This is a genomic window from Streptomyces sp. NPDC029526 (assembly GCF_040637405.1).
Lineage (GTDB): Bacteria > Actinomycetota > Actinomycetes > Streptomycetales > Streptomycetaceae > Streptomyces.
On sequence record NZ_JBEZWE010000008.1, the window covers coordinates 113972 to 227090 of the forward strand.

The following is a 113119-nucleotide window of genomic DNA, read 5'->3' on the forward strand; positions in this document are numbered from 1 at the left end:
CGTCGGCCGGCATCAGGAACACCACGCCGGCCCGCTCGAACACCTCGGCGGCGCCCTGCGCCACCTCCGCGCCCGCGTCCCGGAGGGGCTCGCACCGGGCGGCTGTGCGGTTCCAGACGACCAACGGGGTCCCCGCCCGCGCGAGTCGCAGCGCCATCGGCGCCCCCATGACCCCGAGTCCGAGAAATCCGACGTTCACGATGCACCACCGTCTCCGGCCGCGCGGGCCTGCCGCGGGTCTGCTGCTCGGGACCGGACTGCCTGCCGGCTGCCGTGCGGCCCGCACCGCCGTGTGCGGCGGGGTGCACGGCGTGGCGCGGCCCGGCGCACGCTTATGACAACGGTCATAGTAGTCGCTGCTATGACGAGCGTCATAGGGTGGAGGCGGAACAGGCCGGACGGCCCGCAGCCCGCAGCCCGGACAGGGAGCGGACCGGACTGTCCCGACGGGAACGGACCGGACTGCCGGGGCAGGAGCAGGCGGAACGGGGCGGCGCACGGTGTGGGAGGTCGAGTGACGGCGGAACGCGACCGGGGACCCCGTGCGCGGATGGTGTTCAGCGCGGCCCAGCTCATCCGGCGGGACGGCGTGGGTGCCACGGGGATGCGGGACGTGGCCGCACACGCGGGCGCGCCCCGCGGCTCACTCCAGCACTACTTCCCCGGCGGCAAGGAGCAGTTGGTCAACGAGGCGGTGGGCTGGGCGGGCGGATACGCCGCGGACCGGGTGGGCCGTTTCGTCGCCGCGCTGCCCGAGCCGACGCCGTCCCGGCTGTTCGCGGCGATGGTGCGGCAGTGGACCGACGAGTACGCGTCCGCGGGATTCGCCGGCGGCTGTCCGGTCGCCGCGGCGACCGTGGACCGCGCCGGGGCTGCCGAGCCGACCCGGCAGGCGGTGGCCGCCGCCTTCACCCGCTGGACCGAGGCAGTGGCCGCGGCGCTGGTGGGGATGGGGGTGCCGCGGGAGCGCGCCGCCTCGCTGTCCACCGTGATGATCAGCGCGCTGGAGGGGGCGATCCTGCTGGCCCGGGCCGAGCGGGACGTCCGGCCGCTGACCGCCGTCGCCCGCGAACTCGGCCCGCTGCTCGACGCGGCGGTCGGCCGACCGCGACCGGAGCAACCGGGACCGGAGCGACCGCCGGGTGACCGGGAACCGGGACGGGGGGACGAAGGACGGTCCCAGGAAGGGGGCGGGGGGCGCGGGACGCCCACCGCGGACTGAACGGACGGGAGCGGCACGGCGGACGCGCCGAGCCACGTTTCCACGGGACTTCGCGCCGAGCAGCGTCCCCACCGAGCTCCCGGGCCGGGACATGGCAGGCTCCGACGCTTCGGGTCCGACGGGCTCGGTCACCGGGTCCCAGGATTTCGGACGTCGACGTTGGAGGTCGGAAGTCGAAAGGTCGTCGCCGAGGTCTCACGGGCTCAGGTCACCGGGGTTCCACAGGCTTCACGCAGGGGCGCCACGGCCCCGCTCCTGCCCCCGGGCCCAATCCTGCCCTCGGACGCTCAGGACTCGTCGGGCGGGCCCGGACACCGGGGTCACGCGGTCTGTCTCCGGCCCCCGGACCCCCGGGCCCCGCGGGGCTTCCACGGGGTCCCGCGCGCTGTTGCGGGGCGGGGCGCGTCCGGTCCGCCGGCCGGGAGGCCCGGGACGGCGACCCAAGGTGACGGTGAAGTTGACTACAGTTACTGCGCCACGTTTTCCGGCCCGCACACGACGAGTGAGGTAACCCCGCACCATGCCGACCGAAACGTTTGAGTTCCAGGTAGAGGCCCGTCAGCTGCTCCAGCTGATGATCCACTCGGTCTACTCGAACAAGGACGTCTTCCTCCGGGAGCTCGTCTCCAACGCCTCCGACGCGCTCGACAAGCTGCGCCTGGCAGCCCTGCGGGACGAGGCGCCCGGCGCCGACGTCTCCGACCTGCACATCGAGCTGGAGATCGACCGCGACGCCCGCACCCTGACCGTGCGGGACAACGGCATCGGCATGTCCTACGACGAGGTCGGCCGGCTCATCGGCACGATCGCCAACTCCGGTACCGCCCAGTTCCTGCGCGAGCTGAAGGAGGCGCAGGACGGGGCCGGCGCGGAGGGGCTGATCGGCCAGTTCGGCGTCGGCTTCTACTCGGCGTTCATGGTGGCCGACGAGGTCACCCTGCTGACCCGGCGGGCGGGCGAGGAGAAGGGCACCCGCTGGTCGTCCCGGGGCGAGGGCACCTACACCCTGGAGGCGGTGGACGACGCCCCGCAGGGCACCTCGGTGGTGCTGCACCTCAAGCCCGCCGACCCCGAGAACCAGCTGCACGACTACACCTCGGTGTGGACGATCAAGGAGATCGTCAAGCGCTACTCGGACTTCATCACCTGGCCGGTGCGACTGGTCGGCGAGAAGGGCGAGGACGGCGCAGTCGCCGAGCCCGAGACGCTCAACTCCATGAAGGCGCTGTGGGCCCGCTCGCGCGACGAGGTCTCCGAGGACGAGTACCACGAGCTGTACAAGCACATCAGCCACGACTGGCGTGACCCGCTGGAGACCATCCAGCTCCAGGCCGAGGGCACCTTCGAGTACCAGGCCCTGCTGTTCGTCCCCGGACACGCCCCGCACGACCTGTTCACCCGCGACTACCGCCACGGGCTCCAGCTGTACGTCAAGCGCGTGTTCATCATGGACGACTGCGAGGCCCTGCTCCCGTCGTACCTGCGCTTCGTCAAGGGCGTGGTGGACGCGCAGGACCTCTCGCTCAACGTGTCCCGGGAGATCCTGCAGCAGGACCGGCACATCCGCATGATGCAGCGCCGTCTGACGAAGAAGGTGCTGTCGTCCGTCCGGTCGATGATGACCGACGACGCGGAGCGGTACGCCACGTTCTGGCGGGAGTTCGGCGCGGTGCTGAAGGAGGGCCTGGTCACCGACTCCGACAACCGCGACGCCATCCTCTCCGTGTGCTCGTTCGCCAGCACGCACCAGGGCGAGGACGGCGACGGCGACGGGCCGGTGTCGCTGCGCTCCTACGTCGAACGCATGCGGGACGGTCAGGACGCGATCTACTACATCACCGGCGAGTCCCGGCAGAGCATCGACAACTCGCCGCACATGGAGGCGTTCCGGGAGCGCGGCATCGAGGTGCTGCTGCTCACGGACCCCGTCGACGAGGTGTGGACCGACGCGGTCGGCGAGTTCGAGGGCAAGCCGCTGCGGTCGATCGCCAAGGGCGAGATCGACCTCGGCACGTCGGAGGAGGAGAAGAGCGAGGGAGAGCGCGAGAAGCAGGCCGAGGAGTACGCCGGTCTGCTCGACTGGATGCGTGAGCAGCTGGACGAGGACATCAAGGAGGTCCGCCTGTCCTCGCGGCTGACGGTGTCGCCCGCCTGTGTGGTGGCGGACGCGAACGACCTGACGCCGGCGCTGGAGAACATGTACCGGGCGATGGGCCAGGAAGTCCCGCGGAGCAAGCGGATCCTCGAACTCAACCCCGATCACGCCCTGGTGAAGGGGCTGAACGCGGCCCACCGGGAGCAGCAGGACCGGTCCGCCCTGGTCGACACTGCGGAGCTGCTGTACTCCCTGGCCGTGGTGGCGGAGGGCGGCCGGCCGAAGGACCCGGCCCGCTTCGTGCGGCTGGTGGCGGACCGGATGGAGCGCGGCCTGTAGCCCGACCGGTGGTTCCACCGGGCGACGGTTCGTCGGGCGGGGCTACGGGGGCGGCCGGTTCGCCCCCGTAGGGGCGGAGGGCTGGGGGCCGGGGTTCCGGGCTCCGGGGTTCCGGTGTGCCGTCGGACGGCCGGTCCCTTCGGTACGGGGCGCCGGGTCACCCTCCGGGGCCAGGGACCGGGGCCGGCGCCTCGCGGCCGGTCGCACTCGCTCAGTCCGACGGCCGGGCCGGGCCCGGCGGCTCCCGCGTCGTGCGCGTCTGTGGCGCGTGCCCGGCAGATCCCGCCAGAGGGGTCCACGGTGCGCGCCCCGCAGATCTCGCCGTAGGGGTCCACGGTGCGTGCCCGGCGGACCCACCGCACGGGTCCGTGGCGCGTGCCGTGCGGCGGTGGCGCGTTTCCGGCCGTGCGGTCGGGGCCGTCGCCGCGCCTGGGGCCGGGCCGCGGCGGCTCGCTCGCGGCGTCCGCTGCGGACGCGGGCCCCACGCCCCCCCGAAGCCCGGTGCTCGAGAACCGGGATCACAGTCATGCACCCTGAGCCCACAGCGGGACGGCCGGCCCGGACAGGACGTCACCCGCGTCGGCACGCCCTGCCGTCGGTCGCGTCGGCACGGCCCGCCGTCACCCCGCAGGGGCCGCCACGCCGTCCACGCCGGCCGCGAGGCGAAGGGGGTCGCCGCCGTGCCGGCCGGGGTCGGCCACCACAGTGGCGAGCCACCGGTGCCGCGGGCGGACCGGGCCGATGTGCGCCCCCGTCCTGTGCGGTGGAGTCTGGGTGCCATGCGGCGCACAGGAGGGCACGGCGGCGGGCCGGCGGACGTGGAGGAGATGCTGGACGAGCTCTACGCGCTGCCACCGTCCGCGTTCGTGCCCCGTCGCGAGGAGCTGGCCGCCGGCGCCAGGTCGGCCGGCCGGGCGGACGACGCCCGGCGGCTTCGCGCGGCACGCCGCCCGCCGCTCGCCGCGTGGGCCGCGAACCTGCTGCGGAGGTCGCGGCCGGAGGAGGCTGAGCGGTTCCTGGAGCTCGGCCGGGCGCTCCGCGAGGCGTACACGGGGCTGGACGCCGCGAGCATGAAGGAGCTGTCGGCGCAGCGGCGTCGGCTCGTCACGCAGCTGACCCGGCAGGCCGCCGGGCTGGCCCGGGACGCCGGGCACCCGCTGTCGGACGCGGTGCAGCGGGACGTGGAGACGACCCTGCACGCCGTGCTCGCCGACCCGGAGGCCGCGGACCGGTGGGCGACCGGCCGGCTGGAGAAGCCGCTGACGCCGCCGTCGGAGTTCCCCGCCGGCGCCGGGGGGACCGCCCCGCCGGCCCGGAAGGCACCTGGCGAGGCCGCACGGCCCGCCCGCCGGACACCGGAGCGTGCCTCCCGGAAGAAGGACGAGCTCGCGGAGCGGCGCCGGGAGCGGCAGCAGCGCCTGGAGCGGGCGCGGGCCGAGGCCGAGGCGGCCGGGGAACGGCTCGGTGGGCGCCGGACGGAGCGGGCGGAGGCGGAGGAGTCCCTGCGGGCGGCACGTGAGCGGGAGCGGGCCGCCGGGGAGGACGTGGCGCGGGCGGAGCAGGAGCTGGCGCGGGCCGAGGAACACGTCCGGTCGGCCCGCGAGGAGCGGGCGCGGGCGGAGGAGGTCCGCGAGGAGGCCGAGGGCCGGGACCGGTCGGCTTCGGACGCGCTGGAACAGGCCGAGCGGGTGGCGGCGGAGGCCGCGCGGGAGGTCCGGCGGCTCTCCCCCCGCGCACGCTGAGCCTCACGCGACGCCCGAGGCTCATCACGGGCCGAACCACGCACACCGAGACGCGCGCAGCCTGAGCCGCGTGCGCACCGAGCACGCGCAGCTTGAGCCACGCACACCGAGACCTCGCGCAGCTGGAGCCGTGGGCGCACCTAAGCTCCCGTTCCCGGCCTCACACACGCCGACACTCCCGCATCCCGCCGTCAGCGACCCCGACACTCAGCAACCCTGCCGCGTGCCCGCCGAGGCTCCCGCGAACCTGACGCGTGCTCACGGAAGCTCCCGCGCCCCGGCCGCGCGGCGCACCCGCGGGCTCCGCGCGGCGTCCCGTCCGGGGCGGTCCGCGAAAGGGACGTGAGCCGGTGCCGCAGGGCCCCGGCGCCACGGCCGCCACGGGCCGCCAGGGGCCATCGCGAGCCGCCACGGACCTCCGCGTGCCCGCCTGCCGCGGCCCACAGCACCACCGGGGCGCCCAGGTAGCGGCCCGCGCATCCGCTCCTGACTCGACGACAACACAACTACCCTCCCCCGGGATGAAGTTCGACCCGCACTTGGCATAGACCTGTCACGGCCGGATCGCTATGCTCGACTCCAACTCCCTGTGAGAGCGCTCTCAGACGGCGGTTGTTCCACCCCCACCTCTGCTGGAACGACGAAGGGCACTTCCCATGAGACGCACCGGACTCACGCATGTCGGCGTGGCCGCACTCCTCATGCTCGGCAGCTGGACCGCGGCCGGCACCCTGCCCGCCTCGGCGAGCGACACCGGTTCGGCCGTCCCGGCCGCCTCCTCCCCCACCGACTCCGAGCCCGCGTCGGCCGGCCTGCTCCAGGCGATGCAGCGCGACCTGGGGCTGACCCGCGCCGAGGCCGAGGCGCAGCTGTCCGCCGAGCGCCGGGCCACCGAGGTCGCCCCCGAGGCACGCGAGGCGGCCGGTTCCGCCTACGGCGGGGCGTGGTTCGACAGCGCCCACGGCACGCTGACCGTCGCCCTGACCGAGGGCACCGACGCCGCGACGGTGAAGGCGGTCCGCGCGACCGGCGCGGCCGTGCGCACCGTCGAGCACAGTGCCGCGACGCTCGACGCCGCCAAGGCCCGCATCGACCGGCTGGACGCCCCCGCGGGGGTCAGCAGTTGGTCGGTGGACCCGACCGCCAACACGGTGGTCGTGACCGTCGTGCGCGAGCAGAAGAGCGACAACGATGTCCGGCGGTTCGTGGCGAAGGCCCGGGAGGCCGGTCCGGTCACCGTGCGCACCGTCCGGGAGGCGGCGGAGACCTTCGCCGCGGGGACGGTCGGCGGCGACCCGTACTACACCGGCAACGTCCGCTGTTCCATCGGCTTCTCGGTGCACGGTGGCTTCGTCACCGCCGGGCACTGCGGGGGCGCGGGTGCGGCGGTGCGCGGCTGGGACGGCTCGCACATCGGCCACTTCCAGGGCTCCTCGTTCCCCGGCAACGACTACGCCTGGGTCAACGTGGGCAGCGGCTGGTGGACCGTCCCCGTCGTGCTCGGCTGGGGCACGGTCCCGGACCAGCTGGTGCGCGGCTCGACCGAGGCGCCGGTCGGCGCGTCCATCTGCCGGTCGGGCTCCACGACCCGCTGGCACTGCGGACGGGTGCTGGCCAAGAACGAGACCGTCAACTACAGCCAGGGCGCGGTGCACCAGATGACGAAGACCAGCGTCTGTGCCCAGCCCGGCGACTCCGGCGGCGCGTTCATCAGCGGTGACCAGGCCCAGGGCGTCACCTCGGGGGGCTGGGGCAACTGCTCCAGCGGCGGTGAGACCTGGTTCCAGCCGGTCAACGAGATCCTCGACCGCTACGGGCTGACGCTGCACACGGCCTGACCGGATCAGCACGACGAGCGGGCCCCGCCGGGCCGGACGACCGGCGGGGCCCGCTTTCGCACGTTCCGTGGTTACTCGGGAGTAAGTGTTATCGGGCCGTGACCCGTTGAGCTGTTACCGCCGGTAAGTAAGCGATGCTAGTTTCCGGTTCATCTTTCCGCAGCAGAGCGAGGAGTGAGCCGTGAGCCGTCTCAGCAGGGTGCTGACCACCGTCGTCGCGACGACCGCCTGCGTCTGTGTGGCCGCACCGCCCGCAGCCGCGAGCGAGCCGGTGGAGTCCCGAGGGGTGACGATCCCCGCCTTCTACACCCCTCCGGAGGAACTCCCCGCGGGGAACGGCGCGTTGGTCCGGCACGAGCCGCTCCGCCTCGGTCTGTCGCTGCCCGGACTGGACGGCCGTACGCTGCCCGGCACCGCCACCCGCCTGATGTACACCTCCACCGACTCGAACGGCCGGCGCGTCGCCGTGACGGGCGCGTACATCGAACCCTCGGCCCGCTGGAAGGGCGAGGGTCCGCGCCCGCTGGTGGTCGTGGGCTCCGGCACCATGGGCCAGGGCGACCAGTGCGCCCCGTCGCTGGCGCTGGAGCGGCCGCTGACGCTCACCGGGGAGACGGTGTCCGTCGGGTACGACAACCTCGCCGTCTACCGGCTGCTCGCCACCGGCGCCGCCGTCGTCGTGACGGACTACTCCGGGCTGGGGACGACCGACCGGCTGCACACCTACGTCAACCGCCTCGACCAGGGCCACGCCATGCTGGACGCGGCCCGCGCCGCGCGCTCCGTGCCCGGGGCGTCCGTCACCGCCGCCTCCCGGGTGGGCCTGTACGGCTACAGCCAGGGCGGCGGGGCCAGCGCGTCCGCGGCCGAGCTGCACGGCACCTACGCCCCCGAACTGCCCCTCGTCGGCACCTACAGCGGTGCCCCGCCCGCCGATCTGACGTCCGTCATGAAGGGCATCGACGGCAGCGCCCTGGCGGCCGCGCTGGGCTGGTCGATCAACGGCTTCGCGCAGGCGGAACCCGATCTGAAGCGGGTCGTCGACGAGCACATCAACAGCGCGGGGCGGGCCGCGCTCGACGACATCGCCACCACCTGCGTCGGGGACGCGATCCTGGGGCACGGCTTCACCAAGAGCACCAAGTGGACCCGCAGCGGCGCCTCGCTCGCCCAGGTCATCGCCGACGAGCCCCGCGCGCAGGCCGTCCTCGACAAGCAGCGCATCGGCACCCTGAAGCCGACCGGACCGGTCCGGGTGGTCACCGGGGTCCAGGACGACATCGTCCCGCACGCCCAGGCCCGCCAACTGGCCGCCGACTGGTGCCGCAAGGGCGGGGACGTGACCTACAAGGCGGTCGCGCTGCCCAACCTGGGGGACAAGCTGCTGACGAACCACCTGGCGCCACTGCTCACCGACCAGAGCGACGCGGTGTCCTGGCTGACCGACCGGCTCGAAGGACGCCCGGCGCAGTCGAACTGCTGGACCATGCCCTTCCAGCGCTAGCACCTCTCGTTCGGATCATGCCCGGGCTCGCGGGGTCCGGTTGATCCGGACGAAGAACCCCGTGAGTCCGGCTGGTCCGGACGAAGGACCCCATGAGCCCGGCCCGGTCCGGACGAACGACCCTGGAAGCCGTGCGACGCGAGGAGCCCCGCACCCTGGACCGGGTGCGGGGCTCCTCGTGCAGAGCGCTGGGCAGGCCTTGCACCTGCATCTCCCCGCAGGAAGCGGGGCGTCTTTCCTTGGACCACCAACGCACGTCATGGTTCCGGCTGTTCGGCCCCATGGCTTGCGTCGATCATAGCGGGCGGGACGCCCGCCGTCACATCCGAGCCCGACCGCCGGCCGATTCAGAAGCCCGGTCGCTCAATCCCATGGAAGGGATCGGTTGGACTTCCCGATCCGGCGAGGGCAGGGTTGACGGGGATCTCCACGATCCACCTGCCGGCCACCCGCGGACGACCGTCGCGCCACCCTGCGACGACCGCACCCCAGCCCCACCCGGAGAGCACCGATGAACCACGTCAGCAACCCCGAGCGCTACGACGGCACCATGCGCTACCGGCGCACCGGCCGCTCGGGGCTCGACCTCCCGCTGCTGTCCCTGGGCTACTGGCACAACTTCGGCGACGACCGGCCCTTCGAGACGCAGCGCGCGATCTCCCTGCGCGCCTTCGACCTCGGCATCACCCACCACGACCTGGCGAACAACTACGGCCCGCCCTACGGCGCCGCGGAGATCAACTTCGGGCGGCTGATGCGGCAGGACCTCGCCCCCTACCGGGACGAGCTGGTGATCTCCACCAAGGCGGGCTGGGACATGTGGCCCGGCCCCTACGGCCAGGGCGGCGGCTCCCGCAAGTACCTCCTGGCGTCCCTGGACCAGTCCCTGAAGCGGATGGGGCTGGAGTACGTGGACATCTTCTACTCGCACCGGCTGGACGCCACCACTCCCCTCGAGGAGACCATGGGCGCGCTCGACACCGCCGTGCGCCAGGGCAAGGCCCTCTACGTCGGCATCTCGTCCTACGACGCCGAGCGCAGCCGCCAGGCAGCGGCCATCCTGCGCGACCTGGGGACGCCGCTGCTGATCCACCAGCCGTCGTACAACATGCTCAACCGCTGGATCGAGACGGACGGCCTGCTGGACGTGGCCCAGGAGGAGGGCTTCGGCGTGATCGGCTTCACCGCGCTCGCCCAGGGCCTGCTGACCGGGCGCTACCTGGACGGCGTGCCGCAGGACTCGCGTGCGGCGGCGGGCACGTCGTTCGACGCCGGGTGGCTCACCGACGACATGCTGCGCCGGCTGCGCGCGCTCGACGACATCGCCGCGAAGCGGGGCCAGACGCTCGCTCAGATGGCCCTCGCCTGGGCCCTGCGCGACCCGCGGGTCACCTCGCTCGTCATCGGCGCCTCGCGCACCGAGCAGCTGGAGCAGAACGTCGCCGCGCTGGAGAATCCCGAATTCAGCGACGAGGAGCTGGCCGAGATCGACCGGTACGCCACCGAGGGCGGCGTCGACCTCTGGCGCGAGGCCCGGCTGGGCACCATGGGCTAGGCCACGGCGGGTCCCCGGCCGGGTGTGCCCGTCCGGGGACGGGGAACGCGGAGCGTGCGCCGGACATCCGCCGGCGCCACGCCCACTCCTTCGGACGGCGCCATGCAGACCTTCCTGCCCTACCCGGACTTCGACGCGACGGCGCTGGTGCTGGACCGGCGCCGGCTGGGCAAGCAGCGGGTCGAGGCGCTGCAGGTGCTGCGCGGTCTGACGGTGCCCGGCTACGGGTGGCGGCGTCACCCCGCGGTCCGCATGTGGACCGGGTACGAGGAGGCCCTGGTGCGCTACGGCCTGGAGATCTGCCGGGTGTGGCGGGACCGGGGGCACCAGGACAGCTGTGCCGCCAAGCTGGTGGCGGAGCTCGCCGCCGTCCGTCCGGGCGCACCGGTGCGCGAGCAGCGGGAGCTGGCCGACGCCGGGGAGCTGCCGCCCTGGCTGGGCGACCCGGGGCTGCACCGCAGCCACCGCTCGGCCCTTCTCCGCAAGGACCCCGAGGTCTACGGGGGCGTCTTCCCCGGGGAGCCGGACGACCTCCCGTACCTCTGGCCGGCGTCCGACCGCGACCCCGAAGCCGTCACCGGCTGACGGGCGCGACGGCACCGGGGCCGCCGGACGCCCCGGTTCAACGCCCCCTGGGTTCAACGCCCCCGGACCAGCGCCCTCGGTCCAGCGCCCCGGTCCAGCGCCCGGTTCAGCGCCCCCGCAGGGCGGCGAGGACGTCGTCCAGATCGGCGGGGCGCGGGCGGTTGTGGGGCAGCCGGGCCAGGAGGGCCGCCATGCCGCAGGTGTCGGTGAGCGCCGAGAGGACGAGGCCGGCGGCGATCCCGGCGGACAGCAGCCGGAAGGCGGGGTGCACCAGCAGGTCCAGGACGAGTCCGAGCAGGACCAGCGTGCCCGCGGCGAGCCGCACCTGGCGTTCCATGCTCCACGTGGCCCGGGTGGCGCAGGCGGCCGGCCGGTCCAGCTCGTACCCCCGTGCGGCCCAGGCGGTGGTGCCGCCGGTGAGGGTGACGGCGGCGACGCCGTGTCCGGCGAGCCGGCCGGCGGCCCGTGCGGAGCGGTTGCCGGAGGCGCAGACGACCAGGACGTCGCCGCGGCCGGCGGCGTCCCGCAGGGCGGGCAGGGCGCGCCCGAGGTGGTCCAGGGGGAGGTTCAGCGCGCCGGGCAGGTGGCCGGAGGCGTACTCGCCGGGGGTGCGCACGTCGATGACGGTGCAGCGGTGCAGCCGGGCGCGGGCCTCGTCGGGGCCGATGGCGGAGGGGGTCACGGGGGCGGTCATGGCGGGGTGGTCCTTTACTGGTCGACGCCGTCCCGAAACGGGACGTACCATACCCCGAGGGGTATGCAGGGAGGAGTGGTTGTGGAGCTGGAACTGGAGGGTGCGGATCTGAAGGCCGTGCTGAACCGGCTGCGCCGGGCCCAGGGGCAGATCTCCGGGGTGATCCGGATGATCGAGGAGGGCCGGGACTGCGAGGAGGTCGTCATGCAGCTGGCGGCCGCGTCCCGGGCGCTGGACCGGGCGGGCTTCGCGATCATCGCCACCGGGCTGCAGCAGTGCCTGGCCGATGTCGAGTCGGGCCGCCGCAACGGCGAGGACGCCGAGGAGATGCGGGCCCGGCTGGAGAAGCTGTTCCTGTCGCTGGCCTGACCGGTCCGTGTCCGTCGCCGCCCGGACCGGTGCGGGCGGCGGCCGGGCCGGCGGCGGGCGCGCGGGTGCCGGGTGCGTCACCACACCGCGTCGGCCAGCATCAGGGCAGCGACGGCCAGCAGCAGCGCCGCGAAGACCCGCCGCAACGCCGTCCCCGAGATCCTGGCCGCCAGCCGCTTGCCGTCCCAGGCGCCGAGGACGGCCGCGGCGGTGAAGGGGCCGACGACCGCCCAGTCGAGGGTGTCGATCGTGCCCGCCCGCTGGGTGAGCGCGGCGAGAGCGTTGACGGCCACGACGACCAGGCCCGTACCCACGGCGACGCGCAGGCGCAGGCCGAGCACGCCGGTCAGCGCCGGTACGGCGAGGAAGCCGCCGCCGACGCCGAGGGTGCCGGTGACCGCGCCGAGCCCGACGCCCGCCGCGGCGGCCCGGACCGGCCGCACGGGGACGCCGTCGGCGGCCGGGGCGGGCGGGCGCAGCATGCGGACCGCGGCGACCGCCGCCACCAGGGCGAACGCCCCGGTGAGCACGGCGCCCGGCAGGCGAGCGGCGAGCGCGCCCCCGAGCGCGGCGGGCACGACGCCCGCCGCGGCGAACAGCAGGCCGGTGCGCCACCGGACCAGGCCGTCGCGGGCGTGGGCGGACAGGGCCGCGGCGGAGGTGAGGACGACGATGACGAGGCCGGCGGTGGTGGCCGCGACCGGGGTGAAGCCCAGCGGGTAGATCAGCGCGGGGGCGGCCAGGACGCTGCCGCCGCCTCCGAGCGCACCCAGGGCGAGACCGACGAGGGCGCCCGCGGCCAGGGCGAGAAGGAGCGTGCTCACGTGACCGTGCCGCTCCCGCCGTGGCCGTCACCGTACCGCGCGGGGCGGCGTCCCGTACGGGGCGTGCCGTCCGGGGCGGGGGCGGTGCGAGGGCGCCCGCCGGCCCGCGGCGGCGCGGGGCGCGCGGACGCCGGGAGCGCGCCGGCCCGGCGGGGGGCGCGGGGCTCGGTCCGCCGCCCGGCCGGCAGGGGCCGTCCCGGGGCACTACGGAGGTGTGCGGTCCCGGGCGCCGCGCCCGTGGGCGGGCCGTCCGGGGGCGCGGGGAACCGGCGGAGGACGTTCATACCGGTCGGTGCTCTTTCGTCTCGGTGTGCTTGCGCCGTCAGGCAGAAGGGGTGGTTCGGTGTCCTTGCGCCGTCAGGCAGAAGTGGTGGTCCCGGTGTGCTTGCGCCGTCAGGCAGGGGTGGTGGTCGTGAGGCCGGCGCGTTCCGCACCGTCGAACGAGTCGTCGACCGCGACGACCTCGCGGCCGGCCGCGTCGAGCAGGGACGCCGCGATGGCGGCGCGCATGCCGCTCGCGCAGTGGACCCAGACCCGGCCGTCGGGGATCTCGCCGAGCCGTCCGCGCAGGCTGTGCAGAGGGATGTGGACCGAGCCCCGGACGTGTCCCTCGGCGCGCTCGGAGTCGCGGCGGACGTCGAGGACGACGGCCCGCTCGTCGGTGGGCCGGCCGGCGAGGTCGGCGAAGGTGGCGCGGGGGAAGGAGGCGGCGGCCTCACCGTCGCGCAGCCAGCTCGCCGGGTCCCCGGTGGCCGCCGCGGCGGGGCGGTCGATGCCGACCCGGGCCAGTTCCCGCTGGGCGGCGGCCAGCTGTGCCGCGGACTCGGCGAGCAGGGTGACCGGCTTGCCCCACGGGACCAGCCAGGCCAGGTAGGTGGCGAGTTTGCCGTCGGCCTCGAAGTTCAGGGAGCCGGACACATGGCCCTCGGCGAAGGCGACCCGGTGGCGCAGGTCGACCACCCACTCCCCCGCGGCGAGCCGCCGGGCGATCTCGTCGGCGTCCGCCGGGGCGGGCGGGGTCAGGTCGATCGGAGCGGGGCCGTCGGCGTTGACCGGCGCCATGTGGGCGTAGTAGGCGGGGGCGTCGTCCAGCCCGGCCAGCAGGTCCGCGACGAAGGCGTCGACGTCCCGGGTGAGCGCGTCGTTGGACGCGCGTTCCTTGCCGATGGTGGTGGAGTCGTCCGTGGCCCGGCCGGAGGAGGAGCAGAAGCTGCCGAACCCGTGGGTCGGCAGCACGGCTGTCGCGTCGGGCAGTTCGGCGGCCAGTCGTCGGACGGAGGCGTGCTGGGCCCGGGCGAGCGACTCGGTCAGGCGGGGTTCGACGAGGTCGGGGCGGCCGACGGCGCCGATGAGCAGGGAGCCTCCGGTGAACACGGCGACCTCGGCGCCGCGCTCGCGCAGGACGTAGGCGGTGTGGTGCGGGGTGTGACCGGGCGTCGCCATGGCCCGCAGGGTCAGGCCGGCGGCCTCGTCGACGGTCACCTCGTCGCCGTCGCGCACGGGCGTGCGGGCGAAGGAGACCCGGGCGTCGGCGGGCACCAGGTGGGCGGCGCCGGTGAGACGGGCGAGTTGCAGGCCGCCGCTGACGTAGTCGTTGTGGACATGGGTCTCGACGACATGGCCGATGCGCACGCCGCGCCGGGCCGCGGCGGCGACGACGCGGTCGATGTCCCGCGGCGGGTCCACCACTACGGCCGTGTGCTCGCCGCCGGCCAGATGGCCGCGGTTGCCGAGTCCTGGCACCTCGATCGTGTCGACGAAGAACACGTCCTGCTCCTTCCGGTGTGCATATTACCCCGGGGGGTATCCGTGACCTCGACGGTAGCACGTACCCCCGGGGGTATACCGCGCCCGGTGGCGGGGCCGGCGTCCGACCGCGCCGCCCGTGGGCCGGGTGCCCCCGCCGGGACGCGCGGATGCCCCGGCGGCTCCTCGGAAGAGGGCCGCCGGGGCATCCGGTGCCGCGGGGTCACGCGCGGTGCTCGCCGTGCGGGACGACGGGGCCGGGGGCGTTCCCCGGCCATCGCATCACTTCGAGCTCAGGTAGTCCTCCACGCCCGGGGCCGTGTGGGCGTCCTCGGCGTTGACGACCGCGCCGACGGCCTTCGCGTCCGGCTTGAGGACGTACGTCTCGACGCTCGCCGGGCGGTCGACGTCGGAGAAGTTCTGCGCGGTGCCGAGACCGGTGTCGGCGTTGGTCTGCGCGCGGTGCGCCTTGACGACGTCCTCACGGCTGAGGCCGCCCGCCTCGCAGGCCGCCTTCAGGTCGTTGCCCAGCAACTGGGCCGCGTTGTAGCCGGAGAGCACGCCGGAGTCCACCGGGGAGTCCGGGTACTTCTTCTGGTACGAGGCCACCATCTTCTGCACGCCGGGCAGGTCGCTGCTGACCGCGGGCGCCGCGCTCACGACGTGCAGCATGGCCGCGAGGGCGGGCGCGGCGGGGGTCTTCATCAGCTGCGGCGCGAAGCCGGGGGCGCTGCTGACCACCGGGACCTTCAGCCCGCGCGAGGCGGCCACACCGACGAGGGAGGCGGTCTGGGCGGGACCCGCGCTGATCAGGACCGCCTTCACGCCCTCCTTGCGCAGCGCCGACACCTGCGCCGACAGGTCGGTGTCGGTGGCCTGGATCTTCTGCCCGGCGATCTTCAGACCGGCCTTCTCGGCCGCCCAGGTGGACCCTTCCAGCGCGTTGGTGCCGTAGTCGCCCTCGAAGTAGACGTGGCCGATGGTGTCGCCCTTCTTCAGGCCCTTGGTGCGGGTGAGGAAGTCGACCGCGGCGATCATGTCGACGTCGTAGGTGGTGCCGAGCACCTGGATGGCGTCCTTGCCGAGCAGGGACGCGGCCCAGGCCTGCGGGAAGGTCAGCATCTTGTCGCGCTGGATGTCGTCGAGCAGGGCGGCGACCACCGGGGAGCCGATGACCTGCGGCAGGGCGACCACGTCGGGGGCGATGTCGGCGTAGGCGGTGACCGCCTTCTGCACGTCGTAGCCGTGGTCCTTGACGACGATCTCGATCTTGCGGTCGCAGATGCCGCCCTCGGCGTTGGTCTCCTCGGCCCACATCTGCTGGGCCTGCACGATGCTCTTGCCGAGGGTGGCGTACGGGCCGGTCAGGTCGGTGAGGGCGCCCAGTCTGATGGTGTCGGCGGTGACGCCGGGACCGGTGCGCACGCCGTCGGCCGCGTCGCCGTCCCCCTTGCCGCTGTCCGCCTTGGAACTGCACCCGGTGGCCGCGAGCAGCAGGGCGAGGGTGCCGGCGAGGACGGTACCGGTGGTGCGACGCCGGTTGCGGCGAGTGCGGTGGGTGGTGTTCACGGGGTGTGCTCCTTGGTTCGTGCGGCTGCGGGGGCTTGCGGGGGCGAAGGGACAGGGGTCTCGGCGGGCGGGCGGGCGCGGCGGCGCCGGATGCGTTCGCGGGTCCGGCGGGCCAGGCCGTGCAGGCCGTCGGGCGCGTACAGCAGGACGAGGACGATCGCGGCGCCGTAGAGGTAGCGGGCCGCCTCGGTGGGTCCGACGGCGCCCTCGGCCGAGCCGGGGGCGGCGACCAGGGGGAGCTGGTCGGCGTACCGGGTCATCAGCAGCGGCAGCGCGGTGACGAACACGGCGCCCGCGGTGGCTCCGGCGACGGAGCCGAGCCCGCCGATGACGATCATGGCGAGGTAGTCGACGGAGAGGATCAGGGAGAAGTAGTCCGGGACGACCCGGCGGAAGGCGAGCGCCAGGAGGACGCCCGCGAGTCCGGCGTACATGGACGACAGCACGAACGCCGCCGAACGGTGCCGGGCGACGTCGACGCCCATCACCGAGGCCGCGGTCTCGCTGTCGCGCAGCGCGGCGAGCGCCCGGCCGGGGCGCCCGCGCAGCAGGCCGCGGGCGGTGAACCAGGTCAGCGCGAACAGCGCCAGCCCGAGGAACCACAGTCGCTCCTCGGCGCCGAACGGCACGCCGAGCACGGTCAGTTCGGGGTCGGTCTCGGCGAAGGTGAACCCGCCGACGGAGAGCGGCGGCACGGAGCGTCCGTTGAAGCCGCCGGTGACGGAGTCGGCGGTGAGCAGGACGTGGTGGCCGAGGAAGACCAGGGCGAGCGTGGCGATGCCGAGGTAGATGCCCTTGACCCGGGCGGCGACGGGGCTGAACAGTCCGCCCGCCGCACCGGCGAGCAGCACCGCGAGGACGGCGGCGAGGACCGGCGGCAGGCCCGCCCCGGGGTCCCCGGCGAACCAGGCGTACCCGTACGCCCCGACGGCGAGGAAGAAGGCGTGTCCCAGGGAGAGCTGGCCGGCGGTGCCGGAGAGCAGCGCGAGGCCGATGGCGCCGATGGCGGCGGCCATGGAGAACAGGCCGATGCGCAGCCAGAAGGCGTCCAGGTAGAAGGGGGGCAGGCACAGCAGGACGGCGAGCACCAGGAGCGTGGCCCGGCGGCGGGTGAGGGCGGCGAGGAGGCGGTCAGACACGGGCCACCCCCTTGGCGCCGAACAGCCCGGTGGGCCGCACCAGGAGCACCAGCAGCATCACGGCGTACGGGGCGACGTCTCCGAAGCCGTCGCCGAGGAGGTGGAGTTCGGACTGGTAGCCGACCACCAGGGCCTCGGTGAGGCCGATGAGCAGGCTGCCCGCCAGCGCGCCGGCCGGGGAGGCGAGCCCGCCGAGGATCGCGGCCGGGAAGGCGTTGAGCGCGATCTGTCCGGTGGTGCGCTCCAGGCCGGGTGCCGGGAAGGCCGCGAGGAACACGGCCGCCAGGGCGGCCAGCGCGCCCGCCAGGCACCAGGCTCCCGCCCGTACCCGGCCGAGCCGGACGCCCATGAGGGCGGCGGCCTCCAGGTCCTCCGCCGCGGCCCGCAGCGACAGGCCCCAGGGGGTGAAGCGGAAGAGGGCGAAGACCGCGCCGATGACCACGGTCGACACCACGATGGCGGCGAGCCGGCTGTCGGCGACGGTCACCGGTCCGAGTTCGGTGACCGAGGAGCCCCACGGGTCGCCCAGCGACAGCAGGTCGCCGCCGATGCGGCGGGCCAGGTCGGTGAGCAGGACGATGTCGATGCCGATGGTGACGATGGTCTGCACGTGCGCGGCGTGGCCGTCCTGCCCGCCGCGTTGCAGCAGGAACCGGTCGACGACGCCCGCGAGGGCGGCGGTGGCGAGGACGGCCAGCGCCATGGCTCCCGCGAAGCCGAGGTCGTCGTGCAGGACGGCGATCAGGTAGCCGCCGAACAGCAGCATGGAGCCGTGGGCGAAGTTGAGGACGCCCGACGCCTTGAAGATGACGACGAAGCCGAGCGCGACGAGCGCGTACACCGCGCCGAGCGCCACGCCGCCGAGGACGTTGTCCAGGAACCCGGTCATGCCACCTCCTCCCCCGCGCTGCCGGCCTTCGAGCCCGGCGCCGTGTCCGGCGCCCCGCCCGGCTCCGCGCCCGCCGACGGATCGGCGGCCCCGTTCGCCCGCGGTGCGCCGGGCGTCGCCCCGGTGCCGAGGTAGGCGCGCAGCACCTCGGGGTCCCGGCGGACCTCGTCGGGGGTGCCGTGCGCGATGGCCCGCCCGAAGTCGAGCACGGTGACGTCGTCGGCGAGCCGCATCACCAGGCCCATGTCGTGCTCCACCAGCACGATGGAGAGCCCGAGTTCGGCCCGCAGTGCGGCAACGGCCTCGGCCGTGCGGGCGCGTTCGGTGGCGTTCATGCCGGCCACGGGTTCGTCGAGCAGCAGCACACGGGGCTCCAGACAGAGGGCGCGGGCGAGTTCCACCCGCTTGCGGTCGCCGTACGACAGCAGCGCGACCGGGCTGTCGAAGTGGGCGCCGAGACCGGTCAGTTCGGCGATCTCCCGGGCGCGGTCGAGGTGTTCGCGCTGTTCGCGCACCGCGCCCGGCAGGCGCAGGGCGGTGGCGGCGAAGCCGGCGCGGGAGAGGGCGTGGCGGCCGAGCATCAGGTTGTCGGCGACCGTGCCGTGGGTGGTGACGATGTTCTGGAAGGTACGGGCCACGCCGAGCGCGGCGATGCGGTGCGGGGCGAGCCGGGTCAGCTCGGTGTCGCCGAGCGTCACCGTGCCGGCGGCCGGGCGGCACAGGCCGGACAGCACGTTGAAGCAGGTCGACTTGCCGGCGCCGTTGGGTCCGATGAGCGCGTGCACCGAGCCGGGGGCGACGGTGAACGACACCTCGTCCAGGGCGGTGAGCCCGGCGAAGCGCACGGTCACCCCCCGGACGTCGAGCACGGGCGGCGCGGCGGAGGTGCGGTCCTTCACGCGGCCCCCCGGTCCTCGGCCGCCTCGCCCAGGTAGAGGCGGCGCACGGCGTCGGTGCGGGCGAGTTCGGCGGCGGGGCCGGACAGCCGGGTCTCCCCGACCTCCAGGACGTGCGCGTGGTCGGCGAGGGAGAGCGCCATGCCGGCGTTCTGTTCGACCAGCAGCACGGCGGTGCCCTGGGCGTTGATCTCCCGGATCACCTCGGCGATCCGGTCCACCATCTGCGGGGCGAGGCCGAGAGACGGCTCGTCGAGCAGGAGCAGCCGCGGCGCGGCCATCAGGGCCCGGCCGATCGCCAGCATCTGCTGCTCACCGCCGGACAGCAGTCCCGCGGCCTGCGCGGTGCGCTCGGCGAGCCGGGGGAACAGCGCGAACACGCGGTCCCGGGCCTCCTGCGTCCGGGACCGGTCGCGGCGGGTCAGTCCGAGCCCGCCGCTGCGCAGGTTCTCGTCCACCGAGAGACCGGCGAACACCCGCCGCCCCTCGGGGACCTGGACGACTCCGGCCCGCACCGCCGTGACGGGGTCCTTGCCGTCGAGCACCGTGTCGCCGTAGCGGATGCGACCGCCCGTGACGGCGCCGCGGTGCAGGCGCAGGGTGCCGGACACGGCGCGCAACAGGGTCGTCTTGCCCGCGCCGTTGGCGCCGAGCAGAGCCACGACGGCGCCGTGCGGCACGGTCAGGGACACGGAACGGAGGGCGGACAGGGCGCGCCCGTACGTCACGTCGACGCTCTCGACGTGCAGGGCGGGCCGGTCGTCCGGTGGTGCTTCGGGCATCACGGCTCCTCGGGGCCGTACCGCGGGACGGCGACGGCTTGGTGGGAAGGGGGGAGGCCACGACAGCACGGGCGCGGGCGGGCGGTACAGCGTTGAGCCGCCTCTCGCTGCGGGTTCCCAACCGGCCGGGGCGGGGGTTGTGCCGGTGCCCATGCCCTCCGGGCAGGTGGCGGGCGGTGGGGCGGCCGTCGGGGGCGGGTGCCGGGACGGCCCCGGGCGCCGGGGTCGCCGGCGGCGCGGACGGTGGGGCGGCCCGCCCGGGTGCCGGAACCGGCCGGGAGTCGCCGACGGCGCGATCCCGGGGCGCGGCCCGGCACCGCGCGACGGGACCGTCCTGGGTGCGGTCCACGGGTGCGGCGGCCGAGGCCCGCGGACGGGGGCCCGCGGACCGGGCTGCGCGCATTCGGGCGCACGGGGCGCGGGGCACGGCCGTCGGCTCCGTCCGTCCGGAACGGGCGCGGCGAGCGGTCCGGCCCCGCTGCGCTGCCCGCGCGCCGGCGTGGGCACGGCATCGCGCGGGGATGTCCCACCGGCCGGGCGGAGGGCCCGTCCCGGCCGCGCGGGAGGGGCGGGCCGGCGCGGCCGGTGGGGTGCCGGCCCGACCGGGTGCCTGAACCGGCCGGGAGCCTTAACCGGCCGGGAGCCGTCGGGCGGTGCCGTCCCGGGGCGCGGCCCGGCTCCGCGCGGCGAGACGGTCCGGGGTGCGGTCCACCGGTGGGGCGGGCCGGGCGCACGGACCGGTGGCCGCCCCACGCGAGGGGGCACGGGGGGACGGCTCGCGCCTCCGTCCGTCCGGAGCGGGCGCCGCCGGCGGCCCGGTCCCGCTGTGCCACCCGGGCAGCGGCAGGAGGCACGGCCGCCCGCACGGGGCCCCCACCGACGCCGCCCGGGGGACCGCACGGCCCGGCCGGGCGGACCGGCGCGGCTTCTGGGCGCCGGTGTCGGGCGGCCGGCGCCGCTGTCGGGCGCCGCTGTCGGGCGGGCCGGCCCGCGCGGCCGGGCCGCAGCGCCCGTACCCGCCCGGAGGGCGTCAGCGCGGCAGCAGGCGGTGGGCCGTCAGGGCGAGGGTGACCTCGACGAGGTCGGAGGGGCGGGACAGGGAGCGGCCCGTCAACTGCTCGTAGCGGCGCAGCCGGTTGAGGACCGTGTTGCGGTGGCAGTACAGGCGGCGACTCGCGCGCTGGGCCGAGCCGTCGCAGGCCAGCCAGGTGGCGAGGGTGTCCAGCAGGACGTCCGCGTCGGCCGGTTCCAGCCCGGCCAGCGGGCCCAGCAGCCGGTCGGTGAGCGCGGCGCCGAGTTCGGGCGACGACATCACCAGCGCGGCGGGCAGGTGGTCCGTCAGGCGGACCGTGCCGCCGGTCTCCGGGCAGAGGCCCAGCGCGGTGTCCGCGAGGGCACGGGCACCGCCGACGGCGGCCAGACCCTCGACGGCGCTGCTGACGCCGACGCGCAGTCCGGGCCGGGCGTCGGCCGTGACCGGTTCGGGGTCGTCGTCGGCGAGGACGATGCCGTAGTCGACGTCCGTCCCCGGGTGCCAGTGCACGCGCACAGTCGGGGGCAGCACCGCTTGTGCGCCCGGACAACCGGCCGGCCGGCCGCCGGCCACCGCGACGACCACGTACCGGCCCTGCTCGGGCAGGTCCAGGGCCTCGGCGGCATCGGGCAGGTCGGCGATGCGGCTGCTGCCGTCCAGCAGGGCCGCGGCCAGCAGGCGCACCCTGTTCTCCCTCCGCCAGGCGAGTTGCCGTTCGGTCTGCCGGTAGGCGTCGGCCACGAGGGTGCAGTGCTCGTCGACGAACTCCCACACGTCGGACGCGACGTGCACCAGCAGCCGGACGTCCTCCGGCGCCGTCCGGCAGGTCTCGTCGACCAGTGCCTGCCACACCAACGACCCGCCCAGCCGGAAGGCGTGCAGCAACGCGTCGAGCGGGAGCCCCTGTTCGGCACGGGCGGCGCCGATCCGCCAGGTGCAGCGGCGGGCCGCGTCACGGGCCCCGCGCGGGTCGAGCAGGGAGGCGACGCTGTGCCGCAGCGAGCGGTGCACCTCCTGCCAGGTGCCGGTGGCGTCGGCCTCCACGGCGGCCCGGTAGGCGGACTGCTGCTCCTGGAGCACGGCGACCAGCCGGTCGGTGAGGTGGGGCAGGTCGTCCAGCAGGACGCGGGCGCCCCGGTGCAGGACCCGGAGGGCGTCCGCGTCGATCAGCGGGCGCACGCGTGCGGGCCGTGGGCGCGGGGCGGGCACGGGCCCGGGGCGTGGCAGAGTACGTGGCCGTACGGCGTGGTGCATCGCGCATCTCCCCCAGGGTCGGCTTCCCGGCGGTGCCCGTGCGGCGGTCCCCGGACCGGCGCCCGGCCGGCCGTGGAGCCCATGGGGCGGCCGCCACCTGACTCGTCCTGCCCCGAAGGATGGCATACCGTCCGGTCGGTCCCTAGAGCTGTGCACCGGTCTTTTCCTCTTGTTCGACCAGCCGGACAAGTTCCACGCGGGAACGGACCCCGAGCGTGGCGAAGACGTTCCGCAGGTGGTAGTCGACGGTCCGGGTACTGACCGACAGGCTCAGCGCCACCTCCCGGTTGGTCGCGCCCTCCGCCACCCGGCGCGCGATCCGCAGTTGCTGCGGGGTCAGCCGGGACAGTCCCCCGCCCGTCCCGCCGACGCTCTCGCCCGCCCCGGTGCCGGGGGCCGCCCCGTTGGCCCGCAGCTCCGCGCCCGCCTGGCGGGCCCACACCTGCGCACCGCAGCGCTCGAACCCGAGCAGTGCCTCACCCAGCCGGGTGCGGGCCTCGCGCAGCCGGCGCCGGCGCCGCAGCCACATGCCGTGCAGCAGCTCGGTGCGGGCCCGCTCGAAGTCCCCCGCCCCGCTGGTCCGCTCATGGCTGTCCAGGGCGCGCAGGAACAGCTCGTCGGCGGCCGACGGCGGGGCCAGCAGCGCCCGGCAGCGCAGCAGCTGGGCGGGGGCCTGGGGATCCGCGCCGCACGCGGCCCACAGCGCGAAGTCCTCCACCACCGCGCGGGCGTGCTCCGGGTGCCCGGCGAGGACGGCGGCCTCCACGTAGCAGGGCACGGCGAGCATCCACACCGCGAAGTGGCCCCGGCGCGGGCCGGGACGCACCAGCGGGCCGAGCCGGTCCGCGGCCTCCCGGGGACGGCCCGCGCCCAGGTCCGCGCGGGCCGCGGCCCACTGGGCGAGGGTGGCGGCCTGGGCGAGCCCGTGCCGCCGGGCGGTGGTGAGGGCCGCCGTGACGTGCTCGGTGACCGGGTCGCCCTCGATGGAGGCGGCGAGGGCCAGCACCGCGTGGTGGTGGGCCGCCGTGTTGCGCTGGGCGGCCCGCCGGGCGGCCCGCAGGCCCTCCTCGGCGTGGGCGCGGGCCAGCTGGTGGCGGCCGGCCCGCAGGTCGGCGTAGGCGAGGTACTCCAGCGCCCTCGCCTCCAGGGCGGCGTACCCGGCGGTGCGGGCCGCGGCCAGGGCACGGGCGCCGGCCCGGCGGGCGGCGGTGACCTCGCCGAGCATCAGCGCCGCGGCGGCGGCGCGCATCAGCTCCTCGCAGTCGTCGGCGTCCTGCCCCCGGTCGACCACCCGGCGCAGGGGTCCGGCGGCGAGGTCGAAGCGGGCCAGGAGGACGGCCCTCATGCCGTCCCGGTGGTCATGGAGCAGGGTCGGCCGGGCGGCGGACGGCGCGGTGGCGTCGGCCGTGCCGCGGGCGCCGGGGCGGGGCGCTTCGCCGTGGCCGTGGGTGAGGGCCCGCAGGCAGGAGGCGGAGTCGCCGGCCGCCCAGGCGGCGTCCGCCGCGCCCAGCTCGGCCGCGACGGCCGGTTCGGGGTCCGGCGGGCCGCCGGGGCCGGCCGCGGATCGGGCCACGGCTCCGGCCAGGAGGCCCGCGGCGAGCAGGAAGGACTCGCGGGCGTCGTCCACCGGGCCGTCCGCGAGCAGCACCCGGCCGCGCAGCAGCTCCGTCCGGCCGCGCACGGCGGTGGGCACGGGGCGGCTCCGGGCGGCGTCGAGCAGCCGCAGGGCGCCGGGCGAGTCCCCGGCGAGCAGCGCCTGTTCGGCGGCCGCGGTGTACTGGCGGGCGCGTTCGGCGTCGTCCGCGCTCAGTTCGGCGGCCCGGGTGTGCGCCGTGCGCCGCACGGCGGGCGGCGGCGCGGTCGCCGGGTCGGCCGCGGCGGCCGACAGTGCGGACGCGAGGTGCGGCGCGGGCCCGGTGACGGTCCAGGAGCGGTGCAGCAGCGCGGGGAGCCCGGCGGGCAGCGCCCCGGCGAGCGCCCGGTGGGCGGCACGGCGCCGCTCGGGCGGGGCGGTGGCGTAGACGGCCCGGCCGAGCAGGGGGCTGCGGAACCGCAGCCTGCCGTCCGCCGCGACGAGGAACGGGGACGCCGTCGCGGGGCCGGTCGCCTCCGCGCGGTGGCCGGGGTGCGGGGCCGCCCGGTGGACGAGTGCGGCGTCGGCTCCGGGCGTGTCGCCCGCCCGCTCGGCCGCCGCCACCGTCAGCAGCAGCTCGGTGTGGTCCGCCGGCAGTCCGGCGAGGTGACCGCCGACGAGGGCGTCCAGGACCTCCCCGTCCGCGACCGGCACGGGCAGCTCCCGGTGACCGCGCAGCTGCGCCGGGGACAGGCGGTGGGCCAGGGCGAGCAGCAGCGCGGGACTGCCGTCCGCCTCCGACACCAACTGGGCCCGGACGGCCGGGTCGACGGTGTGGTCGGTGGCCTCGTCCAGCAGCTGCGCGGCGTCGTGCGGGGTGAGCGGGGCGAGCGGGAAGGCGGGGAGGCCGGCCAGCTCGGGGACGGTGGGACGGTGGCCGGGGACGGCGAGGAGGAGGCCCGCCCCGCCCGTGACGCGCACCCGTGCGGCGGCCTCCCCGAGGGCGGCGCGGGACGCCGGGTCCCACAGGTGCGCGTCGTCCACGCACAGCAGGTGGGGGGTGGGGCCGGCGGCCTCCCGGAGCGCGGCGAGCAGGGTGTCGCCCGCCGGGCCGGCGGGCGGCGGCCCGGGCCGGCCGAGAGCGCGCAGCAGGCCGTGCAGGCCGCTGCGGGGCCGCGCGGAGTCCGCCGGGTCGGCGCGCAGGTGCCACACCGGCCCGGCGCGGAAGGAGCGGGCGGCGTGCGCGAGGAAGGCGGAGCGTCCGCAGCCGGGTTCACCGGTCACCAGCCGCACACCGCCCTCGGTGCGCAGCCGGTCCATCAGGTCGGCGATCGCCCGCCGCTGCGTGTCCGCGCGGTAGCGGTGGGAAGCGGGTCCGGGGGTCGTCTGTCCGGTCATTCCCGGGACCTTACTCAGGCGTAAGTTCCACCGGAAGACGTGCGTCCGGGGCTTGTTGAAGACTCATCCGCCCCGTGGCCAGTGGCTTCGGCGCCGCCGGACGGGGAGCGGAGTGTGCGCCGGCCCAAGACGGGGCGGCCGTGGCGGTGCGCCCGCACAACGCCGGTGGCGGCCCGCGTCGTTCGCGGGCCGCCACCGGGTGGAGCGGGTGGGGCGAGGGGTCAGGAGGTGTGCGGGCAGTTGCCCCGGGACTCCTCGATGGTCAGGCTCGGCCGCGGCAGCGGGCACAGGAACTGCTCGTAGCGGGTGTCGTTGTCGATGAAGCGCTTCAGCCACGAGATGCTGTACTTCGCGATCGTGGTGTTCGAGGTGTTGGGCGTGAAGTGGCTGGCGTTGTTCAGCTCGATGTACGCGCGGTCCAGGGAGGACGGCAGCCCCTCGTACAGGGGTTCGGCGTGGGTGGAGACCGGGGCGATGGAGTCGCCGTCGGCACCGAAGATCAGGGTGGGCGTCCGCACCTCGGGCCAGGTCTTGTCGAGGTTCCAGGGGGTCAGCGGGATGGCGGCCTGGAGGGAGGGGCGGTCCTTGGCCGCTTCCAGGCTGCCGCCGCCGCCCATGGAGTGGCCCATGACGCCGAGCCGGCTGCTGTCGACGCGGCCACGCACCGAGCTGCGCTCCGTCAGGTAGTCCAGTGCCGCGAGCAGTTGGTCCCCGCGCGAGGCGGGCTGGTCGAGCGTGGTGTTGGTGTCGATGGTGAAGACGACGAAGCCCTGCGACGCCAGGCGCGGGCCCAGCCAGGCGATGGAGGACTCGTAGGCGGTGAAACCGGGCGAGATGGCGATCGCGCCGAAGGTTCCGTCGGAGGTGCTGGTCGGGTAGTAGATCGTGCCGCCGCCGAAGCCACGGGCGACGAGTGAGGAGACGGAGGTCTCCGACACCGAGTACGGGCCGCGCAGCGCCTCGATGCTCGACTCGGTCGGCGCGGGGCCGCGCTCGTAGGGGTTGTCCGCCGCGTGGGCGCCCGGCCCGGCGAAGGCGCCGAGGGCAGCCAGGGCGGCGACGCTCGCGGCCAGTCCGGCGAGCCTGCCGGTACGGCGGCGTCCCGCCCGGGACGGGGCCGGTGCGCTCATGCTGCTGTGAGGGTGCTGCTGCACGAGGGGGGTCCTCTCTGTCGCGGCGGTCCGCCCGGCCGGCCGGTGCACGGGGAAGGCGTGAGGTGCGGACGCGCACCGGCCGGGGCGCCGCCTGTGGGCTGGCGGTGCCACTGTCGGAGAGGAGGGGGGCGGAGCGGACCGGCAATATCACCGGTCTCGTGCGCGGGCGGGGGCGGACCGGGCGGACGCCGCGGGGTGAGAGGGACGGCTGTGACGGGAGCGGCGGCCGGGTCACGGTGGGTGCGGCCACGACGCGCGAGCGCCCGCGACAGCCGTGCGGGACGGCGCCGCGCACCACCCGGAGGCAACGGGCCAGGGCGGTGCCGGGACGGCGGGGCCATCACCCGGGAGTGCCGGCACAGGGGCCGCGCCGGGACGTCGCCGGGCACCACCCGGGAGGGCCGGCACAGGGCCGCGCCGGGGCGCCGCGGGGCGCCGCTGGGGGCGGTGGGGGAACGGCCGGGCGGGCGGCGAGAACCGGCCTGCATGCGGTGGGGAACCCGGGGTATACGCGCAGAACGCGGTCACCGTCGGAGTCGGCGCCGACGGTGGCCGCTTCTCGTCCGCGGCGGCCGGTTGACCCGGCCGCCGGTTGCTGTGGGGCGGTCCGCGTCAGGCGGCGTCGTAGGTGTGGGCGCGGCCTCCGGACCACTTCACCCAGGCCGGATCGTCCAGCAGCCGCTCCCCCTCCGGCAGCCCGGCCCGCCGCAGGAACTCCACCACGTCGCGGTCGGAGTACGCCAGCCCGACGATCTCACCGTGCACGGTCACCCGACGGCCGCCCGAGCCGAGCGGCGGGTGCACCACGATGGGCGCCTTCGTCATCCCTCCAGCATCCGGCGGGCGCCCGGTTCCCGCATCCGGGGACCGTGCCTCACCCGCTTGGCGGTCCGGGCGCGCCGCCCCGGAGCCCGGGTGGTCGTATGGGAGACGGCATCCATGCCGACCCGGAGGGAGCTGGGAATGCACGAGATGTGGTGCGGTGCGGACACTTCGGGGGAGCCGGTGTGGCACGTCCTGACACCGGACAGGAACGCCACGCTGTGCGGCGTGGAGAAGGAGGACGAATCCCGTCGGCGGCACGCGACGGACCGGCACTGCTTCTCCTGCATGCAGTCGTTCCAGGCCGCGATGCAGTCCGCTCGCTGAGTCCGGGCCCGGCCCCACAGCCGGGCCCGGACTTCGGCGCGTGCGCGGACCTCGGCGCGTGCGCGGGGCCCTGGCGTCCCGCACAGTCCCGCGCACAGGCGCGCTCAAGGGCAGTGGCAGCCGTCGTCGCCCGCCGGACCGGGCGGGCGGGTCTCCCTGCGGCAGAAGCAGGACGACTCGACGGGCACGTCGGCCACCGCGACCGCCGTCCTCAGCTGCTGGGCCACGATCGCCGCCTCCGCCGTGCGTCCGGTGCGCGTGAGGCACTCGTGGAAGCCGTGCAGCGCCCAGACGTTGCCAGGATGCTGCAACGGGCGGGGCAGCGTGGGGTCCAGTCCCAGGTCGGCCCGGTAGACGGCCTCCGCCTCCTCGATCCGGCCCTGCTCCAGGAGGAGCGCCCCGTAGGCGTGCCGGGTCGGCTGCATCCACCCCCAGGGTTCGTCGTAGGGCAGCGTGTCGTCGAGGTGGACGGAGCGTTCCAGGGCGGCGAAGGCCGCCTCGACGTGGCCCTTGCGGTACTCGAGTTCGCCGTCCAGCATCGCGGAGGCGATGGCGAGGATGTCCGCGCAGGTGTTGTTGAACAGCATCCGGGTGTCCGGGACCCGGTCCACCGCGGCCCGGAACGCCGTCCGTTCCCGCTCGGCGCGGTCGACGGCGCCGGTCGCGGACAGGGCCACGCCGCGGGCGTAATGGAGCATCGCGGTGGTGACGCAGTACAGCCCGGGGTCCTCGGGGAAGGGCAGCGCCAGGATGTCGTCCCAGCGGCCGAAGCGGATCAGGACGTGCACCCGCATGGCGAGGAAGCCCTCCAGCCAGTCGGCCATCGGCGGGCTCTCCACCCGCAGCAGCTTCTCGGGTACGGCCTCCTCGAGCCGTGCCGCGGCCTCCAGGGCGGTCCCGGACATCCCGGCGAACATGGCCCCGTAGATCGTGAAGTGGATGTTGTGCGCCCGGTAGAGGGTGTAGAAGTTCATGGCCCCGGAGCGGGCGAGATACTTCTCGTCGGCGGCGGCGGCGAGGGCGTTGTCGGAGACGACCCGGCGGTAGTCGCCGCAGAGCACTTCGAGGTGCGAGGGCATGTGCAGCAGGTGCCCGGCGTCGGGTACGGCGCCGCGCAGCCGGTCCGCGACGGTGAGGGCGGCCTCCGGGGTGGGCGACATCTCCATCAGGTGGATGTAGAGGTGGACGACGCCGGGGTGGTGCGCGCCGGCGTCGGTGGCGAGGGCGGCGTCGAGGACGGCCTTGGCCTCCAGCGTGCGGGCGCCCTCGGCCGGGAGGCCGGTGCGCAGGTCCCACAGCTGCCACGGGGTGAGGTTCATCTGGGCGTCGGCGCACAGCGCGGCCACGTCCGGGTCGTCGGGGGCGTCCCGGTGGACCTCCCGCATGCGGTCGGCGTAGGGCTCGTTCCACACCGAGCAGTCGGCGGCCGGCCGGTCCTGTGGGTAGCGGGCGCGCAGCGCGGAGACGAGGGCCTGTTCGACGGGGGTGGCGCGGGCGGCCGTGGCGTGGGCCCGTTCCACGGCCTCGTGTGTGCGGGCGACCGTGCGGGCGAGTTCGTCGCCGTCGAACGCCTCCCACGGCTTGTTGTAGTTGGGGCCGAGGGCGTAGGCGATGCCCCAGTGGGCCATGGCGCAGCCGGGGTCGGCCGCCGCCGCCCTCTCGAAGCAGGCGACGGCCTCCTCGTGGTGGAAGGCGTAGGTCCACACCAGTCCCCGGTCGAACCAGAGCTGGGCCTGCGGGGAGTCGGTGGTCACCGGCCGGTGGTGGGTGCCGAGGTCGTAGTAGTCGTCCGTGGCACGCATGGCGCTCTCCCGGGGAGGCGGGCGGGTCGGTGGGCGGCCTCGTCCGCGGGTGTCGTCAGGGGACGCAACCGACGATAGCGGTGCGTGGCCGCCCGTGCCGAGCGCAGCGTCAGTCCGGGACGGAGGTGCTGGTCAGCAGCTGGGGTGAGAGCACCTTGAGCATGGTGTCGGTCCAGCGCAGCTGCCGCAGTGTCTGCGGGTGGCAGTCGGAGACCAGGCCGAGGAGGCGGGTGTCCCGCCGGGCCTGGGCAGCCTGGCCGAGCATCTCCCAGTGCAGGGAGTTGCCGGCCGCCGCCAGGTGCAGGTCTCGCAGGTCGTGCAGCAGGATCAGGCCCGGTTCGGGGCGCCTGCCGAGGGCCTCGGACGCCTTCTCGCGCAGGGCGGTCAGGACGCCCGCCTGGGGCCTGCCGCGCGGCCCGGACAGGTCGAGGCCGTGGTCGCGGCCGAGGTCGGCGAGCCGGGCGGCGTGCTCCCGGGACCAGCGTGCGACGTCGGTCGCGACGTGGCGGAACTCGTGCTCGACGCGGTGGCGGGCCGCGGCGGCCAGCAGGTCCTGCTCCAGGTCCCGTTCGCCGTCGTGCAGCAGGCGCAGGACCAGGGCGATGCTGTTCATGATCCGCTCCCGTCGGACGCGTCGAGGCCGGCGGCCCGGTCCCGGTCGGCGCGGCGGGCGACGAGGGTGACGCGGGCCGCGGCCGTCTTGAACAGGGGTTGTTTGGAGACGGGGTCCCAGTCGGTGACCGTCGTCTCGTTGGCCGCCCGTCCGTCGCCGTCGTCGGGTGGGCGGTGGCCGGCCGGAGTGTCCCAGTAGCCGTAGTGGAAGGGCACGAAGAGCATGCCGTCGCGGATCGCGGTGGTGCGCAGGGTGGCCCGGACGGCGCCGCGCGGGGTGGTGATGCGGACCAGGTCGCCGTCGGCCAGCCCCTGGGCGGCGGCCTCGCGGGGGGAGATCTCCGCCCAGACGTCGGGTGCGGCGGCGTTCAGTTCGGGGGCCCGGCCGGTCTTGGTGCGGGTGTGGAAGTGGTAGACCGTGCGGCCGGTGACCAGTTGCAGGGGCAGCTCGTCGGAGGTGTCCTCGTGCGGCGGGATGTACTCGGCCGCCTTGAGGACGGCCTTGCCCTCCGGGTTGAGGGCACGGTACCCGTCGGCCCCGACGCTCGCGCCGGTCACCAGGTCCCGGCCGTAGCTCTCGCACACGTCCGGATCGGCGTACGCGATGCCGTCGGTGTACAGGCGCGGGGTGCCGTCGGGGGCGTCGTCGGTGCAGGGCCACTGGACGCCGCCGTCCCGGCGCAGCTTGTGGTAGCTGAGGCCGGTGTAGTCGCAGGGGCGTCCGGCGCTGCACCGCTGCCAGGCGGCGAAGGCGGACTCGGCGTCGTGCCAGCCGATGAGCGGGGCGCCGTCCTTGTCCCGGAAGTCCATGCGGGCCGCGAAGTCGAGCAGGATGTCGAGGTCGGCGCGTGCTTCTCCGGGCGGGTCGACGGCCTTCTCCGAGAGGTGCACCGTGCGGTCGGCGTTGGTGAAGGTGCCGGTCTTCTCGCCCCAGGTGGCGGCGGGCAGGACGACGTCGGCGAGTTGGGCGGTCTCGGTGAGGAACAGGTCCTGCACCACGGTGAACAGCCGTTCCTGGGAGAGGATCGACCGGATGCGGGACAGTTCGGGCAGGGACACCGCCGGGTTGGTGGCGCTGATCCACAGCATGCGCAGCGAGCCCTGCTCGGCGTAACGGAAGATCTGCATCGCGTGGGTGGGGGGCCCGTAGTGGGGGATGTCCCCGGGGTCGAGGTTCCACAGCCGGGCGAGTTCCTCGATGTGCCGCGGGTTCTCCCAGTTGCGGAAGCCCGGCAGGTCGCCGTCGGCGCCGCACTCCCGGGTGTTCTGGGCGGTGGGCTGGCCGTTCATCTGGAGCAGTCCGCAGCCGGGGCGGCCCAGCATGCCGCGGATCACGTGCAGGTTGTTGACCTGGACGGCGGCGGCGGAGGCCTGGTGGGACTGGTAGACGCCCTGCAGGACCGTGGACAGCAGCCGCTCGGCGCTGCCGAGGATGTCCGCCGCCCGCTCGATCTCGGCGGCCGGGACGTCGCAGATCTCCGCCGCCCACGTGGGGGTGCACCGCTCGACTGCGGCGGCGAGTTCGTCGAAGCCGACGGCGTGGGCGTCGAGGTATGCGCGGTCGACGCGGCCGGTGCGGATGATCTCGTGCAGCAGGGCATTGAGGAGCGCGACGTTGGTGCCGGCGCGGGGCGCGAGGTGCACGTCGGCCCGGCGGGCGACCGGGGTGAAGCGGGGGTCGACGCAGACCAGGCGGGGCGGGTCCGCGCCGTCCAGGCGGTCCAGCATCCGCATCCACAGCACGGTCTGGGTCTCCGCGACGTTGTGTCCGAAGAGGGCGAGGGTGTCGGCGTGGTCGACGTCCTCGTAGGAACCGGGCTGGCCGTCGCTGCCGAAGGTCTCCTTGAGGGCCTCGGCGGCGGTCGCCGTGCACAGGCGGGTGTTGCCGTCCAGGTGGTTGGTGCGGATGCCGCCGTGGGCGAGCACGGCGAGGGTGTAGTACTCCTCCAGGAACAGCTGTCCGGAGGTGTAGAAGCCGATGGAGCCGGGCCCGCGTTCGTCCAGCAGGCCGCGGGTGCGGGCGGCGATCCGCTCCATGGCGGTGTCCCAGTCGGTCTCCACGAGCCGGCCGTTCTCGCGCACGAGCGGCCTGGTGAGGCGGTCGGGGGCGTGGTTGGCCTGCCATCCGTAGAGGTCCTTGGGCCCGAGCCGCCCGCGGTTGACCCGGTCGTCGGCCCGCCCCCGTACCCCGACGATGCGTCCCTCGCGCACGGCGATGTCGAGGGCGTCCCCGTTGGAGTGCAGGATGGACGCGGTCCGCACCCAGCGGTCGACGTCGCGCTCGCTGATCCCGTCCGCGAGATGCATGTCCGTGCGAACGGGCCAGGACGTGCCGGCGGCGTAGGGGGTGCGGGTCCCCCAGGGGTCGGCGATCCGGTCGGGTGTGCTCTCCACTGTCCACCTCCGGGGGCAGAAGTCGGCTCAGCGGCGGGTACCCGCATTCCGGGACGTCGTCACGTCACCACGCGTGACCGCTCGCGTGCGCCGAGCAGCGGAGCGGGGCGCCGGGGACGTTCGATCGGGGCGGGTTCGCCAACGGGCTGGCCGGGAGCCCTCGGGCCTCCCTAGGATGGACTCCCTGTCCAGTCAGCCCAGTTGGCGCGGTACTCCGCAGGGGGAACGATGCAATCCGGCAAGCAGCTGTCCACCGAGATCGACGCAACCGTGCCGACGGCCGCACGCATGTACGACTACTATCTGGGCGGCAAGGACAACTACGCGGCCGACCGGGCCGCGACGGAGGAACTCGACAAGGTGGTGCCGAGCACGCGCCGCCTCGCCCTGAACAACCGCCGCTTCCTCCAGCGGGTCGTGCGCACCCTCACGCAGGAGTACGGCATCCGGCAGTACCTGGACCACGGTTCCGGCCTGCCCACCCAGGAGAACGTCCACCAGGTCGCGCAGCGCATCGACCCCACCACCCACGTGGTGTACGTCGACAACGACCCGATGGTGCTGGTCCACGGCCGCGCCCTGCTGGAGCAGGACGAGCGCACGGTGGTCCTCCAGGCCGACATGCGCGACACCGACGGCATCTTCGGCCACCCGGAGACCCAGCGCCTGATCGACTTCTCCGAGCCGGTGTGCGTGCTGTTCAACTCGACGTTCCACTGCATCCCGGACAGCGACACCGACGGCCCGCTCGCGCTGGCCCGCCGGGTGCGCGAACGGCTCGCACCGGGCAGCTTCATGGTGATGTGCCAGCTGGTGAGCGAGGACCACGAGGTCCGTGAGTACGTCACGAACTTCATGGACCAGGCGACGCAGGGCAACTGGGGACGGGTGCGCGAGCCGAAGGATGTCCACAGCTACTTCGAGGGGCTGGAGATCCTGGAGCCGGGGCTGGTGGAGGTCTCCACCTGGCGCCCGGACACGGAGGTGGCACCCCGTCAGCTGACGGAGGAGTGGATCGAGTTCGGCGGCGTGGGCCGGCTCCCGCTCTGACCCGGGCCGAGCCCCCCGGGGACCCGACGACGACGCCCTGTGTGCGGCCTCCGGGAGGCCGCACACAGGGCGTCGGGTGGTAAGAGCCGGGCGCCGGAAGGGCGTTGAGGCCGGGCGCACGCAGAACATCGACCCTGAGGGCCGGGGGCACGACGGGCGCCGGGCGGTGGAGGCACGGAAGCATGCCGGTCCGTTGCCGGCGGGCGCACACAGGGCTTCGGACGGCCCTGACGGGCGGGCGTACGACGGGCGTTGAAGCCGGGCGCACGAGGGAGCCGGCCCGTCGGGGCCGGGAGCGTCTCGGCCCGTCGGGGCCGGATGCGCGGAGGGCACCGGGCGGCACGCGGCCAGGTGCGCAGGGGCCGCGGGGCCGTGCGGTGGCCCCGCGCACACGGTGTCGGGAACCTTCGGACCGGTGGCGGCGGGCACCCGGCCGGGATCCTACGGGCCGGGGTAGCGTCCGGCCACCGTGCTGCGCAGCAGTTCCAGGGAGTCGCGGGGCTTGAGCGCCTCGTCGGCGAGACGGTCCAGCGCGATCCGGTACTCCTCCGTCTCGTCGCGGTCCTCCAGGAAGTTGGCGCTGCGGATGTGCTCCAGGTAGACGACGTCCGGCAGGTCGAGACCGCCGAACCGGAGGTAGGTCACGGGGATGGCGGGGGCCGACGCGTTGGTCACGCTCAGCGGGACGATCTGCACCGTCACGTTGGGCCGCTCGGCCATCGTCACCAGATGCTGGAGCTGCTCCCGCATCACCTCGGCGCTGCCCAGGACGCGCAGCAGCACCGACTCGTCGATGATCGCCCAGAGCTGGGGAGCGCCGTCCCGGAGCAGCAACTCGGCGCGGCGCATGCGCAGTTCGACGCGACGTCGGACTTCGCCGGCGGGTGCGTGGGGCAGGCCCCGCTGCACCACGGCGCGCGTGTAGTCCGCGGTCTGGAGCAGGCCGGGGACGTACTGGATCTCGAAGGTACGGATGGTCGCGGCGGCCTCCTGCAGCCCCACGAGCCGGTCGAACCACTCCGGCATCAGCCGCTTGTCGTACCGCTGCCACCAGCCCGGTTCACCGGCCCGCCGCAACAGTTTGAGCAGGACGGACGCCTCGTAGTCGTCGGTGCCGTAGAGCTTCAGCAGGGTCCGCACATCGGCTTCGGTCGGCGGGCGGCGGGCCTTGCCGGACTCGATGCGGGACAGCTTGGCGGCACTGAAACCGGCGGCTCGGGCGGCCTGTTCCTGGGCCAGCCCGGCGTCCTCACGGAAACCCGCGAGCTGCACCCCGACCAGCATCTTCAGCAAGGTCGGCGCCGGCTCGGGCCGGTCCAGATATGGCTCCAGACGGGAGATACGCGGCGACGCGGCGGACATCCTGGCTCCCAGACAGACCGGCACAAGGGCGATTCACACTATCGCACCTCGACCCGGTCCGGCGCACGGGACCGACCAGAACCCGCTGGGAAGTGGGGAGTTGGGCTCCGGATGACCGGCGCCGGCCGCTCGGACCGGCGCCGGCGCGGCGGGCTCAGACGAGGTGGTCGAACTCCCCGTCCTTCGCCCCGGCCAGGAACGCGGCCAGCTCCGCCGCCGTGTACACGAGGGCGGGCCCGTCGGGGTCACGGGAGTTGCGCAGGGCGACATCTCCGTCGAGCAGGGGCGCCACTTCGACGCAGTTGCCCTCGGCGTTGCTGTGTCGGCTCTTGATCCAGCGGGCGTCCAGCTGGCTGGCCCGCACTCCGTTCCGCACTCCTGGCACCGCAGTCTCCTTGCTGTTCACGTGTCCCGCCGCGCACGAGGCCCGGCCGTACCCCGGGAGAGCCGAGCACTGTCGGCCGCACTCGCCCCTCCCGAAAAATCTCGCGCAATTTCTCGTGCAATTGCACGCGAGCGCTGTCAGCGTGGATAATAGCTGCGGCGTCAACCCCCTTGTTGGCGCACCGTTTCTGACGTCGCATCGGGAGAGATGCCGTGTCATCACCTGCGCAACACGTACTCCGGCCGCCGACCGGAGTGGGAGCTCAGGCGAGTGGCTCCGGCCCAGCCACCGTGCTCACCGCCGGCCCGCCCACCGCGGTACCACCCCCGGCGCGCCCGGTGCCGCATCCCGCCGGCATCACACCGGCCCTCGTGGCGCTGCGCGTCGAGTGCGACCGGGAGGGGTTCGCCCGCGCCCGGTCCTTCACCCGCCGCACCCTGGACGCCTGGCGCCTGGGGCACCACAGCGACGACGTGACCCTCGTGGTCACCGAACTCACGGCCAATGCCGCGACCCACGCGGCACCACGGTGCGCGGGCGGACCCGAGGTGCGGCTCGGCCTCCGGCTGGGCCCCGCCCACGTGCTGCTCACCGTCTCCGACACCGACGACCGTCCGCCCGTCCACAGACCCGGCGGCTCCCTGCTGGAGCACGGCCGGGGCCTGTGCATCGTCGACGCCCTGTCCGAGGCGTGGGGCTGGTCCCCCACTCCCCCGGCGGGCAAGACGGTGTGGGCCCGACTGTCCACCCGCCCCCCTCATTGACACGACTGCCGCGGAAAGGCACCGACGCCATGCGCAGCGCTTCGACGGAACACCCGAGCAGCGAGCGCCCCGTGCGCCGCACTCCCCCCAGCGGAGTGGTCCGCACGACACCCCTGACCGGCCTGTCCCGGGTGCCGTGGGCCGACATCCAGGACTCCACCGGCTCCGCGGCGGCCATCCCCCTGCTGCTCAACGGCATCGCCTGGGGGGACGCCGAGACCGCCCGGTCCGCGCTGGAGGATCTCCGGAAACGCATCTGCCAGTACGGGTTCGTGGTGGAGCAGGCCACCGCCGCCACGGTCCCCTTCCTCTGGGAGCTGGCCCAGCTGCCGCACGTCAGCTGCCGACCGCAGATCATCCAGCTCCTCAAGTCCATCGCCGACGCCCGGCAGTGGGAGTGCACCGCCGCCGCGTACCCGAAGCTGCTCAACCGCCGCGAGAACCCGGTGGTGTGGGAGCGGGCCGCGCGGCAGGCGGTCCGCGCCCGGCGCGCCGACCTCGGCCGCCTGATGGCCGAGCAGGACACCGAGATCGCCCGCGCGACCAGCGAACTGGCCCGCTCCCTGGGTGACTGACACACCGGGTGCCGTCCTGTGCGACGGCCCGGGCGAGACCGCGCGCGGATGGCCGGGGGACGGTCCGCGCGCCGTGGAGGGGCCGCGCGCGGTCACAGGGGGTGACCGCGCGCGGTCCTGTGACACTCGTGGCCTTATGACACGCAGGGGCCCCGTGGCGCGCGCGGCCCTGCGACGCAGAGGAAGCGGGCCTGCGACGCAAGAGGAAGGGGACGGAGCGTCCGGACCCGGGTGGCGCCCCTCCGCCGCCGGCGGGCCGGCACGCGGGAGGCACCGCGGCACGCGATCCCCGGCTCCGGCTCGGGGACCCGGGTGGAACGCGCTCCCCCTCCGCCCTCGTACCGACGGATCCGCTGCCGTCCGTCCCTGCGGCCAGCCCGCCTCTCCCGGCGGCCACCCCGCCTGCCCCGGAGGCCACCCCGCCCGTCCCTGCGGCCACCCCGCCCGTCCGCGCTGATGCCCCGTCGCTCCCCGCATGCGACTGCCTGACTGTCTCACCCTGGTTCTACGGTGTCCGCATGAACATGAACGACCCGCAGGACGTCGGCGCCGCGTTCGGCGCGATCATCCTCGGCGGCACCCTGAGCGAGGAGCCGCCCCCTCCCGACTCGCCCCTCGGCCGCGTGCGCGCCTTCGTCGCCGAGCACGGCGCCCGGTCGCTGAGGCGCGAGCACATCGGGGCCGCACAACAGGGGCGGCCCCTGCTGCCCTGAGCGTCCCGGCCGACGCGGTGACGGGGCGTCCACGGCACGGGCGGGACCGGACCGTGGTCATGCGCTGCGCCGGGCACGCCGTGGTGGTGACCGCGGCTGTCCCGCGGGTCGCCGCGGTCACCACCACGGGCCTGCCTCGCCCGGACCGCCGCCGGAGCACCTCCACCGAGCCCGCCCGTCCGTTCCGGTTGCGGAATCCACCGCGCGGGAGCAGAGGACGCCGTCCCACCGCTCCTCTCCTTGGGCGAAGACGCGTTGGGCGAAGACGCGCCACATTGGCCGGTAGTTACACTCGGCACATGGTCCGACTCAGGGGTCGCTCCGAGGCCCGGCCGTCGCTTCGGCCCGGCGCCGTCGCGTCCGTACGGCAGCGGCGGGAGGAGGGCGACCGCTCGCGAGGCCATCCGGCGGCGGCCCTGCGGTCGGTGCTGAGCGGGCGCAGCGTCGCCGGACAGGTGTTCGTGCTGCATCTGGTGATCGTGCTGCTGCTGGTCGTGGCGGCCGTGGTCGCCCTGGTGCTCCAGGTGCGCAAGGACAGCACGCAGGAGGCCCGCAACCGGTCCCTGGCGGTCGCCGAGACGTTCGCCCACGCGCCGGGCATGGTCGAGGCCCTGGAGGCCCCCGATCCCACGGCCGTGCTCCAGCCGCGGGCCGAGGCGGCGCGGGAGGCTTCCGACGTCGACTTCGTGGTCGTCATGAACGTCGACGGCATCCGCTACACGCACCCCAAGCCGGACCGCATCGGCAAGCGGTTCGTCGGCACCGTCGCCCCCGCGCTGGCCGGGGAGCCGGTGGTGGAGGAGGTCGACGGCACGATCGGCCGGCTGGTGCAGGCGGTGGTGCCGGTCGAGGACGGTGACGGGACGGTCGTGGGGCTCGTCTCGGCCGGGATCACCACCGAGAACGTGGGGGGTGCGGCCGACAACCAGCTGCCGCTCGTGCTGAGCGCGGCCGCCGTCGCGCTGGTCCTGGCGACCGGCGGGGCTGCCCTGGTGAGCCGGCGGCTGCTGCGCCAGACGCACGGCCTGGGCCCGTACGAGATGACCCGGATGTACGAACACCACGACGCGGTGCTGCACGCCGTGCGGGAGGGCGTCGTCATCGTCAGCGGGGACGGCATGCTCATGCTGGCCAACGACGAGGCGCACCGGCTGCTGCGGCTCCCGGACGACGCCGAGGGCAGGCAGGTCCTCGACCTGGGCCTGGACCCGGGCACGGCCGAGCTGTTGTCCTCGGGGCGGGTCGTCACCGACGAGGTGCACCTGGTGGGCGACCGGCTGCTGGCGGTGAACCAGCGGCCCACGGACCGGGCCGGAGGGCCGCCGGGCAGCGTCGCCACGGTCCGCGACTCCACCGAGCTGCGGGCGCTGTCCGGCCGGGCGGAGGACGCCCGGGAGCGGCTCGACATGCTGTACGACGCCGGGGTCGGCATCGGCACGAGCCTGGACGTGACGCGGACCGCGGAGGAGCTGACGGAGCTGGCCGTGCCGCGGTTCGCGGACTACACGACGGTGGACCTGTTCGAGCCGGTGCTGGACGGCGGGCAGCCGGACGCCTCGGCCTCGCTGCGCCGGACGGCACGGGCCGGGATCGGCGAGGACGCGCCGCTGTATCCGCTGAACCACACGATCCGGTACGTCCCGTCCTCGCCGCAGGGTCGCAGTCTCACCACCGGGCGGCCGGTCCTGGAGCCCCGTCTCGGTGACGCGCCGGGCTGGCGGGCGCAGGACTTCGAGCGGTCGGGGCAGGTGGTGGACTTCGGCATCCACTCGCTGATCACGGTGCCGCTGCGGGCCGGGTCCCTGGTCCTGGGGGTCGTCAGTTTCTGGCGCTCGGAGAAGCCCGAGCCGTTCGACGAGGACGAGCTGGCGCTGGGTGAGGAGCTGGTGGCCCGGGCGGCGGTGTCCATCGACAACGCCCGCCGGTACACCCGGGAGCACGGCATGGCGGTGACGCTGCAGCGGAGCCTGCTGCCCCGCACCCTGCCGGAGCAGACGGCGCTCGACATCGCCTACCGCTACCTGCCGGCGCAGGCCGGGGTGGGCGGGGACTGGTTCGACGTGCTGCCCCTGTCGGGCTCCCGGGTGGCGCTGGTGGTCGGCGACGTGGTCGGGCACGGGCTGCACGCGGCCGCCACGATGGGGCGGCTGCGGACCGCGGTGCACAACTTCTCGGCGCTGGACCTGCCGCCCGAGGAGCTGGTGTCCCTGCTGGACGAACTGGTCGCCCGGATCGACCAGGACGAGACGGAGGACGAGCACAGCGCCCCGGTGACGGGGGCGACCTGCCTGTACGCGGTCTACGACCCGGTCACCCGGCGGTGCACCGTGGCGCGGGCGGGCCATCCGCCGCCGGCGCTGGTCCACCCGGACGGCACCGTGGAGTACCCGGACGTGCCGGCCGGTCCGCCGCTGGGCCTCGGGGGCCTGCCGTTCGAGACGGCGGACCTGGAGCTGGCCGAGGGCAGTCGGCTGGTGCTGTACACGGACGGGCTCGTGGAGGACCGGCGGCACGACATCGACGTGGGGCTGGAGGAGCTGCGGAAGGCGCTGGAGGGGGCGGGCACGTCGCCGGAGGAGACCTGCCGGGCGGTGCTGGAGGCCCGGCGCCCGGTGAAGGCCGGGGACGACATCGCGCTGATCGTGGCCCGTACGCGGGCGCTCGGCGCGGACCGGATCGCCGAGTGGCCGGTGCCGTCCGATCCGGCGGCCGTGGCCGAGGTGCGGGCCGCGGTGACCCGGAAGCTGGCCGAGTGGGGGCTGGAGGAGCTGACGTTCACCACGGAGCTGATCCTCAGTGAGCTGGTGACGAACGCGATGCGGTACGGCGGGGATCCGATCCAGGTGCGGATGCTGCGCGACCGGCACCTGATCTGTGAGGTGTTCGACAGCAGCAGCACCTCTCCGCACCTGCGGTACGCGACGATGACCGACGAGGGCGGGCGGGGGCTGTTCCTGGTGGCGCAGCTGTCCGAACGCTGGGGCACCCGGTATCTGCCCGCGGGGAAGGTCATCTGGGCGGAGCAGACGATTCCGGGATCATAAGGCAGCTCCAGAGATGCCATAAGGTGAGCTTATGAGGGCATAGACGGGACCCCGGTACCGACTTAGGCTTGCCTTAGTTTAGGCTTCCCGGGAGACGCCTGACCTCGCTCGAAGGGAACCTGACATGCCCCGCCCCCTGCGGGTAGCCGTCGTCGGATCCGGCCCCGCCGGGATCTACGCCGCCGACGCCCTGCTCAAGTCCGACGTCGCCGCCGACCCCGGGGTGTCCATCGACATCTTCGAGCGCATGCCGGCGCCCTTCGGGCTCATCCGCTACGGCGTCGCCCCGGACCACCCGAGGATCAAGGGCATCATCACCGCCCTGCACCAGGTGCTGGACAAGCCGCAGATCCGCCTGTTCGGCAACGTCGACTACGGCTCGGACCTCCACCTCGACGACCTGCGCTCGTTCTACGACGGCGTCATCTTCGCCACCGGTGCCACGGCCGACCGCGCGCTGCCGCTGCCGGGCATCGACCTGGACGGCTCCTACGGCGCCGCCGACTTCGTCTCCTGGTACGACGGCCACCCCGACGTGCCGCGCACCTGGCCCCTGGAGGCGGAGAAGGTCGCGGTGCTCGGCGTCGGCAACGTGGCCCTGGACGTCGCGCGCATCCTCGCCAAGACCGCGGACGAGCTGCTGCCGACGGAGATCCCGGCCAACGTGTACGACGGCCTGAAGGCCAACAAGGCCGTGGAGATCCACGTGTTCGGCCGCCGGGGCCCGGCGCAGGCGAAGTTCAGCCCGATGGAGCTGCGGGAGCTGGACCACTCCCCCAGCATCGAGGTGATCGTCGACCCCGAGGACATCGACTACGACGACGGCTCCATCGCCACCCGGCGCGGCAACAAGCAGGCCGACATGGTCGCCAAGACGCTGGAGAACTGGGCGATCCGGGACACCGGCGACCGCCCGCACAAGCTGTACCTGCACTTCTTCGAGTCGCCGGTGGAGATCCTCGGCGAGGACGGCAGGGTCGTCGGCCTGCGCACCGAGCGCACCGAGCTGGACGGCACCGGGAACGTCAGGGGCACGGGGACGTTCAAGACGTGGGACGTCGGCGCCGTGTACCGCGCGGTGGGCTACCTGTCCGACCAACTGCCCAAGCTGCCCTGGGACATCGACTCCGGCACCGTGCCGGACCGCGGCGGGCGGGTGGTGCAGGAGAACGGCGAGCACCTGCCGTCCACGTACGTCACCGGCTGGATCCGGCGCGGCCCGATGGGCCTGATCGGGCACACCAAGGGCGACGCCAACGAGACCGTCGCGAACCTGCTGGACGACTACGCGAACGGGCGTCTGCTGACCCCCGAGACGCCCGCCCCGGAGGCCGTGGACGCGTTCCTGGCCGAGCGCGGCGTCCGCTACACCACCTGGGACGGCTGGTACCGGCTGGACGCGGCGGAGAAGGCGCTGGGCGAGCCCCAGGGACGGGCCCGCGTCAAGATCGTCGAGCGTGAGGACATGCTGCGGGAGAGCGGCGCCTGAACCACGCACCCGGACAGGCCGATCGGATGATCGGCCTTTTCGGCGTGTGCGCGACGGCGGTTGTGTACGATCCACCTTCACCGAAAGACCACATGTCCCTCACATGAGGGGCATGGAGGGGGGATCCATCCATGCGTATACGCACTGCCGCCGTCGCGGCCACCGTCGCCGCGGGCGCGCTGGCCGCACTCACGGCCGCGCCGGCCCAGGCCGCCGAGTACTCCTCCGCGCTCAAGGTGCGCGGCGTCCAGTACGACGCGCCGGGGCGCGACTCGAACAAGTGCTCCGGGGGCAACACCCACCAGGAGTACCTGACGGTCAAGAACTACTCGAAGTCCAAGAAGGTGAACCTCCGGGGGTACGTCGTCAAGGACGCCGCCGGGAACCGGTTCACCTTCACCGCCAACCACTACCTGGAGCCCGGCGACTACGTGAAGCTGCGCGGCGGGCACGGCGCGGACTCCGACAAGAAGAACGTCGTCTACCGCGACAACTGCAACTTCCTCTGGAACAACGACAAGGACACGATCTACCTGATCAAGCCGTCGGGCAGCCGCGCCGACGTGCACAAGTACACCAAGCGGGGCTCGGACCGCGACGGCAACGGGTACATCACGTTCCACAAGTGACCGACCGCCGGCCGGCCGGTCCGCACCGGCCGGTCACTCGCTGAGCGGAAGGCGGCCCGTCTCCCCCGGTCGGAGGCGGGCCGTGCCGTCCGGCAGCCGTACCTCGACCGGTCCGGGCCCCGAGGCGGGCACGGAGATCTCCACCGCGCCCCGCTCCAGCCGGATGCGGACGCCCCAGTGGCCCCGGTAGCGCAGGGTGAAGCCGTAGGACGACAGCTGGGGCAACGGCACCGGGTCGAGGCACAGGGCACCGTCCCGGGTCTCCAGACCGGGCAGCCCGCGCTGCACCAGGTCGAGGGTGCCGGCCATGGCGCCGAGGTGGATGCCCTCCCCGGTGGTGCCGCCCTGGAGGTCGGCGACGTCACCGCGCAGCGCCTCCTGGCAGAACGCCCAGGCCTCCTCCCGGCGGTCCCGGGCCAGCAGCCAGCCGTGGACCAGCCCGCTGAGGGTGGACCCGTGGCTGGTGCGGTGCAGGTAGTGGTCGACGGTGCGCCGCCAGACGTGCTCGTCGAGGTCGTGGCCCAGACGGCGGAACAACTCCCGCAGTTCGGCCGGGGAGAACAGGTAGCCGAGCATCAGCACGTCCGCCTGCTTCGACGCCCGGTAGCGGTTGACGCTGTCGCCCTCGGCCTCCAGGATCCGGTCCAGGCGCCGGATGTCCCCGTAGCGCCCGCGGTAGCCCTCCCAGTCCAGCTCGGCCAGCTCCTCGTAGCCGGCGAACTGGCTGATGACGCCCTCGTGGTACGGCACGTACAGGGTGCGGGAGATCTCCTCCCACCGCTCCAGCTCGGCCGCGTCCAGCCCCGTCCGCTCGTCGAGCTCGCGCCGCCGGGGCTCGGGCAGGTCGCGCAGCACGTCGAGCGTGCGGCCGAGCACCCAGGCGGCGGTGACGTTGGTGTACGCGTTGTCGTCCAGACCGGGCCGGTCCGCGCCGGGGTAGGCGTCGTGGTACTCGTCGGGCCCGACCACGCCCCTGATGCGGTGCCGGCCGAGGTCCCGGTCGTAGGTCGCCGCGCCGGCCCAGAAGCGGGAGATCTGCAGCAGCATCTCGGCGCCCCTGGTGTGCAGGAACTCGGCGTCGTCCGTGGTGGCGCAGTACTGCCAGACGTTGTACGCGATCGCCGAGCCGACGTGGTGCTGCAGACGGGTGTGGTCGGGGACCCAGCGCCCCGAGCGCGGGTTGAGGTGGAGGGTCTGTGACTCCTCCCGGCCGTCGCTGCCGCTCTGCCAGGGGTACATCGCCCCGCTGTGCCCCGCGTCCCGGGCGGCGGTGCGGGCCCGCTCCAGGCGCCGGTGCCGGTAGTGCAGCAGGGCGCGGGAGACCTCGGGGAAGTGCAGGTTGAGGTACGGCAGGACGAACAGCTCGTCCCAGAAGACGTGCCCCCGGTACGCCTCGCCGTGCAGCCCGCGGGCCGGCACGCCGACGTCCAGGTCGGCGGTGTGCGGGGAGAGGGTCTGCAGCACGTGGAACAGGTGCAGCCGCAGGATGCCGCCCGCCTCGCCGGGCACGTCCAGCTCGCCCCGGCGCCACAGCTGGCCCCAGGCGGTGCGGTGCGACTCCACCAGATCGTCGAAGTCCGCCACCCGGCCCACCCGGTCCACGGCGGCGTGCAGCGGGTCACTGATCGCCGGGTCGCGGGAGGTGTGCAGGGCGACGACCTTGTCGACGCGCGTGGTCAGGCCGTCGGCCAGGTCGAGGACGGTCCGCTGCACCGCGCGCGGGCCCTCCGCCTCCGGGTCGGCGAGCGGTGTCTCGCACAGCAGCCGGGAGGCGAGGGCGACGCGGATGTCGGAGGTGCGGGTGCGGCAGCGCAGCCAGGCCGTGTCCTTGTCGGCGGTGCCGGTGTGCACGTGCGTCAGGTGCCGCCCGTCCAGCTCCCGGTAGCGGGGCACCCCGGCGTTGGTCACCCCGCCGTCGAGAGCGGCCTCCACCTCGAGCGGGCCGTCGTACCGTTCGGGCGTGAACTCGGTGCGCAGCGCGGCCAGACACGGATCGGCCATGTGCACCAGCCGTTCCTGGCGCACCCGCAGGGACCGGCCGTCGCCGAGGTCGTAGCGGGTCTGCCGCTCCAGCAGTCCGGAGGCCAGATGGAGGATCTGGCGGTGGTCGAGCACCGTCGCGGTCCCGGGGGTCAGCCAGTCGCCGCCGGGCAGGCGGAAGCGCACGGGCAGCCAGTTCGGGAGGTTGACCATGTCCTCGTTCTCGACCTGCATCCCGGCCACCTCGGAGGTGAGCCGGTCGTAGCAGCCCGCCGCGTACGTTCCCGGGTAGTGGACGTCGTCGGCCGGGCACTCCGGCAGCGCGCCCCGGGTGGCGAAACGGCCGTTGCCCAGCGTGCACAGTGATTCCCGCAGCCGCTCGTCGGCGGGGTCGTAGCCCTCGTACTCCCAGGTCCAGCCCGTCACCTCGACGCTCCTCCCGGCAGCGGCCCGCCGGGTCGCTCCCGGTGGACGGTGCGCACCCAAGTACCCCCGGGCGGCACCCGGCACACCTGGACCCGGCCCCCTCCGGGCGGAGGGCCGCCCGACGCGCGACGGCAGCGGCCCGCGGGCGTCCGGTCTCAGTGCTCCGTCACCGGGACGCACCACACCAGCGTGGTGCCGCCGCCCGCGGAGGTGGTGGTCTCCAGGGTGCCGCCGAGCTGCTCGGCACGCTCGGCGATGTTGCGCAGTCCGCTGCGGCGGCCGCCCTCCGGCAGGCCCACCCCGTCGTCGGCCACCGTCAGCCGCACCTCTCGGCCGTCGGTCTCCAGGCTCACCTGGACACGGCCGGCCCGTGCGTGCCGGGCGACGTTGGTCAGCGACTCCGACAGGACGGCCACCACGTGGTCGGCGGTCTCCTTCGTGACGTGGGTGTCGACCAGGCCCTCCATGCGCACGCTGGGCGCGAAGCCGAGCACCGGTGCCGCCTCGCCGGCCACGCGCACCACGCGGGCCCGCAGCCCGCTGCCGGTCCCACCGTCGCGGGCCCGGAGGCCGAAGATCGTGGACCGGATGATCTTGATGGTCTCGTCCAGGTCGTCGACGGCGCGGGCCACCCGCTCCGAGGCGCCCTGGTGCTCGATGAAGCGGCCGGCGCTCTGCAGCGTCATGCCGGTGGCGAACAGACGCTGGATGGCGAGGTCGTGCAGGTCCCGGGCGATGCGGTCGCGGTCCTCCAGGACGGCGATCTGCTCGGCGTCCTCACGGCGTTCGGCCAGCTCCATCGCCACCGCCGCCTGGGCGGCGAACCCCCGCAGCGGTTCGATCTCCTTCTGCGAGAACTCGCCCTGCCCGGTGGCGCGCACCAGCAGCAGCACGGCGCGCACCCCGTCACCGGAGCCGACCGGCACCGCCACCGCCGGGCCGAGGCCCGCGAACCGGGGCGGACCCGACGAGACCCGCTCGTCGCACGAGACGTCGGGGCTGGTGACGGGGGCGGTGCCGGTGAAGGCCCGCCCCAGCAGGCTGTCGTCGACCGGCACCACCAGTCCGCGGTGCGCGTCCGCCTCCTGCCCGATGGCCAGCTCCACCGTCAGCGAGCCGGTGTCGGCCATCGGCACGGCGACCTCGGCGAGGGCCGCACCGGTGATCTCCCGGGCGCGTTCGGCGATCAGGGCCAGCGCCTCGCCGCGCCCCATCCCGGCCATCAGCCCGTGGGTGAGCTCGGCGTTCGCCTGCAGCCAGCGTTCGCGCAGCCGGGACTCCTCGTACAGCCGGGCGTTGTCGATGGCGACGCCCGCGGCGACGGCGAGGGTGGCGAGGACCGACTCGTCCTCCTCGTCGAACTGCGCGCCCCCGCGCTTCTCCGTGAGGTACAGGTTGCCGAAGATCTGGTCGCGCACCCGGATCGGAACCCCGAGGAAGGAGTTCATCGGCGGGTGGTGGGCGGGGAACCCGTAGGAGGCGGGGTGCTCGGAGAGCTTGGTGAGCCGCAGCGGCTCGGGGTGCCGGATCAGCTCGCCCAGGATGCCGTGCCCCTCGGGGTAGGCCCCGATGCGCCGGATCGTCTCCTCGTCGATCCCGACGGTGTGGAACGCCGACAGCCGCGTGCCGTCGGGACCGATCACGCCCAGCGCGGCGTACTCCGCGTCGACCAGGGCCGCGGCCGCGTCGACGATGCTGTGCAGGACCTGTTCCAGGTCCAGCTCGCGGCCGACCGAGAGCACGGCCTCCAGCAGGCTGTGCACCCGGTCCCGGGTCCCCCGGGCGGCGTCGATGCGCCCCTGCAGCTCCTCCAGCAGCTCGTCCAGCCTCAGCTGCGGCAGCCGTACCCGGGCGTCCCCGTCCCGCTCGGCGCTTCCCACCCGTGGACCTCCCGTCCTCCGCGGCCGGCGGTGCGCGGCGGCCGACAGCAGCAACGGTATCGGGCACGGTCCGCGGGCGTCGCGCCGGTTGCCGCACCGCTCCGGGTCAGCGTTCCGGGCGGCGCGCCCGGTCCTGGGCCTGGGTGGCGATCACCGCGGCCTGGATGCGGCGCTCGACGCCCAGCTTGGCCAGCAGCCGGGAGATGTGGTTCTTGACCGTCTTCTCGGCGAGGTACAACCGCTGACCGATCTGACGGTTGGTGAGTCCCTCGCCGATCAGCGCGAGGATCTCCCGCTCCCGCTCGGTCAGGCCGGGCAGCGCCTCCTCCTCCGGCGGCTGCTGCTCCTGGCGCAGACGGGCCATCAGCCGGGTGGTGGCGCTCGGGTCGAGCAGCGACTGCCCCGCGGCCACCGTCCGCACCGCCTGGACCAGGTCCGAGCCCTGGATCTGCTTCAGCACGTAGCCGGAGGCGCCCGCCATGATCGAGTCCAGCAGTGCCTCCTCGTCGTCGAAGGAGGTCAGCATCAGGCACGCCAGGTCGGGCATCCGGGACCGCAGCTCGCGGCACACGCTCACCCCGTCGCCGTCCGGCAGACGCACGTCCAGCACCGCGACCCGGGGGCGCAGCGCGGGCACCCGCACCAGCGCCTGCTCGACCGTGGCGGCCTCGCCGACCACGGTGATGTCGGGTTCGTCGTTCAGCAGGTCGTGGACTCCCCGCCGGACCACCTCGTGGTCGTCCAGGAGGAAGACCCGGATCGGCTGCTCCGCTCCGGGCTGCTCGGTTCCGGGCTGCTCGGTTCGCGGCTGCTCGGATCCCGGCTGCACGCTTCCCGGCTGCTCGCCGACCGTCATCTGCTGCTCCTCGTCTGCCGTGCGACTGGGTCCGCCGGTCGCGCTCCGGCGGTCACCGGCGGCTCCTGCTGCGTCTGTCGTCCCAGAGCGATCATCGTCCCTGCGGGGCCGGACGGCCAGGGCCGGACGGCCCTCTCCTGTTCCGTGCCGGGTCCGGACGTGCGCGGGACGCCTTCCTCCGGCTCCGGACCGGGCGCCCGGCACCCGGGCCGGTCGGCCCCCGGCGCCGGGCCACCCGGCCCCTGGACGGCACCCGGCCCACCGGGCATCCTCGAAGGCGGAGCGGCACCGATCCCCCGCGGTGCCGCTCCTTCGCGTCCGTCCGGTCCGGGACAGCGCCCCCCTGCCCGAGCCACCCGGCGAGCCTCAGCGCGACGGGGCCGGGGCCCCTCCGTCCCCTGCGGGCGGCCCCCGCCCGACCGGGCCGGCACCCTCCCGTCCCCTGCGGCCGGCCCCTGCCCGACCGGGCCGCAGGCGAAGACCCCGCGCGCCGTCCGCGACGCCGCCGTACGGCACCGGCCGGTCAGACGCTGATGCGGCGTCCGGTGATCTCGAACGGCTCGATCCGCACCCACAGGTCGCGCCGTCCGCCCGCCCAGGGCTCGGTGTGGGCCGCCTCGCTCAGCCGCTCGGTCTCCGCGGGCGCCGTGACGGCCACCGCGTCGCCGCGCACCTGGACGCTCCAGCCCTGGCTCAGCGCGTCGTCGATGCGGTCCACCTCGAAGGCCACCCGGTGTCCCACGGCCCGGGCGGGAGTGGTGCCGGGCGCGGTGCGGAAGACCACGGAGTCGTCGACGACGTCGTAGTTCACGGGGACGATGACGGGCCCCTCGTCGGTGGGGACGGCGAGGCGGCCGACACCGTGGGTGCCCAGCAGCGCGCGGGACTCCTCCTGGCCCAGCACGGTGAACTCGGCGTGCGGAGCCGCCCGGCCGGTACCCGGCGGCAGGTCGGTGTCGCCCCCGGAGAGCCCGTTCAGAGTGGTCTCCAGGACCCCGGCCAGGCGGAGCAGGACGCCGGTGTTGGGTGAGGCTCCGGCGTGCTCCTCCAGGTGGGCGAGGTAGCTGGGGGCCAGGCCGGCACGGGCCGCCGTCTCCTCGCGGGTGAGGCCGAGTTCCGTGCGGCGGCGGGCCAGTCGGCGTCCCAGGTCGCCGACCGGGGCGCCGTTCTGGGCGCCGTCCTGGGAGGGCGGCGGGGCCTGTGCGGCCATGGCTGTCACTTCCTTCCCTCTGGCGCGGTCTCCCGCGCCGTCCGGCTGGTGGTGCGCTCGGGTGGTGCGCGCGGGCGGGGTCCGGGCCGGGGCGCCGGATCCCGGGGCGGCCCGCGGTGCGGCCGCGGGAGCGGCACGGCCGCTGCCGTGCTCGGCGGTGGTGACCGCACGGGCCGTCGTACCCAGCTTGTCCCGTTCCGGCGGATTCCGCTCGGGCCCGCCGTCCCCGGCCGGTGCGACGGGGAGGGGGCGGCGGCGCGGTCGGCGGCGGGGAGCGGTGGCGGGCGGGCGATCGGGACAGGGGCGTAGGCGGGTGGGCTGGAACGGCGCCGTGGGCGGCCGGCGAGGAACGGTGGCGCGGGCGGCCGGGACGGTGACACAGGCGGGCTGCCGGGAGGGCCGCGCAGGCGGAACGGCGGCACAGGCGGGCTGACAGGAAGGTCGCGTAGGCCAGGGGGCGGGGACGGCGGTGGCCTCCGGCCCTCGCTCCGGGGCCGTACGGCCCTACCCCTCGCGGGGTGCGGGAGTGTTGGCTCCCGGCATGTCCGACTTCTCTGGCAGGCCCGGCGTGCGGCTGAGGGAGCGCACCGTCGCCGGCACGGTGATCGTCGCCCCGCACGGTGAGCTCGACCTGCTCACGGCACCGGCTCTCGCGGCGCGCCTGGACGCGCTGACCTCCGGCCCGTCGCCCGACGTGGTGGTGGACCTGCGGGCCGTGTCCTTCATCGACTGCTCGGCGCTGGGCGTGCTCTGCCGTGCCCGCAACCGCGTACGGATCCGCCAGGGCAGGCTGCGGCTGGTCTCGCCGAGCCCCGGCTTCCGGAGGCTGCTGCACCACACCCGGCTGGGCGGTGTCTTCGACCTGCTGCCCGGGCTCCCCCGTGCGCTCACCCCGGGCCGGTCGGTCGGCGCCGGGTGGTCGTGAGCCGCTCGGCGCGCGGCTCGTCGTGACGGAGCCGGCCGCCCCGCCGGGTGGCCCGTCGCGGTACGGCACCGTCGGCAGCCGCACGGGCACCGCCGCGCGCGGCCCGGCCGCCCGGTCCCCCGGTCCGCGCCGAACGGCCCCCGTCCTCCGGCGGTCGTGGGGGCCGAAGGTCCCCTTCCTGCGGGCCGGTGGGCCCGAGGTGCCGTTCAGCGGCCCCGGACCCACGCACATCCGATGATCGGATTGCTATACAGAAGGTGGCGAGGGAGCCCCGACTCCGACGCCAACCCGCCTTCTCCGCCCCGTCGTTGGGAGACCTCATGCTGTCCGAAGAATCCGCCGCAACGGTGCGGGCCACCCTGCCCGCCGTGGCCGGTGCACTCGACGAGATCACCACGCGCTTCTACGGCGCGATGTTCCGGGACCGTCCGGAGCTGCTCGACGGACTGTTCAACCGGGGCAACCAGGCCAGCGGCGCCCAGCGCAGGGCGCTGGCGGGGTCCATAGCCGGGTTCGCCCAGGCCCTGCTCGCCGAGCCGGACACCCGGCCCGACGCGCTGCTGGCCCGGATCGCCCACAAGCACGCCGCCGTCGGCATCACCGACGACCAGTACACGATCGTCCACAAGTACCTGTTCGGCGCGATCGCGGAGGTACTCGGTGACGCCGTGACCCCGGACGTGGCCGCCGCGTGGGACGAGGTGTACTGGCTGATGGCCGGGGCGCTGATCGCGCGGGAGGCGCGGCTCTACCATGAGGCGGGTGTGGCCCCGGGCGAGGTGTGGCGGCCGTGGACGGTCGTCGAGCGCCACGAGGAGACGGCGGACGTGGTGTCCTTCCTGCTGCGCCCGGCCGACGGCGGGCCCCTTCCGCCGGCCCGGGCCGGCCAGTACGTGAGCGTCCGGGTGCGGATGCCCGACGGGGTGTGCCAGCTGCGCCAGTACAGCCTGTCCTCGGACCCCGGCGACTCGCTGCGCCGGATCACGGTGAAGCGGGTGGCGGGCGAGGACGGCGCCCCCGACGGCGAGGTCTCCCACCTGCTGTTCGACCAGGTCGGCACGGGCGACGAGCTCGTCCTGTCCGCCCCGTTCGGCGACGTGTCGCTGGACGAGGCGGACACACCCGTGGTGCTGATCTCGGCGGGCATCGGCTGCACCCCGATGGCGGGCATGCTGGCGCGGCTCGACGCGCTGCAATCGCCGCGCCGGGTGCTGGTCCTGCACGCGGACGTCTCGCCCGACGAGCACGCCCTGCGGGCCGAGGTGCGCGCGACGGTGGAGCGGCTGCCGGACGCGGAGGCGGTGTTCTGGTACGAGCGGCCGGGCGCCGAGGAGCCCGGCGCGCGCACGGGGCTGATGGACCTCACGGACATCGGTGTACCGGCGGACGCCACGGTGTACCTGTGCGGGCCGCTGCCCTTCATGCGGGCGGTGCGCGCCCAGGTCCTGGCGGCGGGGGTGCCGGCCCGCAACGTGCACTACGAGGTGTTCGGACCCGACCTCTGGCTGCCGTCGGCGACGGCCTGACCGGCGGCCGTCCACGGGCCCCGTCGCCGAGGCGGCCGGCGGCGGGCCCCGACCCGCGGTCTCGACGGCCGTCGGCGGCGGACACCCGGCGCGGAACGGCGTGCCGGGCACGGCGGAACGGCGTGCCGGGCACGGCGGAACGGCGTGCCGGGCACGGGCGGGCCCGGCGGTTCACGTCGTGGCGCGTGGTCCGCCGGGCCGGGCCGGTGCGGGTCGACGGTGTTGTTCAGACCTCCAGTTCGGCCTCCAGGCGGCGCAACTGGTGGCGCGCCATGGCGAGGTTGGCCCGGCCGGCGTCCAGGACCAGGTACAGGAACAGGCCGTTGCCGCCGCGTCCCTTGAGCAGGCGGATCAGGTGGTACTGGCTGCTGAGGGTGATCAGGATGTCCTCGATCTCGTCGTTCAGGCCGAGGTGCTCCATGGTGCGCAGCTTGGAGCGCACCACGTCGGTGTTGCCCGCGGCGGCGACCTCCAGGTTGAAGTCCTTGCCGCCGCCCAGGGTGCCGAGGGCCATGCCGCTGGTGTAGTCGACGAGCGCGGCGGCCGTCGCGCCGTCGATCGAGGCGAGGCATTCCTTCAGCGCGGTCTCGGTGTTGGCCATGGGGGTTGTTCCTTTCGATGGTGATCGGTGGTTCGGGCCGGCCGTCGGGCGGTGCCGCGGCGTCCGGCGCGCGAGGGGTGTCCGGTGGATCAGCCGCCCGGGTGCGGGCGGGGCTGGTGCGGGGGCCGTTGCGGGGTGCGCACCGGCAGGGTGCCGATGCGGCGGGCCGGGTCCGGGGGCGGTGCCGAGTGCCCGCCGGTGACCGGGCGTTCGGCGTGCCGCCCGCCGCCGGGGCCGATCCGGGCGTCGACCAGGTCGGCGATCCGGGCGCCGCTGCGCCGGCCCTCCAGGTGGAGCCGACCCACGTTGACCCGGTCGTCGGCGAGAAGGGTCAGGACGGCGGTGGTGCCGGCCGCGTAGGTGGCGACGTAACCCTGGGCGCCGCGCACGAGGAGTTCGCGGAACTCCCCGCGGTCGGCGGCGTCCGTCATGCGGTAGGCGACGCCGAGGGCGGCGGCGGTCAGGGCGGCCAGGCCCTCCGGCTCGGTGTCCGGGACGTCCTGGGCGAGGACCAGCCCGTCGACGGTGGCCGCGAGTGATCCGGTCAGCCGGGGTATCCGGGTGCGGAGCCGACGCAGTTCGTCCAGCACGTCGGTCTCGACGGCCATGAGCAGTCTCCTTTCGGCACGCTGACGGCGCGCGCGGATCACAGTGCCTCCAAGGCGTCCAGGAGCCGTCGCAGCAGCGCTGTGTCGGGCTCGTCCCACGCCCCGCCGCGGGGGTCGCCCGGCCCCTGGGGGACGTCGGTGACGGGAGGGGGCGGAGCGGGGGTGACCAGGCCGTCGGCGGCCAGCCGGCGCAGTTCGACCAGGGTGTGGAAGGTGCGGCAGGCGAGGGCCGAGGCGATCTGTGCGGCGGTGCGGGCGCCGTCGACCAGCGCGAGGGTCCGGCCGCGGCGGGGCGGCAGGTCGGCCGGGTCGGCGGCGGCCACGCGGGAGAGCGGGACGACGTCGACGGCCGGGTCGGGCCAGATCCGGTGCAGCAGGTCGCGGCGGCGCAGCGATTCGCGCAGCACGGCGTCCACCGGTACGGGGCGGACCGCGCCGAACCAGTGGACGACGCCGGGCCGGAAGCGGGGGGCGGCGCCGTCGGGGGCGAGCGCGAAGTACGCGGCGTCGAACAGGGCGCCCAGGTGGAACAGTTCGAGCGCACCGGTGGTGAGACGGCCGCTGTCGATGAGCCGCCGGCCGACCCGGTGGCCGGCCCCGGCGTGCTCCACCGCCTCCCACCAGCCGTCCGGGCTGACCGCGCCGCTGCGGGTGAGCAGGTCGCCGAGGTCGGGGCTGTACCCGGACTCGACGTGGACGACGTGTCCGGACGACAGGTAGACCACCCCGTACCGGGTGGTGAGGGCGCCGGTGGCGCGGTCGGCGGCGAGGCTGCCGAGGAGTTCCGGGGCGGATCCGTCCGCGCGGGCTGTCGTCGTGGTCATCCGAGCACCAGGCGGTCCGCCATCTCGGCCAGCCGGATACGGGCCAGGGCCAGGTTGCCGTCCCCGCGGTCGAGCCACAGGTACAGGAACACCGTGCTGTCGAAGGTGGTGATGACGAATCTCAGCAGGTGGTAGGCGTCCGCCGTGGTGAGGATCAGGTCCTGGACGGGCGGTTCCTCGCCAGCCGGGGCCAGGACGCTCGTGTCGCCCGGGGCGAGCGTGCCGCTCTCCATGGCCAGGCGGGCGAGTTCGGCGGTCTCGGCGGCCGTCGCCTCGGGGTCGTCACCCGGCGCGTCGCCCACCGCCCCCAGGGCGAGCCCGCTGATCCAGTCGACCACCAGGGCCCCTCGGGCACCGGGCAGTCGCATGGCTTCCAGCAGGCTCTCGTCTATTCCGGGCACGCCGGATCCCCCTCCTCGCACGGCTGTACCGCGAACGTGACGTCGACGCTACGGTGTGTGCTCGACCGAGGTGGGGGCTTTGGCGTTTTCCGGGGGAATATGCGACACGGGTGTCCCGGCTTTGGTAGGGTCCGCGCCCCTCGCGCCCGCCCACGGCCCGAACGGGCCCTCGGGCAAGGGCGTCGGGGGGTGGCCGGACCGGGGCCGGTGGCCGTGGGCGGCCGTCCACGGCACGTGCCAGGCCCAGGGACCGACGCAAGGCCCGGTCCAGGCCCGTGCCGGGCAGGGGCCCCGGGGACCGGCGCCGCAGAGCGCCGTCCGGGACGGGTGCCGTGTGCGGGCAGGGTCTTCCCCGATGCGGATGGTGGGCCGGCCCTGCCCGCGGCACCCCATTGTGGCGAGGGGCCGGAACCGCGGCCACGTGTGCGGCGAGTCTCCGCGTGCGCGGCGCGCACACCCCGCGCGCGAAGCACCGCGCACGCCCCTGCACATGCGGGTCCGCGGTGCGGGTACCCGCAGGTCGGGTCCACCGTCCGGTGGACCCGTGTGCCGTCCGCATGCCGGCGACGGCGATACTGGCAGGACCATTCGCCCCCTTCCCCCCCAGGACCCATGCCGACCTCCACCACCGTCCGCGCCACGGTCCCCCCGACGGTCTGGCTGATGCGCGGCCGCCACCCGGGGACCGCCCCGGCAGACGACCTGCGCGCCACCCTGCGCGCCCGCAAGGACAGCCGGGACATCGACGACTACCTGGAGCTCCCACCGGACGACGGTGAGGCGCCGGACCTGGTCTTCGAGGCTCGCACCCGGGTCGCCGACGGAGTCGTGGTGCGGGCCCGGCTCGAGCTGGCGCCCGCCACCGGGGACGGCCGGGACTGGACCCTCGTCGCCGAGGCCGACGGCCGGCCCTGGGATCCCGCCTGGCCCGCTCCGACCGGCATGTTCTGGCCCCAGGAGCCGGATCCTGCCTGGGCCGCGGACCCGGTCACGGGGTTGCGGCCGGGCATCCCGCATCAGCTGCCCGAGGACGACAAGGCCGTACGACGGCTGCTGCGCGACTGCGCGCGCGGCAGCACGCGCATCCACGTCCTCGTGCACGAGGCCATGACCACGGACGAGCGGGGCCGGGTGCCCCTCGCGCACTGGCTGCCGCCGGCACTGCGGCCCCTGGTGGTGGAGCACCGGGCGGCCCCGCACCAGCTGCGGGTGGTCAACTGGGCGCTGCGCGAGAGCGGCGTCGAGGTGCCGCGCGGCGGCGCGCTGGTCCTGCCCGGCCGGCCGGCGCCCGAGGGCTACGACGCCGCCGCGTTCTCGGTCCGGGCGGTCTTCCTGGACGGGACGGAACCCGTCGAGCTGACCGGGGCGGTCCGGGACTACGCGGCGCTGCCCCGGCCGGTGCCGGAGGCGGCGGAGGGCGCCCTGACCGCGCTGCGCGAGGACTGGCACCTGCTGTCCGTGGAGGAGGAACTGGCGCGGCAGCGGGCGCTGGTGGCGATGTACGCCGAGGCGCTGGAGGCCATGACAGCGTCACGGGACCTCTACCGCGAGGCGGCCGAGCGGGCGCACGAGGCGCTGGCCGCCTACCGGGAGTCGGCCGGTGGCCTCCCGGGCGGCGGACAGCCGTCCGGTTCCTCCGTTCCGGCGTCCCCGCTGCGTCAGCTCACGCGCACCCTGGACCGCTTCAAGCCGACGGCCGGGCTCCGCCGTTCCGGGGCGGCCCGTGAGCCGGACGGCCCGTCGGCCTCGTCCGGCTCCTGACCCGCGTTCCGGCCCGGACCCTCCGCGCGGTCCGGGCCGAACCCTCCGCGTGGTCCGGCCCGGACCCTCGGCGCGGTCCGGGCCGGAACGCCGGGCCCGGATCCCCCGCTCGGTCCGGCTCAGTCCGCCAGGCGGCCGGCCTCCGGAGGCGGCCAGGCGGCCCCCCGCCTCCCCGGGTGCGGGGACGCGATCCGCACGGTGAGCGCGGCCAGCGCCGACAGGGCCGCCGTGACGGCGGCGGCACCGGCGAGCCACGGGGGTGCCAGGGCGAGGTCGGCGGCCCGGGACGGGACCGCCGTGGGGAGGGACCGCCCGTAGACGTGGGCCGCCGCCAGGACCGCCGGGACCACGACCGCGAGCGCCAGCACCAGGGCCCCGGGGCGCACCAGCAGGGCCGCCCCGGTCACCAGGCACAGCAGGGACAGGCCGAGGGCGAGGGCGTGCAGCCGGGCCGAGGCACCGTCGTGGTGCAGCGGGAAGTGCGCCACGGCGCACAGGATCAGCAGGACGGCACTGAACCGGCTCGTCCAGGACACCGGCCGCGCGAGCCTCTGCCCGGGCGGCCGGGCGGCGGTGTCCGTCTCCGCTCCGGCACGGGTCGCCTCGGCGCGGGACGGTCCGGAGCGGGCACCACCGGTACGCGGACGCCTCGCCCGCCCGCGGGCCTCCCGCCCACCGGCGCCGCCGCGGCGCGTGCGCCGGCCGACGCCCCGGCCGCCGTCCCGGCCCGGGACCGGCCCGGACTCCGGTGCGTCGTGGCCTCGTTCACCGTCGGTCCGCCCGGAGCCCGGGCCGGGGGCGGTGCGGGACGCCGGGGCGGGCACCCCCTCGGCCGCGAGACGGTCGATCAGGCCGACCAGGTCCTCGACGGACCGGCCGGTGGCGGCGGCACGCAGGGCCTCCTCACGGCAGTGGGGCGCGAGCGGCTCGCTGTGCAGCAGCGCCACCAGGCGGGTCACGTCCTCGACGGGACGGTGCGCCGCGGCGGCCCGGATCACCTCGTCGGCGCTGTCCTCCTCGCGCGGCGGGCGGGTCAGCAGGGCGACCAGGCGGGTGACGTCCTCGACGGGACGGTCCACACCGGCGGAGCGCAGGGCGTCCACCACGGCGCGGGTGTGCGCGGGCGAGCGTTCCAGGGAGGTGATGAGGTCCACCACCTCCTCCAGCGGCCGGTCCGCGACGGCGGTCTGCACGAGGTCCCTGACGGGGTCCGTGAAGGGTTCCCCCGCCCCGGACTTCCCCGGCCCGGACTCCCCTGCCCCGGACGCCGCCGAGCCGTCCGCCGGGCCGTCGGCCGAGCCGTCCGCCGGCGGTTCTCCGCCGTGTGCGTCACGGCCGGGCGGGGCCGGCGGGTCCAGGAGGTCGACGGTGGCCACCGGGTCCCAGACCGGTGCGGGGCCGCCGGGACGGCCCGGGTCGGGCGGCCGGTGGGGGCCCGCCTCCGCCACCGGGTCCGTCCGCTGCCCACCGGCCGCCGGATCCGTCCGGCTTCCTCCCGCCGCCGGGTCGGTACGGCCGGCCGGGGCGACGGTGACCGCCGGGTCCTCGGCGGGCACCGTGCTGCCGGCCGGCGCCGGCGGGTGGGCCGGGCGCGCGGGAAGGTCCGCGGCGGTACGGGCCGCGGGGCGCCCGGCGGTCGGGGGCCGCCCCGGACGCCCGTGCTCCACGGGCCGGGCGGGGACGTCGTCCCACCGGGCCCGGCCGGATTCCGGCCGCCCGGGCCCGAACCCGGTGGCCGTGACCGTCACCGAGGAGGGCGCGGACGCCGGACCGGCCTCGGGAGGTATGGCGGGGTCGCTCGGCGCGGGCGACGAGGATTGGGAGGTCATACTCGGCTCCATGGGTGAAGGCTGAGGCCGCTCCTGCGTCCCCCGCGTGCGACGAGCGGCGTTACGCTGACCATTACTAGGCCCCTCACCACCCCCCTGCCACCCGACTGGGCCACGGGGATGACCTGCGACGATCCCGCGTTTGCTGCCGCCGAAGCGGGGAAACGGACCGGGTCGGACATGTCCGGTCCCGGCCCCCTTACCCGGGCCGGAAACGGGAATCCAGTCCATGAGGCCCGTGTCGGGGCACACCGGGAGGAGGGCGGCTGGTGGATTCGACCGCCGTGGTGCTCGTCGTGGTCGCGGTTCTCGCGGCCGTTCTGCTCTCCACCGCACTCGTGATCCTGGTACGGCTGGTCCGTACGAGGCGCGAACTGCGGCAGGCCGGTCTGCCCACCGGCCCCCGCTGGGTCTTCTGGGGCGCCGTCCTCTATCTGGTCCTGCCCACGGACCTGCTGCCCGACCCGGTCTACCTGGACGACATCGGCGTCCTGCTGCTCGCCCTGCGCTCCTTGCGCGGCTCCCTCGGCGAGGGTGCGCTCCCGTCGGCTTCCCGGCGGTCCGTCCGCCGACCCGCCGATGACTACGCTCCGTGAGGAAACCAACCACCCGTTCGATTCGTATAAGTGACTGGAAGCCAAAAGAAGTCGGCGGACCAGGCAACGGCGCACAGGTGGCCCCGCCTGGTCGGCGCAGCACCGACGAGGGAGAGACGATGCAACCGTTCGCGCTCAACTACGCCCGTCCGGCGGTCGAGTTGGCGGTCGCCACTCCGTATTCGTACGACTCCGGACTGCAGTTGAACGTTCTCGTCGACGGACGGATCGCCGCTTGCGACCACGCGTTGTTGCGGGAGGTGGGGACCACGACATCGACCGCGGGCTCCAAGACCCACTTCGACGACTGACAGCGGACCGTAGACGATGACCGTGCTGATCCTCACCTGTGAGGAGGACGTGACCGCCGACATGGTGGTCGTGCACCTGAACGGCCGCGGGGTCCCGGTCGTGCGGCTGGACCCCGCCGATCTCACCGGCGGGGTGTCCCTGTCCGGTGAGTACGTCCACGGCCGGTTCCGCGGCCATCTGTCCACCGGGGGAAGGCTGGTGAGCATCGGGGGACTGCGCTCGGTGTGGGTCCGCAGGCCGGGCGCTCCGGCGAGCCGGGCGGCGCAGCCGTCGGCGTGGCTGACCGAGGAGGCCTCGCAGGCCCTCTACGGCATGCTGCGCGGTTCGGACGCGCGCTGGATGAACCATCCGGACGCGGCGCGGCAGGCCCGGCACAAGCCGTGGCAGCTGCGGCTGGCGCAGCGCTGCGGCCTGCCGGTGCCGGCCACGGTGATCACCACGTTCCCGCGAGCCGCGCGGGAGTTCGCGGAGCGGTTCCCGGACCTGGTCGTCAAGCCGGTGTCGGGAGCCCATCCGCAGGATCCGCCGCGGGCCGTGCCGACCAGCCGGGTGCCGCCGGACGCCGACTTCTCCGCCGTGGCGTTCGGCCCGACGCTGTTCCAGCGGCGGATCGACAAGCGGGCCGACATCCGGCTCACCGCCGTGGGCGAGCGGCTGCTGGCCGCCCGCAAGGAGACGGATCCGGCCGCGGATCCGGACGAGGTGGACGTGCGTTTCGCCGCGTCCGCGGCCCCCTGGAAGCCGGTGGACGTGCCCCCGCGCACCGCCGACGCCGTCCGCGCCTATCTGCGCGAGGCCGGACTGGCGTACGGGGCCTTCGACTTCGCCGAGGACGCCGACGGGCTGTGGTGGTTCCTGGAGTGCAACCAGTCCGGTCAGTTCGGGTTTGTGGAGGTGGAGACGGAGCAGCCGATCGCCCGCACCATCGCCGAGTGGCTGGCACGGCCCGTCCCCACCGCGGCGGGGGCCGGGGACGGAACGCGGGCGGGGACGCCCTGAGCACGGCGTCCGGCGCGGCGGGGCCCGCCGGACGCCGTCAGGCCGGCCGCGGTCCGGGCAGCAGGGCGGTGCGCTGCCAGCCGTTGCCCGGGGCCTGCGGCCGGTCCAGCCCGGCAACGGCCCCGGGTGACTGAAGGGGCCGCATGACCGACTCCAGTTCCCTGCTCACGCGTTCGGCTTCGCGGCGGACCTGTCCGGGCACATCGCCGCACTCCGCGATGAGTCGGTCGTAGATGGGGGAATCCTGGAACACCCGACAACGTGCCTTTCTGCTCTGCGGTCCCCGAGCGGGACGCGAGTGCCGAGTGTAGGCGCCCGCACACCGTGGAGTGCCACTTCCCCCGTACGAGTTGACGCAGAACGGACAATCGAATGGGTGTCCGTGCGCCGGCCGGGCCGTGCCGCGGCGCGCGGTCAGGCTCCGGTGGTGGAGCCGGGGCGGACGATCATCAGAACCGTGACGGTCGCCCACAGCACGTTGAACAGGCCCGTGAACATGGCCAGTCGCGCGGTGGCGGCGCGGTCCACCGGCCGGCCGGCGCCGAGTCGGGCGAGGAGTTCGTCCTGACCGGGCAGGACGAAGGCGATGAGGATCCCCGCGGCGGCCGCGGTCAGCGTGATCGACGCGACCAGCCAGGCGTCCCCCAGGACGCCCATGGCGAGCGCGGTGGCCAGCCCGAGCACCGGCACCGCGATCCCGAGCCGCGCGTAGACCCGGCAGATGCGGTGCAGCACCGTCACGGTGGTGGAGGCCGTCGTCAGGACGGTCCCGCCGCTCCCCTCCTCGTCGGGGGCGGCTCGGCGGACGGCCGGGGGGAACATGCTCGCGGCGACGGTCACCGGGCCGACCGCGAGGATGGCGGCCAGGACGTGCAGGGACAGCAGGAACTTGGTCACCGGGACCCTTTCGACAGTGGGACGTGAAGCGGCGCCGCCCTCACGCTAGGCGCGCCCGCCGGGTCCTCCCCAGAGGCGGGAACGACAGAAGGCAACGGGTTCCCGCCAACACCACGACCAGGGGATTCTCCCGCTCATCCCCCTGAAGCGAGGTACAGGGAGTGGCGGGAACCCGCCTATCGTGGCGGCATGCACTCCGTTGCGGTCCTCGCGCTCCCGGGCGTCATCCCGTTCGACATGGCGGCCCCCCTTCAGGTCTTCGACTGGACCCGGCTGCCGGACGGCCGCCCGGCCTACCGGGTACGCCTGTGCGCCCCCGCACCCGAGGTGCCGGCCGACGGCGGGTTCGCCCTGCGGGTGGACCGGGGGCTGGAGGCCCTGGAGGACGCCGACACGGTGATCGTCCCGGGTGTCGCCGACGGGCCGCCGCCCTCCCCCGCCGTGCTGGAGGCGCTGCGCGGGGCGGCGGAGCGAGGTACGCGCATCGCCTCGGTGTGCGTGGGCGCGTTCGTGCTCGCCCGCACCGGCCTGCTGGACGGGCTGCGCGCGACGACGCACTGGGTGGCGGCCGAGCAACTGGCCCGGGAGTTCCCGCTGATCGACGTGCGGCCGGATGTGCTGTACGTCGACAACGGCAGCATCCTCACCTCGGCGGGCGCCGCGGCCGCGCTGGACATGTGCCTGCACATGATCCGCCGCGACCTGGGGTCCGCGGTGGCGGCGAACGCCGCCCGGATGTCGGTCATGCCGCTGGAACGGGAGGGTGGCCAGGCCCAGTTCATCGTGCACGAGCACCCGCCGGTGCCCCGCGGGTCGGACCTGGAGCCGGTCCTGGAGTGGATCGAGGACAACCTGGCGCGGGAGATCACCCTGGGCGCGATGGCGGCCCGGGCGGGGATGAGCGAACGCACGTTCAGCCGGCGGTTCCGCGAGCAGACCGGCACCACGCCGGTCCAGTGGCTGCTGCGGGCCCGGGTGCGGCGCGCCCAGTACCTGCTGGAGAACAGCGATCACACGGTGGAGCGGATCGCGGGGCAGGCCGGCTTCGGGTCGCCGACGGCGTTCCGCGAACGCTTCCGCAGGGTGGTGGGGACCACGCCGTACGGGTACCGGACGGCGTTCCAGGGGGGCGGGCGGGCCGGTTCCTAGGCCCCGCCCCCGGGGGCGGACGGCACGGAGCCCGGTGGGGACACGGCTGCGTACCGTGTCCCCACCGGGCTCCGTCGCGTACCACCGCGCGACGCGGTGGCGTCCGCGGGTCAGACCGCCAGGGACAGACCGCTCTCCCCCTCGGTGCGCGCGGTCCGGCCGGCCGGGACCGGCTTGCGCGCGAGGAGGGCGTCCGCCCGCGCGACGGCGGTCCGGATCTCGGACGTTCCCGTCATCACGCAGAGCGTGTAGCTGACGTCCTCCAACTGCCGCGCCACGGCCGGCGAATGCCTCTCCGCCTGAGCGATCTGCAACGTCGCGTACCGCGTGAGCAGTTCCCTGACGACCTTGGGATCCGGTTCGAGCACGAAGCGCCCCTCTCTCTCTTTGACTGCGTATGCCCGGACCCGGCGAAAGCATCCATTTCTTTTACTCAACGGGTCGTACATGACCGGAATGCGTGCGCGGTGCGACCGGACGCGAGACTCCGGCGCGTTCGCCCCACGACACCCCGGGTCCCCGTGCGGCCTTCACCCACCCGTCCTCCCCGGGGCGGCTGTCGGACCCCCGCGATACGCTGCGCGAAACAGACCTTCCATCCCTTTCAGGGAGGTTCCGATGACCGCGCGCCTCAACCCCTACCTGAGTTTCGACGGCGACGCCCGGCAGGCCATGGAGTTCTACCGGGACGTCTTCGGCGGGGAGCTCCGGCTCCACACGTTCGGCGACTTCGGACAGGCCGGCACCCCGCACGCGGACAAGATCATGCACGGCATGCTGGAGGGCCCGGACGGCCTGAGCCTGATGGGCGCCGACACCCCGCCCGGGACCGAGTACGCCCCGGGCGACAGCTTCTCGGTGAGCCTCAGCGGCCCCGACGAGAACGAGCTGCGGGGCTACTGGGAGAAACTGTCCGACGGCGGCACCGTGACGGTGCCGCTGGAGCGGCAGATGTGGGGCGATGTCTTCGGCATGTGTACGGATCGGTTCGGCACCCCCTGGATGGTCGACATCACCCAGGGCTGACCCGGGACCGCACCGGACCGCGGACCCGCCCCGAGGCCCCGGAGGCGCCCGCAGAAGCCGGCCCCCGCCTCGAGACCGCCGCCCCGCACCACCCTCACCACCCGGCCCCGCAGGACCCGGCCCCCGCGGAGCACGGCGGATCCCCGGCGCCCGGGGCGTGTGGCACGCTCGGGCGGGAACCTCCGGCGCGTTCCCCGCCGGAGGCGGATTCCCCCTGTGGAGAGGTGACGGCATGCGCATCGGACTGCTCGGTACCGGCCCCTGGGCCCGGCTGGCCCACGCTCCCGCGCTGAGCGAACACGCGGAGCTGGAGTTCACCGGCGTCTGGGGCCGCCGCCCCGAGGCCGCCGAGGACCTGGCCGGACAGTACGGCACCCGCGCCTACGCGGACGTCGACGCACTGCTCGCCGACGTGGACGCGGTCGCCGTCGCGCTCCCCCCGGACGTGCAGGCGGAGCTGGCGGTCCGGGCCGCGCGGGCGGGCTGCCACCTGCTGCTGGACAAGCCGCTCGCGCCGACCGTGGCCGAGGGGCGGGCGGTGGTCGAGGCGGCCGAGCGGGCCGGGGTGGCCTCGGTGGTCTTCTTCACCACCCGCTTCCAGCCGGAGCCCGCCGCCTGGATCGCCGAACAGGAGAAGGCGGGCGGCTGGTTCACCGGCCGCGCGGAGTGGCTGGGTGCGGTGTTCACCGTGGACAGCAGCCCGTTCGCGGCCTCCCCCTGGCGCCGGGACAAGGGGGCGCTGTGGGACGTCGGCCCGCACGCCCTCTCCGTCCTGCTGCCGGTCCTCGGCGACGCCCGTCGGGTGGTGGCGGCGGCACCGGGCCCCGGCGACACCGTGCATCTCGTCCTGGAGCACACCGGCGGCGCTTCGAGCACCCTGACGCTGAGCCTGACCGTTCCGCCGGCCGCCGCCGGGACGGCCGTCGAACTGCGGGGCACCAGCGGCGTCACGCGCCTGCCGGAGGCCACGCAAGGAGAGGTGGCGGCCCTGACCCGCGCCGCGGACGCCCTGCTCGCCGCCGCGGACACCGGTCGGCCGCACCCCTGCGACGCCGCCTTCGCCCTGCGCGTCACGGAGATCCTCGCCTCCGCGGAGGACCTGCTCACCGCCGGTCGCTGACACTTCTCGGGCGCCCGGCACGGCACCCGCTTAAGCCACCCTTAAACGGCGGTTAAACAATCGTGCCGGGCCCCGTCCCGTCCATGGAAAGCCCAGGTCAGCAGCGGCCAGGGGACAAGTCGGACCGTTGGCGGAGCCGACCGCCGTCCGTACCATCAGGGCCGCGCGCCGGTACCGGCGGCCGCTCTGAGAGCGCTCCCTGAACGGGCGATCCCGGGGCCGGTCACCCCCCACGTCGGCCGGCGCGCGCCCAGGAACCCGCACGAGTCCCCAGGAGACCCCCCACATGACTCCCCGTCACCAGCGTCCCCTCGGCCGTCGCAAGGTGCTCTTCGTGCTCGGCGGCGCCGCGGTGGCCGCGCCCGCCGTGGCCGCCCTCGCCCCGCACGCGCTCGCGGAGGACCCCGCCGACCGGACCGCCGCCGACGCACTGCCGCTGACGATCGTCAACGACAGCGGCTCCTTCGACAACGCGAGCGTGCGCCTCTACATCGTCGGCAACCAGGACGGCCGGCAGGTCCGCCTGACCCCCGAGGGCACCCTCGCCCCCGTCTCCCTGTCGGACAACGGCCCCGACGGCTTCACCGACTACGCCATCGAGCTGGCCGGCAGCGGCGAGACCCGGCTCTCCCTCCCCCACATGTCCGGCCGCATCTACGTCGCCCTCGGCGGCAGGCTGAAGTTCAAGGCGGTGGCGGACGGCGACGGCAACGCGGCCCTGCAGTACCCGGCCGGGTGGGTCGAGTCCGACCCCAACTACGGGGTCCTGCACGACTGCGCGGAGTTCACGTACAACGCGGCCGGCATGTTCTGCAACACGACGATGGTCGACATGTTCAGCGTGCCCCTGAGCCTGCGGCTGACCGGTGCCGAGGACCAGACGACGGGCACCGTGCGGGACGGGGGGCGGGCCGCCGCGTTCGAGGCCGTCCGCGGCCTGGAGGGGTACTCGCGGCTCGTCGTGGACGACACCCGGATCATCGCCCCCGGCCACGGACTGGACGCCGGCCTGTTCGACAAGGACTACCTGGCCCCCTACATCGACGAGGTGTGGAGCACCTACACCGGCCGGGACCTGAAGGTCACCACCAACGCGGGGACCTTCACCGGCCGGGTGCGCGGGGACCGGTTCACCTTCGACGGGCCGGCCCAGGTGTCGTTCGGCCGGCCGTCCACCCGGGACGTGCTCTTCTGCGACGGCGCGCTCGCCGCGCCCAACGACGGAACGACCGGACCGGTCGCCGCCGTGCTGGGTGCGGGCTTCAACCGCTCCACGCTGCTCAGCCACCCCGACCAGCCGACCACCGACGCGTCCGACTTCTACCGGACCGAGCTGACGAACCACTACTCGAAGGCCGTGCACGAGGCCGCCGAGGACGGCAGGGCGTACGGCTTCGCCTTCGACGACGTGGCCGACTTCGCCTCCTACATCCAGGACACCGCCCCGACCGGCCTGCGGCTCACCCTGACGCGGTTCTAGCCCGTTCCAGCCGGTTCCAGCCGGCCCGGTCCGGGCGACCGTCCCCGGTCACCGCGCGAGCGCCGAGCCGGGCCCGCCCGCCCCCGCCCGCCGGAGGCGGGCGCCACGGCCTCGGGGCCACGCACGCCGGCGGGAGCGCGCGCCGTCCGACATGCGCGCTCCCGCCCGGCGTAGCAGCGTGGTCCTGTGAGGGGACTGGGTGTCGGGCCGCCCCGCCGGGACCGGACGGGGTATCTGCACGGAGCACCGCCGCCGGGCTGGGCCCGGCTGGTGCCGGTCGTCCTGCTCGCGGCCGTGTGCGTGACCACGGCGGTCAGCTCCGAGCCGCTCGACATCGGCTTCGTGCTCGGGGCCGTGCCCCCGCTGGCGGTGCTGGCGCACGGCCCGGTCGCCACCGCCGTGCTGGGCGCACTGACCCTGCTGGTGCTGAGCGCGCCGGTGTTCAACCTCGACGCGCCGGGCAGCACCGACCTGCTGACCGTCGCGTTCGTCGCGGTGCTGAGCGTGCTGCTGTCCTTCATCCGAAGCCGTCGGGACGCCCAGCTGGTCACCGAGCGGGCCGTGGCCCGCGCCGCCCAGCGCGCGGTGATGCCGGCGCTGCCGGACCGGGTGGGCCCGGTGCGCTGCGCGGGCCTGTACCGGGCGGCGCAGCGCGGGACGCTGGTCGGCGGCGACTTCTTCGACGTCCGCGCCGGGCCGTACGGCGTGCGGGCGGTCATGGGGGACGTACAGGGCCACGGGCTGTCGGCGGTGGCGACGGTGGCGTCGCTGCTGGGCGCGTTTCGGGAGGCGGCGCTGGACGAGCCGGACGCGGGGGCGGTGGCGGCCCGGCTGGACCGGCGGCTGAGGGTGGACGCGGCGGGCGACCCGCACGCCGAGTTGTTCGCCACCGCGGTGGTGCTCGACTTCTCCGCCGACGCGCGGTCGGCGCGGCTGGTGGCCTGCGGTCAGCCGGGGCCGTTCCTGCTGCGGGACGGGCGGGCGGCGGAGCTGGAGGTCGAGCCGTGCACGCCGCTCGGCCTGGGGCTGGCGGGGCTCGACGCACCCGTGGAGACGGTGGTGCGGCTGCGGCCGGGCGACCGCCTGTTCCTGGCCTCCGACGGGGTCTTCGAGGCCCGTGACGCCCAGGGGGACTTCTATCCGCTGGCCGACCGGCTGACACGGTTCGCCGACGGTGACCCGGCCGGCCTGGCCGAGCGGGTGTGGGCGGACCTCCTGCGGCACTGTCCCGAGGTCCACGACGACGTCACGATGCTCGTGCTGGCCCCCGTACTGCCCGACGGCGAGGACGGACGGGACGCCCGGGAGGGACGGCGCCGGGTCCTCCTGGACCGTCCACCCGGCGGGTCCGGCCGCGGCACGGACGCCGACGGCGCCCCGCCGCTCCCGCGCTGAGCGGCGGGGCAGGGGGCGCCGATGAGCCGTGCGACGGGACCGGGGTCAGTCGGCGTTGACGCAGGTGTTGCCGAACGCCGGGTTCAGCAGACCGACCACGTTGATCGAGTTGCCGCAGGCGTTGACGTCCACGTCGACCGGAATCTGGATGACGTTTCCGGAGAGGACGCCGGGGCTGTTGGACGCGACGCCGACCGTCTCCGGACCGCCGTCCGCGACGGCCGTGCCGGCGGAAGCCAGCAGGGCCACGCTCGCCAGGCCGGCCGCGGTGATCAGACGTATGCGCATGGGAAGGCTCCTGTCGTTCGGGGGGACATGTGAGTCCACCTTCACCTCGGGTTCCCCACCGCGACATCGGTGGACGGCCGAACGGGCGGACGGCCGGGCGCGCGCCGGGTGCCCGGGGCCCCGGAGCAGGTTTCCCGGGCGCCCGGGGAAGGTACTCCGGCAGCCAAGGAGCGGCCCTCCACCGCGCGGCCCCCGCGCTCCGGATGCGCGCCGGGCCCGCGCGTCGAATGGTGGGGGGCGGACCCGGTGACCGCACCGGGGGCCGCTACAGCGATCCGGACCCGAGGAGCCAGAGATGCCGACGTCCCAGCCCGACGCGTCGCAGCCCGACGCGTCCCGGCCGCCCGAGGGCGGCACCACCCCCGACAACCTGCTCCACGCCCGAACCGGCACCGAGGTGTCGCCGGAGGACGTGGTGCTCGCGTCCGGCAAGGACCTCACACCGGAGAACCTCGAATGGGCCAAGCGCAAGCTGGCCGAGGAGGGCCCCGCCGCCCTGGACAAGCTGCTCCCGTGAACACCGCCGGCCGCGGTCCGAACCTCCCGGACCGCGGCCGGCCCCGCCCGTCCTGCGGCGGACACCACGCCACGCCTCACACGGCACGACGCCACGTCACCACCGTCACGAGAAGTTATGGGGCGTCACAGCCGTCACAGCCGTCACAGCACCGTCACCCGACGGAGTCTCCTCGAGGCGCCGGTGACCGAAGGGCTCATGGGCCGATGGGCGAAGCCTCGACCGGGAGCACGGCGCCACGGGAGCACGGTTGACATCGGCATGCCCGTACCCCGACAGGCCGTCGCCGGCCCGGCGCGTGCAGCGGCGGGCCGGCGACGGCCTGTCCACGGGGCGGAGTCGCCCGCTCGCGGGTCACCCGGATCCGGGCCGGCCGGGCGTCAGGGAACCTCCCGGTCCTCCGGCAGCGACGCGTCGTCCTCGACGACGTGCATGGCGGCCTCCTCGGCCCCCGCAGCCCCGCCGTCGATGCCCACGTCCTCGGCGACGGTCTCCTTCGTCCGGTCCGGGCGCAGGCCCTCGTCCGGTGCGACCAGGCGCCCGGCCCGGTCGGTGCCGGTCTCCGGGTCGACGGGCTCGCCCTCGCCCCCGGGCAGGTCGCCCACCCCGTCCCCGACGGGTGCGGACGCGTCCGGCACCTCCTGGGCCAGCCGCTGGTCGAGGCTCTCCCCCTCGTTCTGCTCGGCGGCGGTGGTGCCGTGCTTGGTCACTCCCAGCGGTTTCTCCGGCGGGGAGTAGCCCTCGTCGAGCATGTCGTCGTAGGTGCGCTCGCCGATCGCGTCCTGCATGTCCAGGGGGGCGGCGTCCTCCTGCTGCTCGTTGCTTCCGGTGGGCTGGTAGGCGTCGTCCGCCATCGGGTCGGTGCCCATGCGGTCCTCCCTGTCGCGTTCTGCCGTCTCGTTGGTCCCGGGTGTCCGATCCGCGTTTCCCGTGCGGCGATCTCTAATCCCGTGCGGGCGGTGCGGGTGCCCCGGTCCGCCGGCCGGGCGGCGGCGCGACGTGGACCCTCAGGTCGCCGACGCGGTGCACGGGCCAGGACCGGGCGTAACCGGGGGCCGCGCCTCCCGGGCCGACGAGGGTGGCGACGGGGACGCGGTCGGCGGTGCGCAGGATGGCCGCCACGGTGGTGTTCGCGTTGTTGCCCGCGGTCGCGCCGGAGGAACAGCCCGTGTAGTAGCCGATCGGGATGGCCTGGTGGCCGGTGAGCAGACAGGGCGGGGCCACGCCGAGCCGGTGCAGTTCCCGGGCCGTACGGGTCCAGTCGCGCCGGCTGTCGATGGTGCGGTCGGCGGTGTACACGAGCACGGTCGACTGGACGGCGAGGTGCCCGGCCACGCACAGCGCGACCAGTGGTGCCAGGACGGGCCGCCATCCGCCGCCGGGCCTCCGGGCGAGGTGCCACAGCGCGGCGGCGACCGGGAAGGCCAGCAGGGCGTAGGTCGGCTGGAGGAAGCGGGGGGCCGCGTAGCCGATCATGAACAGGTAGGGGAACGCGGCCGTGCTCGCGCAGGCCAGCGGCAGCAGCGTGCGCGTGAGCTGTCCGGCCCGTACGGCCACATACAGGGCGAGGAGCGCGAGCAGCGGCAGGGCGAACCACCACAGGGTGATCACCGGGTGCGGCATGGAACCGGTGCAGGGGCGGCACAGCGCACGTCCGCCCAGGCTGCGCAGCTGGTCGTCGAGCGCGAAATGCCAGCCGAGCCCGCCCTGGATGCGGGACGCCTCGGCGAGCCGCTCCCCCAGTCCGCCGTAGGAGACGAAGGCCGCCACGATCCAGTCGGCGGCGCCGGCCGCGAGCCCGGCGGCGAGGACGAGCAGGAGCCGCACGTGCCGTCGGGCGAGGGCCAGGACGACCAGGGGGACGCTCACCCAGACGGCGTCGGTGGGCCGCATGACCGCCATGAGCGCCGCCCCGCCCGCGACACCCCACAGCGCGAGCCGGGCGGAGGGATTCTCGTGACGGCGCAGGAAGCAGCCGACGGTCACCAGCGCGCCGACCGCGACCCAGTGGTTCGGCATGGCCTGCGGGCCGTAGAAGAGGGTGATCCAGAGGGAGGCGAAGAACGCGCCGCCGGTCACCAGCACGCGGGTGGGGAACAGGCCGCGCCAGGCGCGCAGCGCTCCGTACAGGGCGAGCCCGGACAGCGCGGCCAGGTAGAGGCGCAGCAGGACCGTCGAGGACGACCAGGAGGCGACCGGTGCGACCAGCAGGGAGACACCGCGCGAGCGCGGTGCGCTGAAGAAGGCGGCCGGATGGTGGGAGGTGACCTGGCTGACGTAGACGATCTCGTCCCAGCCGAGGCCCAGCACCGGCCTGACGAGGACCAGCTGGGCGACGGTGAACACGGCGGCGACGGCGGCGAGCGGGCGGGTCCCGGCGCCCCGCGGGGACCGCCGGGGGGTGGCCGGGCGGTCGGGCCGACGCTTGCCGAGGAGCAGGTCAGCGGTGCCGTCGGCCATCGTCCGTCCCCGTTTCCGCGCGGTCGTCCGTACCGGTCCCGCGGCGGCCCCGAGGCACGCACCGGCTGCGGAGATCCGGGCATCACGGTCAAACTAACCTCGGCGTGCGGGGCTCGCAGGGCAGGACACGGCCGGCGGGCGCCCCCGGGGTGACGGGCCGGCGGACGCCGGGCGGGGCCGGGCTGCCGGCCGCCGTGACCGCCGGTCAGGGCGGGGGGCCCGGGAGTTCGGCGAGGTCGCCGACGACGAGGTCGGCGCCGTGCGCGTACAGGGCGTCGCGGTGGCCGGTGCGGTCCACGCCGACGACGAAGCCGAAGCCTCCCGCCCGGCCCGCCTCCATCCCGGCCAGCGCGTCCTCGAACACGGCCGCCTCCGCGGGCGTCACGCCGAGGTCCCGGGCGGCGGCGACGAAGGTGTCCGGCGCGGGTTTGCCGGCCAGCCCCCGTGCGGCGGCGGTCCCGGCGTCGACCCGTGCGTCGAAGAGGTCCTCGGCGCGGATCGCGCGCAGCACGTCACGGCAGTTGGCGCTGGAGGAGACGATCGCGGTGCCCAGTCCGGCGGCGCGGACCGTGCGGATATAGCGCAGTGTGCCGTCGTACGCCTCGACGCCGTCGGTGCGGATGCGGTGCAGCAGCGCCGTGTTCTTGCGGTTGCCGAGGCCGTGCACGGTGCGGGCGCCGGGCGGGTCGTCGGGGTCCCCCTCCGGCAGGTCGATGCCGCGGGAGGCGAGGAAGGCACGGACGCCGTCGGCCCGGGGACGGCCGTCGACGTGGCTCTCGTAGTCGGCGGGGGTGAAGGGCCGGAAGCCCTCGCCGTCCCGCTCGCGCAGAAAGGCGTCGAACATCTCCTTCCAGGCGGCCTCGTGGACCACGGCCGTTCTGGTGACGACGCCGTCGAGGTCGAAGAGGCAGGCGCGGATGGTGCCGGGCAGACCCGTGTCCGTCATACCGGACACTGTGCCCCGTGCGGCGCCCCCGGGGCGGGAACCGGCGCGGGGCACGGCACACTCCGGGGACCCCGGTGCCACACTCTGCGGTGTGGCGCTGACCTTCGACGACCTCCTCCGCCGTGCTCGGGAGCTGCCCCGCACCGGCCGGCGCGCGATCCTCGGCATCGCCGGCAGCCCCGGTGCGGGCAAGTCCACGCTGGCCGAGCGGCTGGTGCGCGAGCTGAACAGCACCGGACGGCACCCCTGGGTGACGCACGTGCCGATGGACGGCTTCCACCTCGCCGACGCCGAACTGGAACGGCTCGGCCGCCGGGACCGCAAGGGCGCGCCGGACACCTTCGACGCCGCCGGGTACGCGGCCCTGCTCGTCCGGCTGCGCGCGCAGCCCGACGACGAGGTCGTGTACGCGCCCGCCTTCGAGCGGGTGCTGGAGCAGCCGGTCGCCGGGGCGATCCCGGTGCCGCCGACGGCGCGCCTGGTGGTCACCGAGGGGAACTACCTGCTGTGCGAGGAGGGCGCCTGGGGGCAGTTGCGGTCCCTGCTGGACGAGGTGTGGTTCTGCGCGCCGGACGAGGAGGACAGGTTCCGGCGACTGGTCGCCCGGCACGTGGAGTTCGGCAAGCCGTACGACGAGGCGGTGGCCTGGGTGCGGCGCTCCGACGAGCGCAACGCCGACCTGGTGGCCCGGACCATGCCTCGCGCCGACCTGGTGGTCCCCGCGTCGGCGCTGCCCGCGCCGGGCGACGACTGAACCCGGACGGGAGACAGAGGCGCGGCCGTCCCCGGCGGCGCCTGCGGTGACGCGGGGCGCGGCCGGGTCCCGTCCGAAGCCACGTCGTGACGGGTGCCCCCGGCGGTTAGTCCTCGCGGGTGCGTCGTCGCGCGGTCCTGCCCGTCCCGCCGGTCGCTGCCGTCCGCCGCGCGCGTCGGGCTCGCCCCGTCCGCGCGGTCGCCCGGCAACCCGGGAAGCGGACGGGACGAGCGGGGCGGGCAGGACGACGGGCGGGCAGGACGGCGAGGACGGGCGGGGCGGGCAGGGCCGTCGGGCCGGACTATGGCTGCCGGGCTGTCGGCCCCACCGGAACCTTCGGCCGGAACCGTCGGCGGGTGCGCGGCCGCCGTCCCGCGGCTCAGCGGCTCAGCGGCTCACTCTGCCGAACGCCTCCGCGCTGACGTGCGGCATCACCGTGCTCGCCACCCGGTAGCGGCCGTCGGGCAGATCGCCGGACCGGCCGACGTGGACGGCGAGGGGGCCCGCCCACTCGTACCCCTTGCGGGCCGCGTGCCGGGCCAGGCTGTCGGTGAGGGCCTGCCCCACCCGGCTGCGGCTGCCCCGACGGGTGAGTTCCTCGTGCACCGGGCCGGACAGTTCCACGTCGTAGGCGTTGGGGACCATCACCCGTCCCCCTGCGGACACCACGGCGTGGCGGTCGCACTCACGCCGCAGGGCGTCGACCAGTTCCACCGGCCCGCGGTCGGAGATCCGTGCCCGCAGCGCCTCCCACCGGGTCTCCAGGGCCTTCTCCCACGCGCGCAGCGTGCTCATCGTCTGCACCTCGCCGCAACGTCACCGGTCCTGGTTGTCGTCGAAGTCGTCGGGGCGCACGTCGGCCTCCTCGAGGGCCTCGCGCATCGTGCGGCCGGTGGCCCCCTGGTCGTGGGTCCCGTTCTCCGCGTCGGCGCGGCCGAGCGTCTCGTCGGTGTCGTGGGTCTTGGGACGGTTCTCCTCGGGGACGGTCATCTCCGTCGCTCTCCTCGTGTCGTGGGTGGGTCCTTCGTGCTGGAGGGGCGGGTTCCCCGGGGGCGCCGGGCTATCCCCGCGGGTCCGGTGAGCGGCGCCGCCCGCCACGGTGCGTGAGCTATGTTGAACTCTCGTGGGAGACGAAGGAGGCGGACACGTGCCATCGCCGCAGCAGGCACGCGCACAGGCATCCGCGATCACCTCGGGCCGGGCGGCGCAGGACAGCGACGTGTCCCCGACGTCCCGGCTGCGCACGCTCTTCGACCGGCCCCGGCTCTCCCCCGGGCAGCGGCGCATCGCGCAGTACCTCATCGACCACATCAACGAGGCGGCCTTCCTCTCGATCACCGAGCTCGCCGACCGCGTCGGGGTGAGCCAGCCCTCCGTGACCCGGTTCGCGTCGGCGGTGGGCTTCAGCGGCTATCCGGCGCTCCGGGAGAAGCTGCAGTCGATCGCCCTCGGCACCCTCGCCGGCGGTCATGCCGCCGAGGAGCGCGGCAACGAGCTGCAGGCGGCCGTCGACGCGGAGATCGAGAACCTGGAGAACCTGCGACGGGACTTCGCGGACGCCGACCGGGTCATCGCGATGGGCCGCGACCTCGCCGCGTCCGCGCCGCTGACCGTGCTGGGTCTGCGCATCTCCGTCTCCCTGGCCGAGTACTTCGCCTACGCCGCCCGCCGCATCCACCCGGACGTGCGCCTGGTGACCCGGGGCGGCAGCGTCGCCTACGACGCGTTGCTGCAGTCGCGGGAGGCGGGCGGCACCTGGGTGCTGGCGTTCTCGATGCCCCGGCACGCGCACGAGACGCTGACGGCCGTGAAGGTGGCGCGGGAGGCGGGGCTCAAGGTGGCGCTGATCACCGACCTGGCGCTCGGCCCGCTGGCGGACGAGGCCGACGTCACCCTCGCCACGGGTACCGGCTCGCGCCTCGTCTTCGACTCCTACGCGGCGCCGGGCGTGATGTGCGCGGCGCTGCTCCAGGCGATGACGGACGCCGACCCGGAGCGGTCCCAGGCGCGGCTGGAGGAGTACGAACAGGTGGCGGACCAGCTCCAGTTCTTCCTGCGGGACTGATCTCGCGCCGGGCCCGGCGCGCCCCGCTCAGCGCTCCGGACACCCCCTCCGGCGCCGGCGATCACGTTGTCCCCTCCCCCGCCGCGTCGCCGTGACGTACCTGCCGGTCTTCCGGAGGACGGCGGCCGGTCACGGCCCCCGACCAGTCCCCGCCGGCTCCCCGTCCCGTGGGTCGCGATCCCCCGCTCCTGCTGCCGCGCGACCCGAATTCCCGTGGCCGTCCCGTCAGTTCCCCGTTGCCCGTCCGGTCACGGGCAGCCACCCCCCGATCGAAGCACGCATGAATGTTTTCATACGCCTTGCAAACCAGATGGCATATATAAATACTGCTCACGGATCGCGGCCCACCGCTCGGGACGCGATCCGCACGCTTCGCACCAACGACACACGGCGCACACCACACGCTCATCCGCACCACCCGTTCCACCTGCTCCACCCGTTTCCACCTGTTCCACCCGTTCCGCCCGGAAAGCAGACGGTCCGCCCATGCGCAGCTCACACCCCTCGCCGCGGACGGCACAGGCACCGACCGGGCTCCAGAGCGAACACCCGAAGCCGCCGGGTCCTACCCGCTCCGGCGGTCACGGTGTTCGGCCGGGCGTCCCCTTGCCCGGCCACCGTGGCGGCCCCGGTCATCCCCTAGACCGGGGCCGCCCCGTCCCGTCGTCCACCCCAGCGACGCCGCACCACCGGAAGCGATGACCATGACCGTGACCTCCACGCGCCTCGGCCCGGACTGGCCCTGCCAGGTCAAGACCCCCGGCAGCTACGACTGGGAGCGCTCGGCCACCAAGTGGCTGCGCGAGCTCGTGCCGGCGCGTTACGCGAGCTATCCCGCGTTCCTCCGGCAGCCCGTACTGCTCGCCCGGCACGCGCAGATACAGGTCGAGCACGAGATCCGGGTCGCCCGGACCGCCCTGCAGACCGCACGGGCCGATCTTCCCCGGCTGGGCCTGCACGAAGGTGTCATCGAGCACACCATCAAGCTCTACGCGGCCGAGGTGATGCAGTTGCAGCACATCGCGCGCAGCGTGCGGGCTGTCACCCGGGCCCTGGTGGACGCGGGCCGTTGAACGCCGGCGCCGCCGGCCCGGCGTCGGCCCTCGTGCCGCCGCCCGCCCCCGGTGGGGCGCCCGGCGGTCCGACCGGTCGGGAAGGCGGTCTTCGAATAAGCATTCGTGTGCGATGCTCAACACGTGATGAGCGAGCCTGTTACCCCGGCAGATCAGGGACGCGTTCCCGGTCTGGCCGAAATGGCCCGGGTCGTGGCCCAGCAGCGCGCCGAACTCGACCGGCTGCACGAGCAGGCGGCGACCGAGGCCGTGGTGGAGCGCGCCAAGGGGGTCGTCATGGCTCTGACCGGGTGCTCCGCCGAGGCCGCCGGGGAGACCCTCCTCCGGCGCTCGGTCACGGCCGGGCACAGCCTGCTCGAGGAGTGCCTGCTCACACTGGGGGCGTCGGAACGGACCGCCTCCCCGGCGTCGGACGACGCCCCGTCCGACGCCGGCGACGTGCGCGCGCCGGGCGCGCCGGACGGCTCCGACGACGGCCTGCGGGAGCTCGCCCTGGCCCTCGCCCACGTCCTCACCCCGCAGGACCTGGCGCGGAACGTGCTCCAGCACCTCACGGCCGGGCAGGCAGCAGACTCGGTGGTGGTCTACGCCCGTCGACCCGACGGCAGCCTGGAGCTGGTCGGCCACGCCGGCCTCGACGCCGGGGAGACCGCCCGGTGGCGGCAGCTCCCGCCGTTCAACGGGCTCGCCCCGCTGGAGGCCCTGCGCACCGGTGAACCCCTCTGGCTGGAGGACTTCGCCGAGGACAGCAAGCGGTTCCTGCTCATCGGCGAACCGCCGGAGCGGTGGCGGTCGCGGGCCTGGCTGCCGGTGCGCGGTGAGGGCACGGACGTCTGCCTGGGCGTCCTGCGCACCGGGGAGCGGCCGTTCTCCCCCGGTGACCGGGCCCGGTTGCTGGAGATCGCCCGGCTGTGCGCCCGCCCGCTGCACGCGGTCACCGCGCCGGCCCGGCGCTCGGCCGTGGCGTCGCCCGACCCCGTCGGCTCCCTGTTCGAGGCACTGCCGGTGGCGGCGATGCTGCTCACCCCGCTGCGCACCTCCACCGGGGAGACCGAGGACTTCCGCATCGAGGCCGCGACCGCCCAGGCGGGCGCCTTCCTCGGCGGCGACGGCGGCGAGCCGGTGGGGCAGCGGCTGCGCGCGTACCGTCCCGGAGTGGCGGACGAACCGCTCTGGCAGTGCTGTCTGGCGACCCTGGCGGGCGGCGAGCGCCAGGAGGGTGAGCCGTTCGCGCACGAGGAGACGGTGGACGGTGTCCGCGAGTTGTCGACGTACTCCGTACGGGTGACTCCGCTGGAGGACGCGCTCGTCGTCATCTGGGTCCGGCACGCGCCCTCCGACCGGCAGGAGCAGCGGCTCGCCGAGCTCCAGCGGCTGGGGAACCTGGGCTGGGCGAACTGGGACCTGAGCACCGGGGAGGCCTCCTGGTCGCCCCATGCCTTCACCGTCCTGGACCGGGACCCCGCGCTGGCCCCTCTCCCGCTCACCGAGCTGGCGACCCTGGCGCTGCCCGAGGACCGTCCGGCCCTGGAGTGCGCCGTGCGGGACATGCTCGGCGGGGGCCGCCCCTTCGACGTGCTGTTCCGGATCCGCACCGAGCGGGGGGTGCGGCACCTGCGGCTGGTCGCCGAGGCGCTGGCCGACGTCCACGGCAGACCGGTCGACGTGCACGGGTTCATCCAGGACCTCACCGCGCGGCGGCGCGCCGAGCTGGCCCTGGTGGAGAGCGAACGGGAGATCCTCACCCAGCACGACGTGCTGCGCACCGAGCGGGCGCTGGTGGCCCGGCTGCAGCATGCGCTGCTGCCGCTCCCCGGGCACCCGGTGCACCCCGCGGGACTGCGGGTGGAGGTCGCCTACCTGCCCGCCCAGACCGACATCCACGTCGGCGGCGACTGGTTCAGCGCCATCGAACTGCCCGACGGTGACGCCCTGTTCGTGGTGGGAGACGTCGCGGGGCACGGCGTCGACGCCGTCGCCACCATGGCCCAGCTGCGGTTCACCGCGAAGGGCATGGTCATCACCGGCTCCTCGCTGACCGGTGCGCTGGGGCGGCTCAACACCCTGCTGCTGCACTCCCGCGAGAGCCGGGCCACCGCGACCATGGTGCTGGCCCGCTACCGGCCCTCGGAACGCCGGCTCGTCTGGGCGCAGGCCGGTCACACGCCGCCGCTGCTGCTGCGCGACGGGGGCGTGACCTATCTGCGCCGCCCGCCGGGCATGCTGCTCGGCGCGGCTCCGGCCCCGCACTACGAGGAGACCGAGTGCCTGCTGGAGCCGGGCGACCGGCTGCTGTTGTACACGGACGGCCTGGTGGAGCGCCCGCCGGAGAACATCGACCAGGGCCTGGAACGGCTCGCCGAGGCCGTGGCGGACCATCCGGACGAGGAGCCCGGGTCCCTGCACAGGCTGCTGGAGACGATGCTGGCCGGCGACGACCGCCGGGACGACGTGTGTGTCCTGGACATCCGCGTCCCCAAGAAGGAGGAGTGAGGGCACGGCGGACGGCGCGTTCCGGGTGACCCGGCCCCGGGGAGGGGTCACCCGGTCCCCGCGGGGGTGCGGGACTCCAGGGCGAGGCGGGTGTCGTCGCCGTAGACGCCGCTCTCGTCGCCCCGGATGCCGTACCAGAGCTGGAAGCGGGCGACGGCCGCGGTCAGCGCGGTGTCGAACCGGCCGTGGGTCGCGCCCTCGCGGTAGACGTCGGGGACACGCAGCAGCCGCTGCTGCAGTTCGCTCACCTGCGGGCCCGTGTCGCCCTCGCGCAACACCCCGGGAGCGGCCGGGACCGGCTCCGGCGGAGCGCTCGTCACCGGGTCGGGCGCGGGCGCCGCGCCCCGGGCGGGCGGTGGGCGGTGTTCGGGCGCCGTCGGCTGTCCCCCCGTCCCGCCGTGCAGGAGGGCGGCGCCCCCGAACCCCAGTACGGCCGCCGCGGCGGTGGCGATCACCACGGCGGCACGGCGCTGTCCCGGGCTGTGGGTGGGCGTCCGGGGGCGGTCCGGGCCGGTGGGAGGCACCGGGGGCAGCTCCCGCGTCTCCGCCTCCGGGTCCGTGGCCGGGCGGGGCAGGGTCACGGCCTCGTAGCCGGCCGCCGTGTCCCGCTCGAACTCGCGGAAGAGTTCGGCGAGGGCGTCGGTGCGGCGCGGGCGCAGCACCCGGATGGGTTCGAGGGGCGGCCCGTCGTGCGGTGACCGCGGGCCGGGTGGTGTCGACACGCTGCTCTCCCTTGCGCCGGGGCGGGGCACGGTCGTCCCCACCGGAGGGATACGCGGCGCGGGGCGCGGCGGTTCAGCGGTGCGCGTCCAGGAAGCGGTGCAGGGAGGTCGTCATGGCGGCCACGAAGGCGTCCCGTCCCGCGTCGTCGAGGGCGTCGAGGGACAGGTAGGGGTTGTGGTCCTCCAGCTCGACCAGCAGGAGGTCCCCGGCGCGGGTGCGGCAGGCGTCGACGCGCTGGATGCCGTGGGCCAGGGTGTTCCACCCCACGAAGTGCCGGGCGAAGGCCAGGTCGTCGGGGCTCGGCCGGAAGGGCCGGAGCTGCCAGCGCCGGTCGGGGTCGGGGGCGTACAGGGCGTACTGGAAGGTGTCGTCGACGAAGTAGAACGAGACCTCGTGGACGAAGTCCACCAGGGGCTGGACCAGTACCTCGCCGTCGGCGAGGGCGGGGACCTCCGCAGCGGTCACCACGCGCAGGCCCACGGAGTCGGCGCCCCGCCGGGGCTTGACCACGTACCGCTCCGTCCGCGGCAGCCGGGGCAGGTCCTCGGCCCGGTCGACGGTGGGGATCACCGCCTCGCCGGCGGCGGTGAGGTCGAGGAGGTACTGCTTGCCCGCCATGTCGCCACGGCCGGTCAGCGGGTTGTAGACCGGGATGCCGGTGACGCCGGCCCGGGCGCGGAAGGCGTCGTGGGCGTCCTGGTGGTACAGCACGGGGCCGCTGTTGCGGGTCACCACGGCGTCGAAGCCGTCCAGCAGCGCGGCGGCGTCCCGGGGGTGGCACAGGGCGAGGTCGAAGGCGTCGCGCAGCCGTGAGGTGAGGAAGATGTCCTCGTCGCAGTAGCGGCGCCCGCGGGCCGGGTAGGCGAGGTCGGTGACGTACAGGAGACGGGCGCGGGCGGACGGCATGGGGGCTCCTCGGGAAACGGCGTGGTCAGATCATAGGAAGCGCCGGTCCCGGCCGGTTCCCGGGCAGCACAGGTAGGGACAGCACAGGTACGTGCAGCACTCAGTACCGTTCGGCGCTGCACGGAGTGCCATGGAGGTCGCTCCGGGTGCTACGTTCACCTGCATGGGTTCCAGCGGGGCGGCGGCCGGCCGCGGTGACAGGACCGAGCAGCCGCCGATGCGGGACGCGCTGATCGCGGCGGCCTTCCGGTTGTTCACGGAGCGGGGCTACGAACAGACCACCGTGGACGACATCGTGGCGCTGGCGGGGGTCGGACGGCGTTCGTTCTTCCGGTACTTCCCCACCAAGGAGGACGTGGTCTTCCCCGACCACGAGCGGTGCCTGGCCGACATGACGGCGTTCCTGGCCGGGAGCCCGGACGACGCCGAGCCGGTCACCCGGGTCTGCGACGCGGCGCGGCTGGTGCTGCGGATGTACGGCGAGAACCCCTCCTTCTCGGTGCAGCGCTACCGCCTCACCAAGCAGGTGCCCGGGCTGCGCGCCTACGAGCTGTCGGTGGTGTGGCACTACGAGCGGGCGCTGGCCCGGTACCTGCGCGAGCGGTTCGCCGGGCACCCGGACGGCTCCCTGCGGGCCGACGTGATCGCCGCGGCCGTGGTCGCCGCGCACAACAACGCCCTGCGTTCCTGGCTGCGTTCACCGGACCGCGTCGACGCCGAGGCGGCGCTCGGCCACGCCCTGGCACAGGTCCGGGAGGCCTTCGGCACGGTTCCGGTTCCGCCGTCGCAGGCGCTGCCGGAGGACGTGGTGGTCGTGGTGTCCCGGCGGGACGTGCCGCTGTGGCGGGTGGTGCGGGAGCTGGAGAGCGCGCGGGGACACGGCTGAGGCGCGGGCACGAGGGACACCGCCCCCGGAACATTGAGGGTACGCAGTGCCTTTACGAGTGACACTGAGTGCCATACTCTGTCGCTGTGCCCGGTGGCACGGCGTCCCGGGCACCCGTGTGCCCGGGTGACCGCGCACCGGTTTCCGGCCCAGTGCAGGGAGTTGACAACGTGTACCACCACTCAGGGAGCGTCGTTCAGCAGACGGCCGGTATCGCGACCGGCGTGCTCGAGGCCCAGGTCCCGGACCGGGACGCCATGCTCTTCCAGCGCTGCACCTGGTGCGGCACCGCCATGTATCACCGGCTGCTGTGCCCGGTGTGCCAGGGCAGCGACCTGCGGACGGAACGCAGCGAGGGCCTCGGCACCGTCCGCCACTCCACCGTGCTGCACCGCAACACGCCCGCGGCACGCAACGTGTCCCTCATCGAGATGGCCGAGGGCTTCGTCGTACGGGGCCGCGTCATGGGCCCGCCCATCGGCATCCACAGCGGTGACCGGGTGCGGCTGTCCACCGCGAAGGACCCGGTGCGCGGCGAGCCGGTCTTCCAGCTGGTCGACGAGCCCTACCGGGCCTGGACCTGACGGTGTGACGGGCCGCCGTGGCGGCCCGTCACACCCGTCGGCGCCGGCCGGCGCGGGCGGGGTCAGTCGGGGTCAGGCGGGGTACGGCGGGGTCACCCGGATCCCGACGGTGCCGTCCAGGCCGCGGCGCAGCCGGCTGCCGAGGAGCGTCAGCCGGCCCATCAGACCGTACTTGCGGGCGATCAGCTGCCGGTAGCGCGCGGTGGTCGCCGCGTCCACGACGACGGCGGTGGCCGGGAGCTGCTCGCCGGTGGGGTTGCCCCTCAGGTCGCACGGGCCCACCAGGACGTCGGCGCGAGCCCTGATCCGCTTCACCTTCCAGCTGTCGGCCGCGGTCCACACCCCGAGCGCGTCGCCGTCCCGCACCACCCACACCGGCGTGGCCACCGGCGTACCGTTCCTGCGGTAGCTGGTGACCAGCAGGTACTTGCCCGCTCCGAGACGCTCCAGGTCCGCTTCATCCATGGCGGGCAGTCTAGGGGGCGCCGCAGCCGCCCGCGATCACGGGCCGACGGCGCCCCTCAGCCCTCCCCGGCCCGCCCGTCGACGGCGCGCGCCATGGCCCGCACCGCCCGGGTGAGCACCTCGGCCGAGGTGGCGAAGTTCAGCCGCACGTGCCCCCGGCCACCCGTGCCGAAGTCCGGGCCCGGGTTGAGGGCGACCCGGCCCCGCTCCAGGAAGACCCGCGCCGGGTCGTCGCCGAGGCCGAGTGCGCGGCAGTCCAGCCAGGCCAGGTAGGTGGCGTCGCCGGGGCGGTAGCCGAGGGCGGGCAGCTGCTCGGCGAGGAGCGAGGACAGCAGGTCCCGCTGGGCCCGCAACCCGGTGAGCAGGGAGTCGAGCCAGGGGGTGCCGTCCGTCAGGGCGGCGGTCTGGGCGATGACGCCGAGGTGGTTGGGGCTGTCGGCGACCTCGTCGGGCAGCCGCGCCAGGTCGTCGGCGGCCGCCGGTCCGGCCACGGCGAGCGCGGCCCGGATGCCGGCGAGGTTCCACGCCTTCGAGGCGGACATCAGCGACAGGCCGCGTTCGGCGCCGGGCACGCTCAGGTACGGCACGAACGACGCGTCCCCGAGGACCAGGGGCGCGTGCGCCTCGTCGGCGACGACCCGCACCCCGTGCCGCTCGGCGAGGCGGGCCACGGCGGACAGCTCCTCGCGGGTGTGCACGGTGCCGGTCGGGTTCTGCGGGCTGCACAGCAGGTGGGCGGCCTGCCGTCCGTCCTCGGTGACCCGCCGGAAGGTGTCCTCCACGACGTCGAGGTCCAGCCGTCCGTCGGGGCCGAGCGGCGCCTCGACCACGCGCCGGTCCAGGTGCGTGACGAAGGAGTAGAACGGCGGGTAGACGGGCGGGTTGACCACCACGGCGTCCCCCGGTCCGGTGACCAGCCGGAGCATCTCGACCACGCCCTGCATCACGTCGGGCACGACGGCCGTGCGCGGCACGGCGAGCCCGTCCCAGCCCCAGCGCACGGAGGCGAAGGCGGAGAGGGCCTCCGCGAAGCCCGTACCGGCCGCGTAGCCGGTGTCGCCGCGGGTGAGGGCGTCGGTCACGGCCCGGACGACGGGTTCGGCGAGGGGGACGTCCATCTCGGCCACCCAGAGGGGCAGCACGTCCTCGGGGTAGGTGCGCCACTTCGCGCTGGTGCGCTCACGGAGCCGGTCGAGGGTGAGGACCTGCAGCGGATTCGGTTCACCGGACGGTTCCTGCGGGATCCTGGTCATGGGCACACGATAGGGGGCCGAGAAGTGGGCGAGGACGAGGCGGGCACGACGGCGGGAGCGGGCCCCGGAACCGGCACCGGGACGGGCCCCGCGCTGGAGGTGGCCTGCGACGAGTCGGGGTCGGACGGCGAGAACCTGACCCGCGGGAACACCGACGTGTTCGCCCACGCCGGGGTGCACGTCCCGGTGACGGCGGCGGCGCTCGCCCTGCGGGAGGTCCGCGCCCGCATCCGCTCCCCCGCAGAGGAGTACAAGGCGAACCACCTGCTGCGGGAGAAGCACCGGCGAGTGCTGGAGTGGCTGCTGGCCCCGGGCGGGCCGCTCCACGGCCGGGCGGGGGTGCACCTCACCGAGAAGGCGTTCTTCGTGGTGGACCGGGTCACCGGCCTGCTCCTGACGGATCCGGAGGCGGCCGTCGCGCTGTTCCGCACGGGACGGGACGACCTCGGGAACGAGGGGTGGCGGACGTTCCTGGCCGCCGCCAACCGGCTGCTGCGCGGTCGTCACGACGGTGAACCGCACGCGCCCGTCGATCACTTCCTCGCCACGGTCGACGCCCTGCGCGCCGCCCGCCCAGCCGCGCGGACGGCCCGGGTGCTGGAGCGGCTGGCCGGGCAGCGGGACCGGGCCGAGGCGTACCGGACCCGGCTGTCCGAGGCGCCGGCGGGGCACATCCCGGTGCTGGAACCGCTGCTTCCGGCCATCGTCGCGACGGCCGCGCACTGGAGCGCGGGCGGCCGGCCGGTGCGGCTGGTGCACGACCGGCAGAACATACTGACCGCGGAACGCATCGCGTGGGTCGAGGAGACGGCCCGGCACGCGGGCATCGCGCTCACGGGCGTGGAGCTGGTCGTCGCGCGGTCGGACGCCCGCGTCCAGCTGGCGGACTTCCTGGCCGGCACGGCCCGGCGTATCGCCTCCGACGAACGGAACGGGCGCGGCGACCCGGCCCTCACGGCACTGCTGCGGCCATACGTTCTCCCGGCCTCCGTGTGGGGCGACGCCCGGAGCTGGGGCGCCCTGGCCCCCGAGGCCAACGACCCGCTCGGCGTGGCCGGTTGACACCCCTTCCCGGACAACGCGCCGGGCACGTGGTGAACACCGGGGCGGCGCCCGCCGTATGGGAGGGGGGCACTCCACTCAGGGGAGGCCCCCGCGGTGCGCGCGCACCGCGTTGTACTGGTTCGGGAGCCATGCATGAGGCACGCACGACGACGGGTCGTCCGGCGAGTGACACGGCTGGCGGCCGTCGGCGGACTGCTCCTGGGGGGCACGATGGTGACGCGGGCCGTCGCGAGCGAACCCGCGGTTCCGGAGGCGGTCCCGTACGCCGCCGCCGAGCAGGAGGCGGGCACGGGCCCCGCGCTGGTGTCCGAGCTGGGGGCCTCCCGCACGGCCGGCACCTGGATCGCGGACGACGGGGCCACGGTGGTCGCGGTGACCGACGAGAAGGCCGCCGACGCGGTGCGCCGGGCCGGGGCCGAACCCCGGATGGTGCGGCACAGCCTGGACGACCTCGAGGGCGCCACCCGAACCCTCGGGGCGGCGCCGCGCGTGCCCGGCACCGCCTGGGCGCTGGACTACCGGTCGAACGAGGTGGTGGTCCGGGGCGACCGCACGGTGTCGGCCGACGACTGGTCCGAACTGACCGGCGTGGCCGAGGACATCGGCGGGTTCGTCCGCATGGAGCGGACCGAGGGGACGTTCACCACCCGCCTGAACGGGGCGGAGCCCCTCCTGTCCACCGCGGGACGCTGCTCGGCGGGTTTCAACGTGACGGACGGCACCCGGGAGTTCATCCTCACAGCCGGGCACTGCGGGCCGGACGGCTCCGTGTGGTTCGCCGACGGCGGGGGGCGGGAGCAGGTCGGCACGACCGTCGGCGGCAGTTTTCCCGGCGACGACTACTCGCTGATCGAGTACGACAGCGGCAGGGCGGGCGAGGGCGCCGGGGTGGTCTCGATCGGGGACGGCAAGGGCATCCGGATCACCGGGGTGGGCGAGGCGGCCGTCGGCCAGCGGGTCTTCCGCAGCGGCAGCACCAGCGGGCTGCGCGACGGCGAGGTCACCGCGCTCGGCGCGACGGTCAACTACCCGGAGGGGACGGTCAGCGGCCTGATCGAGACCGACGTGTGCGCCGAACCGGGCGACAGCGGCGGCCCGATGTTCTCGGAGGGCATCGCCCTCGGCGTCACCTCGGGCGGCAGCGGTGACTGCCGCTCCGGTGGCACGACGTACTTCCAGCCCGTGACGAAGGCGCTCACGCAGTTGAAGGTACGGCTCATGGTGTCGGCGCAGGACGGCGACGGCACCGCGACGGCCCCGGCGGAACCGCCGGAGGCGCAGGGCGCCGCTGCTCCGGGCGGCACGTCGCCGGGGGCGTCCGCGGGCCTCCCGGACGCCTCGACGCTGCTGACGCGGCTCGCCGACCCGCGCGCCATCGGGCCGGGCATGCTGGTGATGGGGGGCAGTCTGGTGGCCCTGGTGGCGACCCGCTGGATCCGGGCCGAGCAGGACCGCAAGGCCTACCGGCGGCGCTACTCGGCCTCCTGGGGCTGACGCCGGCGACACGCCCCGGGGCGACCGGTCGCGACGGCGTGCCGGGAGAGCCGGAAAGGGCACCCGCTGCGACGGCGGGTGCCCTGTGGGTGGTGTGCGCTGCGGAGGTGCGCGGGGGTCGGGATCCTTGGCGGGACCCACGGAACCCCGGCGAGGAAATGCGGTGCCGCGGCGGGCAACGTCCGCCCGCTGGGGAGCGGCGTCCGGTGCGGACTCTCGGTGTGCCGGACGGAAGCCCTCGCACGGGACGTACGCGGGCCTTCGGCCGGTGCAACGAGCGTGCGTGCCGGGCGTCGCGACGCGGGGAACGTCGCCTAGGCCGCTTCGGCGGACTGCGGGAGGGCCGCGGCCCATTCCAGGACCAGGCGCTGGTACTGCTCGCGCTGTTCGACGCTCAGTGTCCCGCCCGACCGGAGCCACAGGGCCCGGATCTCCTCGTTGACCTCGGCAGCCGATCGCTCGGAGGCTTCAACACTGGTGGACATGCTGTGAAGCATACGGCGACCGACGTGAAGGCGCTGTGAGCAATCGCACGCGCATCGGACATTTCCGACGTGTCACTGCTCACGTCCATGTGCCGTTGGACGTGGGCGAGTTCACATGCCGTGCGCACGTGCCCCCGTGTCGGAGCGGCCCTCGCCGGCCCCCGCTCCCCACCGGCCACCGGCCGCCGACCGCCACCCGCCGACCGGCACCCGCCACCCGTCGCCGCGAGCCGGGGAGCAGGGCGACGGGTGCGGGTGCCGGGGTGCGGGCGACGGGTGCGGGTGCTGGGGTGCGGGTCGCGGAGTGCGCGTGGCGGGTCGGTGAGGGGCGGGCCGGGGCGCGCCCCTCACCCGCCGTCGTCAGGTGCCGGGCTTGCGACCGTACACGTGGACGTCGTCACCGTTCTTCAGCAGCGACCAGTACTTCTTGGCGTCGGTCTTCGTCATGTTGACGCAGCCGTGCGAGCCGGGCGGGTTCCACATGCTGACGCCCGCCGAGTGGAAGGCCTGCCCGCCGTCGAAGAACTGGCTGTAGGGCATCGGCACGTCGTAGATGGTCGAGACGTGGTCGATGTTGCGCCAGTAGATCTTCTTCGCACCGGTACGGGTCTCGTACCCGTTCCGCCCGGTGCGCACCGGCACCGGACCGTACGTCAGCTTCTTGCCGTCCTGGATCCAGCTGATCTGGAGGGTGAGGTTCACGCAGGCGATCCGGCCCTTGTTCACCGGGCACTTGCCCGCCTTGTTGGGGTTCTTGCCGACGGCCTTCTGCTTCTGCATGAGGTCCATCACACCCCAGGTGACCGGGCCCGCGTAGCCGATGTTCGGGGTGATGCCGTGCTTGGTCTGGAAGGCGCGGATCGCCTTGCAGTCCGCGCCGGACTGCTTCCCGTCGACCGGGCGGCCGAGGAACTTCTCCACCTTCTTCTGGTACGGCCCCGCCTTGGTGGTGCAACTCGCGGCGTGCGCCGGGGCGGTACCGACGGCGAGTGCGAGCGGGGCCACCAGCGAGGTGATCCCCAGGGCGACGGCGCCCCGTCTGCGAATGTCCCCCATGGTCCGTCATGCCTTTCCGCGAGATCGGTCACGTGATCCGTGCTGTGCGTCGGCGCTGTACGTCCGTGCTGTGTCGTGGCTGTGTCCGGGCCGTGCGACTGCTAGACATCCGGCCGGGCCGTTCGGTTGTGGGCGCGGACCGGCCGCGACCGAACGGTGACATTTCCGCATGCGGTCGCCCGCCCGGCCGGGAGGACGGTGCCGCGGCGGGGTCCCGATCCACCCGCCGACCGGTGGACCGGGACCCGCCCGGGGACGGCGCCTACGCTTCCGGTCCATGGACCCCGCACTCGCCGGTGACCTCGCCCGGCTCCCCCAGCTCCTGCAGAGCGCCCGTGACGCCGCCGTCGGGGAGGTGGGCGCGCCGGCCGGGCGGCCGGTGGTCCGCCTCGACGAGGCGCCGGCTCCGGAACCCCTGCCCTCGCACGGCGTGGGGGCGGAGGGCGCGCTGGCCCGGTTCACCGGCCGGTGGGCGCCGGGCTTCTCCGGCTCGGCGGGGCCCCGCTACCTCGGCTTCGTCACCGGCGGGGTCACGCCGGCGGCGCTCGCCGGGGACTGGCTGACCGGTGCCCACGACCAGAACGCCTCCGCCGCCGTGGGTTCCTGGGCGGCGGCACTGGAGCGGGAGACGGTCGGCTGGCTGCGGGAGCTGTTCGGGCTCGGTGAGGAGCACCACGGCGCGTTCGTCACCGGCGCGACCATGTCCAACGCGGTCGGGCTGGCCGTCGCCCGCGAGTGGCTGGGGGAACGGCTGGGGGTCGACGTGGCGCGGGACGGCGTGGCCGCGCTGGGGCCGGTGGAGGTGCTGTCGGGCAGCCCGCACTCCTCGATCGGCAAGGCGCTGTCCGTGCTGGGGCTGGGCCGGGGCGCCCTGCGGCAGGTCCCGGTCCTGCCGGGCGACCGCGAGGCCGTGGACGCGGCGGCGCTGGACGCCGCGCTAGCCGAGCGGGCGGGGCGTCCGGTGGTCGTGGTGGCGAACGCCGGGACGGTGAACACCGTCGACTTCGACGACCTCCGGGCCGTGGCGGCGCTCCGCGAGAAGCACGACTTCTGGCTGCACGTGGACGCCGCCTTCGGCGGTTTCGCGGCCCTGGCTCCGGCCCACGCCCGTCTCGTCGACGGTCTCGACGCGGCCGACTCGGTCTGCGTCGACCTGCACAAGTGGCTGAACGTCCCCTACGACTCCGCCGTGCAGTTCACCCGCCGCCGGGACCTGCAGACGGCGGTGTTCCACAACTCCGCGGCGTATCTGGGACCGCCCACCGGTGAGCCGGACTTCCTGCACCTGACCCCGGAGAGCTCGCGCCGCCTGCGGGCGCTCCCGGCGTGGTTCTCGCTCATGGCCTACGGCCGTGCCGGGCACCGCGAGATCGTCGAGCGGAACGTGGCGTCGGCCCGCCTGCTGGGCGAGCGCGTCGCGCGCCTGCCGGGGCTGCGGCTGCTGGCCCCGGTGCGGCTCAACGTGGTCTGCTTCACGCTCGCCGACGACCCGAGCGCGGAGCGGGTGGCCGCCCTGGACCGCGCGGTGGCGGCCGGCGGCGCGGCGTTCCTGTCGCCCACGGTCTACGGCGGGGTGCCCGCGCTGCGGGCCGCGTTCAGCAACTGGCGTACCGAGGAGGCCGACGTGGAGCGGGTCGCCGACGCGCTGTCCGCGGCACTCGCCCGCTGACGTCCCGGGTCACGTCCCGTCGACCCGCGACAGGGCATGGTGGAAGCCGGAGTTGACCGCGGTGATGCCGCCGTCCACGACCAGGGTGTGGCCGGTGATCCAGGCGGCGTCGCGGGAGGCGAGGAAGGCGACGGCGGCGGCGATGTCCTCGGGCTCGCCCACCCTGCCCAGCGGGTAGACGTCGCGCATGGCCTGCAGGGCGTCGTCCCGCCCCTCCCAGGCCCGGGTCCGGACGGTGCCCGGCGCCACCAGGTTGACCCGCACCCCGCGGGGCCCGGCGTGGCCGGCGAGGGTGCGGGTGAGGGACATCAGGCCGGCCTTGGCCGCGCTGTAGGAGTGGTTGCCGAAGTGCTGGATGCCGTTGACCGAGCCGATGCTCACCACGGCGCCCCGGCCGGAGGCGGCGAGGTGCGGCAGGGCCGCCCGGCAGCAGCGGTAGGCGCCGACGAGGGTGACGTCGAGGTCGGCGGCCCAGTCCTCGTCGTCGCCGTCCTCGAAGCGGGCGGTGTCGGGGGTGCAGTGGGCGGCGTTGTTGACCAGGACGTCGAGCGAGCCGAAGGCGTCCACGGCGCGGGCCACGGCGGCGTCGACCGAGGCCCGGTCGGTCACGTCGCAGCCCACGCCCTCGGCCGTGAACCCCTCCTCGCGCAGGGCCGCCGCCCGTCGCCCGGCCTCCTCCCCGTCCACGTCGGCCACCAGCACCCGCGCGCCCTCCCGGGCGAACCGCAGGCAGGTGGCGGCGCCGATGCCGCGCGCCCCGCCGGTGACCAGGACGCCGTACCCCTCGAAACGTGCGCTGTGCGTCGTCATGGGGTGACGGTACTGTCCGGACGATCACCGCGGCAGGGGGCGTCGCCGGTCCGCCGTGCCGGCGGGCTGCGGGCCGGTGTCCTCGGCCGGGTCAGCGGTAGCCGGTCACGTCGGCGGGCAGGCCCCGGTCCTGGACCTCGACGAGGTAGCGCCAGGCGTCGGGGCGGCTGCCGTCGAGGTCGGTGAAGCCGTACTCCCGGGCCAGTTGGCCGCTGGAGAGGGAGGTGCCGTTGAACCGGGCCGCCTCCGGGTCGGCGGCGAGCGCGGCGACGGCCCGGCCGACGTAGCGGGGGGTCTCGGAGATGGCGAAGTGGGGGACGCGGTCCAGGGCGTCGCGCCAGTTGTCCTCGCGCACGCCGTAGTGGTCGAGCATCATCTCCGAGCGCATCCAGCCGGGGGTGAGGGCGACGGCGGTGGCCCCGCGCGGGGCGAGTTCGTGGCCGAGGGCGAAGGCCATCCGCAGCACGGAGGACTTGGCGAGGTCGTAGAAGAAGGAGACGCGGTAGGTGTCGCGGTTGTAGTCGGCGGTGCCGTCGGTGACCTCGACGACCAGTCCCCCGGGCCGGCGGATCAGCAGGGGGAGCGCGTGGTGGCTGGTGATGGCGTGCGTGTCGACGGCGAGACGGAGCAGCCGCAGGCCCTTGTCGAGGTCGTGCTCCCAGACCGGCGCCTCCCAGTCGAACAGCGTCTCGCCGCCCCAGATGTCGTTGACGAGGACGTCCAGCCGGCCCTGCTCGGCGTCGATGCGTTCGACCAGGGTGCGCACCTGGCCCGGGTCGAGGTGGTCGGTGGGCACGGCGATCCCGGTGCCCCCGGCCTCGGTCACCAGGTCGGCGGTGTCCTCGATGGTCTCGGGGCGGTCGTACTCGGAGCGGCGGGCGCGGGTCGTGCGGCCGGTGACGTAGACGGTCGCGCCGGCGGCGCCCAGTTCCACGGCGATGCCGCGCCCGGCGCCCCGGGTCGCCCCGGCCACCAACGCGACCTTGCCTTCGAGCTGCTCCGACATGTGTGGCCTCCTGTCACCGCGAACGTGCTGTCGCCTCCACGGTGCCGGGTAAGCCGGACATCTTCTGTCGCCTTTTCCGGGACGTCACCCGGATCCTTCCGGCGCGTCGCCCGGCCGGGCGTGTACGGCGGCCGGGCGACGTCCCGGGGGTGGCTCAGTGGCCGCGGGCGATCCACGCGTCGAGGTGCGGGGCCTCGGCGCCGATGGTGGTGCTGTCGCCGTGACCGGTGCGGACCTCGGTCTCGGGCGGGAGGGTGAGCAGCCGGTCCCGGATCGAGTCGATGATCGTCGGGAAGTGGGAGTAGGACCGGCCGGTCGCGCCGGGGCCGCCCTGGAAGAGGGTGTCCCCGGTGAACACGGTGCCCAGCCCCGGGTCGTGGAGGCAGACCGCGCCCGGCGCGTGCCCCGGGGTGTGCAGCACCGTGAGGTCGCAGCCGGCCGCCTCGATCACCTGACCGTCGACCAGCCAGTGGTCGGGGTCGCGGTCCGGGTGGGTCTGCTTCCACAGCGGCAGGTCGTCGCGGTGCAGCCAGATGGCCGCGCCGGTGCGCTCGGCGAGGGCGGGAGCGGCGTTGACGTGGTCGTTGTGGGCGTGGGTGCACACGATGGCGGTCAGCCTGCGGTCACCGACGGCCTCGGCGATGGCGTCGGCGTCGTGGGCGGCGTCGATGACGATCACCTCGTGGTCGTCGCCGACGATCCACACGTTGTTGTCGACGTCCCAGGTTCCGCCGTCGAGGCTGAACTGGCCCGAGGTGACGAGTCGTTCGATGCGGGCGGCCATCACAGCACCACCACCGAACGCAGGACGTCGCCGCGGTGCATCCGCTCGAACGCCTTCTCCACCTCGTCGAGTCCGATCGTCTCGGTCACGAATGCCTCCAGATCGATTCGGCCCTGCAGGTGCAGGTCCACGAGCATCGGGAAGTCCCGGGAGGGCAGGCAGTCGCCGTACCAGGAGGACTTCAGGGAGCCGCCGCGGCCGAACACGTCGAGCAGCGGCAGCTCCAGCTTCATGTCGGGGGTGGGCACGCCGACGAGCACCACCGTGCCGGCCAGGTCGCGGGCGTAGAACGCCTGTCGGTAGGTCTCGGGGCGGCCGACGGCCTCGATGACGACGTCGGCGCCGAACCCGCCGGTGAGCTCGCGGATCGCCTCCACGGGGTCGGTCTGCCGGGAGTTGACGGTGTGGGTGGCGCCCATGGAGCGGGCGGTCTCCAGCTTGCGGTCGTCGATGTCGACGGCGATGATCTTCGCCGCGCCGGCCAGCCGGGACCCCACGACGGCCGCGTCGCCGACTCCGCCACAGCCGATGACCGCGACCGAGTCGCCTCGGCCGACGTCGCCGGTGTTGATCGCGGCGCCGATGCCGGCCATCACCCCGCAGCCCAGCAGCCCGGCGGCGGCCGGGGACACGGCCGGGTCGACCTTGGTGCACTGTCCGGCGGCGACCAGCGTCTTCTCGGCGAAGGCGCCGATGCCCAGGGCCGGGGCGAGTTCGGTGCCGTCGGTCAGCGTCATCTTCTGCCGCGCGTTGTGGGTGTCGAAGCAGTACCAGGGGCGTCCGCGCAGGCACGCCCGGCAGGTGCCGCACACCGCGCGCCAGTTGAGGACGACGAAGTCACCGGGCGCGACGTCGGTGACGCCCTCGCCCACCGACTCCACCACGCCCGCGGCCTCGTGGCCGAGCAGGAACGGGAAGTCGTCGTTGATGCCGCCCTGCTTGTAGTGCAGGTCGGTGTGGCACACCCCGCAGGCCTGTACCTTGACCACGGCCTCGCCGGGCCCCGGATCGGGGACGACGATCGTCTCGATGCGTACCGGCTCGTCCTTGCCCGGCGCGATCACGCCGCGCACTTCCTGCGCCATGGTGCTGACTCCTTCGTCGGCTGCCGTCCGTTCTCTGCCGACCCTACGACGAAACGGCCGGTGAGAGGCCCTGCGAACGCCGCGACGGGCCGGGTGGCACGGCGGCCGGGAAACTCGCGGGCCCGGGCCCCGGCGCCGACGTAGCCTGTGGGCCCGACCGACACGCCGAAGGGACGCCGTGAGCCCGACCGAGACGGAGAGCGGTCCGCCTGCCCGGCGGCTGCTGCTGGAGTACGTACGACCGCACCGGTGGGCCCTGCTGGGCGGCGCCGTGCTCTCGCTGATGACCGGGGCGACCGGGCTGATGCTGCCGCTGGTGGCCCGGGAGCTGATCGACGACCTGGCGGACGACCGGGCGATCACCGGGGCGGTGCTGCTGATGTCGGCCCTGGTGATCGCCAACGCCGTGCTGGGCGCCGTGGGTTCGTACGTCCTGCGGCGGACCGCCGAGTCGGTGGTCCTGGGGGCGCGGCGCTCGCTCTCGTCGTACCTGCTGCGGCTGCGGGTCTCGGCGGTCGACCGCAGTGAGCCCGGTGACCTGATGGCGCGGATCACCTCGGACACCACGCTGCTGCGGGAGGTGACCACCGACGCGCTGGTCGGGGTCGGCACCGGCGGGCTCACCCTGGTCGCGACCGTGGTGCTGATGGGGTTCGTGGACCCGGTCCTGCTGGCGGTGACCCTGGGGGTGATCGCGGGCGCGGGCGCGGTCCTCGGGGTGATCGTGCCGCGCATCAGCCGGGCCAGCCGGCAGGCGCAGGACGCGGTCGGGGTGATGGGCGCGTCGCTGGAGCGGGTGCTGGGCGCGCTGCGCACGGTCAAGGCGTCGGGTGCCGAGCCCCGGGAGGAGCGGGCCCTGCACGAGGCGGCGCAGGAGTCGTGGCGGCAGAGCGTGCGGGCGGCCAAGTGGTCGGCGGCGGCCGGCAACACGGCGGGCCTGTCGATGCAGGTCGCCTTCATCACGGTGCTCGCGGTGGGCGGTGCGCGGGTCGCGACGGGCGCCATCGACATCGGGACCCTGGTGGCGTTCCTGCTGTTCGTGTTCTACCTGATGGCCCCCATCTCGCAGCTCGTCGGGGCCGTCACCCAGTACCAGACGGGCAGTGCGGCACTGGCCCGCATCCAGGAGGCGCTGCGGCTGCCCGCCGAACCGCCGGCCCGGCCCGCCCCGCTGCCGGAGCCGGGCACGGCACCCGCCGCGCTCGCCTTCACCGACGTCCGCTTCCGCTACGCCGAGGACCTGCCGTTCGTCCACCACGGGGTGACCTTCACCGTGCCCGCGCAGGGCATGACGGCGTTCGTCGGGCCGTCCGGCGCGGGGAAGACCACCGTGTTCTCGCTGATCGAGCGGTTCTACGAGCCCGACTCCGGCACGATCACGCTGGACGGGCGGGACCTGGCCGACTGGGAGCTGCCACGGCTGCGCGCGGCGATCGGTTACGTGGAGCAGGACGCGCCGGTGCTGTCGGGTTCGTTGCGGGACAACCTGCTGCTGGGCAATCCGGAGGCGGACGACGCCACCCTCGTGCGCGTGCTGAAGACCACCCGGCTCGACGCTCTGGTGGACCGGCTGCCGGACGGGCTGGACACCCGGGTCGGCCACCGTGGCACCAAGCTGTCCGGCGGAGAGCGTCAGCGGGTCGCCATCGCCCGCGCGCTGCTGCGGCGCCCCCGGCTGCTGCTGCTCGACGAGGCGACCTCGCAGCTGGACGCGGTGAACGAGGCGGCGCTGCGGGACACCGTCGCCGATGTGGCCCGGACCACGACGGTGCTGGTGGTGGCGCACCGGCTGTCGACGGTGACGGCCGCCGACCGGATCGTGGTGATGGACGCGGGCCGGGTCCGGGCCGTGGGCACGCACCGGGACCTGGTGGCCGCCGACCCGCTGTACGCGGAGCTCGCGGCCACCCAGTTCCTGGCGACCGCCGGCTGAGCGGGCACCGCCCGGCGCGGAACGCCCGATGCCGTTCGGTCCGAACGCCCCGGGGGCCGTCCCGCCGGGACGGCCCCTGGGGGTCTCGCGCGCGGCCGGCTCGTCAGGTCTGGACGGCGGGGACCACGCCGAGGACCGGGGCGGCGAGCCCCGTGAGCTGGTTCAGCTGGTTCAGGTCGTTGAGCCGGTTCAGCCCCGTGAGCTGGGAGGACGGCAGCAGCATGTCGTCCTTGTGCTCGGCGGGGATCTCGCTGACCACCAGCGAGTCGAGCGTGCTGACCGGGTTGAGCGGGCCGGCGACCGGGAGGTCGGCCGCGCTCGCCATCGGTGCGGCGAGGCCGGTGACCGAGGCGGCGAGACCGACGGCGGCGACGAGGCGTCGTGTGGAGATCATGTCCCGGCAACGCCCGAGGGCCCGTTCGGGTCACGGGCCGGCGCCCCGGCTCACCCGTCCTGCGGAGCGCGCGGAGCGGGCTTGCCGTGGCCGTCGAGGGGGAGGAGCCTCGTAGGGAGGGGCCACGCGGCCCGGACCGGAGAGGGCGGCGGCTCCTCGAAGGAGGTCATCATGACTACCTCGGCAGGACCCGCCTTCGACAACGACACCCTGCGCCGGGGCATCGAGGCGGACAACGCGGAGATGCTGCTGTCGCTCTACGCGGACGACGCCGAGTTGCGCATCGTCGACCACACCGCCCAGCCCAGCCATCCCAAGGTGCTGCGCGGCCGGGACGAGATCGCGGCGATGCTCGACGACGTCTACAGCCGGGACATGACGCACAAACTGGAGCAGTGCGTGGTCCAGGGCGACCACGCCGCCTACAGCGAGAGCTGCCGCTACCCGGACGGGGTGCGGGTGCTCTCGGAGTCGATGCTGTCGCTGCGGGACGGCAGGATCACCGAGCAGACGCTGATCCAGGCCTGGGACGAGTGACCGTTCCCGCGACGGAGGACGCTCCGGACCCAGCCGGGGCCGGCTCCGTCGCGGGGCGGAACGTCACGGAGCGGGGGCCGCCCGGTCCCCGGGACGGAGCACGGCCAGGAGCTGACGGACGAGTTCGTCCACGACCTCCTCGCGGGTGGCGTCGACCCAGCCCGCGTTCCAGTCGTGGAGCAGGCCGTTGACGCTGCCGATGAACGCCGTGGCGGGCAGGCGGTAGTCGCGCACGGCGGCCTCGCCGCGGGCCGCGGCGGCGTCGGCCTCGGCTCGGATGAGGTCGATCCACCGGGACCGCCGGGCGAGCCGCTGCCGCTCCAGGAGAGCGGGGCCGACCGGGTCACGGTGATCGACTTCGCCACCGGCGAGAAGACCGTCTCGGTACCGGTGGGCGATCACCCGCAGCGCGTCCGGCTCGGCCGGGTGCCCGCCGGCTGGACCGGCCCTTCGGACGGCTGACACCGCGGCGGAGCCGGTGGGGCGGCACGGGGCAGGTGGGACGGTACGGGCAGGTAGGGCGGCACGGGGCCGGCGGTCCGGCGCGGGGCCGGCGATCCGGCGCGGGGCCGAGCGGAAGTGATGCGCGAGACTCCTGGTACCTCCGAGGCCTGCGGTGCCGCCCCCCGCCGCTCGGGCCCCGGGAGGGGGTGCAGATCGGAAAAATCGGGTGTGTGAGGGCGGCCGGGAGGGGTAGTCGCCCGTTACCACCTCCGATCGTGGGAAGGAGGTCCGTGAGAACGCGACTACTCGCAGCGTCCGGGCCGCTTCCACCGACACGAAGCGGCCCGGCCCGTCGTCCGGGTGCTCACCTCCGTGGCGGCAGCCGGTGGAGTTCCACCGCTTCCAGCGCACCCGCCGAGACCGTCGCGGTCAGGTAGGTGCAGTACGGCTGCCGGCGGCGATCGGTCGGCGAACCGGGGTTGAGCAGACGCAGTCCCGTGGGGGCCGTGGTGTCCCACGGGATGTGACTGTGTCCGAACACCAGCACATCGAGGTCCGGGAACCGGGCGGCGCAGCGGCTCTCCCGGCCCTTCGCGGGCCCCGTCTCGTGCACCACACCGAAGCGCAGGCCCTCCAGCTCGGCGTGCGCCACCTCGGGCAGCCGTGCCCGCAGGCCCGGTCCGTCGTTGTTGCCGTGGACGGCGAGGAGCCGGCGGCTGCGGCTCTCCAGCAGGTCGAGGGTGTCCTCGTCGACCCAGTCCCCGGCGTGCACGACCACGTCGGCGCGCGGGAGTTCGTCCAGCAGCGGGGCGGGCAGTGCCTTGGCCCGCCGGGGCACATGGGTGTCGGACATCAGCAGCAGACGCACGGGAGGCAACCTATCCCCACCCCGGGCCCGGGCGGGCCACCGCACGCGTCGCGCCGCCCCAAGTCGCCTGCCGCACAAGCCGTTCGGCCGGGACGCGCCGATGCGGATCATGGGGGCACGCGGGCGGTGGTAGGAGGATGGGGCGGCGCTGTCCAGGGGGTTAGGCTCGGGCAACGCACCCAAGTCCGCCCGTGCGACGGAATATCACCCGAAGGGCCTCACAACGCGATGCCGGTCAAGGTCAGCGTCATCGTTCCCGTGTACAACCCGGGAAGCTACATCGAGGACTGCATCTCCTCGCTTCAGCGGCAGTCCCTCCCACACGACGAGTACGAAGCGATCTTCGTGGACGACGGGTCCACGGACGGCACACCCGAACGGCTGGACCGGCTGGCCGCCGAGGACCCTCGGATGCGGGTGATCCACCAGGAGAACTCCGGCTGGTCGGGCAAGCCGCGCAACGTCGGCATCGCCGCCGCGAGCGGCGAGTTCGTGATGTTCGTCGACAACGACGACTACCTGGGCGACGAGGCCCTGGAGCGGATGTACGACTACGGCGTCGCGCACGGCGCGGACGTGGTCGTCGGCAAGATGGCGGGCAAGAACCGTGGCGTGCCGGTGGAGCTGTTCCGCCGCAACCACCCCCGGGCCACCGTCGAGAACGCGCCGCTGATCGACAGCCTCACTCCGCACAAGATGTTCCGCCGGGAGTTCCTCGACCGCATCGGGCTGCGCTTCCCGGAGGGCCGGCGGCGGCTGGAGGACCACGTCTTCGTGACGGAGGCGTACCTGCGCGCGGACAACGTGTCGGTGCTCAGTGACTACGTGTGCTACTACCACATCCGGCGGGACGACGCCTCGAACGCCGGGTTCCAGCGTTTCGACCCGGTCGGTTACTTCAAGAACCTGCGCGAGGCGCTGGACGTCGTGGAGCGGTACACCGAGCCGGGCCCGGTGCGTGACCGGCTGTTCCGCCGGTGGCTGCGGGTGGAGATGGTGGAACGGCTGCGGGCCCGGCGTCTGCTGGCCCTGCCCGACGACTACCGCAGGGAACTGTTCGCCGAGATCCACAAGGTGGTCGTCGAACGCTTCGGGCCGGGCGTCGCGGCCGGGCTGCAGCCGACGCAGCAGGTCGTCGCCGCGTTCACCGCCGCCGACCGCTACGACGACCTGGTGGCCTTCGCCGAGTGGGAGGCCGGGGTGGCCCCGGTCGCCACCCCCACCGCGGTGGAGTGGCGGGACGGCGTGCTGCACGTCGGTTTCACCGCCGAGTACACCTCCGCCAAGCAGCCCCTGACGTTCCCCGCCGGAGCCGCCCGGACCCCGTTGACGGACACGCCGAAGAACGTCGAGGAGGCCGTGGCCTGGGTGGCGGAGGAGACCGCGGCCCGCGCCGGACAGGCCACCGCCGACCTCCTGCTGCGGGAACGGTCCACCTCGGCCCAGTACTTCCAGCCCGTCGAGTTCACCCTGGAGACGGTCACCGCCGAGGACGGCGAGCAGGTCCGGTTGGTGCTGCGGGCGAGCGCCACGGTCGATCCCGCCGCCCTGCCGCGCGAGGGGGTGTGGGACGCCGTCGCCCGGGTCAAGCTGGGCGGCTGGACCAAGGAGTGCCGGGTCGGCCCCGCTCCCCGCGCCACCCGCCCCGAGCCCGACGCGGGCGTCGTCGCCGGGGGCCGCACGGTCCTGCCGTACTGGACGGAGCCGCACGGCCATCTCGCGCTCACCGTGGGGGTCAAGGGCAGACGTCTCGGCCTGGACCGGGTGCGCCGCCCCCACGTCTCGTTCTCCGGCGGGCGGCTGCGCGCACGGCTCCCGCTGCACGCGCGCCACGGCACCGCGGTGGGGCTGCGGTTCACCGCGTCCGGGCGGACGCTGCACACGGCCGGGACACTCGACTCGGCGCCCGGTGAACCGGGTTCGTGGCTGGAGTCGGCGCTGCCGGCCGGGCTTCCGCGCGGCACCTGGCGGGTGGCCGTCTCGACGGCCCCGGACGCCGCGGCACCGCGGTACACCGCGTTGCCGTTCGCCCTGCGGGCCCGCGGCGGACGCACACTGGTGGTGCCGGTACCGCGCCCGGGAGCGGCTCGGAAGCTGGCGGGACGGGCCCGGCGGGTGCTCGGGGCCGTCCGGGCGCGCGTGGCACCGATGATCAAGGGAAGGCGGTAGAGGGTGCGGGCGATGGAGATCGAGGGCGCCTGGGTGCTGGAGCCCAAGGTGTTCCCCGACGAGCGGGGCAGCTTCCACGAGTGGTACCGGGGCGAGGAGTTCCGGGAGGCGACGGGCTACGACCTGACCCTCGCGCAGGCCAACTGCTCCGTCTCACGGCGGGGTGTGCTGCGCGGGGTGCACTTCGCGGACGTGCCGCCCGGCCAGGCCAAGTACGTCACCTGTGTGCGGGGGGCGGTCCTGGACGTGGTGATCGACCTGCGGGTGGGCTCCCCCGGCTACGGCCGCTCCGAGGCCGTCCGGCTCGACGACGACACCCGGCACGCGGTCTTCCTCAGCGAGGGCCTGGGCCACGCGTTCATGGCGCTGACCGACGACGCGACCGTGGTCTACCTCTGCTCGACGGGCTACGCGCCCGGCCGGGAGCACGGGGTGCACCCGCTGGACCCGGCCCTCGGCATCGCCTGGCCGGAGGGCATCGACCCGGTGCTGTCCCCGAAGGACGAGCAGGCGCCGACGCTGGCCGAGGCGGAGCGCCTTGGCCTGCTGCCGTCCTACGCTGCCTGCCGCGCACGCTACGACGAGCTGCGCGGCAGGGGCCTCAGCGACTGACGCCGACCTGTTCCAGGGCGCGGCGCAGGGGCTCCCAGCCCATGCGCCGCGGCAGGCCGCGGTTGCGGGCCTGCACGAGCGCCTTCCAGAAGCCCGCCTCCAGCAGCGCCTCGGGCGGCACCGCACCGGCCCGCTCCAGGATCGACTCCGGGACCTTCTGCGGGTCGGGCACCTTGTACTCGGCCATCAGCTCGTCGTACGTGTCGTGCAGCACCGTGTTCTCGGGGTCGGCGCCGAAGACGACGAGCTGGCCGGTGGGCTGGGTGTCGACGAGGATCGTCACCAGGTCGGGGCGGTGGCGCGCCAGCACCTCGGCGATCTTGTAGACGTCCCCGGTCCAGGCGCCGGTGTGCCGGTCCCGGGCCGCCTCGTCCACGCTCCGCGGCAGCATGTCGTCGAGGACGATCACGCTGGACCAGTCGGAGTGCTTCTCGACGTTCATGAAGTCGCGCAGCGCGTACTCGAAGAGGTGCATGCCGTCGATGAACGACAGGTCGAGCGTGGTCCGGCGCCAGTGCCCGATGGGGCTGCGTCCGCGGCGCAGGTTGCGCAGCGGGTGGCGGCCGCCCTTGAGGTGGGCCAGGGGGTTGTCACGGGCGAAGAAGTCGTCGCTGGTGGCCTTCACCAGGTGGACGTCGCACTTGATCTCCGAGACGACCTTGAAGGCGGGGTCGATCGCGATGCTGGGGACGCGGGACAGGCGCAGGCTGCGCCCGTCGTTGACGCCGATCTCCAGGTAGTTGCGGTTCGCGCTGACCTTGTGCAGTTCCCGCAGGAACTCATGGCGTTTCACGAAGGGGACTCTCCTTGCGGATGCGGGGCAGTGCTTCGTGCAGGGCGGCGCGCCAGTCACGGGGTTCCGGCAGGCCGGTCTCCCGCCAGCGGCCGTGTGCGAGGGCGCTGTAGGCGGGGCGCGGTGCGGGCCGGGGGAAGGCCGCGCCGGTGGTGGGCCGCACCCGTGAGGGGTCGGCGCCGACCAGGCGGAACACCTCCCGCGCCAGCTCGTACCAGGTGGCCTCGCCGGAGTTGGTGGCGTGGAAGACGCCGTGCGTGCCGTCGCCGACCCGGGGGCCGAGGTCGGCGATGCGTTCGGCGACGTCCGCGCTCCAGGTGGGCTGCCCCCGCTGGTCGTCGACGACGTCGACGGTGGGGCGGCCGGCCTCGAGACCGATCATCGTCCGCACGAAGTTCTTGCCGTGGACCCCGTACAGCCAGGCGGTGCGCACCACGGCGCTCGCGCCGGGGAGTTCCTCCAGCACGGCTTGTTCGCCGGCCAGCTTGGAGCGGCCGTAGGCGGTGCGCGGGCCGGTGGGGTGGTCCTCGGGGTAGGGGGTGGTGCGGGCCTCGCCGGAGAAGACGTAGTCGGTGGAGACGTGGATCAGCCGGGCGCCGTGGGCGGCGCAGGCGCGGGCGAGCAGCCGGGGGCCGTCGCCGTTGATCCGGGTGGCGGTCGTCTCGTCGGTCTCGGCGTCGTCGACGGCCGTGTAGGCGGCGCAGTTGACCACCAGGGAGGGGCGGTGCGCGGCCAGGGCCCGGTCGATGTCGTCGGCGTCGGTGATGTCGAGGGCGGCCCGGTCGAGGCCGGTGACCTGCTCGCCGCGCCGGGTGAGGGTGTCGACGACGTCCCGGCCGAGCATGCCGCCGGCGCCGGTGACCAGCCAGTTCACGGCCGGCCTCCGGTGACGCGCTGCTTGAGCGGTTCCCACCAGGCGCGGTTGTCCCGGTACCAGGCGACGGTCTCGGCGAGGCCGGTGGTGAAGTCGTGGCGGGGGCGGTAGCCGAGTTCGTCGCGGGCCTTGCTCCAGTCGACGGAGTAGCGCAGGTCGTGGCCCTTGCGGTCCTCGACGTACTCCACGCTGTCCCAGTCGGCGCCGCAGGCGTCGAGGAGGAGGCCGGTGAGTTCCTTGTTGGTGAGTTCGGTGCCGCCGCCGATGTTGTAGACCTCGCCGGCCCGGCCGCGGGTGCGGACGAGGTCGACGCCGGCGCAGTGGTCGTCGACGTACAGCCAGTCGCGGACGTTGAGGCCCTCGCCGTAGAGGGGGACCTTCTTCCCGTCGAGGAGGTTGGTGACGAAGAGCGGGATGACCTTCTCGGGGAACTGGTGCGGCCCGTAGTTGTTGGAGCAGCGGGTGACGCGGACGTCCAGGCCGTGGGTGCGGTGGTAGGAGAGGGCGAGCAGGTCGGAGGACGCCTTGGAGGCGGAGTACGGGGAGCTGGGCTCCAGGGGGTACTCCTCGGTCGCCGAGCCTTCCGCGATCGAGCCGTAGACCTCGTCGGTGGACACGTGCACGAACGTGTCGATGCCGTGCCGCAGGGCGGCGTCGAGCAGGACCTGGGTGCCGACGACGTTGGTGAGGACGAAGTCGGAGGCGGTCAGGATGGACCGGTCGACGTGGGACTCCGCGGCGAAGTGGACCACCTGGTCGGCCTCGGCGGTCAGCTTGCCCACGAGTTCGGCGTCCCGGATGTCGCCCTGCACGAACTCCAGCCGGGGATGGTCGAGTTGCAGGTTGTCCAGGGTGCCCGCGTAGGTGAGCGCGTCCAGCACGGTGACGCGCGGCGCGTCGGGGGCGTCGTCCGCGAGGAGGGTGCGGACGTAGCGGGAGCCGATGAAGCCGGCGGCGCCGGTGACGAGGAGGTTCATGAGTGGATCTGCACCTTGCTGTGGTCTCCGAGGACGAGTCGGTGGGCGCTGGGCACGCTGGGCGCCGGTGTCACTTCGACGTGCCGGCCGATCAGCGAGGACTCGATGCGGCTGACGCCGTCGATGGAGGAGTCCCGCAGCACGATCGAGAACTCGACCTCGCTGTCGGTGATCCGGCAGTTCTCCGCGACGGAGGTGAAGGGGCCGATGTAGGAGTGGCTGACGACCGTGCCCGCGGCGATCACGGCGGGACCGACGATGCGCGAGTTCACGATGCGCGCCCCTTCCTCCACGACCACGCGGCCGATGGCCTCGGATGCGTCGTCGATGTCACCGTCGATGCGCCGGTCGATCCCTTCCAGGACCGAGCGGTTGACCTCCAGCATGTCGACGACGTTGCCGGTGTCCTTCCAGTAACCCTGGATGACCGTACAGCGCACATCGGCCCGCGCGTCGATCAAATGCTGGATGGCGTGGGTGATTTCGAGTTCGCCGCGCCACGAGGGGGTGATGGCGCGCACCGCGTCGTGGATGAGCGGGGTGAAGAGGTAGACGCCGACCAGCGCGAGGTCGCTCTTGGGGTGTTCGGGCTTCTCCTCCAGGCCGACGACCTGTCCGGAGGCGTCGAGTTCGGCGACGCCGAAGGAGCGGGGGTCGGCGACGCGGGTGAGCAGGATCTGCGCGTCGGGCCGGTGGCTGCGGAACTCCTCGACGAGCCCGGTGATGCCCCCGACGATGAAGTTGTCGCCGAGGTACATCACGAAGTCGTCGTCGCCGAGCCAGTCGCGCGCGATCAGCACCGCGTGCGCCAGCCCCAGGGGCTTCTCCTGGGGGATGTAGGTGACTTTGAGACCGAACGCCGAACCGTCGCCGACGGCCTCCTCGATCTCCGCGGCCGTGTCACCGACGATCATCCCGACGTCCGTGATGCCCGCGTCCGCGAGGGACTCCAACCCGTAGAACAGCACGGGCTTGTTGGCGACGGGCACCAACTGCTTGGCCGAGGTGTGGGTGATCGGCCTGAGCCGGGTTCCGGCACCGCCGGACAGCACGAGAGCCTTCATTCGACCCACCTTAGTGGTCTCCGGCCCCCGCACGCGTCATGTGTTGTGGTCCTTCATGACGACATCCGGTGAGAGGGCCGGTGAAAACCCCCGGGTTCCGCTTCGTACCGGGACCGACGGTCAGTCCTCGCCCCGCACGATGTTGCCCTCGGCGTCCGTCCTCGGCGTGGCGGGGCCGGTGCGGTTGACCACGGCCGGCAGACAGGTCCGCAGGGGGTGCTCACCCTTCAGCCGCCGGGCCGTCGCCCACCCGGTCTCGGGCCGGCGGGAACGTGCTTCGGTGTCGGTCTGCGTGGTCACGACGCATCATCTTCCTTCTGGGTCCGCTGGCCCCCGGGTCCCCGGGCGTCCGGCAGGCAAACACGGCGCTGGTCCGGCGCCCGGCCCCGGGCGTGCCCCCGCGCCCCTCGGCCGCCCACCGGGCCTGCCCGGCACGGCAGTTCCCTCCCGCTCCCTCCCGCGCGTGCTCCCTCCCGCGCGCGGGCGGAGCGGCGGTCAGGTCCGGGGGCGGGCCGCGCTGATCCCGGCGAGGGCGGAGTCCGGGTCGCGTTCCATCGCGGCGTCACCCAAAGAGATGACCCCGACGAGCCGCCCGGCGTCGACGACCGGGATCCGGCGCACGGCGTGCTCGCGCATCAGCCGCACGGCACGGTCCAGCTCGTCGCCCGGTCCCACGGTCACCGGGTCCTCACTGCACGCCCCGGCCACGGTGGTCTGCTCGGGGTCCGTGCCGAGCGCGAGCGCGCGCACCACCAGGTCGCGGTCGGTGACCACGCCGCGCAGCCGGTCGCCGTCCGTGACCAGGACGGAGCCGAGGTCGCGGTCCCGCATGACCCGGGCGACCTCGGCCACGGACGTGTGCGGTCCCACGGTCACCGGGACGGAGGTCATGATGTCGCGGACGTACTGGGCCATGGTGGCGTCCTTCCTGGGCTGGTCCCTGACGCGGCTCCGCGCGCCGTGCTCGGCGGGCCCCGCCCGGGTACCCGCTTGGGCGGAGGGTCACCCCGGCGCGGGCACGAGGCGCGGACACGGGGGTGCGGACACGGAAGTGCGGGCGCGGGGGTGCGGGGCCGACCGCGCCTCGGCGGTGCCCACGGCGTGTGTGTGCGCCCGCTGCCCGGCCCCGGGGACCGCTCCCGGTGCCTCCGCCTCCGAGCGCCGGATGTCGCGGGCTCCCCGGCTCCCGGCGGATCAGTGGTCGAGGTCGAGGAGGAACTCGGCCCACACCTGCTTGCCCCCGCTGACCGGGAGCGTCCCCCAGGTGTCCGACACCGCCTCCACGAGCAGGATGCCCCGGCCCCCGGTGGCCTCCCAGCCGATGCTGGTGGGCTTCACCGGGCTGCGGGGCGAGGAGTCGGCGACGGCCAGGCGCAGCCGGTTGTGGACCAGGGTGAGGTCCAGGCGCACCGGCCCCTCGGTGTGCACCAGGGCGTTGGTGACCATCTCCGAGACGGCCAGCAGGATCGGGTCGAGGGTCTGTTTCACGCCCCAGGACCGCAGGGTGCGCCGGGTGAAGCGACGGGCGTGTCCCACCGCCTGCGGCACCCGCCACACCGTCCAGGTCTCCCGGAGCGGGCGCGACTCCATGCCGTCGTAGCGCACCAGCAGGAGCGCGACGTCGTCGGTGCGCGGGGCCCGGCCGAGCAGGGTGTCGGCGATGCCTCCGAGGTCCGAGGGGTCGGCGCCGGACAGGTGGGTGGCGAGCCCCCGCATGCCCGCGTCGATGTCGGACTCGGGTCTCTCCACCAGGCCGTCGGTGGTCAGGGCGATCAGCGTGCCGGGCTGGAGACGGAGCGGGCCCATCGGGAAGTCGGCCCGGCTCACCACGCCGAGCGGCGGCCCGCCCTCGGCCTCCACGATCTCGGTGCGTCCGTCGGGCTGCCGCAGAACGGGGGGCAGATGTCCGGCGCGGACGCACCAGGCCGAGCCCGCCTCCATGTCGATGTCGACATAGCAGCAGGTGGCGAAGAGGTCGGACTCCATGTCGATGAGCAGCCGGTTGGCGTGGGACACCACGACGTCCGGCGGGTGCCCCTCCACCGCGTAGGCGCGCAGCGCGGTGCGCATCTGGCCCATGAGGGTGGCCGCGGCGGCGCTGTGTCCCTGAACGTCCCCGATGACCAGGGCGACGTGGTGGTCGGGCAGGGGGATGACGTCGTACCAGTCGCCGCCGAGTTCCAGACCCGCCGTGCTCGGCAGGTACCGGGCCACGGCGACCGCGCCGGGCAGCCGGGGCAGCCGGCGCGGCAGCAGCTGGCGCTGGAGCATGCCGACGAGTTCGTGTTCGGCGTCGAAGGCGCGGGCGCGCATCAGGGCCTGTCCGGCGAGGCCCGCGGCGGCGGTGAGCAGCGCGCGTTCGTCGGGGCCGAACTCGTGCGGGGTGTCCCAGCCGATGAGGCAGGCCCCGGCCATGCGGTTCCCGGCGGGCAGCGGCAGCACGGCCAGGCCGCCCGGTCCCACGTCGGCGAGCGCGGGTTCCAGGTCGCTGCCGGCGGGCCAGATCCGGGACCGGCCCTCGCGCAGCGCGGCGGCCAGGGTCGGCATGGAGCGCACGGGCGCGTCCGGCCATTCGCTGCGCCACTCGGTGCGCCACAGTTCCGGCCAGGACTCGGGCTCGGGCGGGTCGAGCACGGTCACGACGAGCCGGTCGCTCTCCAGCTCGGCGAGTGCGATCCGGTCGGCCCGCAAGGGGCGCCGCAGCGCGGCGACCACGGCCTTGCCCACGTCGCGGACCGTGACCGCGGTGGCCAGCGCGGCGGCGAGGCGCTGGACCCGGGCGACGTCGGTGAAGTCGGAGCGCAGGGCCGAGGCGTCCGCCACGGAGCCCACCAGCCGGGCGGGGCTGCCCTCGCCGCCGGGCAGGAGCCGGCCGCGCAGCCGCAGCCACCTGGGCGGGCCGGCGGGCTGGAGGACGCGGAACTCCAGCTCGCGGTCGCCGATCGACATGTGGTCGGCCTCGACCACGGACATCAGGGACGGCAGGTCCTCCGGCACGGTCAGACCGAGCAGGGTCTCCACCCGGCCGTCGAAGTCGTCGGGGTCCAGGCCGAACAGGTCGAGGATGTCCTCGCCGACCTGGACCCGTCCGGAGTCCATGGCCAGGCTGAACCCGCCGGGCGGGAGGTCCTCGTCGTCCGCCGGAACGGCGGGCGGCGGGGAGGTGAGGGCGTCGGCGACGAGGGCGAGGCCGGCCCGGTCGTCGTGGTCGAAGCCGTCGGGGCGCTCGCTCACCGCGAGGAGGCAGCCGGGCCCCTCCCGCACGGGCAGCGCGGCGAGGTGGAAGTCGCGCGCCGGGACGCGGCGGGAGTGGGCGTGCTCGGCCAGTTCCTTCGGGCCGAGCCACACCGGCCGTCCGGTGCGCAGGGCCTCGGCGGCCGGGAAGCGGCCCGTCCGGGGGTAGCTGTCGCGCACCCCGTAGAGGTTCCTGGGGATCCCGACGGATTCGACCAGGCACAGTGCGTCGCCGTCCTGGCCTGGTACGTAGAGGGCGGCGAAGGTGGCCCCGGCGAAGACGAGTGCCTGTTCGAGCACGCGTCGCACGCGGTCGGGTGACTCCCGGTCGGCCGCGATCGTCCGGAGAGCCCCTTCCACGCGCAGCGTCCTCGTGCTGCGTTCCGCAGCGCCCTCACCGACCACGTTGGCCATTACAGCGCGTAAAGCATCGGGGCGCAGCCCCTGCGGCGCGTTCCGGCAGCGGAAGGGGGACGGGGCGGGGCGGAGCGGCAGCGTTCCGCACGGCCCCCCGGTCGCCGGGCGCGCCGTCGGCGGAGCCGCCCCGGTCCGCCACCGCTCGGTTCCGGCCGCCGCACCCCGGCCGGGAGGCGGCAGGCCACCGGGCCGCGGGTACCGGCGCCGCGTCCGGCCCGGTGCCGGGTCCGAGCGAGTGACGCGGGCGGTCCGGCGGGACCGGGGCCGTTCGCCGTGCGCGTCGGGGCGGCACGGGGGAGATTGGGGTGCGCGGTCCCTGCCTGCGGCCGGGCGAGGAGGTGGTCGGCGTGACCGAGGGACGATGGTCCGCGCGGCCGGAGGGGGCGCGGTCCCCGCTGCCGGGTGGCCTGCCCCCGCCTGACGCCCCTCCCCCGCTCGCCGGTGGCCCGCCCCCACCGGACGCGGCGTCCTCGGTGCCCCACCCGGTGGACGCGGTACGGGCGCCCGGCGGGGGCCCGCCGCCGGTCGGGCGGCCGGTGCTGTCGCTGACGCTGGCCTCCCTGATGGACGAGGTGCACGCGCACTCGGGTGCCGTGTACCTGCTCGCGCCCGACCAGCCGGCCCTGGAGATGGTGGTGACGGCGGGGCTGCCCCGGGCGTTCGCGGCGCCGTGGGAGCGGATCGGGCTGAGTGCTCCGCTCCCGGTGTCGGAGGCGGTGCGGGAGCGGCGGCTGGTGTGGGTCGGCGGCGAGGAGGAGATGGCGCGCCGCTATCCGCGGATCGCCGTGGTGCTGCCGTACCCCTTCGCCCTGGCGGCGCTGCCGATCGCCACCCCGGCCCGTGTGTACGGCGGGATCTTCGTGACCTGGCCCGGGTCGCACCCGCCGGAGCTTTCCGATGCGGAACGCCGGCGGCTGACCGCCGCCTGCGACCGGCTCGCGACGCGCCTGGAGCGGGCCGTGGAGCAGCGCCTGCCGCTGCCGCCCGAACCCGATCTGTCCGCCGCTCACCTGGTGGGCGGTCCGGGCGGCACGCTCGGCTCGGTGGAGGCCGCGCGGATGGTGTCCCGGCTGCCGTACGGGCTGTGCTCGCTCGACGTGCACGGGCGGGTGGGTTTCGCCAATGCCGCCGCCACCGATCTGCTGGGGGTGAGCGCGGAGGAGCTGCTGGGCAGGCGGCTGTGGACGTCCGTGACGTGGCTGGACGACCCGGTCCACGAGGACCGCTACCGGGCCGCGCTGCTGAGCCAGCAGGCGACGTCGTTCGTGGCGCTGCGTCCGCCCGGCGACTGGCTGTCGTTCCGGCTGTACCCGAGCACCACCGGGCTCAGTGTGCGGATCAGCCGGTCGCGCGCCGTCACGGAGATCAACCGGGCCGCACCGCCGAGGGGCGACATGCCGGCCCGGCTGGTGGACATCTCGCAGGTGCTGAGCCTGGCCGGGGCGCTGACCGAGGCGGTGGGCGTGCAGGACGTGGTGCAGCTGATCGCCGACGAGATCGCCCCGGCGGTGGGCAGTCAGGGTGTGGTGCTGCTCGGGTCGCGGGCCGGACGCCTGGTGGTGCTGGGGCACCGCGGGTACCACGACGCCCCGGTGGTGGAGCGGTTCGACGGGATGCCGCTGTCCGAGCCGACGCCGGGCGGCCAGGTGCTGCGCACCGGTGTGCCCGCCTTCTTCGAGTCCCGCCGGGAGCTGGAGCGGCTGTACCCGGTGCTGGTCGTGAATCCGTCGACGTTCGCGTCGTGGGCCTACCTGCCGCTGATCGCCTCGGGCCGCCCGGTGGGCACGTGTGTGCTCGCCTACGCGGCGCCGCACCGTTTCACCACGGAGGAGCGCGCGGTGCTGACCAGCCTGGCCGGGCTGATCGCCCAGGCCCTGGAACGGGCGCTGCTGTACGACGCCAAGCACCGGCTCGCACACGGTCTCCAGGCGGCGCTGCTGCCGCACACCCTGCCGTCGCTGCCCGGTCTGGAGGCGGCGGCCCGCTATCTGCCCGCCACGCAGGGGATGGAGATCGGCGGCGACTTCTACGACCTGGTGCGGACGCGGAACACGGCGGCGGCGGTGATCGGGGACGTCCAGGGACACAACGTCACGGCGGCCGGGCTGATGGGGCAGGTGCGGACCGCGGTCCGGGCGTACACCACGGTCGGGCAGGCTCCGGAGGAGGTCATGCGGAGCACCAACCGGCTGCTGCTGGACCTGGGTTCGGAGCTGTTCGCGAGCTGCCTGTACCTGCGTCTCGACCCGGCGCGCGGGCGGGCCGTGATGTCCCGTGCGGGGCATCCGCCGCCGCTGCTGCAAAGGCCGGACGGCCGGGTGCGGGTGCTGGACCTGGCCGGGGGTCCGCTGCTGGGTGTCGACGCCGGGGCGGTCTATCCGACGACCGAGGTCGACCTCTCCCCCGGCTCGCTGCTCGTGCTGTACACCGACGGCCTGGTCGAGTCGCCGGGAACGGACTTCGAGGAGGCCCTCGCGGCTCTGGGCCGGCGGCTGAGCGACCTCGGTGACCTGCCGCTGGACCAGGTGGCCGACGGCCTGATCCGGTTCGGGTCGGACGCCGCCGAGCACCGTCTGGACGACATCGCCCTGCTGCTGATCAGGACGACGGCTTCCTAGGTCCTGTCGTCACCTTCCCGTCGTCCGCCCGCGGGGCGGCCGTGCGGCGTCAGGTGCGTGCTCTCGGCGTGCCGGGCCCTGAGTCTCGTACGGGATGTACTCCGGTCAGGGCCCGGTGCGGCGAGCGTGCGGGCCGGGCGTGGCGACGGGGCACACGGTGCCTGTCGCGGCCCTGGGCACCCGCCGCGTTCCGCCGCCCGGTGTCCCGGCCCGGCCTTCGCGGGACGGGCGGGCGGGTCCGGCACCGCCCGGGCGGGCAGGCGGGGCGGCACAGCCCGGGCGGGCGGGTCCGGCCCTGCCCGGGCGGGGCGGGACCGGACCCGTGGTGCCGCGGGACGCGTCGAGGGGTGCGCGTCCCGGGCACGTCAGTGGGTCCCGGCCGGACCCTCCTCGCGGGCGCCCTGGCCGGCCCGCTCACCGGCACCGGCCTCGCCGTCGCCGTTCTGCCCGCCGGCACCGGCGTCCTCACCGCCGGCCTGCTGACCGGCGCCCGCACCGGCGTCCTCACCGTCCGCCTGCTGCCCCGCGTCCTCGCCGCCGGCCGCGGCGCCGCCGCCCGTGCCGAGGGTCGCGCCGACGGCGGCCAGGGCCGTGGTGACCGGCTGGAAGAAGGTCTCCCCGCCGTTGGTGCAGTCGCCGCTGCCGCCCGAGGTGAGGCCGATGGCCAGTCCGTCGCGGGTGAACATGGAGCCGCCACTGTCACCCGGCTCGGCGCACACGTTGGTCTGGATGAGCCCGGTGACCGTGCCCTCCGGGTAGTTGACGGTGGCGTTCAGGCCGAGCACCTGGCCGTCGGCGAGCCCGGTGGTGCTGCCCATCCGGAAGACCTGCTGGCCGACGGTGGCCTCGGCCGCCTGGCTGATCTGGACCGTCTGGCCACCGACGTTGACGTCGCTGGGCGCCTGGGTCGCCGGGTCGTCGTACTTGACGAGCGCGAAGTCGCCCTCGCCGGGGAAGACGGCCTGGTCGATGGTGGCGATGGGGGCGCCGCCCTGCTGGTCGGACCACTGGTTGCCGCCGAGCGCGCAGTGACCGGCCGTCAGGAAGGCGGGGCTGCCGTCGCTCGCGGTGACGTTGAAGCCGAGCGAGCAGCGGGAGTTGGCGGCGAAGATGGCGTCGCCGCCCGAGACGAAGGTCCGGAAGGTGCCCTTGGACTTCTTCAGGGTGGCCATGCCGGAGCCGAGGCCCTCGACGGTCGACTCCAGCCGGTCCCACTTGTCGCCGGTCACCGTGCTGTCCGCGGTGACCAGGATCTTGTTGGTGCGCGGGTCCACGGCCCAGGATGTGCCGGGGATGGCCGCCTCCGACTTCAGGGTCTGCGCTCCGGACTCCAGCTCGGTCATGCTGTTGTCGACCTCGCGCACGGCCGCGCCCGCCCGCTTGGCCTGCACGATCACCTGGTTGTTGTCGCCCTGGACGACGTTGACGACGAGCTGCTTCTTGCCGCTGTCGTAGTAGGCGCCGGCGTACGCGTCGCCGAGGATCCCGGAGAGCTGCGAGGCGAGGTCCGAGGCTGCCTCCGCCTTCAGGGTCCTGGGCGCCGGTGCCGCTTCGTCCGACGCGCCGTCCTGGGAGGCGTTGGCGTTCGGGAGCAGGAGCGCGGCAGCGCCGAGCGCCACGACACTCCCCGCCGCTATCGCGGCCTTGCGCTTCGGAATTCGCTTGTGACTCAAACTACTCGACCTCCTGGGGGGACCGGAGTCGGCCGCCGTTCGGCAGCGGTGGGGCGCCTGGACGGCTGTTGGTACGCACGTGTCGGGCGGGGCGTTCAAATCCCGTACGGAGTCGTCGCGTCGGCGGGCGGAAACCGGCCGGGCACCCGTGCGGTGGCGGCCCACGTCACGGCTCCTGCACCGCCACGGTCCGCGAGAGGACGGACACGTTCTGTGGCGCACCCGATGCGGAATCCCGGCTTCAGGAAATCTGCACAGCCCGCGCCCACCGCGGTCACCGCGTCGGGAACGCGACGGGGGGCCGGTGACCGGGTCACCCGTTGCGCCGGGTGTGCCGGGTGCGGCTCCGGCGGGCGCAAGGGGGCGGACGCGACGATGCCGTGCACCCTGTGAAGAAGTCGCCGCCGCTTCGTGCCGCCGTCTGCACGCCTGGGCACCTCCGGGTCGCGATGCGCCTGGTGAGCAGCCGGATCGATTGGAAGCCGGGAGCCGACGCGTGCTTACATCCATCGCACCGCAAGGCCGTTCCGGGCTTCCCGTGACGGGCGCCCGGCGCCCGCGGTCGCGGCCTTCGGCTGTCCCCAGCGGGGGCCGCTCTCCCCCCATGTGAAACACCCATACGAAGGGAAGTTCCAGCATGAACTCCACCCCCCAGGTCGAGACCGCCGAGATCTCGGACGCCGAGCTCGACAACGTCTCCGGCGGCCTGTCCGTGAACGCCGTGAACACCCTGACGGGCGCGGTGGACGGCATCGCACCGGTCTCCGGCGTGCTGGACACGGCCGTCGACACCGTCGAGGGCGTCACCGGCCTGAACACCGCCCCGGTCACCAACCTGGTCGCCGGTCTCTGATCGCGCGTTCCGGCGGGCCGGGCCCCGGAGCCGTCCCACGGCTCCGGGGCCCGGCGGCGCCTCACCCGGCCCGGCCGCGCAGGCGGTCGGCCGGTTCCCGGCTCCACAGCAGCCCGTACCTCCCGCACATCCCGTACGTCCCGAACATCCCCCGCAGGTGAGGGAAGACCCGTGCAGTTCCGCCAACAGGCCCTCGCCAAGCAGCAGTCACCGGAGGAACTCGACCTCCCGGTGCGTCTCGCCCGGCCCCAGGGGTGGCTGGTGCTGTCCGTCACGGTGGTCGCCATGGCCGCTGCCTCCGTGTGGGCGCTGACCGGTTCGGTGGCGTCGACGGTGACCGCGCCCGCCGTGCTCACCCACGGGCGGGGCAGTTACGTCCTGCAGAGCCCCGTCTCCGGACAGGTCACCGAGGTCCTGGCGGAGCAGGGCGAGCGGCTGGCCGCCCGTTCCCCCGTGCTGAAGGTGCGCACCGCGCAGGGCGAGACGGTCGTCCGCAGCCTGGACGCCGGACAGGTCACCACGCTCGCCGCGACCGTCGGACGGATCATCCGCACCGGCGCCGACGTCGCCGCCGTGGAGCGGACCGGCCGCGCCGGGGACCCCCTGTCCGCGACGGTGTACGTGCCCGCCGGCCGGGCCGCCGCCGTTCCCGCCGGCGCGTCCGTCGACCTGACGGTGCAGTCGGTGCCCAGCGAGGAGTACGGCGTGCTGCGCGGCCGGGTCGAGACGGTGGACCGCACCGCGCAGTCGGCGGGGCAGATCGCCTCGTTCCTCGGCGACCCCGCGCTCGGTGAGCAGTTCGCGCGGGAGGGCAGGCCGGTGGCCGTCACGGTGGAGCTGCGGACGTCGTCCACGACGAGGAGCGGCTACGCCTGGTCGTCCGCGGACGGACCGCCGTTCCGGCTGACCTCGATGACCCTGGCCTCCGCGTCGATCCGGCTCGCCGACCGGCGCCCCGTCGAGTGGCTGCTGCCGTGACCGGCACCCGCGCACGCACCGGCAGGCGCCGCGCCGCCCCGCCCGCCCGCACCGTGCTCCCCCGGCGCGCCCGGACCGTGCGCACCCCCACGGTGCTGCAGATGGAGGCCGTCGAGTGCGGCGCCGCCGCGCTGGCCATGGTGCTCGGCCACCACGGCCGCCACGTCCCGCTGGAGGAGCTGCGCATCGCCTGCGGCGTCTCCCGCGACGGCTCGCGCGCCGGCAACCTGCTGAAGGCGGCGCGCGGTTACGGGCTGACCGCCAAGGGCATGCAGATGGACCTGGCCGCCCTGGCGGAGGTGGCGGCGCCGGCCATCCTGTTCTGGGAGTTCAACCACTACGTCGTCTACGACGGCATGGGACGCCGGTTCGGCCGTCGCGGCGTGTTCGTCAACGACCCGGGCAAGGGCCGGCGGTTCGTGCCGCTGGAGGACTTCGACGGCAGCTTCACCGGGGTCGTCCTGGTGATGGAGCCGGGCCCGGACTTCACCCGGGGCGGACGCCGGCCCGGTGTCCTCGGGGCGATGCCCGCCCGGCTGCGCGGCACGGCGGGCACCCTGCCCGCCGTGGTGCTGACCAGCCTGCTGCTGGTGGCGGTCGGCGCCGCCGTGCCGGGACTGAGCCGCGCCTACATCGACGAGTTCCTGATCGGCGGCCGGACCTCGACGCTGGACGTGCTGTTCACGTCGATGGGTGCCTGTGTCCTGCTCACGCTGCTGCTGACCTGGCTGCAGCAGGCCAACCTGCTGCGCGGGCGGATCATCTCCTCGACGCTCTCCAGCGCCCGCTTCCTGCGCCACCTGCTGCGGCTGCCGGTGACGTTCTTCGCCCAGCGCAGTCCCGCCGACCTGGTGCAACGGCTGCAGTCCAACGACGCGGTGGCCGAGACCCTGGCCCGTGACCTGTCGGCGGCGGGGGTCGACGCCCTCGTGGTGGTGCTGTACGCGTTCCTGCTGTACAGCTACGACCCGCAGCTCACCTTCGTCGGCATCGGTGTGGCCCTGCTGAACGTCCTGGCGATGCGGGTGGTGGTGAAGCTGCGCGCGACGCGGACCGCGAAGCTGCGGGCGGACACCGCGCGGCTGACCAACACGGCGTACACCGGGCTGCAGTTGATCGAGACGCTGAAGGCGACCGGCGGCGAGGACGGCTACTTCCGCACCTGGGCGGGGCAGCACGCGACCACCCTGGAGGAGCAGCAGCGGCTCGGTGTGCCGACGGCCTGGCTGGGGGTCGTCGCGCCGGCCCTGGCCATGCTCAACAGCGCGCTGATCCTGTGGATCGGCGGGCTGCGGGCGGTGGAGGGGCACATCTCGGTGGGGCTGCTGGTCGCCTTCCAGGCGCTGGTCACCCGGTTCACCGCGCCGCTGACCCGGCTGAACGGCGTGGCCGGCCGCATCCAGGACTTCGCGGCGGACGTGGCCCGGCTGAAGGACGTGGAGAACTTCCGGGCCGACCCGCTGTACGGCCGTCCCGGCGCCGGGGAGTCGACACGGCGGCTGCACGGGCACGTCGAGCTGCAGAACGTCTCCTTCGGCTACAACCCGCTGGACGAGCCGCTGCTCACCGGTTTCGACCTGACCGTCGGGCCGGGGCAGCAGGTGTCCCTGGTCGGCGGCTCCGGCAGCGGCAAGTCCACGGTGTCCCGGCTGATCTCCGGCCTGTACACCCCCTGGGACGGGGTGATACGGGTCGACGGGCGGCGCATCGAGGACATTCCGCGCGGGGCGCTCGCCTCCTCGGTGTCCTTCGTGGACCAGGACGTGTTCCTCTTCGAGGGCACGGTCCGGGACAACGTGGCGCTGTGGGACCCGTCGGTCCCCGACGAGGCCGTGGAGGCGGCGC

101 protein-coding genes and 2 pseudogenes (2 of these 103 cut by a window edge) are annotated in these 113119 nt (G+C 74.6%); 46 read left to right on the top strand and 57 right to left on the bottom strand.

Translation table 11 applies throughout. From position 1 onward, the window contains the following. Positions 1-199, bottom strand: partial view of an NAD(P)-dependent oxidoreductase gene (locus tag AB0F01_RS19355; RefSeq protein WP_362096894.1) — the start only. Its footprint begins 704 nt before the window's first position; the window shows 199 of its 903 coding nt (coding positions 1-199); the start codon lies at positions 197-199; its stop codon lies beyond the left edge, outside the window. Between the two features lie 351 nt (positions 200-550). On the opposite strand from AB0F01_RS19355, the gene AB0F01_RS19360 reads away from it, so the two are divergent. From AB0F01_RS19360 to AB0F01_RS19390, 7 genes are all read left to right on the top strand, one after another. Beyond that, the gene (locus AB0F01_RS19360) at positions 551-1222 is read left to right on the top strand and encodes a TetR/AcrR family transcriptional regulator (protein ID WP_362096897.1); all 672 of its coding nucleotides are present in this window, start codon (positions 551-553) and stop codon (positions 1220-1222) included. Positions 1223-1742: 520 nt separating this feature from the next. Beyond that, entirely contained in the window at positions 1743-3656 is a 1914-nt protein-coding gene (gene htpG / locus AB0F01_RS19365; RefSeq protein ID WP_362096900.1) for a molecular chaperone HtpG, read from the top strand. A gap of 779 nt (positions 3657-4435) precedes the next feature. Next, a complete protein-coding gene (locus tag AB0F01_RS19370; protein ID WP_362096903.1) occupies positions 4436-5398 on the top strand; it encodes a hypothetical protein in 963 nt (320 codons plus the stop codon). Positions 5399-6054: 656 nt separating this feature from the next. Beyond that, positions 6055-7236, top strand: a complete 1182-nt coding sequence (locus AB0F01_RS19375; RefSeq protein ID WP_362096905.1) for a S1 family peptidase — start codon at positions 6055-6057, stop codon at positions 7234-7236. A 181-nt stretch (positions 7237-7417) separates the two neighbouring features. Beyond that, a complete protein-coding gene (locus AB0F01_RS19380; RefSeq protein ID WP_362096907.1) occupies positions 7418-8740 on the top strand; it encodes a lipase family protein in 1323 nt (440 codons plus the stop codon). 511 nt (positions 8741-9251) lie between these two features. After that, complete coding sequence (gene mgrA / locus AB0F01_RS19385) at positions 9252-10295, top strand: L-glyceraldehyde 3-phosphate reductase (protein WP_362096909.1); 1044 nt, start codon at positions 9252-9254, stop codon at positions 10293-10295. Positions 10296-10397: 102 nt separating this feature from the next. Next, entirely contained in the window at positions 10398-10880 is a 483-nt protein-coding gene (locus tag AB0F01_RS19390; RefSeq protein WP_362097205.1) for an MSMEG_6728 family protein, read from the top strand. A gap of 106 nt (positions 10881-10986) precedes the next feature. On the opposite strand, the gene AB0F01_RS19395 is transcribed toward AB0F01_RS19390, so the two are convergent. Further along, complete coding sequence (locus AB0F01_RS19395) at positions 10987-11574, bottom strand: rhodanese-like domain-containing protein (RefSeq protein WP_362096911.1); 588 nt, start codon at positions 11572-11574, stop codon at positions 10987-10989. Between the two features lie 81 nt (positions 11575-11655). Here AB0F01_RS19395 and AB0F01_RS19400 point away from each other — a divergent pair, with 81 nt between their 5' ends. Then, positions 11656-11943 carry a metal-sensitive transcriptional regulator gene (locus AB0F01_RS19400; RefSeq protein WP_362097208.1) on the top strand — a complete coding sequence of 96 codons (288 nt, stop codon included), beginning with the start codon at positions 11656-11658 and terminating at the stop codon, positions 11941-11943. 77 nt (positions 11944-12020) lie between these two features. On the opposite strand, the gene AB0F01_RS19405 is transcribed toward AB0F01_RS19400, so the two are convergent. The 11 genes from AB0F01_RS19405 to AB0F01_RS19455 form a co-directional block, all read right to left on the bottom strand. Further along, the gene (locus AB0F01_RS19405; protein WP_362096913.1) at positions 12021-12767 is read right to left on the bottom strand and encodes a sulfite exporter TauE/SafE family protein; all 747 of its coding nucleotides are present in this window, start codon (positions 12765-12767) and stop codon (positions 12021-12023) included. A gap of 393 nt (positions 12768-13160) precedes the next feature. After that, positions 13161-14534: an MBL fold metallo-hydrolase gene (locus AB0F01_RS19410; protein ID WP_362096916.1), complete on the bottom strand. Its 1374-nt coding sequence runs from the start codon at positions 14532-14534 to the stop codon at positions 13161-13163. 261 nt (positions 14535-14795) lie between these two features. After that, positions 14796-16082, bottom strand: coding sequence for an ABC transporter substrate-binding protein (locus AB0F01_RS19415; protein ID WP_362096919.1), 1287 nt, complete (start codon positions 16080-16082; stop codon positions 14796-14798). Next, on the bottom strand, positions 16079-17221 hold the full coding sequence (locus AB0F01_RS19420) for a branched-chain amino acid ABC transporter permease (RefSeq protein ID WP_362096921.1): 1143 nt from the start codon (positions 17219-17221) through the stop codon (positions 16079-16081). Before AB0F01_RS19420 ends, AB0F01_RS19415 begins: the two co-directional genes overlap by 4 nt. Beyond that, on the bottom strand, positions 17214-18110 hold the full coding sequence (locus AB0F01_RS19425; protein WP_362096923.1) for a branched-chain amino acid ABC transporter permease: 897 nt from the start codon (positions 18108-18110) through the stop codon (positions 17214-17216). Before AB0F01_RS19425 ends, AB0F01_RS19420 begins: the two co-directional genes overlap by 8 nt. Continuing rightward, positions 18107-19009, bottom strand: a complete 903-nt coding sequence (locus AB0F01_RS19430) for an ABC transporter ATP-binding protein (RefSeq protein WP_362096925.1) — start codon at positions 19007-19009, stop codon at positions 18107-18109. The genes AB0F01_RS19425 and AB0F01_RS19430 overlap by 4 nt, the downstream gene beginning before the upstream one ends. Then, entirely contained in the window at positions 19006-19788 is a 783-nt protein-coding gene (locus tag AB0F01_RS19435) for an ABC transporter ATP-binding protein (protein ID WP_362096928.1), read from the bottom strand. Before AB0F01_RS19435 ends, AB0F01_RS19430 begins: the two co-directional genes overlap by 4 nt. A gap of 1030 nt (positions 19789-20818) precedes the next feature. Then, positions 20819-22075 carry a helix-turn-helix domain-containing protein gene (locus AB0F01_RS19440; protein ID WP_362096931.1) on the bottom strand — a complete coding sequence of 419 codons (1257 nt, stop codon included), beginning with the start codon at positions 22073-22075 and terminating at the stop codon, positions 20819-20821. Between the two features lie 142 nt (positions 22076-22217). Further along, entirely contained in the window at positions 22218-25046 is a 2829-nt protein-coding gene (locus AB0F01_RS19445; RefSeq protein WP_362096933.1) for a LuxR C-terminal-related transcriptional regulator, read from the bottom strand. A 221-nt stretch (positions 25047-25267) separates the two neighbouring features. After that, positions 25268-26200, bottom strand: coding sequence for an alpha/beta hydrolase (locus AB0F01_RS19450; protein WP_362096936.1), 933 nt, complete (start codon positions 26198-26200; stop codon positions 25268-25270). 612 nt (positions 26201-26812) lie between these two features. Further along, positions 26813-27025 carry a hypothetical protein gene (locus tag AB0F01_RS19455; protein ID WP_362096939.1) on the bottom strand — a complete coding sequence of 71 codons (213 nt, stop codon included), beginning with the start codon at positions 27023-27025 and terminating at the stop codon, positions 26813-26815. A 138-nt stretch (positions 27026-27163) separates the two neighbouring features. Here AB0F01_RS19455 and AB0F01_RS19460 point away from each other — a divergent pair, with 138 nt between their 5' ends. Then, on the top strand, positions 27164-27349 hold the full coding sequence (locus AB0F01_RS19460; protein ID WP_362096942.1) for a hypothetical protein: 186 nt from the start codon (positions 27164-27166) through the stop codon (positions 27347-27349). Between the two features lie 104 nt (positions 27350-27453). Here AB0F01_RS19460 and AB0F01_RS19465 read toward each other — a convergent pair whose 3' ends face one another. The 3 genes from AB0F01_RS19465 to AB0F01_RS19475 form a co-directional block, all read right to left on the bottom strand. Next, a complete protein-coding gene (locus AB0F01_RS19465; protein WP_362096944.1) occupies positions 27454-29151 on the bottom strand; it encodes a hypothetical protein in 1698 nt (565 codons plus the stop codon). Positions 29152-29260: 109 nt separating this feature from the next. Further along, entirely contained in the window at positions 29261-29764 is a 504-nt protein-coding gene (locus tag AB0F01_RS19470) for a hypothetical protein (protein WP_362096946.1), read from the bottom strand. Further along, positions 29761-32157 carry a nitrate reductase gene (locus tag AB0F01_RS19475; RefSeq protein WP_362096949.1) on the bottom strand — a complete coding sequence of 799 codons (2397 nt, stop codon included), beginning with the start codon at positions 32155-32157 and terminating at the stop codon, positions 29761-29763. The genes AB0F01_RS19470 and AB0F01_RS19475 overlap by 4 nt, the downstream gene beginning before the upstream one ends. Positions 32158-32385: 228 nt before the next feature. On the opposite strand from AB0F01_RS19475, the gene AB0F01_RS19480 reads away from it, so the two are divergent. Continuing rightward, complete coding sequence (locus AB0F01_RS19480) at positions 32386-33207, top strand: SAM-dependent methyltransferase (protein WP_362096952.1); 822 nt, start codon at positions 32386-32388, stop codon at positions 33205-33207. A gap of 441 nt (positions 33208-33648) precedes the next feature. Here AB0F01_RS19480 and AB0F01_RS19485 read toward each other — a convergent pair whose 3' ends face one another. Both AB0F01_RS19485 and AB0F01_RS19490 read right to left on the bottom strand, forming a co-directional pair. Continuing rightward, the gene (locus tag AB0F01_RS19485; protein ID WP_362096955.1) at positions 33649-34569 is read right to left on the bottom strand and encodes a helix-turn-helix transcriptional regulator; all 921 of its coding nucleotides are present in this window, start codon (positions 34567-34569) and stop codon (positions 33649-33651) included. 154 nt (positions 34570-34723) lie between these two features. Beyond that, positions 34724-34954: a DUF397 domain-containing protein gene (locus AB0F01_RS19490; RefSeq protein WP_362096958.1), complete on the bottom strand. Its 231-nt coding sequence runs from the start codon at positions 34952-34954 to the stop codon at positions 34724-34726. 338 nt (positions 34955-35292) lie between these two features. Between AB0F01_RS19490 and AB0F01_RS19495 the strand changes: the two genes are divergently transcribed. The 6 genes from AB0F01_RS19495 to AB0F01_RS19520 all read left to right on the top strand — a co-directional run bounded on the left by AB0F01_RS19495 (position 35293) and on the right by AB0F01_RS19520 (position 42168). Further along, a complete protein-coding gene (locus AB0F01_RS19495) occupies positions 35293-35718 on the top strand; it encodes an ATP-binding protein (protein ID WP_362096961.1) in 426 nt (141 codons plus the stop codon). Positions 35719-35747: 29 nt separating this feature from the next. Further along, entirely contained in the window at positions 35748-36293 is a 546-nt protein-coding gene (locus AB0F01_RS19500) for a hypothetical protein (RefSeq protein WP_362096962.1), read from the top strand. A 518-nt stretch (positions 36294-36811) separates the two neighbouring features. Continuing rightward, complete coding sequence (locus AB0F01_RS19505) at positions 36812-37006, top strand: hypothetical protein (protein ID WP_362096964.1); 195 nt, start codon at positions 36812-36814, stop codon at positions 37004-37006. Between the two features lie 299 nt (positions 37007-37305). After that, a complete protein-coding gene (locus tag AB0F01_RS19510; protein ID WP_362096966.1) occupies positions 37306-40050 on the top strand; it encodes a SpoIIE family protein phosphatase in 2745 nt (914 codons plus the stop codon). 124 nt (positions 40051-40174) lie between these two features. Next, entirely contained in the window at positions 40175-41539 is a 1365-nt protein-coding gene (locus AB0F01_RS19515; RefSeq protein ID WP_362096969.1) for an FAD-dependent oxidoreductase, read from the top strand. Positions 41540-41670: 131 nt separating this feature from the next. Beyond that, positions 41671-42168: a lamin tail domain-containing protein gene (locus AB0F01_RS19520; RefSeq protein WP_362096972.1), complete on the top strand. Its 498-nt coding sequence runs from the start codon at positions 41671-41673 to the stop codon at positions 42166-42168. 33 nt (positions 42169-42201) lie between these two features. Here AB0F01_RS19520 and AB0F01_RS19525 read toward each other — a convergent pair whose 3' ends face one another. The 4 genes from AB0F01_RS19525 to AB0F01_RS19540 form a co-directional block, all read right to left on the bottom strand. Beyond that, a complete protein-coding gene (locus tag AB0F01_RS19525) occupies positions 42202-44574 on the bottom strand; it encodes a glycosyl hydrolase family 65 protein (protein WP_362096975.1) in 2373 nt (790 codons plus the stop codon). A 155-nt stretch (positions 44575-44729) separates the two neighbouring features. After that, positions 44730-46454 (bottom strand): GAF domain-containing protein, encoded by a 1725-nt coding sequence (locus AB0F01_RS19530; RefSeq protein ID WP_362096978.1) that lies wholly within the window; start codon positions 46452-46454, stop codon positions 44730-44732. 106 nt (positions 46455-46560) lie between these two features. Next, positions 46561-47310 carry a response regulator transcription factor gene (locus AB0F01_RS19535; protein ID WP_362096981.1) on the bottom strand — a complete coding sequence of 250 codons (750 nt, stop codon included), beginning with the start codon at positions 47308-47310 and terminating at the stop codon, positions 46561-46563. Between the two features lie 523 nt (positions 47311-47833). Beyond that, positions 47834-48520 carry a pyridoxamine 5'-phosphate oxidase family protein gene (locus tag AB0F01_RS19540; protein WP_362096984.1) on the bottom strand — a complete coding sequence of 229 codons (687 nt, stop codon included), beginning with the start codon at positions 48518-48520 and terminating at the stop codon, positions 47834-47836. A gap of 541 nt (positions 48521-49061) precedes the next feature. Between AB0F01_RS19540 and AB0F01_RS19545 the strand changes: the two genes are divergently transcribed. Both AB0F01_RS19545 and AB0F01_RS19550 read left to right on the top strand, forming a co-directional pair. Then, on the top strand, positions 49062-49445 hold the full coding sequence (locus AB0F01_RS19545; protein ID WP_362096987.1) for an STAS domain-containing protein: 384 nt from the start codon (positions 49062-49064) through the stop codon (positions 49443-49445). 320 nt (positions 49446-49765) lie between these two features. After that, on the top strand, positions 49766-50971 hold the full coding sequence (locus AB0F01_RS19550) for a globin domain-containing protein (RefSeq protein ID WP_362096990.1): 1206 nt from the start codon (positions 49766-49768) through the stop codon (positions 50969-50971). Between the two features lie 226 nt (positions 50972-51197). Here the strand turns inward: AB0F01_RS19550 and AB0F01_RS19555 are convergent, their stop codons facing one another. The 4 genes from AB0F01_RS19555 to AB0F01_RS19570 form a co-directional block, all read right to left on the bottom strand. Then, the gene (locus AB0F01_RS19555) at positions 51198-51572 is read right to left on the bottom strand and encodes a hypothetical protein (protein WP_192233413.1); all 375 of its coding nucleotides are present in this window, start codon (positions 51570-51572) and stop codon (positions 51198-51200) included. A gap of 89 nt (positions 51573-51661) precedes the next feature. After that, positions 51662-52180, bottom strand: a complete 519-nt coding sequence (locus AB0F01_RS19560) for a roadblock/LC7 domain-containing protein (protein ID WP_362096992.1) — start codon at positions 52178-52180, stop codon at positions 51662-51664. A gap of 38 nt (positions 52181-52218) precedes the next feature. After that, complete coding sequence (locus tag AB0F01_RS19565) at positions 52219-53004, bottom strand: hypothetical protein (RefSeq protein ID WP_362096993.1); 786 nt, start codon at positions 53002-53004, stop codon at positions 52219-52221. Further along, entirely contained in the window at positions 53001-53405 is a 405-nt protein-coding gene (locus AB0F01_RS19570; RefSeq protein WP_362096995.1) for a hypothetical protein, read from the bottom strand. Before AB0F01_RS19570 ends, AB0F01_RS19565 begins: the two co-directional genes overlap by 4 nt. A 612-nt stretch (positions 53406-54017) precedes the next feature. Between AB0F01_RS19570 and AB0F01_RS19575 the strand changes: the two genes are divergently transcribed. After that, on the top strand, positions 54018-55166 hold the full coding sequence (locus AB0F01_RS19575) for a hypothetical protein (protein ID WP_362096997.1): 1149 nt from the start codon (positions 54018-54020) through the stop codon (positions 55164-55166). Positions 55167-55285: 119 nt separating this feature from the next. Here the strand turns inward: AB0F01_RS19575 and AB0F01_RS19580 are convergent, their stop codons facing one another. Continuing rightward, positions 55286-56995, bottom strand: a complete 1710-nt coding sequence (locus AB0F01_RS19580; RefSeq protein ID WP_362097000.1) for a hypothetical protein — start codon at positions 56993-56995, stop codon at positions 55286-55288. A gap of 269 nt (positions 56996-57264) precedes the next feature. On the opposite strand from AB0F01_RS19580, the gene AB0F01_RS19585 reads away from it, so the two are divergent. The 3 genes from AB0F01_RS19585 to tgmB all read left to right on the top strand — a co-directional run bounded on the left by AB0F01_RS19585 (position 57265) and on the right by tgmB (position 58902). Then, positions 57265-57591 (top strand): YkvA family protein, encoded by a 327-nt coding sequence (locus tag AB0F01_RS19585; RefSeq protein WP_362097003.1) that lies wholly within the window; start codon positions 57265-57267, stop codon positions 57589-57591. Positions 57592-57710: 119 nt separating this feature from the next. Then, positions 57711-57902, top strand: a complete 192-nt coding sequence (gene tgmA, locus AB0F01_RS19590; protein WP_164336612.1) for a putative ATP-grasp-modified RiPP — start codon at positions 57711-57713, stop codon at positions 57900-57902. A gap of 16 nt (positions 57903-57918) precedes the next feature. Continuing rightward, a complete protein-coding gene (gene tgmB / locus AB0F01_RS19595; RefSeq protein ID WP_362097006.1) occupies positions 57919-58902 on the top strand; it encodes an ATP-grasp ribosomal peptide maturase in 984 nt (327 codons plus the stop codon). A 37-nt stretch (positions 58903-58939) separates the two neighbouring features. On the opposite strand, the gene AB0F01_RS19600 is transcribed toward tgmB, so the two are convergent. Further along, a complete protein-coding gene (locus tag AB0F01_RS19600) occupies positions 58940-59155 on the bottom strand; it encodes a hypothetical protein (protein ID WP_362097009.1) in 216 nt (71 codons plus the stop codon). 161 nt (positions 59156-59316) lie between these two features. Continuing rightward, complete coding sequence (locus AB0F01_RS19605; protein WP_362097012.1) at positions 59317-59799, bottom strand: hypothetical protein; 483 nt, start codon at positions 59797-59799, stop codon at positions 59317-59319. Between the two features lie 189 nt (positions 59800-59988). Between AB0F01_RS19605 and AB0F01_RS19610 the strand changes: the two genes are divergently transcribed. Then, on the top strand, positions 59989-60948 hold the full coding sequence (locus AB0F01_RS19610) for a helix-turn-helix domain-containing protein (RefSeq protein WP_362097015.1): 960 nt from the start codon (positions 59989-59991) through the stop codon (positions 60946-60948). 110 nt (positions 60949-61058) lie between these two features. Here the strand turns inward: AB0F01_RS19610 and AB0F01_RS19615 are convergent, their stop codons facing one another. Next, complete coding sequence (locus tag AB0F01_RS19615; protein WP_362097017.1) at positions 61059-61316, bottom strand: DUF5133 domain-containing protein; 258 nt, start codon at positions 61314-61316, stop codon at positions 61059-61061. Positions 61317-61566: 250 nt separating this feature from the next. Between AB0F01_RS19615 and AB0F01_RS19620 the strand changes: the two genes are divergently transcribed. From AB0F01_RS19620 to AB0F01_RS19635, 4 genes are all read left to right on the top strand, one after another. Then, positions 61567-61974 carry a VOC family protein gene (locus AB0F01_RS19620; RefSeq protein WP_362097020.1) on the top strand — a complete coding sequence of 136 codons (408 nt, stop codon included), beginning with the start codon at positions 61567-61569 and terminating at the stop codon, positions 61972-61974. A gap of 232 nt (positions 61975-62206) precedes the next feature. Then, a complete protein-coding gene (locus AB0F01_RS19625; RefSeq protein ID WP_362097021.1) occupies positions 62207-63094 on the top strand; it encodes a Gfo/Idh/MocA family oxidoreductase in 888 nt (295 codons plus the stop codon). A 286-nt stretch (positions 63095-63380) separates the two neighbouring features. Next, positions 63381-64574: a glycoside hydrolase family 64 protein gene (locus tag AB0F01_RS19630; protein ID WP_362097024.1), complete on the top strand. Its 1194-nt coding sequence runs from the start codon at positions 63381-63383 to the stop codon at positions 64572-64574. A 186-nt stretch (positions 64575-64760) separates the two neighbouring features. Next, positions 64761-65969, top strand: a complete 1209-nt coding sequence (locus AB0F01_RS19635; protein ID WP_362097027.1) for a PP2C family protein-serine/threonine phosphatase — start codon at positions 64761-64763, stop codon at positions 65967-65969. 45 nt (positions 65970-66014) lie between these two features. Here AB0F01_RS19635 and AB0F01_RS19640 read toward each other — a convergent pair whose 3' ends face one another. Next, positions 66015-66257, bottom strand: coding sequence for a chaplin (locus AB0F01_RS19640; protein ID WP_362097030.1), 243 nt, complete (start codon positions 66255-66257; stop codon positions 66015-66017). Positions 66258-66552: 295 nt separating this feature from the next. Between AB0F01_RS19640 and AB0F01_RS19645 the strand changes: the two genes are divergently transcribed. Further along, positions 66553-66774, top strand: a complete 222-nt coding sequence (locus AB0F01_RS19645; RefSeq protein ID WP_362097033.1) for a hypothetical protein — start codon at positions 66553-66555, stop codon at positions 66772-66774. Between the two features lie 380 nt (positions 66775-67154). Here AB0F01_RS19645 and AB0F01_RS19650 read toward each other — a convergent pair whose 3' ends face one another. From AB0F01_RS19650 to AB0F01_RS19660, 3 genes are all read right to left on the bottom strand, one after another. Beyond that, positions 67155-67643 carry a DUF5709 domain-containing protein gene (locus AB0F01_RS19650; RefSeq protein ID WP_362097035.1) on the bottom strand — a complete coding sequence of 163 codons (489 nt, stop codon included), beginning with the start codon at positions 67641-67643 and terminating at the stop codon, positions 67155-67157. Positions 67644-67716: 73 nt separating this feature from the next. Further along, positions 67717-69234: a hypothetical protein gene (locus tag AB0F01_RS19655; RefSeq protein WP_362097038.1), complete on the bottom strand. Its 1518-nt coding sequence runs from the start codon at positions 69232-69234 to the stop codon at positions 67717-67719. Positions 69235-69439: 205 nt separating this feature from the next. Continuing rightward, on the bottom strand, positions 69440-70180 hold the full coding sequence (locus AB0F01_RS19660; protein ID WP_362097041.1) for a beta-phosphoglucomutase family hydrolase: 741 nt from the start codon (positions 70178-70180) through the stop codon (positions 69440-69442). Between the two features lie 91 nt (positions 70181-70271). Between AB0F01_RS19660 and AB0F01_RS19665 the strand changes: the two genes are divergently transcribed. Further along, positions 70272-70934, top strand: a complete 663-nt coding sequence (locus AB0F01_RS19665) for a nucleoside/nucleotide kinase family protein (RefSeq protein WP_362097044.1) — start codon at positions 70272-70274, stop codon at positions 70932-70934. Between the two features lie 387 nt (positions 70935-71321). Here the strand turns inward: AB0F01_RS19665 and AB0F01_RS19670 are convergent, their stop codons facing one another. After that, positions 71322-71729 carry a DUF3662 domain-containing protein gene (locus AB0F01_RS19670; RefSeq protein ID WP_362097047.1) on the bottom strand — a complete coding sequence of 136 codons (408 nt, stop codon included), beginning with the start codon at positions 71727-71729 and terminating at the stop codon, positions 71322-71324. Between the two features lie 21 nt (positions 71730-71750). Then, positions 71751-71924 carry a hypothetical protein gene (locus tag AB0F01_RS19675; protein WP_362097050.1) on the bottom strand — a complete coding sequence of 58 codons (174 nt, stop codon included), beginning with the start codon at positions 71922-71924 and terminating at the stop codon, positions 71751-71753. Positions 71925-72081: 157 nt separating this feature from the next. Here AB0F01_RS19675 and AB0F01_RS19680 point away from each other — a divergent pair, with 157 nt between their 5' ends. The 3 genes from AB0F01_RS19680 to AB0F01_RS19690 all read left to right on the top strand — a co-directional run bounded on the left by AB0F01_RS19680 (position 72082) and on the right by AB0F01_RS19690 (position 76565). Continuing rightward, a complete protein-coding gene (locus AB0F01_RS19680) occupies positions 72082-72999 on the top strand; it encodes a MurR/RpiR family transcriptional regulator (RefSeq protein ID WP_362097053.1) in 918 nt (305 codons plus the stop codon). Positions 73000-73697: 698 nt separating this feature from the next. Then, a complete protein-coding gene (locus AB0F01_RS19685) occupies positions 73698-74072 on the top strand; it encodes a hypothetical protein (RefSeq protein WP_362097055.1) in 375 nt (124 codons plus the stop codon). A 126-nt stretch (positions 74073-74198) separates the two neighbouring features. Then, positions 74199-76565 (top strand): SpoIIE family protein phosphatase, encoded by a 2367-nt coding sequence (locus tag AB0F01_RS19690; protein WP_362097058.1) that lies wholly within the window; start codon positions 74199-74201, stop codon positions 76563-76565. Between the two features lie 47 nt (positions 76566-76612). Here AB0F01_RS19690 and AB0F01_RS19695 read toward each other — a convergent pair whose 3' ends face one another. Then, entirely contained in the window at positions 76613-77287 is a 675-nt protein-coding gene (locus AB0F01_RS19695) for a peptidoglycan-binding protein (protein WP_362097061.1), read from the bottom strand. Between the two features lie 73 nt (positions 77288-77360). Then, the gene (locus AB0F01_RS19700) at positions 77361-78194 is read right to left on the bottom strand and encodes a hypothetical protein (protein WP_362097064.1); all 834 of its coding nucleotides are present in this window, start codon (positions 78192-78194) and stop codon (positions 77361-77363) included. Between the two features lie 163 nt (positions 78195-78357). Between AB0F01_RS19700 and AB0F01_RS19705 the strand changes: the two genes are divergently transcribed. Next, positions 78358-79080, top strand: coding sequence for a TetR family transcriptional regulator (locus tag AB0F01_RS19705; RefSeq protein ID WP_362097067.1), 723 nt, complete (start codon positions 78358-78360; stop codon positions 79078-79080). Between the two features lie 170 nt (positions 79081-79250). Further along, positions 79251-79664 carry a zinc ribbon domain-containing protein gene (locus tag AB0F01_RS19710; RefSeq protein ID WP_362097069.1) on the top strand — a complete coding sequence of 138 codons (414 nt, stop codon included), beginning with the start codon at positions 79251-79253 and terminating at the stop codon, positions 79662-79664. A gap of 72 nt (positions 79665-79736) precedes the next feature. Here the strand turns inward: AB0F01_RS19710 and AB0F01_RS19715 are convergent, their stop codons facing one another. Continuing rightward, positions 79737-80129: a PPOX class F420-dependent oxidoreductase gene (locus AB0F01_RS19715; RefSeq protein ID WP_362097072.1), complete on the bottom strand. Its 393-nt coding sequence runs from the start codon at positions 80127-80129 to the stop codon at positions 79737-79739. 56 nt (positions 80130-80185) lie between these two features. Continuing rightward, positions 80186-81382 (bottom strand): aminotransferase class I/II-fold pyridoxal phosphate-dependent enzyme, encoded by a 1197-nt coding sequence (locus tag AB0F01_RS19720; RefSeq protein ID WP_362097074.1) that lies wholly within the window; start codon positions 81380-81382, stop codon positions 80186-80188. A 24-nt stretch (positions 81383-81406) separates the two neighbouring features. Here AB0F01_RS19720 and AB0F01_RS19725 point away from each other — a divergent pair, with 24 nt between their 5' ends. Both AB0F01_RS19725 and AB0F01_RS19730 read left to right on the top strand, forming a co-directional pair. Further along, positions 81407-82444 (top strand): hypothetical protein, encoded by a 1038-nt coding sequence (locus AB0F01_RS19725; protein ID WP_362097077.1) that lies wholly within the window; start codon positions 81407-81409, stop codon positions 82442-82444. 135 nt (positions 82445-82579) lie between these two features. Further along, positions 82580-83941, top strand: coding sequence for a S1 family peptidase (locus AB0F01_RS19730; RefSeq protein WP_362097080.1), 1362 nt, complete (start codon positions 82580-82582; stop codon positions 83939-83941). 314 nt (positions 83942-84255) lie between these two features. Here AB0F01_RS19730 and AB0F01_RS19735 read toward each other — a convergent pair whose 3' ends face one another. Further along, positions 84256-84438 carry a hypothetical protein gene (locus AB0F01_RS19735; protein ID WP_164335239.1) on the bottom strand — a complete coding sequence of 61 codons (183 nt, stop codon included), beginning with the start codon at positions 84436-84438 and terminating at the stop codon, positions 84256-84258. 348 nt (positions 84439-84786) lie between these two features. Next, the gene (locus AB0F01_RS19740; RefSeq protein WP_362097083.1) at positions 84787-85482 is read right to left on the bottom strand and encodes a L,D-transpeptidase family protein; all 696 of its coding nucleotides are present in this window, start codon (positions 85480-85482) and stop codon (positions 84787-84789) included. A gap of 277 nt (positions 85483-85759) precedes the next feature. Between AB0F01_RS19740 and AB0F01_RS19745 the strand changes: the two genes are divergently transcribed. Continuing rightward, complete coding sequence (locus AB0F01_RS19745; protein ID WP_362097085.1) at positions 85760-87151, top strand: aminotransferase class I/II-fold pyridoxal phosphate-dependent enzyme; 1392 nt, start codon at positions 85760-85762, stop codon at positions 87149-87151. Positions 87152-87160: 9 nt separating this feature from the next. Here AB0F01_RS19745 and AB0F01_RS19750 read toward each other — a convergent pair whose 3' ends face one another. The 4 genes from AB0F01_RS19750 to AB0F01_RS19765 all read right to left on the bottom strand — a co-directional run bounded on the left by AB0F01_RS19750 (position 87161) and on the right by AB0F01_RS19765 (position 90836). After that, complete coding sequence (locus AB0F01_RS19750; RefSeq protein ID WP_362097088.1) at positions 87161-87961, bottom strand: SDR family NAD(P)-dependent oxidoreductase; 801 nt, start codon at positions 87959-87961, stop codon at positions 87161-87163. A gap of 91 nt (positions 87962-88052) precedes the next feature. After that, a complete protein-coding gene (locus AB0F01_RS19755) occupies positions 88053-88967 on the bottom strand; it encodes an SDR family oxidoreductase (RefSeq protein ID WP_362097091.1) in 915 nt (304 codons plus the stop codon). Positions 88968-89121: 154 nt separating this feature from the next. After that, positions 89122-89751: an MBL fold metallo-hydrolase gene (locus tag AB0F01_RS19760; protein WP_362097094.1), complete on the bottom strand. Its 630-nt coding sequence runs from the start codon at positions 89749-89751 to the stop codon at positions 89122-89124. Further along, entirely contained in the window at positions 89751-90836 is a 1086-nt protein-coding gene (locus tag AB0F01_RS19765) for an S-(hydroxymethyl)mycothiol dehydrogenase (protein ID WP_362097097.1), read from the bottom strand. The genes AB0F01_RS19760 and AB0F01_RS19765 overlap by 1 nt, the downstream gene beginning before the upstream one ends. 178 nt (positions 90837-91014) lie before the next feature. Between AB0F01_RS19765 and AB0F01_RS19770 the strand changes: the two genes are divergently transcribed. Next, on the top strand, positions 91015-92769 hold the full coding sequence (locus AB0F01_RS19770) for an ABC transporter ATP-binding protein (RefSeq protein ID WP_362097100.1): 1755 nt from the start codon (positions 91015-91017) through the stop codon (positions 92767-92769). 103 nt (positions 92770-92872) lie between these two features. Here AB0F01_RS19770 and AB0F01_RS19775 read toward each other — a convergent pair whose 3' ends face one another. After that, positions 92873-93163, bottom strand: coding sequence for a hypothetical protein (locus AB0F01_RS19775; protein ID WP_362097103.1), 291 nt, complete (start codon positions 93161-93163; stop codon positions 92873-92875). Positions 93164-93334: 171 nt separating this feature from the next. Here AB0F01_RS19775 and AB0F01_RS19780 point away from each other — a divergent pair, with 171 nt between their 5' ends. Beyond that, a complete protein-coding gene (locus tag AB0F01_RS19780; protein ID WP_362097105.1) occupies positions 93335-93700 on the top strand; it encodes a nuclear transport factor 2 family protein in 366 nt (121 codons plus the stop codon). Between the two features lie 63 nt (positions 93701-93763). On the opposite strand, the pseudogene AB0F01_RS19785 reads toward AB0F01_RS19780, so the two are convergent. After that, positions 93764-94024 (bottom strand): annotated as a pseudogene (locus AB0F01_RS19785) (TetR/AcrR family transcriptional regulator); the annotation flags it as partial. On the opposite strand from AB0F01_RS19785, the pseudogene AB0F01_RS19790 reads away from it, so the two are divergent. Then, positions 94019-94162: pseudogene (locus AB0F01_RS19790) on the top strand (YncE family protein); the annotation flags it as partial. The pseudogenes AB0F01_RS19785 and AB0F01_RS19790 sit on opposite strands and share 6 nt — an antisense overlap. A 346-nt stretch (positions 94163-94508) precedes the next feature. Here the strand turns inward: AB0F01_RS19790 and AB0F01_RS19795 are convergent. After that, on the bottom strand, positions 94509-95012 hold the full coding sequence (locus AB0F01_RS19795; RefSeq protein ID WP_362097108.1) for a metallophosphoesterase: 504 nt from the start codon (positions 95010-95012) through the stop codon (positions 94509-94511). Positions 95013-95240: 228 nt separating this feature from the next. Between AB0F01_RS19795 and AB0F01_RS19800 the strand changes: the two genes are divergently transcribed. After that, on the top strand, positions 95241-97181 hold the full coding sequence (locus AB0F01_RS19800) for a glycosyltransferase family 2 protein (protein ID WP_362097111.1): 1941 nt from the start codon (positions 95241-95243) through the stop codon (positions 97179-97181). A gap of 3 nt (positions 97182-97184) precedes the next feature. Continuing rightward, on the top strand, positions 97185-97793 hold the full coding sequence (gene rfbC, locus AB0F01_RS19805; RefSeq protein WP_362097114.1) for a dTDP-4-dehydrorhamnose 3,5-epimerase: 609 nt from the start codon (positions 97185-97187) through the stop codon (positions 97791-97793). Here the strand turns inward: rfbC and AB0F01_RS19810 are convergent. The 7 genes from AB0F01_RS19810 to AB0F01_RS19840 form a co-directional block, all read right to left on the bottom strand. Continuing rightward, positions 97783-98586: a class I SAM-dependent methyltransferase gene (locus AB0F01_RS19810; RefSeq protein ID WP_362097116.1), complete on the bottom strand. Its 804-nt coding sequence runs from the start codon at positions 98584-98586 to the stop codon at positions 97783-97785. The two genes, rfbC and AB0F01_RS19810, sit on opposite strands and share 11 nt — an antisense overlap. After that, positions 98573-99460, bottom strand: coding sequence for a dTDP-4-dehydrorhamnose reductase (rfbD, locus tag AB0F01_RS19815; protein WP_362097119.1), 888 nt, complete (start codon positions 99458-99460; stop codon positions 98573-98575). The genes AB0F01_RS19810 and rfbD overlap by 14 nt, the downstream gene beginning before the upstream one ends. Beyond that, entirely contained in the window at positions 99457-100437 is a 981-nt protein-coding gene (gene rfbB, locus AB0F01_RS19820; protein ID WP_362097122.1) for a dTDP-glucose 4,6-dehydratase, read from the bottom strand. Before rfbB ends, rfbD begins: the two co-directional genes overlap by 4 nt. Further along, a complete protein-coding gene (locus AB0F01_RS19825) occupies positions 100434-101501 on the bottom strand; it encodes a glucose-1-phosphate thymidylyltransferase (RefSeq protein ID WP_362097123.1) in 1068 nt (355 codons plus the stop codon). Before AB0F01_RS19825 ends, rfbB begins: the two co-directional genes overlap by 4 nt. Before the next feature lie 120 nt (positions 101502-101621). Next, positions 101622-101801 carry a hypothetical protein gene (locus AB0F01_RS19830; protein ID WP_362097125.1) on the bottom strand — a complete coding sequence of 60 codons (180 nt, stop codon included), beginning with the start codon at positions 101799-101801 and terminating at the stop codon, positions 101622-101624. Between the two features lie 195 nt (positions 101802-101996). Beyond that, positions 101997-102416, bottom strand: a complete 420-nt coding sequence (locus AB0F01_RS19835) for a CBS domain-containing protein (protein WP_362097128.1) — start codon at positions 102414-102416, stop codon at positions 101997-101999. A gap of 279 nt (positions 102417-102695) precedes the next feature. Beyond that, complete coding sequence (locus tag AB0F01_RS19840; RefSeq protein ID WP_362097131.1) at positions 102696-105149, bottom strand: SpoIIE family protein phosphatase; 2454 nt, start codon at positions 105147-105149, stop codon at positions 102696-102698. A 488-nt stretch (positions 105150-105637) separates the two neighbouring features. On the opposite strand from AB0F01_RS19840, the gene AB0F01_RS19845 reads away from it, so the two are divergent. Further along, positions 105638-107770 (top strand): SpoIIE family protein phosphatase, encoded by a 2133-nt coding sequence (locus AB0F01_RS19845; RefSeq protein ID WP_362097210.1) that lies wholly within the window; start codon positions 105638-105640, stop codon positions 107768-107770. Positions 107771-108135: 365 nt separating this feature from the next. Here the strand turns inward: AB0F01_RS19845 and AB0F01_RS19850 are convergent, their stop codons facing one another. Next, a complete protein-coding gene (locus AB0F01_RS19850) occupies positions 108136-109443 on the bottom strand; it encodes a S1 family peptidase (protein WP_362097134.1) in 1308 nt (435 codons plus the stop codon). Between the two features lie 637 nt (positions 109444-110080). Here AB0F01_RS19850 and AB0F01_RS19855 point away from each other — a divergent pair. The 3 genes from AB0F01_RS19855 to AB0F01_RS19865 form a co-directional block, all read left to right on the top strand. Next, positions 110081-110296 carry a type A2 lantipeptide gene (locus AB0F01_RS19855; RefSeq protein WP_362097136.1) on the top strand — a complete coding sequence of 72 codons (216 nt, stop codon included), beginning with the start codon at positions 110081-110083 and terminating at the stop codon, positions 110294-110296. 171 nt (positions 110297-110467) lie between these two features. Next, on the top strand, positions 110468-111274 hold the full coding sequence (locus tag AB0F01_RS19860; protein WP_362097139.1) for an HlyD family efflux transporter periplasmic adaptor subunit: 807 nt from the start codon (positions 110468-110470) through the stop codon (positions 111272-111274). Next, positions 111271-113119: the 5' portion of an NHLP family bacteriocin export ABC transporter peptidase/permease/ATPase subunit gene (locus tag AB0F01_RS19865; RefSeq protein WP_362097142.1), read on the top strand. The gene runs 374 nt beyond the window's last position; only the first 1849 of its 2223 coding nucleotides appear in the window; it begins with the start codon at positions 111271-111273; its stop codon lies beyond the right edge, outside the window. The genes AB0F01_RS19860 and AB0F01_RS19865 overlap by 4 nt, the downstream gene beginning before the upstream one ends.

Coding starts and splice junctions, on each gene's coding strand:
- AB0F01_RS19540 (WP_362096984.1), bottom strand. CDS start 48,520: ATGGCCGCACAGGCCCCGCCGCCCTCCCAGGACGGCGCCCAGAACGGC.
- AB0F01_RS19500 (WP_362096962.1), top strand. CDS start 35,748: ATGCGCAGCGCTTCGACGGAACACCCGAGCAGCGAGCGCCCCGTGCGC.
- AB0F01_RS19535 (WP_362096981.1), bottom strand. CDS start 47,310: ATGACGGTCGGCGAGCAGCCGGGAAGCGTGCAGCCGGGATCCGAGCAG.
- AB0F01_RS19510 (WP_362096966.1), top strand. CDS start 37,306: ATGGTCCGACTCAGGGGTCGCTCCGAGGCCCGGCCGTCGCTTCGGCCC.
- AB0F01_RS19440 (WP_362096931.1), bottom strand. CDS start 22,075: ATGCACCACGCCGTACGGCCACGTACTCTGCCACGCCCCGGGCCCGTG.
- AB0F01_RS19565 (WP_362096993.1), bottom strand. CDS start 53,004: ATGACCACGACGACAGCCCGCGCGGACGGATCCGCCCCGGAACTCCTC.
- AB0F01_RS19620 (WP_362097020.1), top strand. CDS start 61,567: ATGACCGCGCGCCTCAACCCCTACCTGAGTTTCGACGGCGACGCCCGG.
- AB0F01_RS19640 (WP_362097030.1), bottom strand. CDS start 66,257: ATGCGCATACGTCTGATCACCGCGGCCGGCCTGGCGAGCGTGGCCCTG.
- AB0F01_RS19515 (WP_362096969.1), top strand. CDS start 40,175: ATGCCCCGCCCCCTGCGGGTAGCCGTCGTCGGATCCGGCCCCGCCGGG.
- AB0F01_RS19470 (WP_362096946.1), bottom strand. CDS start 29,764: ATGAACAGCATCGCCCTGGTCCTGCGCCTGCTGCACGACGGCGAACGG.
- AB0F01_RS19390 (WP_362097205.1), top strand. CDS start 10,398: ATGCAGACCTTCCTGCCCTACCCGGACTTCGACGCGACGGCGCTGGTG.
- AB0F01_RS19505 (WP_362096964.1), top strand. CDS start 36,812: ATGAACATGAACGACCCGCAGGACGTCGGCGCCGCGTTCGGCGCGATC.
- AB0F01_RS19645 (WP_362097033.1), top strand. CDS start 66,553: ATGCCGACGTCCCAGCCCGACGCGTCGCAGCCCGACGCGTCCCGGCCG.
- AB0F01_RS19660 (WP_362097041.1), bottom strand. CDS start 70,180: ATGACGGACACGGGTCTGCCCGGCACCATCCGCGCCTGCCTCTTCGAC.
- htpG (WP_362096900.1), top strand. CDS start 1,743: ATGCCGACCGAAACGTTTGAGTTCCAGGTAGAGGCCCGTCAGCTGCTC.
- AB0F01_RS19700 (WP_362097064.1), bottom strand. CDS start 78,194: ATGCCGTCCGCCCGCGCCCGTCTCCTGTACGTCACCGACCTCGCCTAC.
- AB0F01_RS19780 (WP_362097105.1), top strand. CDS start 93,335: ATGACTACCTCGGCAGGACCCGCCTTCGACAACGACACCCTGCGCCGG.
- AB0F01_RS19445 (WP_362096933.1), bottom strand. CDS start 25,046: ATGACCGGACAGACGACCCCCGGACCCGCTTCCCACCGCTACCGCGCG.
- AB0F01_RS19800 (WP_362097111.1), top strand. CDS start 95,241: ATGCCGGTCAAGGTCAGCGTCATCGTTCCCGTGTACAACCCGGGAAGC.
- AB0F01_RS19435 (WP_362096928.1), bottom strand. CDS start 19,788: ATGCCCGAAGCACCACCGGACGACCGGCCCGCCCTGCACGTCGAGAGC.
- AB0F01_RS19775 (WP_362097103.1), bottom strand. CDS start 93,163: ATGATCTCCACACGACGCCTCGTCGCCGCCGTCGGTCTCGCCGCCTCG.
- AB0F01_RS19425 (WP_362096923.1), bottom strand. CDS start 18,110: ATGACCGGGTTCCTGGACAACGTCCTCGGCGGCGTGGCGCTCGGCGCG.
- AB0F01_RS19715 (WP_362097072.1), bottom strand. CDS start 80,129: ATGGATGAAGCGGACCTGGAGCGTCTCGGAGCGGGCAAGTACCTGCTG.
- AB0F01_RS19550 (WP_362096990.1), top strand. CDS start 49,766: ATGCTGTCCGAAGAATCCGCCGCAACGGTGCGGGCCACCCTGCCCGCC.
- AB0F01_RS19520 (WP_362096972.1), top strand. CDS start 41,671: ATGCGTATACGCACTGCCGCCGTCGCGGCCACCGTCGCCGCGGGCGCG.
- AB0F01_RS19765 (WP_362097097.1), bottom strand. CDS start 90,836: ATGGCGCAGGAAGTGCGCGGCGTGATCGCGCCGGGCAAGGACGAGCCG.
- AB0F01_RS19630 (WP_362097024.1), top strand. CDS start 63,381: ATGACTCCCCGTCACCAGCGTCCCCTCGGCCGTCGCAAGGTGCTCTTC.
- AB0F01_RS19460 (WP_362096942.1), top strand. CDS start 27,164: ATGCACGAGATGTGGTGCGGTGCGGACACTTCGGGGGAGCCGGTGTGG.
- AB0F01_RS19855 (WP_362097136.1), top strand. CDS start 110,081: ATGAACTCCACCCCCCAGGTCGAGACCGCCGAGATCTCGGACGCCGAG.
- AB0F01_RS19675 (WP_362097050.1), bottom strand. CDS start 71,924: ATGACCGTCCCCGAGGAGAACCGTCCCAAGACCCACGACACCGACGAG.
- AB0F01_RS19740 (WP_362097083.1), bottom strand. CDS start 85,482: ATGGGGGACATTCGCAGACGGGGCGCCGTCGCCCTGGGGATCACCTCG.
- AB0F01_RS19455 (WP_362096939.1), bottom strand. CDS start 27,025: ATGACGAAGGCGCCCATCGTGGTGCACCCGCCGCTCGGCTCGGGCGGC.
- AB0F01_RS19485 (WP_362096955.1), bottom strand. CDS start 34,569: ATGTCCGCCGCGTCGCCGCGTATCTCCCGTCTGGAGCCATATCTGGAC.
- AB0F01_RS19730 (WP_362097080.1), top strand. CDS start 82,580: ATGAGGCACGCACGACGACGGGTCGTCCGGCGAGTGACACGGCTGGCG.
- AB0F01_RS19750 (WP_362097088.1), bottom strand. CDS start 87,961: ATGACGACGCACAGCGCACGTTTCGAGGGGTACGGCGTCCTGGTCACC.
- AB0F01_RS19480 (WP_362096952.1), top strand. CDS start 32,386: ATGCAATCCGGCAAGCAGCTGTCCACCGAGATCGACGCAACCGTGCCG.
- tgmB (WP_362097006.1), top strand. CDS start 57,919: ATGACCGTGCTGATCCTCACCTGTGAGGAGGACGTGACCGCCGACATG.
- AB0F01_RS19755 (WP_362097091.1), bottom strand. CDS start 88,967: ATGTCGGAGCAGCTCGAAGGCAAGGTCGCGTTGGTGGCCGGGGCGACC.
- AB0F01_RS19735 (WP_164335239.1), bottom strand. CDS start 84,438: ATGCTTCACAGCATGTCCACCAGTGTTGAAGCCTCCGAGCGATCGGCT.
- AB0F01_RS19545 (WP_362096987.1), top strand. CDS start 49,062: ATGTCCGACTTCTCTGGCAGGCCCGGCGTGCGGCTGAGGGAGCGCACC.
- AB0F01_RS19760 (WP_362097094.1), bottom strand. CDS start 89,751: ATGGCCGCCCGCATCGAACGACTCGTCACCTCGGGCCAGTTCAGCCTC.
- rfbB (WP_362097122.1), bottom strand. CDS start 100,437: ATGAACCTCCTCGTCACCGGCGCCGCCGGCTTCATCGGCTCCCGCTAC.
- AB0F01_RS19610 (WP_362097015.1), top strand. CDS start 59,989: ATGCACTCCGTTGCGGTCCTCGCGCTCCCGGGCGTCATCCCGTTCGAC.
- AB0F01_RS19840 (WP_362097131.1), bottom strand. CDS start 105,149: ATGGCCAACGTGGTCGGTGAGGGCGCTGCGGAACGCAGCACGAGGACG.
- mgrA (WP_362096909.1), top strand. CDS start 9,252: ATGAACCACGTCAGCAACCCCGAGCGCTACGACGGCACCATGCGCTAC.
- AB0F01_RS19625 (WP_362097021.1), top strand. CDS start 62,207: ATGCGCATCGGACTGCTCGGTACCGGCCCCTGGGCCCGGCTGGCCCAC.
- AB0F01_RS19720 (WP_362097074.1), bottom strand. CDS start 81,382: ATGACCAGGATCCCGCAGGAACCGTCCGGTGAACCGAATCCGCTGCAG.
- AB0F01_RS19650 (WP_362097035.1), bottom strand. CDS start 67,643: ATGGGCACCGACCCGATGGCGGACGACGCCTACCAGCCCACCGGAAGC.
- AB0F01_RS19705 (WP_362097067.1), top strand. CDS start 78,358: ATGGGTTCCAGCGGGGCGGCGGCCGGCCGCGGTGACAGGACCGAGCAG.
- AB0F01_RS19560 (WP_362096992.1), bottom strand. CDS start 52,180: ATGGCCGTCGAGACCGACGTGCTGGACGAACTGCGTCGGCTCCGCACC.
- tgmA (WP_164336612.1), top strand. CDS start 57,711: ATGCAACCGTTCGCGCTCAACTACGCCCGTCCGGCGGTCGAGTTGGCG.
- AB0F01_RS19835 (WP_362097128.1), bottom strand. CDS start 102,416: ATGGCCCAGTACGTCCGCGACATCATGACCTCCGTCCCGGTGACCGTG.
- AB0F01_RS19670 (WP_362097047.1), bottom strand. CDS start 71,729: ATGAGCACGCTGCGCGCGTGGGAGAAGGCCCTGGAGACCCGGTGGGAG.
- AB0F01_RS19690 (WP_362097058.1), top strand. CDS start 74,199: ATGAGCGAGCCTGTTACCCCGGCAGATCAGGGACGCGTTCCCGGTCTG.
- AB0F01_RS19575 (WP_362096997.1), top strand. CDS start 54,018: ATGCCGACCTCCACCACCGTCCGCGCCACGGTCCCCCCGACGGTCTGG.
- AB0F01_RS19465 (WP_362096944.1), bottom strand. CDS start 29,151: ATGCGTGCCACGGACGACTACTACGACCTCGGCACCCACCACCGGCCG.
- AB0F01_RS19745 (WP_362097085.1), top strand. CDS start 85,760: ATGGACCCCGCACTCGCCGGTGACCTCGCCCGGCTCCCCCAGCTCCTG.
- AB0F01_RS19360 (WP_362096897.1), top strand. CDS start 551: ATGGTGTTCAGCGCGGCCCAGCTCATCCGGCGGGACGGCGTGGGTGCC.
- AB0F01_RS19395 (WP_362096911.1), bottom strand. CDS start 11,574: ATGACCGCCCCCGTGACCCCCTCCGCCATCGGCCCCGACGAGGCCCGC.
- AB0F01_RS19825 (WP_362097123.1), bottom strand. CDS start 101,501: ATGAAGGCTCTCGTGCTGTCCGGCGGTGCCGGAACCCGGCTCAGGCCG.
- AB0F01_RS19370 (WP_362096903.1), top strand. CDS start 4,436: ATGCGGCGCACAGGAGGGCACGGCGGCGGGCCGGCGGACGTGGAGGAG.
- AB0F01_RS19580 (WP_362097000.1), bottom strand. CDS start 56,995: ATGACCTCCCAATCCTCGTCGCCCGCGCCGAGCGACCCCGCCATACCT.
- AB0F01_RS19685 (WP_362097055.1), top strand. CDS start 73,698: ATGACCATGACCGTGACCTCCACGCGCCTCGGCCCGGACTGGCCCTGC.
- AB0F01_RS19655 (WP_362097038.1), bottom strand. CDS start 69,234: ATGGCCGACGGCACCGCTGACCTGCTCCTCGGCAAGCGTCGGCCCGAC.
- AB0F01_RS19555 (WP_192233413.1), bottom strand. CDS start 51,572: ATGGCCAACACCGAGACCGCGCTGAAGGAATGCCTCGCCTCGATCGAC.
- AB0F01_RS19375 (WP_362096905.1), top strand. CDS start 6,055: ATGAGACGCACCGGACTCACGCATGTCGGCGTGGCCGCACTCCTCATG.